105 protein-coding genes and 4 tRNA genes (1 of these 109 running past the window's edge) are annotated in these 115343 nt (G+C 49.0%); 52 read left to right on the forward strand and 57 right to left on the reverse strand.

The window, feature by feature from the left end; translation table 11 throughout:
- From JIN82_RS07520 to JIN82_RS07560, 9 genes are all read right to left on the reverse strand, one after another.
- On the reverse strand, window positions 1-233 hold a 233-nt coding region (locus tag JIN82_RS07520; RefSeq protein WP_200310074.1), incomplete at its 3' end, for an IS3 family transposase.
- 8 nt (window positions 234-241) lie between these two features.
- Window positions 242-577, reverse strand: a complete 336-nt coding sequence (gene tnpA / locus JIN82_RS07525) for an IS66 family insertion sequence element accessory protein TnpA (protein ID WP_200310073.1) — start codon at window positions 575-577, stop codon at window positions 242-244.
- Window positions 578-779: 202 nt separating this feature from the next.
- Window positions 780-1088, reverse strand: coding sequence for a hypothetical protein (locus JIN82_RS07530; RefSeq protein ID WP_200311020.1), 309 nt, complete (start codon window positions 1086-1088; stop codon window positions 780-782).
- A gap of 340 nt (window positions 1089-1428) precedes the next feature.
- Entirely contained in the window at window positions 1429-2445 is a 1017-nt protein-coding gene (locus JIN82_RS07535) for a hypothetical protein (protein WP_200311021.1), read from the reverse strand.
- A 230-nt stretch (window positions 2446-2675) separates the two neighbouring features.
- Complete coding sequence (locus JIN82_RS07540; RefSeq protein ID WP_200311022.1) at window positions 2676-3107, reverse strand: hypothetical protein; 432 nt, start codon at window positions 3105-3107, stop codon at window positions 2676-2678.
- A 1096-nt stretch (window positions 3108-4203) separates the two neighbouring features.
- Window positions 4204-4497 (reverse strand): hypothetical protein, encoded by a 294-nt coding sequence (locus tag JIN82_RS07545; protein WP_234041860.1) that lies wholly within the window; start codon window positions 4495-4497, stop codon window positions 4204-4206.
- A 105-nt stretch (window positions 4498-4602) separates the two neighbouring features.
- Entirely contained in the window at window positions 4603-4884 is a 282-nt protein-coding gene (locus JIN82_RS07550) for a hypothetical protein (protein ID WP_200311024.1), read from the reverse strand.
- A 285-nt stretch (window positions 4885-5169) separates the two neighbouring features.
- Window positions 5170-5625 (reverse strand): hypothetical protein, encoded by a 456-nt coding sequence (locus JIN82_RS07555; protein ID WP_200311025.1) that lies wholly within the window; start codon window positions 5623-5625, stop codon window positions 5170-5172.
- Window positions 5626-5663: 38 nt separating this feature from the next.
- Window positions 5664-6212 carry a hypothetical protein gene (locus JIN82_RS07560; protein ID WP_200311026.1) on the reverse strand — a complete coding sequence of 183 codons (549 nt, stop codon included), beginning with the start codon at window positions 6210-6212 and terminating at the stop codon, window positions 5664-5666.
- A 1171-nt stretch (window positions 6213-7383) separates the two neighbouring features.
- On the opposite strand from JIN82_RS07560, the gene JIN82_RS07565 reads away from it, so the two are divergent.
- Both JIN82_RS07565 and JIN82_RS07570 read left to right on the forward strand, forming a co-directional pair.
- Window positions 7384-7926, forward strand: coding sequence for a hypothetical protein (locus tag JIN82_RS07565; RefSeq protein WP_234041861.1), 543 nt, complete (start codon window positions 7384-7386; stop codon window positions 7924-7926).
- Window positions 7927-8219: 293 nt separating this feature from the next.
- Window positions 8220-8891 (forward strand): PEP-CTERM sorting domain-containing protein, encoded by a 672-nt coding sequence (locus JIN82_RS07570; RefSeq protein WP_200311028.1) that lies wholly within the window; start codon window positions 8220-8222, stop codon window positions 8889-8891.
- A 273-nt stretch (window positions 8892-9164) separates the two neighbouring features.
- On the opposite strand, the gene ftsY is transcribed toward JIN82_RS07570, so the two are convergent.
- On the reverse strand, window positions 9165-10016 hold the full coding sequence (gene ftsY, locus JIN82_RS07575; RefSeq protein WP_200311029.1) for a signal recognition particle-docking protein FtsY: 852 nt from the start codon (window positions 10014-10016) through the stop codon (window positions 9165-9167).
- Window positions 10017-10150: 134 nt separating this feature from the next.
- On the opposite strand from ftsY, the gene JIN82_RS07580 reads away from it, so the two are divergent.
- Complete coding sequence (locus JIN82_RS07580; protein WP_200311030.1) at window positions 10151-11431, forward strand: OmpA family protein; 1281 nt, start codon at window positions 10151-10153, stop codon at window positions 11429-11431.
- A gap of 119 nt (window positions 11432-11550) precedes the next feature.
- Here JIN82_RS07580 and JIN82_RS07585 read toward each other — a convergent pair whose 3' ends face one another.
- The 5 genes from JIN82_RS07585 to JIN82_RS07605 form a co-directional block, all read right to left on the reverse strand.
- Window positions 11551-12981 carry a PepSY-associated TM helix domain-containing protein gene (locus JIN82_RS07585; protein WP_200311031.1) on the reverse strand — a complete coding sequence of 477 codons (1431 nt, stop codon included), beginning with the start codon at window positions 12979-12981 and terminating at the stop codon, window positions 11551-11553.
- Window positions 12982-12989: 8 nt separating this feature from the next.
- Window positions 12990-15041 carry a TonB-dependent receptor family protein gene (locus JIN82_RS07590; protein ID WP_200311032.1) on the reverse strand — a complete coding sequence of 684 codons (2052 nt, stop codon included), beginning with the start codon at window positions 15039-15041 and terminating at the stop codon, window positions 12990-12992.
- 206 nt (window positions 15042-15247) lie between these two features.
- Window positions 15248-15643 carry a hypothetical protein gene (locus tag JIN82_RS07595; protein WP_200311033.1) on the reverse strand — a complete coding sequence of 132 codons (396 nt, stop codon included), beginning with the start codon at window positions 15641-15643 and terminating at the stop codon, window positions 15248-15250.
- A gap of 140 nt (window positions 15644-15783) precedes the next feature.
- Window positions 15784-16584 (reverse strand): glutaminyl-peptide cyclotransferase, encoded by an 801-nt coding sequence (locus JIN82_RS07600; RefSeq protein ID WP_200311034.1) that lies wholly within the window; start codon window positions 16582-16584, stop codon window positions 15784-15786.
- Window positions 16585-16658: 74 nt separating this feature from the next.
- Complete coding sequence (locus JIN82_RS07605; RefSeq protein WP_200311035.1) at window positions 16659-16901, reverse strand: hypothetical protein; 243 nt, start codon at window positions 16899-16901, stop codon at window positions 16659-16661.
- Between the two features lie 230 nt (window positions 16902-17131).
- Here JIN82_RS07605 and JIN82_RS07610 point away from each other — a divergent pair, with 230 nt between their 5' ends.
- Entirely contained in the window at window positions 17132-18148 is a 1017-nt protein-coding gene (locus JIN82_RS07610) for an aldo/keto reductase (RefSeq protein WP_200311036.1), read from the forward strand.
- 99 nt (window positions 18149-18247) lie between these two features.
- On the opposite strand, the gene JIN82_RS07615 is transcribed toward JIN82_RS07610, so the two are convergent.
- The 4 genes from JIN82_RS07615 to lepA form a co-directional block, all read right to left on the reverse strand.
- A complete protein-coding gene (locus tag JIN82_RS07615) occupies window positions 18248-21703 on the reverse strand; it encodes a glycosyl hydrolase family 18 protein (RefSeq protein WP_200311037.1) in 3456 nt (1151 codons plus the stop codon).
- A 403-nt stretch (window positions 21704-22106) separates the two neighbouring features.
- Window positions 22107-22838: an RNA methyltransferase gene (locus JIN82_RS07620; RefSeq protein WP_200311038.1), complete on the reverse strand. Its 732-nt coding sequence runs from the start codon at window positions 22836-22838 to the stop codon at window positions 22107-22109.
- A gap of 79 nt (window positions 22839-22917) precedes the next feature.
- A complete protein-coding gene (locus JIN82_RS07625; RefSeq protein ID WP_200311039.1) occupies window positions 22918-23550 on the reverse strand; it encodes a LysE family translocator in 633 nt (210 codons plus the stop codon).
- Window positions 23551-23678: 128 nt separating this feature from the next.
- Complete coding sequence (gene lepA / locus JIN82_RS07630) at window positions 23679-25478, reverse strand: translation elongation factor 4 (protein ID WP_200311626.1); 1800 nt, start codon at window positions 25476-25478, stop codon at window positions 23679-23681.
- Between the two features lie 360 nt (window positions 25479-25838).
- Here lepA and JIN82_RS07635 point away from each other — a divergent pair, with 360 nt between their 5' ends.
- Window positions 25839-26456, forward strand: a complete 618-nt coding sequence (locus JIN82_RS07635; RefSeq protein WP_200311040.1) for a prepilin-type N-terminal cleavage/methylation domain-containing protein — start codon at window positions 25839-25841, stop codon at window positions 26454-26456.
- A gap of 272 nt (window positions 26457-26728) precedes the next feature.
- Here JIN82_RS07635 and tyrS read toward each other — a convergent pair whose 3' ends face one another.
- Entirely contained in the window at window positions 26729-27916 is a 1188-nt protein-coding gene (gene tyrS / locus JIN82_RS07640) for a tyrosine--tRNA ligase (RefSeq protein WP_200311041.1), read from the reverse strand.
- A 249-nt stretch (window positions 27917-28165) separates the two neighbouring features.
- On the opposite strand from tyrS, the gene JIN82_RS07645 reads away from it, so the two are divergent.
- The 3 genes from JIN82_RS07645 (at window position 28166) to JIN82_RS07655 (ending at window position 29637) form a co-directional block, all read left to right on the forward strand.
- Window positions 28166-28240 (forward strand) — tRNA-His (locus JIN82_RS07645).
- A 73-nt stretch (window positions 28241-28313) separates the two neighbouring features.
- Window positions 28314-28994 carry a ribonuclease III gene (gene rnc, locus JIN82_RS07650; protein ID WP_200311042.1) on the forward strand — a complete coding sequence of 227 codons (681 nt, stop codon included), beginning with the start codon at window positions 28314-28316 and terminating at the stop codon, window positions 28992-28994.
- A gap of 136 nt (window positions 28995-29130) precedes the next feature.
- A complete protein-coding gene (locus JIN82_RS07655) occupies window positions 29131-29637 on the forward strand; it encodes a TrmH family RNA methyltransferase (protein ID WP_200311043.1) in 507 nt (168 codons plus the stop codon).
- 20 nt (window positions 29638-29657) lie between these two features.
- Here the strand turns inward: JIN82_RS07655 and JIN82_RS07660 are convergent, their stop codons facing one another.
- The 4 genes from JIN82_RS07660 to JIN82_RS07675 form a co-directional block, all read right to left on the reverse strand.
- The gene (locus tag JIN82_RS07660) at window positions 29658-30185 is read right to left on the reverse strand and encodes a L,D-transpeptidase (RefSeq protein ID WP_200311044.1); all 528 of its coding nucleotides are present in this window, start codon (window positions 30183-30185) and stop codon (window positions 29658-29660) included.
- Window positions 30173-31207, reverse strand: coding sequence for a biotin synthase BioB (gene bioB / locus JIN82_RS07665; protein WP_200311045.1), 1035 nt, complete (start codon window positions 31205-31207; stop codon window positions 30173-30175). The genes JIN82_RS07660 and bioB overlap by 13 nt, the downstream gene beginning before the upstream one ends.
- 287 nt (window positions 31208-31494) lie before the next feature.
- A complete protein-coding gene (locus JIN82_RS07670) occupies window positions 31495-32070 on the reverse strand; it encodes an Ntn hydrolase family protein (protein ID WP_200311046.1) in 576 nt (191 codons plus the stop codon).
- A 40-nt stretch (window positions 32071-32110) separates the two neighbouring features.
- On the reverse strand, window positions 32111-32794 hold the full coding sequence (locus JIN82_RS07675) for a hypothetical protein (protein ID WP_200311047.1): 684 nt from the start codon (window positions 32792-32794) through the stop codon (window positions 32111-32113).
- A gap of 577 nt (window positions 32795-33371) precedes the next feature.
- On the opposite strand from JIN82_RS07675, the gene JIN82_RS07680 reads away from it, so the two are divergent.
- A complete protein-coding gene (locus JIN82_RS07680) occupies window positions 33372-34976 on the forward strand; it encodes a sulfatase family protein (RefSeq protein WP_425511513.1) in 1605 nt (534 codons plus the stop codon).
- A 216-nt stretch (window positions 34977-35192) separates the two neighbouring features.
- The gene (locus tag JIN82_RS07685; RefSeq protein WP_200311049.1) at window positions 35193-35654 is read left to right on the forward strand and encodes a DUF695 domain-containing protein; all 462 of its coding nucleotides are present in this window, start codon (window positions 35193-35195) and stop codon (window positions 35652-35654) included.
- 61 nt (window positions 35655-35715) lie between these two features.
- Here JIN82_RS07685 and JIN82_RS07690 read toward each other — a convergent pair whose 3' ends face one another.
- The 3 genes from JIN82_RS07690 to JIN82_RS07700 form a co-directional block, all read right to left on the reverse strand.
- Window positions 35716-36072 carry a four helix bundle protein gene (locus JIN82_RS07690; protein WP_200311050.1) on the reverse strand — a complete coding sequence of 119 codons (357 nt, stop codon included), beginning with the start codon at window positions 36070-36072 and terminating at the stop codon, window positions 35716-35718.
- A gap of 194 nt (window positions 36073-36266) precedes the next feature.
- Window positions 36267-36770, reverse strand: coding sequence for a crossover junction endodeoxyribonuclease RuvC (ruvC, locus tag JIN82_RS07695; protein ID WP_200311051.1), 504 nt, complete (start codon window positions 36768-36770; stop codon window positions 36267-36269).
- 18 nt (window positions 36771-36788) lie between these two features.
- A complete protein-coding gene (locus JIN82_RS07700) occupies window positions 36789-37988 on the reverse strand; it encodes a DEAD/DEAH box helicase (RefSeq protein WP_200311052.1) in 1200 nt (399 codons plus the stop codon).
- Window positions 37989-38160: 172 nt separating this feature from the next.
- Here JIN82_RS07700 and JIN82_RS07705 point away from each other — a divergent pair, with 172 nt between their 5' ends.
- The 3 genes from JIN82_RS07705 (at window position 38161) to JIN82_RS07715 (ending at window position 41900) form a co-directional block, all read left to right on the forward strand.
- Window positions 38161-38823 (forward strand): sigma-70 family RNA polymerase sigma factor, encoded by a 663-nt coding sequence (locus JIN82_RS07705; RefSeq protein ID WP_200311053.1) that lies wholly within the window; start codon window positions 38161-38163, stop codon window positions 38821-38823.
- Window positions 38816-41413 (forward strand): SUMF1/EgtB/PvdO family nonheme iron enzyme, encoded by a 2598-nt coding sequence (locus JIN82_RS07710; protein WP_200311054.1) that lies wholly within the window; start codon window positions 38816-38818, stop codon window positions 41411-41413. Before JIN82_RS07705 ends, JIN82_RS07710 begins: the two co-directional genes overlap by 8 nt.
- 76 nt (window positions 41414-41489) lie before the next feature.
- On the forward strand, window positions 41490-41900 hold the full coding sequence (locus tag JIN82_RS07715; RefSeq protein ID WP_200311055.1) for an OsmC family protein: 411 nt from the start codon (window positions 41490-41492) through the stop codon (window positions 41898-41900).
- 61 nt (window positions 41901-41961) lie between these two features.
- Here JIN82_RS07715 and glnD read toward each other — a convergent pair whose 3' ends face one another.
- A complete protein-coding gene (gene glnD, locus JIN82_RS07720; RefSeq protein WP_200311056.1) occupies window positions 41962-44733 on the reverse strand; it encodes a [protein-PII] uridylyltransferase in 2772 nt (923 codons plus the stop codon).
- 136 nt (window positions 44734-44869) lie between these two features.
- On the opposite strand from glnD, the gene JIN82_RS07725 reads away from it, so the two are divergent.
- The 3 genes from JIN82_RS07725 to JIN82_RS07735 all read left to right on the forward strand — a co-directional run bounded on the left by JIN82_RS07725 (window position 44870) and on the right by JIN82_RS07735 (window position 47115).
- Window positions 44870-45160 carry a GIY-YIG nuclease family protein gene (locus tag JIN82_RS07725; RefSeq protein ID WP_200311057.1) on the forward strand — a complete coding sequence of 97 codons (291 nt, stop codon included), beginning with the start codon at window positions 44870-44872 and terminating at the stop codon, window positions 45158-45160.
- Window positions 45161-45252: 92 nt separating this feature from the next.
- Window positions 45253-46410 carry a hypothetical protein gene (locus JIN82_RS07730; RefSeq protein WP_200311058.1) on the forward strand — a complete coding sequence of 386 codons (1158 nt, stop codon included), beginning with the start codon at window positions 45253-45255 and terminating at the stop codon, window positions 46408-46410.
- Window positions 46411-46551: 141 nt separating this feature from the next.
- Complete coding sequence (locus JIN82_RS07735) at window positions 46552-47115, forward strand: hypothetical protein (RefSeq protein ID WP_200311059.1); 564 nt, start codon at window positions 46552-46554, stop codon at window positions 47113-47115.
- Between the two features lie 76 nt (window positions 47116-47191).
- Here the strand turns inward: JIN82_RS07735 and JIN82_RS07740 are convergent, their stop codons facing one another.
- A complete protein-coding gene (locus tag JIN82_RS07740; protein ID WP_200311060.1) occupies window positions 47192-48232 on the reverse strand; it encodes a 3-deoxy-7-phosphoheptulonate synthase in 1041 nt (346 codons plus the stop codon).
- A 128-nt stretch (window positions 48233-48360) separates the two neighbouring features.
- Here JIN82_RS07740 and JIN82_RS07745 point away from each other — a divergent pair, with 128 nt between their 5' ends.
- Both JIN82_RS07745 and lgt read left to right on the forward strand, forming a co-directional pair.
- Complete coding sequence (locus JIN82_RS07745) at window positions 48361-49431, forward strand: M42 family metallopeptidase (RefSeq protein WP_200311061.1); 1071 nt, start codon at window positions 48361-48363, stop codon at window positions 49429-49431.
- A 192-nt stretch (window positions 49432-49623) separates the two neighbouring features.
- Complete coding sequence (lgt, locus tag JIN82_RS07750) at window positions 49624-50601, forward strand: prolipoprotein diacylglyceryl transferase (RefSeq protein ID WP_325099483.1); 978 nt, start codon at window positions 49624-49626, stop codon at window positions 50599-50601.
- Between the two features lie 57 nt (window positions 50602-50658).
- On the opposite strand, the gene JIN82_RS07755 is transcribed toward lgt, so the two are convergent.
- From JIN82_RS07755 to JIN82_RS07770, 4 genes are all read right to left on the reverse strand, one after another.
- A complete protein-coding gene (locus tag JIN82_RS07755) occupies window positions 50659-51009 on the reverse strand; it encodes a hypothetical protein (RefSeq protein ID WP_200311063.1) in 351 nt (116 codons plus the stop codon).
- 128 nt (window positions 51010-51137) lie between these two features.
- The gene (locus tag JIN82_RS07760) at window positions 51138-51641 is read right to left on the reverse strand and encodes a hypothetical protein (protein ID WP_200311064.1); all 504 of its coding nucleotides are present in this window, start codon (window positions 51639-51641) and stop codon (window positions 51138-51140) included.
- A gap of 43 nt (window positions 51642-51684) precedes the next feature.
- A complete protein-coding gene (locus JIN82_RS07765; RefSeq protein ID WP_200311065.1) occupies window positions 51685-51957 on the reverse strand; it encodes a PEP-CTERM sorting domain-containing protein in 273 nt (90 codons plus the stop codon).
- A gap of 34 nt (window positions 51958-51991) precedes the next feature.
- The gene (locus JIN82_RS07770) at window positions 51992-52708 is read right to left on the reverse strand and encodes a hypothetical protein (protein ID WP_200311066.1); all 717 of its coding nucleotides are present in this window, start codon (window positions 52706-52708) and stop codon (window positions 51992-51994) included.
- 205 nt (window positions 52709-52913) lie between these two features.
- Here JIN82_RS07770 and JIN82_RS07775 point away from each other — a divergent pair, with 205 nt between their 5' ends.
- The 3 genes from JIN82_RS07775 to JIN82_RS07785 all read left to right on the forward strand — a co-directional run bounded on the left by JIN82_RS07775 (window position 52914) and on the right by JIN82_RS07785 (window position 55903).
- A complete protein-coding gene (locus JIN82_RS07775) occupies window positions 52914-53597 on the forward strand; it encodes a hypothetical protein (protein ID WP_200311067.1) in 684 nt (227 codons plus the stop codon).
- 253 nt (window positions 53598-53850) lie between these two features.
- Window positions 53851-54837, forward strand: a complete 987-nt coding sequence (locus JIN82_RS07780) for a malate dehydrogenase (RefSeq protein WP_200311068.1) — start codon at window positions 53851-53853, stop codon at window positions 54835-54837.
- Window positions 54838-54976: 139 nt separating this feature from the next.
- On the forward strand, window positions 54977-55903 hold the full coding sequence (locus JIN82_RS07785) for a TIGR01777 family oxidoreductase (protein ID WP_200311069.1): 927 nt from the start codon (window positions 54977-54979) through the stop codon (window positions 55901-55903).
- 62 nt (window positions 55904-55965) lie between these two features.
- Here the strand turns inward: JIN82_RS07785 and sufT are convergent, their stop codons facing one another.
- Together sufT and JIN82_RS07795 are read right to left on the reverse strand one after the other, a co-directional pair.
- Window positions 55966-56505 carry a putative Fe-S cluster assembly protein SufT gene (sufT, locus tag JIN82_RS07790; protein WP_200311627.1) on the reverse strand — a complete coding sequence of 180 codons (540 nt, stop codon included), beginning with the start codon at window positions 56503-56505 and terminating at the stop codon, window positions 55966-55968.
- A 120-nt stretch (window positions 56506-56625) separates the two neighbouring features.
- Window positions 56626-57696, reverse strand: a complete 1071-nt coding sequence (locus JIN82_RS07795) for a PEP-CTERM sorting domain-containing protein (protein WP_200311070.1) — start codon at window positions 57694-57696, stop codon at window positions 56626-56628.
- 256 nt (window positions 57697-57952) lie between these two features.
- On the opposite strand from JIN82_RS07795, the gene JIN82_RS07800 reads away from it, so the two are divergent.
- Window positions 57953-58702 carry a biotin--[acetyl-CoA-carboxylase] ligase gene (locus JIN82_RS07800; protein ID WP_200311071.1) on the forward strand — a complete coding sequence of 250 codons (750 nt, stop codon included), beginning with the start codon at window positions 57953-57955 and terminating at the stop codon, window positions 58700-58702.
- Window positions 58703-58715: 13 nt separating this feature from the next.
- On the opposite strand, the gene JIN82_RS07805 is transcribed toward JIN82_RS07800, so the two are convergent.
- The 6 genes from JIN82_RS07805 to ald form a co-directional block, all read right to left on the reverse strand.
- Window positions 58716-59489: a TIGR04282 family arsenosugar biosynthesis glycosyltransferase gene (locus tag JIN82_RS07805; RefSeq protein WP_200311072.1), complete on the reverse strand. Its 774-nt coding sequence runs from the start codon at window positions 59487-59489 to the stop codon at window positions 58716-58718.
- Between the two features lie 31 nt (window positions 59490-59520).
- The gene (locus JIN82_RS07810; protein ID WP_200311073.1) at window positions 59521-61068 is read right to left on the reverse strand and encodes a sulfatase family protein; all 1548 of its coding nucleotides are present in this window, start codon (window positions 61066-61068) and stop codon (window positions 59521-59523) included.
- Window positions 61069-61250: 182 nt separating this feature from the next.
- Entirely contained in the window at window positions 61251-63812 is a 2562-nt protein-coding gene (locus JIN82_RS07815) for a DUF7133 domain-containing protein (RefSeq protein WP_200311074.1), read from the reverse strand.
- 180 nt (window positions 63813-63992) lie between these two features.
- Entirely contained in the window at window positions 63993-65522 is a 1530-nt protein-coding gene (locus JIN82_RS07820) for a sulfatase family protein (RefSeq protein ID WP_200311075.1), read from the reverse strand.
- Between the two features lie 458 nt (window positions 65523-65980).
- Complete coding sequence (gene ykgO / locus JIN82_RS07825) at window positions 65981-66145, reverse strand: type B 50S ribosomal protein L36 (RefSeq protein ID WP_200311076.1); 165 nt, start codon at window positions 66143-66145, stop codon at window positions 65981-65983.
- A gap of 318 nt (window positions 66146-66463) precedes the next feature.
- Window positions 66464-67570 carry an alanine dehydrogenase gene (gene ald / locus JIN82_RS07830; RefSeq protein ID WP_200311077.1) on the reverse strand — a complete coding sequence of 369 codons (1107 nt, stop codon included), beginning with the start codon at window positions 67568-67570 and terminating at the stop codon, window positions 66464-66466.
- 122 nt (window positions 67571-67692) lie between these two features.
- On the opposite strand from ald, the gene JIN82_RS07835 reads away from it, so the two are divergent.
- Window positions 67693-67768 (forward strand) — tRNA-Thr (locus tag JIN82_RS07835).
- Window positions 67769-67966: 198 nt separating this feature from the next.
- Window positions 67967-68042: transfer RNA gene (locus JIN82_RS07840), tRNA-Thr, on the forward strand.
- Between the two features lie 480 nt (window positions 68043-68522).
- Here the strand turns inward: JIN82_RS07840 and JIN82_RS07845 are convergent.
- Window positions 68523-68936 (reverse strand): hypothetical protein, encoded by a 414-nt coding sequence (locus tag JIN82_RS07845; RefSeq protein ID WP_200311078.1) that lies wholly within the window; start codon window positions 68934-68936, stop codon window positions 68523-68525.
- A gap of 563 nt (window positions 68937-69499) precedes the next feature.
- On the opposite strand from JIN82_RS07845, the gene JIN82_RS07850 reads away from it, so the two are divergent.
- The 3 genes from JIN82_RS07850 to JIN82_RS07860 all read left to right on the forward strand — a co-directional run bounded on the left by JIN82_RS07850 (window position 69500) and on the right by JIN82_RS07860 (window position 71603).
- Complete coding sequence (locus JIN82_RS07850) at window positions 69500-70081, forward strand: hypothetical protein (protein WP_200311079.1); 582 nt, start codon at window positions 69500-69502, stop codon at window positions 70079-70081.
- A 246-nt stretch (window positions 70082-70327) separates the two neighbouring features.
- Window positions 70328-70564 (forward strand): hypothetical protein, encoded by a 237-nt coding sequence (locus JIN82_RS07855; protein WP_200311080.1) that lies wholly within the window; start codon window positions 70328-70330, stop codon window positions 70562-70564.
- Between the two features lie 238 nt (window positions 70565-70802).
- Window positions 70803-71603, forward strand: coding sequence for a PEP-CTERM sorting domain-containing protein (locus tag JIN82_RS07860; protein ID WP_200311081.1), 801 nt, complete (start codon window positions 70803-70805; stop codon window positions 71601-71603).
- A 198-nt stretch (window positions 71604-71801) separates the two neighbouring features.
- Here the strand turns inward: JIN82_RS07860 and JIN82_RS07865 are convergent, their stop codons facing one another.
- Entirely contained in the window at window positions 71802-74288 is a 2487-nt protein-coding gene (locus JIN82_RS07865; protein WP_200311082.1) for a PKD domain-containing protein, read from the reverse strand.
- A 519-nt stretch (window positions 74289-74807) separates the two neighbouring features.
- Between JIN82_RS07865 and JIN82_RS07870 the strand changes: the two genes are divergently transcribed.
- From JIN82_RS07870 to JIN82_RS07885, 4 genes are all read left to right on the forward strand, one after another.
- Complete coding sequence (locus JIN82_RS07870) at window positions 74808-75365, forward strand: GNAT family N-acetyltransferase (RefSeq protein ID WP_200311083.1); 558 nt, start codon at window positions 74808-74810, stop codon at window positions 75363-75365.
- A gap of 134 nt (window positions 75366-75499) precedes the next feature.
- Window positions 75500-76042 (forward strand): CIA30 family protein, encoded by a 543-nt coding sequence (locus JIN82_RS07875; protein ID WP_200311084.1) that lies wholly within the window; start codon window positions 75500-75502, stop codon window positions 76040-76042.
- Between the two features lie 128 nt (window positions 76043-76170).
- The gene (gene nagZ / locus JIN82_RS07880) at window positions 76171-77280 is read left to right on the forward strand and encodes a beta-N-acetylhexosaminidase (protein ID WP_200311085.1); all 1110 of its coding nucleotides are present in this window, start codon (window positions 76171-76173) and stop codon (window positions 77278-77280) included.
- A gap of 479 nt (window positions 77281-77759) precedes the next feature.
- Window positions 77760-77835: transfer RNA gene (locus JIN82_RS07885), tRNA-Phe, on the forward strand.
- 156 nt (window positions 77836-77991) lie between these two features.
- Here JIN82_RS07885 and JIN82_RS07890 read toward each other — a convergent pair.
- Entirely contained in the window at window positions 77992-79077 is a 1086-nt protein-coding gene (locus JIN82_RS07890; RefSeq protein WP_200311086.1) for a hypothetical protein, read from the reverse strand.
- 168 nt (window positions 79078-79245) lie between these two features.
- Complete coding sequence (locus JIN82_RS07895) at window positions 79246-80280, reverse strand: RNA recognition motif domain-containing protein (protein WP_200311087.1); 1035 nt, start codon at window positions 80278-80280, stop codon at window positions 79246-79248.
- Between the two features lie 363 nt (window positions 80281-80643).
- Between JIN82_RS07895 and JIN82_RS07900 the strand changes: the two genes are divergently transcribed.
- The 8 genes from JIN82_RS07900 (at window position 80644) to JIN82_RS07935 (ending at window position 87833) form a co-directional block, all read left to right on the forward strand.
- Entirely contained in the window at window positions 80644-81582 is a 939-nt protein-coding gene (locus JIN82_RS07900) for a D-alanyl-D-alanine carboxypeptidase family protein (protein WP_234041863.1), read from the forward strand.
- 31 nt (window positions 81583-81613) lie between these two features.
- The gene (locus JIN82_RS07905) at window positions 81614-82690 is read left to right on the forward strand and encodes a 6-phosphofructokinase (protein WP_200311089.1); all 1077 of its coding nucleotides are present in this window, start codon (window positions 81614-81616) and stop codon (window positions 82688-82690) included.
- Entirely contained in the window at window positions 82687-83199 is a 513-nt protein-coding gene (locus tag JIN82_RS07910; RefSeq protein WP_234041864.1) for an Lrp/AsnC family transcriptional regulator, read from the forward strand. Before JIN82_RS07905 ends, JIN82_RS07910 begins: the two co-directional genes overlap by 4 nt.
- Before the next feature lie 13 nt (window positions 83200-83212).
- A complete protein-coding gene (locus JIN82_RS07915) occupies window positions 83213-84379 on the forward strand; it encodes an aminotransferase class I/II-fold pyridoxal phosphate-dependent enzyme (RefSeq protein WP_200311090.1) in 1167 nt (388 codons plus the stop codon).
- A gap of 19 nt (window positions 84380-84398) precedes the next feature.
- Complete coding sequence (locus tag JIN82_RS07920; RefSeq protein ID WP_200311091.1) at window positions 84399-85172, forward strand: CAAX prenyl protease-related protein; 774 nt, start codon at window positions 84399-84401, stop codon at window positions 85170-85172.
- A 387-nt stretch (window positions 85173-85559) separates the two neighbouring features.
- The gene (locus JIN82_RS07925) at window positions 85560-85841 is read left to right on the forward strand and encodes a hypothetical protein (RefSeq protein WP_200311092.1); all 282 of its coding nucleotides are present in this window, start codon (window positions 85560-85562) and stop codon (window positions 85839-85841) included.
- Window positions 85842-85875: 34 nt separating this feature from the next.
- Window positions 85876-86802 (forward strand): coiled-coil domain-containing protein, encoded by a 927-nt coding sequence (locus tag JIN82_RS07930; RefSeq protein WP_200311093.1) that lies wholly within the window; start codon window positions 85876-85878, stop codon window positions 86800-86802.
- Between the two features lie 8 nt (window positions 86803-86810).
- Window positions 86811-87833 (forward strand): hypothetical protein, encoded by a 1023-nt coding sequence (locus tag JIN82_RS07935; RefSeq protein WP_200311094.1) that lies wholly within the window; start codon window positions 86811-86813, stop codon window positions 87831-87833.
- A gap of 72 nt (window positions 87834-87905) precedes the next feature.
- Here the strand turns inward: JIN82_RS07935 and JIN82_RS07940 are convergent, their stop codons facing one another.
- The gene (locus tag JIN82_RS07940; protein ID WP_200311095.1) at window positions 87906-88430 is read right to left on the reverse strand and encodes an adenine phosphoribosyltransferase; all 525 of its coding nucleotides are present in this window, start codon (window positions 88428-88430) and stop codon (window positions 87906-87908) included.
- Window positions 88431-88546: 116 nt separating this feature from the next.
- Between JIN82_RS07940 and obgE the strand changes: the two genes are divergently transcribed.
- Window positions 88547-89611 carry a GTPase ObgE gene (gene obgE, locus JIN82_RS07945; RefSeq protein WP_200311096.1) on the forward strand — a complete coding sequence of 355 codons (1065 nt, stop codon included), beginning with the start codon at window positions 88547-88549 and terminating at the stop codon, window positions 89609-89611.
- Between the two features lie 141 nt (window positions 89612-89752).
- On the opposite strand, the gene JIN82_RS07950 is transcribed toward obgE, so the two are convergent.
- The 4 genes from JIN82_RS07950 to JIN82_RS07965 form a co-directional block, all read right to left on the reverse strand.
- On the reverse strand, window positions 89753-90982 hold the full coding sequence (locus JIN82_RS07950) for an aminotransferase class V-fold PLP-dependent enzyme (protein ID WP_200311097.1): 1230 nt from the start codon (window positions 90980-90982) through the stop codon (window positions 89753-89755).
- 57 nt (window positions 90983-91039) lie between these two features.
- On the reverse strand, window positions 91040-93016 hold the full coding sequence (locus JIN82_RS07955) for a DUF4340 domain-containing protein (protein WP_200311098.1): 1977 nt from the start codon (window positions 93014-93016) through the stop codon (window positions 91040-91042).
- Window positions 93017-93041: 25 nt separating this feature from the next.
- The gene (locus JIN82_RS07960) at window positions 93042-94589 is read right to left on the reverse strand and encodes a motility-associated ABC transporter substrate-binding family protein (protein ID WP_200311099.1); all 1548 of its coding nucleotides are present in this window, start codon (window positions 94587-94589) and stop codon (window positions 93042-93044) included.
- Between the two features lie 66 nt (window positions 94590-94655).
- Complete coding sequence (locus JIN82_RS07965) at window positions 94656-95408, reverse strand: ABC transporter permease (protein ID WP_200311100.1); 753 nt, start codon at window positions 95406-95408, stop codon at window positions 94656-94658.
- A 284-nt stretch (window positions 95409-95692) separates the two neighbouring features.
- On the opposite strand from JIN82_RS07965, the gene JIN82_RS07970 reads away from it, so the two are divergent.
- The 3 genes from JIN82_RS07970 to JIN82_RS07980 all read left to right on the forward strand — a co-directional run bounded on the left by JIN82_RS07970 (window position 95693) and on the right by JIN82_RS07980 (window position 99087).
- A complete protein-coding gene (locus JIN82_RS07970; protein ID WP_200311101.1) occupies window positions 95693-96847 on the forward strand; it encodes a prepilin peptidase in 1155 nt (384 codons plus the stop codon).
- Between the two features lie 127 nt (window positions 96848-96974).
- Window positions 96975-97409, forward strand: a complete 435-nt coding sequence (locus JIN82_RS07975) for a YlbF/YmcA family competence regulator (RefSeq protein ID WP_200311102.1) — start codon at window positions 96975-96977, stop codon at window positions 97407-97409.
- Window positions 97410-97488: 79 nt separating this feature from the next.
- Window positions 97489-99087, forward strand: a complete 1599-nt coding sequence (locus JIN82_RS07980) for a translocation/assembly module TamB domain-containing protein (protein ID WP_200311103.1) — start codon at window positions 97489-97491, stop codon at window positions 99085-99087.
- Window positions 99088-99189: 102 nt separating this feature from the next.
- Here the strand turns inward: JIN82_RS07980 and metF are convergent, their stop codons facing one another.
- Window positions 99190-100080, reverse strand: coding sequence for a methylenetetrahydrofolate reductase [NAD(P)H] (gene metF, locus JIN82_RS07985; RefSeq protein WP_200311104.1), 891 nt, complete (start codon window positions 100078-100080; stop codon window positions 99190-99192).
- A gap of 110 nt (window positions 100081-100190) precedes the next feature.
- Here metF and JIN82_RS07990 point away from each other — a divergent pair, with 110 nt between their 5' ends.
- Window positions 100191-101147: an EF-hand domain-containing protein gene (locus JIN82_RS07990; RefSeq protein WP_200311105.1), complete on the forward strand. Its 957-nt coding sequence runs from the start codon at window positions 100191-100193 to the stop codon at window positions 101145-101147.
- 155 nt (window positions 101148-101302) lie between these two features.
- On the opposite strand, the gene JIN82_RS07995 is transcribed toward JIN82_RS07990, so the two are convergent.
- A complete protein-coding gene (locus JIN82_RS07995; protein WP_200311106.1) occupies window positions 101303-101656 on the reverse strand; it encodes a hypothetical protein in 354 nt (117 codons plus the stop codon).
- Between the two features lie 460 nt (window positions 101657-102116).
- On the opposite strand from JIN82_RS07995, the gene JIN82_RS08000 reads away from it, so the two are divergent.
- Genes JIN82_RS08000 through JIN82_RS08010 form a run of 3 tightly spaced genes read left to right on the forward strand, consistent with a single transcriptional unit; the run spans window position 102117 to window position 105003 of the window.
- Complete coding sequence (locus JIN82_RS08000) at window positions 102117-103214, forward strand: N-acetyltransferase DgcN family protein (protein ID WP_343221739.1); 1098 nt, start codon at window positions 102117-102119, stop codon at window positions 103212-103214.
- Window positions 103215-103234: 20 nt separating this feature from the next.
- Entirely contained in the window at window positions 103235-104317 is a 1083-nt protein-coding gene (locus JIN82_RS08005; RefSeq protein ID WP_325099501.1) for an alanine/ornithine racemase family PLP-dependent enzyme, read from the forward strand.
- A gap of 23 nt (window positions 104318-104340) precedes the next feature.
- Window positions 104341-105003, forward strand: coding sequence for a 2OG-Fe(II) oxygenase (locus tag JIN82_RS08010; protein WP_200311108.1), 663 nt, complete (start codon window positions 104341-104343; stop codon window positions 105001-105003).
- Here JIN82_RS08010 and JIN82_RS08015 read toward each other — a convergent pair.
- Complete coding sequence (locus JIN82_RS08015; protein ID WP_200311109.1) at window positions 105000-108308, reverse strand: discoidin domain-containing protein; 3309 nt, start codon at window positions 108306-108308, stop codon at window positions 105000-105002. The two genes, JIN82_RS08010 and JIN82_RS08015, sit on opposite strands and share 4 nt — an antisense overlap.
- A gap of 238 nt (window positions 108309-108546) precedes the next feature.
- Between JIN82_RS08015 and JIN82_RS08020 the strand changes: the two genes are divergently transcribed.
- Window positions 108547-109200, forward strand: coding sequence for a rhomboid family intramembrane serine protease (locus JIN82_RS08020; RefSeq protein WP_200311110.1), 654 nt, complete (start codon window positions 108547-108549; stop codon window positions 109198-109200).
- Between the two features lie 94 nt (window positions 109201-109294).
- Here the strand turns inward: JIN82_RS08020 and efp are convergent, their stop codons facing one another.
- Window positions 109295-110041 (reverse strand): elongation factor P, encoded by a 747-nt coding sequence (efp, locus tag JIN82_RS08025; protein WP_234041865.1) that lies wholly within the window; start codon window positions 110039-110041, stop codon window positions 109295-109297.
- Between the two features lie 11 nt (window positions 110042-110052).
- On the opposite strand from efp, the gene purC reads away from it, so the two are divergent.
- Entirely contained in the window at window positions 110053-110766 is a 714-nt protein-coding gene (purC, locus tag JIN82_RS08030; RefSeq protein WP_200311111.1) for a phosphoribosylaminoimidazolesuccinocarboxamide synthase, read from the forward strand.
- A 305-nt stretch (window positions 110767-111071) separates the two neighbouring features.
- Window positions 111072-111542, forward strand: a complete 471-nt coding sequence (locus JIN82_RS08035) for a hypothetical protein (protein ID WP_200311112.1) — start codon at window positions 111072-111074, stop codon at window positions 111540-111542.
- 164 nt (window positions 111543-111706) lie between these two features.
- Here JIN82_RS08035 and JIN82_RS08040 read toward each other — a convergent pair whose 3' ends face one another.
- On the reverse strand, window positions 111707-112012 hold the full coding sequence (locus JIN82_RS08040) for a CopG family antitoxin (RefSeq protein ID WP_200311113.1): 306 nt from the start codon (window positions 112010-112012) through the stop codon (window positions 111707-111709).
- Between the two features lie 26 nt (window positions 112013-112038).
- Window positions 112039-112317 carry a BrnT family toxin gene (locus JIN82_RS08045; RefSeq protein WP_200311114.1) on the reverse strand — a complete coding sequence of 93 codons (279 nt, stop codon included), beginning with the start codon at window positions 112315-112317 and terminating at the stop codon, window positions 112039-112041.
- 169 nt (window positions 112318-112486) lie between these two features.
- Here JIN82_RS08045 and rsmA point away from each other — a divergent pair, with 169 nt between their 5' ends.
- Window positions 112487-113836, forward strand: coding sequence for a 16S rRNA (adenine(1518)-N(6)/adenine(1519)-N(6))-dimethyltransferase RsmA (gene rsmA, locus JIN82_RS08050; protein ID WP_200311115.1), 1350 nt, complete (start codon window positions 112487-112489; stop codon window positions 113834-113836).
- A gap of 86 nt (window positions 113837-113922) precedes the next feature.
- Window positions 113923-114993: a Gfo/Idh/MocA family protein gene (locus JIN82_RS08055; RefSeq protein ID WP_200311116.1), complete on the forward strand. Its 1071-nt coding sequence runs from the start codon at window positions 113923-113925 to the stop codon at window positions 114991-114993.
- A gap of 118 nt (window positions 114994-115111) precedes the next feature.
- On the opposite strand, the gene JIN82_RS08060 is transcribed toward JIN82_RS08055, so the two are convergent.
- Window positions 115112-115343 carry the final stretch of a Na/Pi cotransporter family protein gene (locus tag JIN82_RS08060; protein ID WP_200311117.1) on the reverse strand. The gene runs 1520 nt beyond the window's last position, so 232 of the gene's 1752 nt are visible here — the last part of the coding sequence; its start codon lies off the right edge, out of view; it ends in the stop codon at window positions 115112-115114.

Consider the following 115343-nt stretch of genomic DNA (forward strand, 5'->3'; position numbering starts at 1 on the left):
ACGGTATTTTCAGAGCACTTCCAGCCTCTGGCCTGTAGCTCTTTAGTCATTCGAGGCGAGCCATAAACCTTAAGGTTGTGGTCTTTATGTATGGCTTTAATTTCTGCAAGCAATTCTAACTGAGTGCATTTTCTCTGAGTTGACGGCTGGCTAACATAGTACCTATAACCAGCTCTTGAAACGCCGAAAGCTGCGCACAGCTCTAGCTCCGAATAGTTACCCTGATCCTTCATTTTCTGAACTAGCTCATATTGTTGTGAGGATCGTTTCCCAATATGAGCGCAGCCTTTTTTAGGATTTCTTCACGGCGCTGTGACTTGGCTAGCTCTTGGCGCAGCCTCCTAACTTCCTCAGCTAACTCTGCGACCGAAGCCTCCTTGGGGACTTCGTTCATGCCCTCGCCTGAGGCTCGGTCACTCTCTGCGTCCCCAAGGAGCTTCTTTTTCCAGGCATAAAATTGGCTGGGCGAGATTTGGAAGTCTCTACAGATTTGGGTTACGCTTTTTGCACTACTCAGAAAGTAATCGATGACTTCCTGCTTAAATTCTTCGCTATGTCTTCTACGTGGTTGTGTCATGGTCTCTATGATTTCTTGGTATCAATTAGGAGACCTGCTGGCTAGTATTTTGGGGAAGTTCAGTCTCATTTTTTTCTGTGCCTAACGTAAAGCTCAACCGCTGCGCATCAGAGAGGGAATAAACTTAGAGCAATGTGAAAATGTGACTATTCCACCGGCTCAAAGGCGGTTAGCATTCGGATGCGGTAATTTGTTAGGATAGTTAGTCTTGAGGTGATTCGACAAATAATATCACGTCGTACGGCACCCAACGCTCAGCATCCGTGTCCGCCACAACAATTCCTCTCTTGCCGACCTCAACTAGAATTCCGCTCATTGATGTCATGGCTCCATTAATATTATTTGTCTTGGGGGGAATAGGTAGATTACTGGCGGCACCTAGTGAATCACGTCTAAATTGAACGGTCACCTTCTTATCCACTAAATTGGGTAAGTGAGATGGTTCATCGCGATTACAGCTGCTCAAAGCAACAGCCAATACACCGTATAATGGTAGTATTTTGAATTTCATTCTATAGGAAAACTTGGCCACCTAACAGTGGCGGTTCGTAGTAATTGGTGGTGGATTTAACATTTTTCAGAAATCCAATTAGCCGAGGCTACGATCATTATTTTTGTTGAGCTGGCGGGCGGCATGTTTAGTCAGATTGAAAGGAGTCATGATGATGGTGGGCTGCGCTCTTGGTTAGTAGAGGAAATTTTTCAGTTTTCAGTGAACCTAATGCAGGGTGATAGAATTCTCTAATGAGTCAATGGATAACTAGCTGATAGTCTGCTTGATCTCACTTTGCTAACTATAATCATCTAGCGGCCTATCCATTTTGCCGACGGAGCATCGAGTGGTACTGCTTTTAGTTTTTTGTATAAAACAATCTCTCATTGGCTTGAAACCATTTGGCCCGGTTTTCATAATCGCTTATCAACTTTCGGATGTCTGCCAATTGGGCTTTACCAAAATGACCTCGGCTAGCTTCACGATTGTTGAAAAAATTGCCTGGCTGTAGCTCCACATCTGCCTCCATGGTTGCGAGGTTGACGGTTACGGAGTATGAGCTACCGGCCACCTCATTTGATTGAAATGAATAGGCTCTGCCATTCACAGTGGCGTCCAATGCTATTGAGATCTCCTTTAAGAGGTCGGCTACCCAGTCTCCGCTGAGACTTCCAGTTTCTTCACCTTCTTCGGAATAAAGGCATAATTCGTGCTCTATACGATATTCTGGATCACCTTCAGATGAAAAGCTAGTAGCTGCAACCTCGTAGCCAAGTCCTTTTCCTGACACTGTACCAATCGTCGAAATCAAGTTATAGCTGCTAGATCGAGGTGGTCTAGCCTCATCATTTGGCTCGGGGAGAACCTCATCCAACAGTAATTTTTTGTACCATGCTTCTGCGGATCTTGCTTGTGCCAGCGCTGCGCGTACTTTAGCGGCTTCAGCGGGAACAAATTCCGCCTGTTCTACACCTCGGCTCATGCGCACTAACTTCTCACCTCCAACATTTACCACTTCATAGATAGTCTCTTGATCTCCTCTGAAAGTTTCAGTCGTTACCACATGCCGAAATTCCTCACCTTCCTGAGCGGCATCACCAGCTGCTAAGAACGCTTCAATGTCATCATCTGTTAGCATGCGCTGCCATGATTCGAATGTATAACAGTACACCCGAATCGAGCTTGAGCCATTTGGCTTGTCAGCACTTCGCGAAATACTAACCGAGACATTCAAGCGGTCTCCTTCATCTCTACGAGCAAACCAATCATTAGTCTCCACACTTACATAGAAGTCTTTGTATGGAATCAAATCGCCTGCAAATAGAGGCAGTGATAGAACTAAGGAAGCTATTATGGACAATTGAGAAGTCTTCATATTTTCAGAGCTGTAATGGGTTATCGTAGTGATGGCGTGATTGATTCTAGCTGTGGCTAGATTAGCCGAGCTTTGAGATCATGCATTGCGCTTAGCAGACGGGCGGGATGTTTAGCTAGATTGATCGTGTTCATGCTGGGGCGGGAGCCCCTTAGCTAGCGGTGGTAAGTTTTCATAGAATGAAGCCAGCAGCTAACATAGTTGAGCGCTAGCCATGATGCCTGTTGGCGTCATTTGCTGTCATTGTCTTTTTGGAGCGTCTCTAACTTCTTCTTTTCTCGTGCTTTCTGACTCGCTGCGCCACCAATGTTCCAGTTCATGAGATGATTAATCGCTTCGATAGTTTCCTCTGCGCGATGGGAAACTTGCGGCACTTCATCAGCGAGCGCACGGAGCAGCACGGGCTTCACTATATTCTTCTCTATTCGCCCCTTAAATCTCGCTGCATATTCAATACCGAAAAGGGAGTTGGCGCGGACACTAGGGTCTGAATGTTCTGAGAGCCTAACGCTGATGTCCTGGATAAACCGCCAGTTGTCGTGGTGAAAGCCGAGTTCAATCGGGATCATTAGAAGCCGCTCGACGTCATTTTTCTCTATCGCCTCGAAGACCTCCTTCTCGGTAATTGGCTTAGGTTCTTCATAGATGAGCTGCGGGTTCATATTTCTTCTGGCTTAAGACTAGGGGGGAGGGGCTATATCTCAGTGAGCTGGGTTAGCTGGCGCGCTAGGTATTTAGCTAGATTGTTAGTTTTTCATGATGTGTCGGCAGTTCGCTAATTTTGTCAGCCGAAAGTTTTCTGTTTTGCAGGTTAAAATGCCTTGCTAACATTATTATAGTTTTTGAAATATGATAGAAATTAATAAATCGTCAATATAATATCTAGCGGTTAGTTTGCTTGCATGCATCCGCTGGTTATGTGCTATTAGGCGATGACAGTTGGCTACATACAGCTCTAAAAGTGTCATTGGCTCGCTTCGCAGGGAACGAGGCTACGAATCCTGTGCGTTCGCAGAAGTTTGACTTGCCGTCCGCTGAGCAGACGGTGAAAATCCCGTGAGCCCTCCCAAACTGAGCAGGCAACCTTTGCCGGCAGATCACATCCGCCACGTCAGGAGGAATCGCAGCTTGGTGGACTATGAGCGTGGCGGTGTAAGTAACACTAGATCGAAACCACCAGGGTGATAAATGCAATCGATCTGTATGCGTTCGACTAGCGATGTGAAGGGTAGAAAGCAAGGCCATCGACGGCTCGACGATCTCTGGCAATCGGTAAATGTAGAATCGGTCTACGTATGAAAGCAGAGACCGACCGCCGCGTTTGCTATAGAGGCGGGTGGCTGTATGTGAACCGATAGAAACGTCCTTCTCGCATATGAATCTGTGCTGTTCAAACGTTGCGTGCATCATTTCAAGCACGTCTGGCTGATCGAGGGGCGTGCGAACGCCCGAGTCTGAAAGTGCTACATCTGCGGTGGGCGATTCGTAGGGATTCATTTAGATCGAGTAGTCGTCTTGCTGAGAACAGTATTGATTCGTTGTAATACTTACGAAAATTAACTCATCTGTGGCGAGCTTAGCCGAGGCAGCCATCAATCTAAATGGTTCAGCTTCTATTTTGTGTAATTCCATTATTTTAATTTCAGTCGAACGTAAAGGACAGGCATCCGCCAGTGGGTTTCGTTGTTCTGTTGCTTTTTAGAGTTTTACGGGCGGGTTAGCGGGTTGTCCTGCTCCGGCTGGTTTGAAGAGTTAGTGTTAAAATTGCTGAGACACTCGAAAGAAGAAGGCTGCCCCAATGATGAAAAGCACTGGTGTCGAATACAGCATCAGCCTGACTTTCTTCAGCTTAGCTTTCTCTTCTTCGTTTTTCTCCTCGCTAATAGCTTGCGCAATCATCTTGAAATCCCGGAAGTGATGAGAAAACCAGCTGTATGGATACCCCTTCTTTTTTAGGGCGAATTTAGCTCGATACCCAATTGCATTGCAAAGGAAGATAACAAACATGCCGACAATGACCAACGGTGAGTATTCAAAGGGAGGGTGATTCATTTGATTTTTTTCGAACGTCTTAGCTCACAGTATCCCCGATCGGGAGAGAGCGTTGATTTCAGGGTTAAGGGGTGAATGGTCATGGAAAATTCGACTCGGTGCGGATTAGCGGTTAGTTGATGCGGCTTGTTCTGCCTCTTGTGTGCCTGGCAACGATTCCTCACGCCAAAGTTCGGCATCTGGGGATACAAAAACCACTGAGCGTGAATCTGGACTCCACTTGATCCAGTCTTCAGCAGATCCCATGCGGAAATTAAGTGGCATCCGTTCGACTCTTATTCTTCTAGACCTTATGGTCTCGTTACTCGCTGTTGATACCACGAACTCGTAGTAGGGAGGCAATCCAAGCTCCTTATCTGCATACTTATTTTTTATGTGGGCAGTCATTTTCTGATCTGGCGAATCAAGGAAGCATCCGCCTCCGTCTGGGCCTCGCTCTATCGCCTCACCCACTGTACTCAGTATGAATTTTAGCGTGATGCATCCATAAATGATAGTACTAAGGATTATCCCACTCAGAACGCCGAAAATATACTTTTTCATTTTCTGCAGAATGCCTAGCACACCAACCGCTGACCACTCAGCGCGCTACGTTTTTGGGGTTGGATTGAAATTGTCATGAAGGGTATTAATTCGGCGGGGCGCGGATGGGGACTGCACTTGTTAGCCAAGTTAGTTTTGAGAGAGTGACTTTATGAACTGCTTCGGGTTTTGAAGTAGTATAGTTAGGTTTGAACTGGATCCATCATCGTGAGTGTATTTAAGATGCGTTGCGTTACCTCTTTGTTCGACTGAAACGATGTTTTTGAGTGGAACTATGTGATCTAAATCAAACTTCTCGTTGAGTAAATTAAATGGAAATGGAGTAGTGATAGCCAAAACATTTTCGGTCACTAGCACCGTTAAGCAACGTGAAGCTCCACCCAATCGCGTAAAGATTGTTTTATGTGATGAGCCTGATGCTTTGAATTCCGAAAACACCACGCCTTCATCTGTTGGATTGGGGAATGTTAGCCCTTTCTTTTTTCGTTTCCATACTAAATAGCTGAAGCAGACTACATACCATAAAGTAATCAAGCCGAAGCAGAGGGCAAAGTTATTAAAGACAAATTCAAGAATGCTCTTCATGTATTTATTTAGGCTATGCTAACATGTTCTGCTCGTTTTTACTTGAGATCGACGACCTTGGACAGCTCCGCAGATCCACCATAAATATCCAACTTTATTTGGTAACGATACCAGTTTTCAGGCGAATCCCTCGGATTGCTTACACCATCCAAAAGGCTTCCCTCGCTGGAGAACGTCAACGTGCTGCCTGTCCACGTGATCTGACGAGCAAAGCTGTAGCGACCACCACTGACCAAATTGTGACGCCCCAACAAATTGAGTCGATAGTCGGGAATCTTGACCTGTGTTACGCCGCCGGCCTCGAATCGATAAATTTCCAAACTTACTGTTGTCTTGGTTCCTCTGGTAGTTACTGCGAGATAGCGTGAGTCCGGTGACCAAACGATCTCCTCATACCCCTGTCCTCCGACGCCAGATGAGAAGGCCTGATAAAGAACTTTTTTGTCGGAAGTCCTTATGAAATCGACGTCGGACTCGGAGGCTCCAGCCTTGCGATATTCAACAGCAAAGCTCTTGTTAGGTGACAGCGTTTGCGAATGCGAAGTTGGCGCACTCAGAAGGATGACGAATAGCGTGGCGAGTCTCATTTTTGTTAGCAGAACTGTATTGGTTCGTAGTAATTGGTGGTGGATGTAACATTTAAGAAATCCGATTAGCCGAGGCTTGTATCATTATTTTTGTTGAGCTGGTGGGCGATAAGTTTAGCTAGATTGATAGGTTTCATGATGATGGTGGGCTGCGCTCTTGGTTAGTAGAGGAAAGTTTTCAGTGTTCAGTGAAGCTAATGTAGGTTGCTAGAAATCTCTAATGAGTCAATGAAATAGTTAGATTGTGCCGCTCAGCGAGGCTCAGTGCATGAGATGAGCTAGGTCTTGGGCGGTTCCCAAGGCTACGATATGTGGTCACCTAGTGGCTGGCTAGAGCTCAGCGCGAGTAGAAGTCAGAGCTGTGAATGCCAATGTGTAAACCATGTCCTGAACTTTTACCGTCAATTGGTATATTTTCTGGATAATTGAGTGACTGTCTGAGCAGAGCAAACTTTACAGGTGTAGGTGACAGGATTCTTGTTAGTCACCTTTAAGCTGCCATCACACTCTTCTTTCGAGCATTTTAATGCTAGGATTACGCCAAAAATATACCCAACGATTAGCTGCGACAGGATGACTGCAACAGCGAGGCATGGCATAAAAAAGCTGTTAAGTGCCAGTTGAGATCTATCAATCAGAATCACGGTTAAGATTGCAACGAAGAAGCTGCAAAACATTGATATTTGTTTAATAATGTAGTGAGAGATTGGAGTCATAATTATTCCTTATTTATAGAGTCACGGATGAAATGTAATTATTTCTAGCGTCGAGATTATTCGAGGATATCACTATGACTTTATTCTAGCTTTGAAAAGCCTGAGGGAAATCTCTAATCAGTCAATGAATAACTAGCTGATAGGCGCTTGGTTTTACCATTTTGCCTCCCTCCTCATTCACTCTAAGTGTTAACGGAGACAGGGATGATAGAGATCTAACGTATGGCATGTTCAATAGATTGGTGGTCAGCTAGCTGGAGGTCTCGGCTCTAGCTCGTACGTCTTTTGGGAAATTATTAAACAGGCAATAGCATTGGCTTGTTGCTTCTAGCTCACAATTGTATGGTTATTCATTAGAAATACTAGACGCCGCAGAGGTGGTGGTGGCTGGCGCTGGGGCCTGGTAGATCAAGATTGTTAGCTATTTCGTTGACTAGGCGTTAAATCTCAGTGAGATGGCTGTAGACCAAAAGAATCTATATCTAATGAGTTTCAAGAAGATCGTATTAGGAGTACTCGGCATTGTGGTAGTTGGCGGATTAATACTTTTGATTCTTATTTATCAATTCTTAACAGGCATGATAGATGAGGAGGTTTCACAACATGATTTAGGCGTTGCTTATATGAGCTCAATTGATGAACAGGAAATGGTCATCATCATCAGAGAGTCAGATATACTCATGGAGAAGTGTGACCCAAATAGCTTACCAAAAAACATGGGAGAGTTCTCTGAGGAAAAAGTTCCAGAACGTTGGGCTAATATTGGCGTTCAGGGGATCAGATATACAAACGAATCGGTTGTCTACTATTTTTGCGGCGGAGGCATGAGAGAGAGAACCCTTTTGAGAGTTCTAAAAAGTGATGACGAGAGCCACCTAGTACATGCTAGCTACCGAGATCAGACGGAATCCGTGCAACTTCACCCAAAAGCATCGGACGGTCCGCCCATAGAAACGGAGGTTCCAACAATGGCCCAGCCCGGGTCATGGCAGGAGTAATATCAGAGAGGCTCTTAGCTGGTGCTGCGGCCAGCTTTCAATATTCGCTAGATAGCAGTTCAATGGTGTTAGTGATTGTTTAAGAGATGGCTTAAGCCGAAGCGCCTAGTTGTTATAGAGCAAGATTGGCTAAACGTAAAAATGCTAGACACTGAAGAGGTGGGGGGCTGGAGACTGGGGCTAAGTTAGTAAGACTAAACTTTATTTAGTTGACCTTAGATTCTAATAAAAGCAGTTTTCATATATCAACATTTCGAATATTCGTTTGTTGGTTACTGATCCACATTGAGACAATGAAATACACCCTTTTACTATTAGCGTCATTTACTGGGCTGGCGCACTCAGCCACGACATTTATTGATGCTGACTTTGAAGCTCCACATGTTTTGAATACAGCCCCAGCGACAGGCTCTGGTATCGGGCTAGTAAGTACTATAGATGGTGGTAGTCCGTTGATTGTCACAGGTGAACCAGCCTCAGGAAATGCCCTATCCTTACAGACTGGAGATGCGGTCATATTTGAGGTAGGTCAACGATTCAGTAGTTATGAGATTTCTTATGACTTAACATTTATGAATTTCGAAGGCACTGCGTCTGAGTTTACGTTTTTCATTGATACACCTATAATCAGAAGGGTCGATATAGGTTCTTCGGAAACTCAAATTTTTATTCCTGGATCTAGTAGGAATGCGGAATTATTGATTTTAGATGATACTAATTATTCAATTTTGCATGAAGTTGATACTGCCGCAGATACTTGGGAGATCTCAGTAAATGGGAGCTTACTTTATAGTGGTCAGATTGGGGCTGATGGTGTTGAAATGATTAGATTTTATAATATTGGAAGCGCTGGTGCTGAAGTGAAGTTAGATAACTTGCTACTTACTGGGAATGCGATACCTGAGCCAAATACAAGCATTTTGCTTTTTGTGGCCTCAATAGGGTTATGGAAGCGAAAGAGATAATATCAGGCTCATATTCGGGCTGCCTCCTCGCGTCTAGGCATGAGTGATGCCTGATAGACTCTTAGCTTATTCTCGGTCAGCTTTTCAATATTAGCCTAGATGGCAAGCTGCCAGCTAGCTGGAATAGCTGGCGGGAACGAAGAGTGAATGGTGAGGAGATAGGAGTGAGCCCCAGCTAGATCTAACCTCGCCAGCTGGATTGGTGGGCTTTCACTCTTCTCTCTTTAATCTTCACTCTTCTGCCGCGCAGCGGCCTCTGGCCGTTCTCTTGTTCTAGATGATTTCGCTAACAAACTCGTCTCTATCAAAGGCTTTGAACTGTTCTGGTTCTTCGCCGAGGCCGATGTAGCGTGGTGGGATGCCGAGTTCTTTCTGGATGATGACACCCACGCCACCTTTTCCTGATCCATCTAACTTTGTGATAATCAGACCGTCCAAATCAATGGCTTTGTTAAATTCTTTGGCTTGAACGAGAGCATTGCCGCCAGTGGTAGCGTCGACTACAATGAGGTTCATGTGCGGAGCGCTATCGTCTTGTTTGCTGATGGTGCGGTGGATTTTGCCCAGCTCTTCCATCAGGTTGTGGCGGGTATGAATTCGCCCAGCAGTATCGCAGATGAGGAATTGGTAGCCGTCGGTAATGGCTTTTTGGTGCGCTTTATAACAGACCGATGATGGATCAGCGTTAGGTGGACCTTTGACCATGTCAATTTCCAGCCTTTGGCTCCAGCGCTCGAGCTGCTCTACGGCGGCGGCGCGGAAGGTATCAGCTGCTGCTAACAACACCGAGTGACCTTGGTTTTTGAGCAGCTTAGCTAGCTTGGCGGTGGAGGTGGTTTTGCCGGTGCCATTGACGCCAACAACAAGAATCACAAATGGTTTGCCATCTTCGCGTGGGGCAATGGGGGCGGGGTCAGCTGGTAGAATTTCAGCAATGTGGCGACGTGTGACATCAATGATGTCGTCGGCATCGATTTTGCGACCGAGGTTTTGCAGCTCGTCGACAATTTCCATGCTTGTGCGCGCTCCGAGGTCGGCCCCAATGAGTTCGGCCTCGATTTCTTCCCAGTCGATATCAGCACGATTGGTGACCTTATTGTAGAGTTTCTTAAAAAAACCAGCCATAGACAGGAGCGGTTTAGCGCCCCAGCTGAGAGCGGGCAAGCATTATCACGCCTCATGTTTCTAGCTGGGAAAATTAATCAATGAAATGACCTAGAGTTGCCATCCGTATGGGATAAGGTAGTATCCGCAAGAGCATGCAGAAAGATTCACAGAGGCGCAGTGCTAGCGTCGGTTCGACCTATCAGTTACCACAACGTAGAGGTGTTGGTAAATGGGCCTTTTTGGCCATTATTGCAGCGATTTTGCTGCATGTGTTGGCTTATATCGCTTTTAAAAATATCCACATTTTACTGCCTGCTGTGGAGAAAAGGAAAGAAGTGCAGACCAAAGTGGTGCGTACTAAAGAGATTGAAGTCGCCGAGCCGGGGCCAGAAAAAGAATGGAAAGCCAGTGATTCTGGTGAAATGGAGCCTGAGCCTGTGGCGATTGATGAAATCGAGGTGCTCGCTGAGCTGCCTGAAATGGACCTCGATATTCTGCCTGACGTGAAAGAGCTGCAAGTGCCGCTAGAAGCAGTGGCTCCCGCCGCTGAAGGTGAGTTGCTAGCTGAAGCTATCGAGTTTGTTGAGGCGCCAGGCATCAGCATGGACATCCCAGATTTAGGCAAAACGGAAGATTATTTTGACCGCGTGGCGGAGGGGCAAATTGCTGTCGACCCCGGTGGCCGGCTGGCTGATTCATTTGATCCAGACGAGCTGCTAGAGGAAATGAAACGCAAAGGTGCTGATGGCTCCGCTGCTGATGGTGTACTGCAAGGTTTCACCACGCTGGACGATATGGCGCGCATGAGCGGCAGCCAGCTGCTTAGTGCCAAGGCGCTGATTGGTAGTGATTTGTTATTTGATTTCAATAAAGACCAACTCCGCCAGAGCGCGCGTGTTAGTTTGATGAAAGTTGCTTTCCTCATTGATAGACACCCTAATATGTTCTGCATCATTGATGGCCATACCGACCTTGTCGGCGGCGAGTCATTCAACCTCGCTCTCAGCGAGCGCCGCGCTGAAGCGGTGAAAAGCTGGCTGGTAGAATCCGTGCAAGCAGACCCAGAACGCATCATCGTTAGAGCATTTGGTAAATCGAAGCCGATTGTGCTAGAAGGAGATCAAGATGCTCAGGCACCTAACCGCCGTGTTGAGATTCGCATGCGTACTGAGCTAGCGGATTTGGAAGAAGATAAAGCTCAGGAGCTGCCAGAAGCTCAGGCTGATGAGCCAGAAAATAAAGCCATTTTAGTGAGACCAGCGCCACCTGAGAATGTGGCGGTTGTAGTAGAAGACCCAACACCGCGCGCCACCGTCGTTGAAGAAGACGCTGATGTGGCTCCAGCTGCTGTGGAGGTGATAGAAGTAGAGCCACCACGCCGCGCCGTTCCCGTTGAGGAAGATATTCCTGGCCGTGCATTGATTGTCGAGTGATCTAGCTGCCCGTTGCAGCTAGACCTATCAACTTTCCGAGATGGTTGGCATATGCCGGCTAGCTGAAGTTTTCGAGAGATGGCGCGGTTGACCGCTCCATCTCTCATTTTTTGTGTGTACTAGCGGACCTTTTTTCGCCGCATCATGACTAGTCCGGTGATAGAAACTAGGATGATCATGAGTGCGCTGAGAATGGAGACCACATCGCGGGTGTCTTTGCTGATGACATCGAGGAAATGAAGTTTGTGTAGGTTGATGAAAATCAAAGCATCTACCACCTGCGCAGGTTTGCTACGCATGCTGAGATGAGAGTTCACCGTATCTACCGTGTATTGTTGGTATTCTTCTCCACGATAGCTTATGCGCCAAACTGGTAGTCGCTTATAGATAAAGCCATAGTCTCTAGCAAATCGCGTGATCAATCTGCAGTCGCTGATAGATTCAGCTGGGTATTGGCTGAACTCACCAGCTAACTCACGTGCGTAGTCGGCATCGCTGTAGTCAGTGAGCTCACCAGTCATGGTATTTACATAGACGCTGGCCGCTGGATTTTGGCGGTCTAATAGCTGCACACGATAATAGCTAGAGTTAGCATTACTCGCTAGGCTGATTTGACTGGCGAGCTTACCTTGCGCCTTAAGTTGATCAATTACTGGCTGGATATGACTTTCCAGCTGGATCGTAGGCACTGTGCGTTCACTTGCCCTTAAGAAGCTTCTATCAAAACGTGTCTTTGCTGCAATTTGCCAGATAGCAGAGAAGCTGAACATCAGATAGAATAAGCTGATGATAATGCCCAAGGAGCGGTGCAGTTTGCGGCTTAAGCCTAACTTTCTAGTTTGACCACTACTGGTGCGGTTCTTGAAAAACACCCTCGTGACTATGCCTGAAACCCCAACAAATAGTGATAGGACTGAGCACAGCGCAACGATGATGATGCGTAGCCAGCTGGATTCATCACCTAGAAAACTCCACGTGTGAGTGTAGCTGAATACCAATAGATAGAGGCGTTTGGCTGGTGTATCATGTGTCGCTAACTTGCTTGTTGCCGTATCGACGTAGACGTGCTGACCATTCTCAAACACCACTTTCCAGACTGGTAGCAGGCGATTGATGTAGCGGTAGGTTAGCGTGAAGTCTTCGACGAGTTCAGCCGACACGATATTTTCAGCTGGCTGACCAGAATAGCTACACGCTAGCTGGCGTGCATAACTATTCTGGCCGTCATTGATTTCAATCCCTGTGAGTACGCCGAAGTACCATTGCTTATCGTTTCTATCTATCAATTGGTAACAATGAATGTCGTCTAACTCAACGATTCTCAGCTGGCGTAGCTCAGCAATACCGGCGGCTTCAGCAATTTCAGCTACTGGTTTGGCGTGTGGCGGGACATCGAGTGCGTGTGGCTTGATGAATGGATTCTGAATTTCGGCTCGAAACCAGTTAGCCATCAAAGGATGGAGCAGGCCACTGAATGACCAGAGTATTACTGGCACCGCCATGAGCAGGGCAATCTTGCGATGCCATTTGAAAAATTTGCTTTTCATCATGGATCAAATTACCAGTTCATTTTCATGCCGAGGTAGACACTGCGCCCGTCACCAGGGTGATAGGCTGCTGGATCGGAGGAATCGCCATACGGGTTGATAGTGACTGACGAGACGTAGTTTTTATCAAACAGGTTGTCGACGCCTCCGTATATGGACAGGTTCTCATTCAGCTGGTACTCCGCTGATAGATCGAAAATGGCGTAGCCGCTAGATTGGCGGCTGTTATCATTATAGACGTAGAGACCTTGTGGAATATACTGCATGCCGATAGCGCTTTGCCATTTGCCGTCAGCTGATTGTAAACGCACTCGTGTGGTAATGACATGCTCGGGAATTCCAGGCAGTTGTTTGCCGTCTAACTCACCATCAGCAAAGGTGAAATCATTCCACAAGTAGAGTTGGTCAAACAGGAGTTGTGCCCCTCCTTGTTGATTCATGAGCTGGCTAAGGTTAGTCGTTAGCGAGGCTTCTAGCCCTTGTTTTTTGCTATCAACGTTTTCAGGAGTGTAGCTTCCTTGCGCATTTTGGTATTCCACAAAATCATCATCAACCAGCGAGTAATAGTAGACGATTTCGGCTTGGGTAATTTCGCTTTGCCAGCGTGAGCCGATTTCGAAACTGCGAGTTATAGCAGCCTCAAGTGCATCTTCAGCCTCTGATAGGGGAGGGATTTCGTAACTTTGGCTGAGGTTCGTAAAGACTTGGGCATACTCGTTAGCTTGGTAAATCATGCCAAGACGTGGCGTGAAATCGCTATAGCTTTCATCAAACTCACTCGCTCTGGAGTACACGTTATCGGCTTTGATTTTGCGTTCGCGTCGACCGTATTGCCATCCTAAGCCAGTGATAAGTTTCCACTTTTCAGCTAGATGGGCACGGTTTTCACCATACAGTTGGAAGTTACTAACGGTATCTTTGAGCGATTGTTTTTCACTACGTGGTGGCCCACCGCCATACACCGCACGGCTACCGTCATTGTCGATCTTACCGTAATTCAGCTGGCTGTTAAGTCTCCATGAGTTATCGATCTTAGCTAGCTGGTAGCTTCCCTCAGCTGATAGTGAAAGTCCAACTTCTTGGGTATTGTAATCAATTAGGTTATGAGGCTGGCGTTTTGTTAGGTGGTCAAAGTCGAGGTTCTGATAGTATGCGCCTAGCTGCCATTGTGTATCTCCAGCTATCCAGCTTGTTTTTTGTGCGATGCGGAAGGTGTTTAGATCACGGTTTTCGTGTTCGCTGTTATATGACTGTATGGGGTCAAGCTGCGCGTCACCCTCTGTGAGGCCACTGGCTAGTTGGGCATTGGAATCGCTAGCGTGCAGGTAAAACCTGGTTTGCGCGTCATCACTCCACAGATACCCGAGGTTGGCATTGAGATGGCTTTGCTGCCAGTTTTGGTTTGCACGGTAGCCATTTGAGCGCCCGTACGAATAGCTGGCAAAGTAATCCCAGTTGCCGATTTGTTCACCGTATGAGAGATGCGCTCTAGCAGTGTCGAAGCTGCCGTATTCTAATAACAATTCGCCGCCGGCGGAGTTGATGCCATTTTTCTGAATGAAATCTATCACTCCTCCTGGAGCTAGGCCGCCGTAGGGCATGCCATTAGCTCCACGGTAGACGTTTAGATATTGGGTGGCTAACGGATCATAGGCGCGTGTATAGAAGCTGCCGTCAACGACATTAGCTGGAATACCGTCTAATGTTAGCGTGATGCCGCGTGCTCCGTACCTGCGTGTTGCGCCTGAACCACGAATGGCGATTCTACCGTCAGTTGCTGTGCCGCCATTGTTAGCGTAAACACCTGGTGTATAGCGAAATACTTCGGCTGGTTTCACCACTCTACCTAACCAGATATCATTGACATTTTGTAAGCTGGCGCCTCCGGGAATATTCTCGACGCGTTCTTCTAGCATTTCTATTGAGTCGACAAGATCTTGGTCGTGAGCGTCGATGACGGTTTCAGGCAGCATCTCTGGCTGCTGTGTTGGAGATTCGCCAAAACTATTTGATATAGCTAGATTGGCGATGATGATGGTATTGATTGTATTTGAAAATTTCATGTAGTTATCATTTTGAGCCAACTAGAGATTTCTAGCTGACTAGGGTGCGCGCGCACAGATAGGCCAAGGGTTTCGAGGCCGTGCGCAGGGTGATAACGCCTTAAAAGTGGCGTGTTTCATGCCAATGAAGGTCTCATCGTAACAATATGATTAGATGTTAGCTTTGAGCCAAAACTTGGCAGGGTGATGATAGGCCAAAGGGCCAGCTACATGAATTGTGGAGGCGGACTGGGGACGGAGTCCGCCCACAGTGAGGCAAAGCGTTGCGAAAAGGGGGCTGCAAAAGCTAAATGTTTAATCTGCTTTGCGCTAGTGAGATGATGATTATCTAGCTGGATAGACCACTGGGGGAGCTTAATTTTAAGCGATCTATCATTGTTGGGAGCTGGCTGGTTCTTTTCTTCTTGCTCCTTTAGTGCACTGACAGCCTTACACATCGGGCAGGGGTGGTCGCCGTCGAAGGTTTGGCTAAGCGCCTGTTGCACAGAACCGGTTTGCACAAAATAGCTAGGAAGCATGCCAGCCCAAGCACATAGCTGCAGCATGGCTCCTGAATCACCACTGCCTAGCAAGGCGATGACAAAGACCATCAGCGTTGCCACCAGCCTGCGCAGGTGAGTGAATAGATTTTGCTGTAGCTTGGTGAGAATAAGTAGGTTTTAAAACCTTCTACGGAGAGGTCAAGAGGATAGATTAAGTGCTTGTTTTATCTTACCTCTGTCACCTAGCAAGGTTCGTTAGCTCATTCGCTAATTTTCACCTTGTACACTTTGTTCCAGAGTTTTCCTGTGAGGTAAAAGTGCTTACTTTTTGTATCGTAGGCGATCCCATTGAGCACGGCTTCTGGGTTTTTAGGTCTTGGCTGACCAAGTGCAGAGCAGTCGAGCACGCCCATGACATGTCCGTTAGATGTGTCAATTTTGAGAATATCATCAGAGTGCCAAACATTGCTGTAGATGTAACCATCGACAAATTGCAGCTCATTGATGTTTTCCACCGGCCCCTTGTGGTTGCGCACCGTGAGTGTTCGTTCTACGGCTAAAGTAGCTGGATTGAGAAATTGTAGTTCAGCGGAGCCATTGCTCATGATGAGGTGTTTGCCGTCATTGGTGAGTCCCCACCCTTGGCCGCTGTATTTAAATTGTCCGGTTTTTTCTAGCGTATTGCGGTTGTAAATAAAGCCAACTTCACTTTCCCATGTGAGTTGGTAGATTTTATCATTCATCAGCGTGACCCCTTCGCCGAAGAATTCTTTTTCTAGCAAACCGCCGCGCAAGATGTCACCTGTCTGTGGGTGAACCATGCGTATAGATGAGGCTCCGCGGCCACCGGTAGATTCGTAAAATAGCCCATTTTCAAAAATCAGCCCTTGGGTGAAGGCTCGGGTATCGTGAGGGGATTCCGCTAGAATCTGATAGCTGAGTGTCTTGGGTTCAGCGACAGGTGGGCCTTCATCTTTGGCTTGGCATCCGAGCTGGAAGCCTAGCGAGCAGAACATGACCGCCTTTAGCCAGGGCGAGATAGAAACATCAGCTACTTTCATGCACGCAAGATAGCAAGCAGGCGAAACTTGGCAACTCGCAAGAGTTGATTCCAGCTATGGTTTGTTTGCTTGCCCTACTGTTGGCGAAAGTCTTCCAAATCAAAATCAGACCGTGGTGGATCTGGATGTTTGGGCCGAAAAATCAACCAGAGGATCAAGCCAACTGGAAATGTTAGCAGGACGATTAGGCCGACCCAGAATGGTGATTTCCCCCTCAAAACTGCATCCTTAGCCGTCCAGCTGATGAGAATTAGAGGCGCTGCTAGGTAGAGTGTAACTAGAAGAAAAGCCTGCAGAATTTCAGTGAATTCAGACATAATGAGCTAGATAGATATAGTGAAATTTAGCATGGATGCTGATGATGTATCTTCATTGTTAGTTTTCCTAAATGCAATGCATCGCAAACATTGGCTGAGTCGAATTAGAGAGTTTGTTGGAGTTGATTACAAGTGTATCCTTACTCAATCATATTTGACTATCATTGTGCAGCCTTTGCTTGGTATCTCAAATTACTTGCGAAACAGCCAACTGCGGGCATGATTTATATATGCAACAGAGACGACTTGGTAAATCAGGCATCGTGGTGAGTGAAATCTGCATGGGCACCATGACTTTTGGTAAACAATGTGATAGACAGCTGAGCTTTCGCATCATGGATAAGGCTCGCGACGCAGGGGTAGACTTTTTTGACACCGCTGAGATCTACCCGGTTACAGTGACTGCTGAGACAATCGGCCACACCGAGAGTATCGTCGGTGATTGGTTAGCATGTCATCCTCGTGAGAGTGTGATTCTAGCAAGTAAAGTAGCTGGTGCTGGCCACGGTTGGTGGAATGCACCACTGCGCGGCAACAAGTGTGCACTAGATAGAGTGCATTTGCGCAAAGCATTAGAGGGTTCATTGCGCCGCTTAAAGACTGATTACATCGACCTCTATCAAGTGCACTGGCCAGACCACGGCATGCGCGCGGAGGAAACATTAGCCGTGCTCGATGAGTTTGTAAAAGAAGGCAAAGTGCGTGCTGTTGGAACGAGTAACGAAAACAGTTACGGGCTCATGAAATCGCTATGGTCTAGCGAGCGTGAAGGACTGGTGCGCTACGAAACTATCCAGAACAATTTCTCATTTAACAACCGCCGATTTGAAGATGAAATCGCTGAAGTTTGCCGACGCGAACAAGTGAGTTTACTGCCATACAGCCCTCTAGCTGGTGGCGTGCTCAGTGGCAAATACAATGGTGGCGGGTTCCCCGAGGGATCTCGTTTTGCTCTCTATCGAGCCGAGGGTGAACGTCAGCGCATTATGACCAGACGATTCATTAACGAAAAATCACTGCGTTCAACCATGCGCTTTATGGATGTCGCCGAGCGCGCGGGCATTGATCCTGTCACTCTAGCAACTGCCTGGAGCAAACAACATGACTTCGTAGCCAGTACCATCGTCGGCGCCACTACCGAGGCTCAGCTGGACCCAATCCTAGCAGCTGCCGATATGACTATCGACGCTGAAATCATGGACCAGCTAGACGGCGTTAGCGAAGACGTACCCTATCCAATGGGCTAGGCATCATCTTTTTTGGGCTGCGGTCAGCTGTGTGATGTTGGTATATGAGCCAGCATCAATGGGCTGCCGGCAGCCTTGTTTTGTTTATGTTAGCCGCTATTATTTGTCTGAAAAGACGAGTCGGTAGAAGGCTTTTTCCTCGAGGGTTTCTCCTTGAGGGATGGCGCTGAGCTCGATGAGCTGGCCGGTGCCCTCGAACTTTTCGCCAAGAGCTTGCCAGTCGTCGAGTGAGTCAGATTTTTCTAGCTGATAGAAAACACCTTTCTCAGTTTGTACTTTGATGGTGGGTTCGCCGTTATTTAGCTCAGGTAGTGATAGAGCTGGCTCGTCTTGTGGGCTCAGTGGATCGAGGCGCGCGAAGTATTCGGCGATATCGGTGAGTTCATCGCCGTCGAAGTTAGAAGTCTTGGTGGCGGTGGTTAAGTTGCCAAACCAAAGTATTTCCCAGCCGTCGTCGATGGTATCATTATCGCTATCGACCAAGGCTAGTCCGTCACTGATAGTTAGGAGTAGTTCAGTTCTATCAGTGTCTCCACGGTTGCTCCAGTAGAAGATGCCGCCGTAGCCTTGCTGACGTGAGTACTTGGCTTTTTCCAGCATGGCTTCAGGGTCGTCGTAAGAAATCCAGACGCCAGTTTTGCTGTCGTAGAGGTAGGGGACTTTAGCGTAGGCATCCCAGTAGCGAGGCATGTTAGCTATTTGTGTGCTGAGGTCGCGGTACAACGGTGCGCTGCCGCTACCTGAGTGACTTTGGAATGCGCCATTAGCTGTGTTATGTACACCGTAGAAGACGCGCCCGTAGAATGGTGCACCTACTAGCAGTTTCGAGCGAGGGAATCCACCAGCTTCATATTGAGCGAGAACCGCTTCAATATTGAGCAGATTGCTAGCTGGGTCAGCAGAGTTATCATGCAGGCCAGCGTTGTGACCAGTATAGTCGTCCCAAGCTCCGTGCAGGTCGTATCCTTGAGCATTCACAAAATCAAACAATGGAGCTAGCTTGGCGAGTTCTAACTGGGCTATTCCATTTGGACTTGCCGCGGTGAATGCGGTGATTTCGTAATGGAGGTCATCAAGTGATTCTTGAGCGTCTAGCTCAGCTCTGAGAGCAGCGATGAGCTGGGTATAGTTAGGTCCATCTTTAGCCGTGGGAGTGGTTCCTGGGCCACCATTCACCCCAGGCCATTCCCAGTCGACATCGATTCCGTCTAGATTGTAATCATTTACGGCATCGCGGCAACTTTGCGCGAAGGTTGTTCTTCCTTCTTCGGTATCAGCGACGCTGGCGAAGTTAGCTGACCACGTCCAGCCACCAACGGAGACAAGGATTTTAAGCTCAGGGTTTTGAGCTTTCAGCTGGTTGAGCGTGGCAAAATGGCTGATTGCCGATTCAGAGATTTTCAGGGAGCCATCAGTATTCAAGTCGGCAAATGCGTACATGATATGAGTGACCCGGTTAGGATCGGGGATGTTTAAGGTCCCGCTGGTTCCATCGATGTAGGCTACGACGCGTTGGCGACCAAAGGCATCGTTATCTATCTCGTTATCGATGATTTGGCCAACTACGTGGTGGGTGACCAAATAGCCACCGGAGACGTTTGATAGAGTGAAATGAATTTTTTCTAATCGTTCATCCAGAGTGTCGCCAAGAATGCTAACATTAATGGTCGTTTCCTGCTCTCCTTCAGCGAAAGTATAGCTGCCGTTGTTGGTGGTAAAATCTGATCCAGCGGTAGCGGTCATGCCGCTGGTGGTGTAGTCAAAGCTAACGACTTCATCACTTTTCACTGCACGGTCTAGCTTGACGGTGAAGGTCATGTTTTCGCTGCCAGAGTCACCTTCGATGACGATATCACCAAAAGCAGTTAGGGATACTGGGCCATCGTCGTCGAGTATGGTGATCGTCGCTTGGCTATCTTGTGAGCTGGTGAAAACAGGCACGGTTTCACCATCAACACCTGCTAGCTGGATAGAAAATGAACGATCTTCATCGATCAATCGATTACCGAGAATCTCAACATTGATAGACTTAGTTGTTTCACCGGGAGCAAATTCCAAGGTGCCACTAGTGGCGGTGAAATCTGTGTCTGCTGTAGCATCACCATCAACGGTGATGTAGCTGACAAAAATGGATTCTGTATGTTCGCCTGATAGGTTCACTGCTACTGAGCTAGTAAAGGTGCTGTCACCTTCATCGATTTCGCTGTCGGCAATGCTGACGCTCGGTGGTAGCAGTTCTAGATCATTGCTGCCAATAGAGACATCAAGGGGGGGAACTGGGTTAGACTGAGAATTCCAGCCGAATGTATAGCTACCACCAGCTGCGATAGGCACGTTGTTAGCAGGCAGGGTGATGGTATAAACATTGCCGTCAACCGTGTAGCTTTCAATGCCCCAGAAGTTAGGGTTATTGAGCTCAATTTCAATGACAACAGTTGAGCTCGTCCAAGCGGTGGCATCGTTATTTACTAATTTAAGCGAGGCTGAGTAGCCTGTTCCCCAATCGTCAGTGACGGTGAATCTGAATCCTCCAGCTGCGGTGCTGTCGTTGTCAGTGATGCTGAGTTGGGCGCTCATTTGCCCTTCGAGTAATCCTGTTGCTGAGCTTAATGTTAGTTTTAAGCTTTCGTCGCTTTCTTCGAGTTCGTCGTCAATGATAGGAATGACGATCGTCTTACTGATCTCGCCAGCGGCGAAGTTGAGCGTGCCGCTAGTACTTGTATAATCGACGCCTGCGGTGGCTGTGATGTCGCTAGTAGCAAAGTCAACACTAGCGATTTTACCGTCCTCTACAGCCTTTGATAGAGTGACGTTGAAGGTCGCTGTGGAGTTGCTTTCATTAACGCTGAGGTTACTGATAGAGACGACGGGGTCACCCTCGATTACGGAGGAACCGCCGAATGTGATGTCTGATAGAGAGAAGAATACTTCACCAACTGGATCAATTCTTTGCCAAGCCACATAGAGTACGTGCTGGCCTGTTCTTTCTGGTAGAGTGATAGGAACGTAATAATGCTGCCCCTCTTTGCTATAGGCGTCAGTACCAAATTTACCTAGAAATTCTAGGTCGTCCCAAGTGATAGCCTGTTTGGGATTGAATCCTTCCTTACTGATCCAGACTTTAAAAAATGATGGATCGTGTGTCGCGGTGGCGATCCAGTCGATGGTCATTGGGCCAGCACTCACTTGAGTGGTTGGCCAGTCCCATGTATTGCTGAACAAATCGAGGCCTGCGAAGTTGAGCGTTGCTTGTTCGCGGTTGCCGGCGCTGGCTAGCTGGCCGTCTGGCACAACTGAGGCGTAGCTCTCGTTGAAAATAGCATCGTCATAGTTAGCTACATTCAGGGAGATTTGATTCCATGTGTAGTACTGGTTGGATCCAGCTAGCGTCACGGCTGCAATGGCAGATGCGGATTTTGGATTAGCTGGCCCTTCTTGAAAGATGCTGTAAACACGGCTGATAGGGTCTGCGACGGTGCCGTGGGCTGATAGGTTTGCTGATGATGTGAGTAAGCACAGTGTGCTTAGTAAAAATGGATAGGATAGGCGCTTCATAACTGTGTGTGGGATGATCGGGAGCAATTATGGAGGTGGGAGATGGAGCGACTATAGGCGCTAGTCTAATTGATTTGCCATGAAGAATTTTCAAACTGAAATGTGGAGGAATGATTCAGTAATTTTTGTGATAGATATTGTGGTTTGTTAGTTTTTCGAAGATTCCCATAACTCAGTATATTAAACCGATTTACCTATCAGGGCGGAAAATTGAGAGAAGTATCTTCATCCGGGCAAAAAAAGTTTTCCCCTCAGAGGATTTATTATGAGGGGTACCGTGGCCTTAGCTCAATTGGCTAGACCATGTGTAGCGGCTACCTGCCTTCAGGAGATGAAAGCAGAGCTGGCCTATCTAGCGGGAGCTAGTGAGAATGAGTGGCGACCTAGGGTGTTTGCTAAATTGCTACGAAGACCGCTGCAGGGCGGTGATGATGCCGTGGAGGATTTTCACTTCGCGTTCGCTAGGTTCGGCGCGGTTGATGAGGTTGCGTATTTTGCCCATCATTGGGTCGCGGTTTTCTGGGATTGGGAAAAACTGCCCTTTTTCCAGCTGGCTCTCTAGGCGATCTAGCATAATATTGATAGACTCTGCTGGAGCGGTGTCTTCTTCTCTATCGTATTGCTGCGGTGTTTGTTCGCGAGCCATCCACCACTCCCAGGCAAACATCAAAACTGCTTGGGCGAGGTTGAGCGATGTGCACTCAGGGTTGACTGGATAGTGGACCAGACCAGTGGCGTAGCTGAGGTCGTCGTTGCTCAGCCCGGATGCTTCGGGACCAAATAGAATGGCTGATTTTTCGCTAGCTGGAAACTGGTGGATTTTTTCAGCGAGTGGGCGCGGCGGGTAGGCGGGGATGTCCAACTCGCGCACTCGAGCGGTGGTGGCAAAGATATGGTTGCAGTCTGCTGTGGCAGCGGCGACATCGTCGTAGATCTGGGCTTCTTCAATGACGCGCAAGGCGCCAGCGGCGGCACTGTTAGCTCCTGGGTTTGGCCAGCCGTCGCGCGGGGCGACGATGCGTAGCTCATCTAACCCGCAGTTGAGCATGGCGCGCGCGACCATGCCGATGTTGACGGCCATTTGTGGACGGACGAGGATAACACAGGGGGCTGGATGGGCGGCGCTGGTTGGCATGACATTGATTTACCAGCTAGGCTGGGTTTTGCCTAGCCGCGATGCAGACAATGTGTGCTGGAAAGCAGCTAGCTGGATATTAGTTGATTTCAGCGAAGATCAAGGCGATGGCAAAGGCTGCAAAGATAAGACCTGATAGGCGGTAGAGGTAGATTTGCGCCTTGTCCGAATGGCGTAGAAAGCTGCCAATCTTATCTGCTAGGGTGGCAAAGATGAAAAAGATGATCATGCCAATGATGGCAAATAGGGCGCCTAATAGAAAGATTTGCGGTGCCATTGGCCCATTAGCTGGCGAGGCAAATTGTGGTAGAAATGCGAGGAAGAAGATGGATAGCTTGGGGTTGCTCATGCTCATGATGAGCCCTCGTCGATAGAGTTTTTTTAGCTGTAGCGGTGTGGATGTTAGCCCATTTTCTAGCTGGCTTGGTTTGGCACGAAATGATTGATAGGCGAGGTAGCTTAGGTAGATGGCGCCGAGGAATTTCAGCAGCTGGAAGGCGGTGGGAGAGCTCTGCAACAGGGCGGCAACGCCTAAGGCAACGGCGCAGGTGTGAACGATGAGTCCGGTGCACAGGCCGAGCGTGATGGTGAAGCCGGTTTTTTTGCCGTGAATGGCGGACTGGCTAAGCACAAAAAGGTTGTCTGGCCCCGGGCTGAGACTGAGCAGCATGGAGGCAAGTGAGAAGGCGATGATGGATTCGGCTGGAAGCAAGGGATGAAAAGAGTTTGTTAGTTTTCAGTTTTCAGTTTTCAGATGAGGCGTTTTTTTTAAGAAAAAAAATGCGCAGCTGGTGGGCGGCGCATTTTTATCTGATTGTGAAATCTATAAGCTGGCAGTGATTAGTCGCCGCTTTTGAGCACTTTGATGAATGAATCCTGCGGGATGTTGACTTTGCCGATGGCCTTCATCTTGGCTTTACCTTTTTTCTGTTTCTCGAGCAGTTTACGCTTACGAGAAATATCACCACCGTAACATTTGGCGGTCACGTTTTTGCGCATGGCTGAGATGGACTCACGGGCGATGATCTTGCCGCCGATGCAGGCCTGAATGGCGACTACAAAGAGCTGCTGAGGAATCACTTCCTTGAGCTTGGCGGCGAGGTGGCGACCGTAGGCTTCAGCTTTATCGCGATCAACGATGGTGGAGAAGGCGTCGACTGGTTCGCCGGCGATCATGATGTCCATTTTGACGAGTTTACCAGCTTTGTAGCCAGCGTGTTCGTAGTCCATAGAGCCGTATCCACGGGTCATGGATTTGAGTTTGTCGTTGAAGTCGACGAGGATTTCAGAAAGTGGGATGGTGCAGGTGAGCATGACTCGCACGTCATCGATGGTCTCGGTATTTTCGAGTTCACCACGTTTGTCCATGACGAGTTTCATGATGTCGCCGATGTAGTCACCAGGGGTCATCACGTAGATGCGTACGATTGGCTCGCGGATTTCTTGAATCGCCTGAGCTTCTGGCAGCATGCACGGGTTATCGACGAGGATTTCTTCGCCATCGGTCTGAGTGACTTCGTAAATTACTGACGGGTAGGTGGAGATGATGTCCATGTCGAACTCACGACGCAGGCGCTCCTGAATGATTTCCATGTGCAGCAGGCCTAGGAATCCGCAGCGGAAACCGAAGCCGAGCGCGACTGAGCTCTCTGACTGCCAAGTGAATGCGGCGTCGTTGATCTGCAGCTTGCCCATGGCGACTTTGAGTGCTTCAAAGTCTGAGCTGTCTACTGGGTAGATGCCGGAGAAAACCATTGGCTGGATTTCTTTGAAACCAGGAAGTGGCTCTGGGCACTGGTGGGTATTGTCGGTGATGGTATCACCAATTTTCACCTCAGCGGCAGACTTCATGTTGCAGATGACGTAACCCACATCACCAGCTACCAGCTGGTCACGTTTGGTCATTGCAGGGGTGAAGGCACCTACTTCTTTGATTTCGTAAGTATTTGGTGTGTGGAAAAGTTTCACTCGCTGGCCGCGTTTCATGGAGCCAGACATCACACGAACATAAGAAACAACGCCGCGGAAGTTATCGTAGATGGAGTCAAATACGGACGCTCTGAGTAGCTTGTCTTCGTTCTCTACTGGTGGTGGCACACGCTTGACGACGGCTTCGAGGATATCTTCGATGCCGATGCCATTTTTTGCTGAAGCGGGCACGGCTTCCTCAGCTGGAATGCAGATGATGTCTTCGAGCTGTTTGTGAACTTTAGGCAGGTCGCAGCTAGGCAAGTCGATCTTGTTGATCACCGGGATGATGGCTAGATCTTGCTCGTTAGCGAGGTGCAGGTTGGCCAGTGTCTGTGCTTCTACACCTTGTGCGGCGTCGACGATCAGCAGGGCACCTTCACAGGCAGCCAGTGAGCGTGATACCTCGTAGGAGAAATCAACGTGGCCGGGAGTATCCAGAAGGTTCAGCTGGTAAGTGATACCATCCTTCGCCTTGTAGTACATAGATACTGGGTGCGACTTAATCGTGATGCCGCGCTCACGTTCCAGGTCCATGGCATCGAGCAACTGGTCTTGCTGTTCGCGCTGAGAAATGGTCTGGGTAAACTCAAGCAAGCGATCGGAAAGAGTCGTCTTACCGTGGTCAATGTGAGCAATGATGGAAAAGTTTCTGGTCAGTTCGATGGACATAATAGCTGGCGAAATCTGGCTGGCGTCTGCGGTTGGGGGCTGCTTGTATTTAGTCAGCATGGCGGCGATGAACAGCCAAATTTTTCTGACAGCATGGAAAATATTTCCAAGCGCAGGACTCAATGGCACAAAATGACGTGTTTGCCAAGGCGAGCGAGCAATGATTTCTTGCCTTTCTTGCCGTCTGTATTGCTCGCGGGGGAAATTTTGCCCAAATAGCATGCTGTCAGCCAGCTGTTTAGAACTTCTGACTAGCCGTCATACAGGAAGTGTGAACTAGGGGGTTGCACCCTCAAGCCATTCATGTGTATAAATCATAGACATACTCGATAAATAGAAATTTATCATTGCTATAACATCATGAAATACACACAGAAGACCAAACTCCAGCGAGGCTTCACCTTGGTGGAACTCCTTGTTGTCATCGCCATCATTGCTGCGTTGGCGGCGATGGCCTCTCCCGCAATCCTTAAAGCTCTAGAAAAAGGGCGCCAAACTAAGGCTCTGGCTACCTGTAAGGATCTAGAGAACGCGGTGAATTCATTTGAAAATGAATACAGCTACCTGCCTTACCCATCTAATGGTGAGTATCCATCGTCTGATACCTCTACTGGTCAGCCGCTCAAAACCGAGCGCGGTGGCATTCTGCGTGTACTGGCTGGCTACGATACGTCTGTCAACAGCCGTGGCATCGCCTACTACTCACCTACTCAGCAGGCAAAAGCCGAAAAAGATGGTGCTGAAGTGACTGGCTCAGGTGATAACCAAGACATCGATCTTTGGGATCCATGGGGTAACTTCTACAACATGTACTTAGACTATGATCTCGATGGCCAAATCGACAACCCACATTACGGCAAAGTCGATAGCGGTGAGAAATTCCGCTACGTCACAGGATTCAAAGTGCTGGTTCAGAGCATCGGCCCAGATGACGAAGCCAATACCAGAAACGACGTCGTCAACTGGAAGGTCAACTAAGTCGCTAGAGGCTTAATTATTTCAACTAAAGAGCGGGGGATTTTTCCTCCGCTCTTTTTTTTGTTCAAGTGATCGGTGTGCGGTGATCAGTGTGGAAGGAATAAAGGAGTTTAAAGTTTTCAGTTTTCAGTTTTCAGACCGGTATGATGAAGCGATGGTGCTCGTTTTGTGAGTTAGGGTGATTTCTTCATCTGTTGGGACATTTCGCTAGGACAAAAAAATCCAGCCAGCTGGATCAGCTGGCTGGATTTGGAGATGGTTATTTGATTCGATTAGATAAATCTAACGCTGTGCTTTTTGCTCATGCGTAGGATGTCGCCGGCGGCTGGTGAGACAGCTGCGTTAGCATCGAGGAGTTTTTCACCATTGAGCTGGACGGCGCCAGGAGTGATGAATTGCTTGCGCAGTTCGCCGTTAGACTTCTTCAGCTGGAATGCATTTTCGAAGGCGAAGGCGGCGATTTTGATGGTATTGAGCTCAGCTGGCAGATCGGCGATGGCGATTTCTGGAAGGTCGGCTGCGGCGAGGTCTTTTTTGGAGAAACGAGTTTCCCAGTCGTCGCGCGCGGCTTTTCCTGCAGCTTCGTCGTGGAAGCGAGCGGTGATACGAGCGGCGAGTTGTTTTTTCGCTTCCATCGGGTGCATGTTAGCGTCGAGTTCTTCGCCGAGCAGCAGCTGGTAGTAGCGCACCATGAGCTCGTCAGACACGCTCATGAGTTTACCAAACATATCGTTAGGCGCTTCATTCACACCGACGTAGTTGCCGTAGGATTTGGACATTTTCTTAACGCCGTCGAGACCTTCTAGCAGCGGCATGGTCATCACAACCTGCGGCGCTTGGCCTTCGGCTTTTTGGAAATCGCGACCAACAAGCATGTTGAACAGCTGGTCAGTACCACCGAGTTCTACGTCAGCTTTGATCTCTACAGAATCCCAGCCTTGCATGATCGGGTACTGGATCTCGTGTAAGCGTACTTCTTGTGCTTTATCGATGCGGTTTCTGAAATCTTCACGCTGCAGCATTTGCTGCATGGTTACTCTAGCGTTGAGCACGAGTACTTGCTCGTAGGTCATTTTGCGGAACCAATCACCATTGTAGACAATCTCAGTTTTCTCTGGGTCGAGGATTTTGAAGGCCTGGGTGGTGTAGGTTTCTGCGTTTGCTAGAACTTCGTCGCGAGTGATAGGTGGGCGAGTGGCTGAGCGGCCAGTTGGATCACCAACAGTAGCGGTGAAATCTCCAATCAGTAGCACGGCGGTGTGGCCGAGCTCTTGGAATTGTCTGAGCTTCTCGATAGCTACTGAGTGACCGAGGTGGATGTCTGGAGCTGTCGGGTCGACGCCGAGCTTCACTCTGAGCGGGCGGTCTTCTTTGAGCTTTTCGAGCAGTTCTTTTTCGCTGTGAACTTTGGCGATACCTGCGGTCAGGTACTTCAGCGCTTCTTCTGGCGTGCGATTCATGCCACGGTTTGTATGGTGTGTGGCGGAAGTTTCAACCAAAATTGCATCTACAGGTGAGATTGATTTCGCGAATCGCCTATGGTGGTGGATTTTTCTTCTGACCGAGTGAATATGTAAAATAATTCACCATCAATGGGTTGAATGTTGAGGGGTGAAAAAAAATGCATTTTGATGCATTTTTATCTTTCCAAAAGTGGGTAATCTGTCGTAGTTTGTCGCCGCCCGAGAGGGCGCAACAACGTGAACATGGTGGCTGTAGCTCAGGGGTAGAGCCCCGGATTGTGATTCCGGTTGTCGCGGGTTCAAATCCCGTCAGCCACCCCACGTTCACTAAATCTTTCTTAATGAGGTCACAAATTGATTGTGATCTTTTTTATTTTATAACATGCTTTTGTTTATGGCGCCATTAGAGGAAGCGATCGGATATAAATTTGTAAATTCACTATTGCTGGCTGAGGCGATGACTCACCCAAGCATGGCCTATGAGACACAAAAACCCCACTTTGATAACCAGCGGCTAGAGTTTCTCGGCGATGCCGTGCTGCAGCTCACCGTTACGGAATGGCTCTATCAGCAGTTCCCTGGATTTAGTGAGGGCGAGATGACTAAGCTGCGTGCGCGCTTGGTCTCTGGCGCAGCTCTAGCTAGATTTGCTAAAGAGATTGGTCTTGGCCAATATCTCATGATGGGCAAGGGCGAAGAGGCGAGTGGTGGACGTGCTCGAACTTCTACGCTGGCAGATGCTTTTGAATCGCTAACAGGCGCCATTTACATTGATGGTGGCTTTGATGAAGCAAAGAAGGTATTGCTGAATGTGTGTTCACGCCAGCTGGAGCATATTGCTAACGAGCCAGCTGAGGTGAACCCAAAAGGTCAGCTGCAAGAACAACTACAGGCGATTGCTCCTCAGAGCCCAATCTATCAGGTAGTTGGTGAGTCAGGCAAAGATCACTGCAAGGTATTTGAAGTGGAAGTGTGCTGGCTGGAAAAAGTGCTCGGCAAAGGAGTGGGTAAAAGTAAAAAAGATGCTGAGATCTCCGCGGCTAAGGCTGCTCTGGAGGCTAAGTCATGGGCGTAGCTGGCTGGCTCTAACTGCTAGCTGGGAGTTGCAATGATTTTTGATTCTCCTTGCTATGCAAGTAGCTGCTAGTAGCGTGCTTTTATGAATTTTAACAACAGAGCTGCTGAGTGCTTTCTACGAGAAAGCATGTCTAGTGAGTGAGTCAAAGTTTCAACACATTCGTCATAAGCCGCCAGTTGAACTAACAACGCCAAGGCCGCTGATCATTGCTTGTTCGCCGCTGCGCAGTAATGTAAATCTATCAACTATCATGCGCACGGCTGGCTGTTGTGGTGTTAGCGAAGTGATCGCTACGGGCAATGCTAAGGTAAACCCGAAGATTGCTCGCGATGGCGCAGAGGAGGTGAAGCTCACGGTGAAGCGCACATTGGTTCCCGTGCTGAAAAAACTCAAAGCTGATGGGTATAAGTTAGTTGGGCTCGAACAGACGACGAACTCAAGTGGTCTCGGTGACTATCAATTTCCTCATAAATGCGTATTGGTGATTGGCTCCGAGCGTGAGGGATTGGGGCAGGATAGTTTAGACCTGCTAGATGCGGTGGTGGAGATCCCAGTTTGGGGGTTGCCATTTAGCTATAATGTGGCGACGGCAACCAGCATGTGTCTCTACCAATACTGCGTGCAATATCCAGCTGGTTAGAAATTTCTAGCTGGAATTGATTAGCAAATGCTCACCCGGGTATCAACCGGTGTGAGTGCGTAGAGCTCGACGATGTCGGCATTGTTCATGCGGATGCACCCGCAGCTAGCTGGCTGGCCGATGAGCTCTTCGTGGTTGGTGCCGTGGATGTAGATGTAGCGGTCTTTGGTATTGGCGTTGTGCTCTTCGAGCCCGTCGAGCCAAAGAATACGGCTGAGGATGAGGTCATCACCTGAGCGCGATCCGTCCCATTTTCCTACGGCTACACGACCTTTAAAAATGGTGTCAGGCACATCGTCACCGCCGAATTTCTCGGCGATGCGAAATTTGCCTAAGGGAGTTTTATGGCTGCCTTCTTCGCTGCCGCAGCCATTAGCGGCGGAGGAGATAGGGCAATCCATGAGAGTGCGCTCGCCATCTCTGAGCCACAGTCGCTGCTGGGCAATGGAGATTTCTATCTGCAGCTGTGGCTGGCTAGCTGGATGTGATGGAATCACGACGAGCGCTGGTGGTTGTCTAATTTCTAGCTGAGAGATTAGCAGCCGCATGAGCCAGCTGGCTCGGCGCTCTCTAGCGGGCAGTTAGGAGCGAGCGGCTTTTCGCCGTCCACTTCTGGCTGTTGGATTTGCGCTGGATTTGGCGCTTGAGTTTTCAGCCCAAGTTTTTCAATGAGCACGCGGTCTTTGTTCATTGTTGGGTTGTTGCCGGTGAGTAGTTTTTCACCGTAGAAAATAGAGTTGGCGCCGGCGTAGAAGCACATCATCTGCGCTTCATCTGTAAGTGCTGCACGGCCAGCTGATAGGCGAACCTTTGATTTCGGGCAAGCGATACGAGCCAGCGCGATCATGCGGATGAGCTCGAGTGAATCGATAGGTGCATTTTCCGCTAGCGGTGTTCCCGGCATCGGCATGAGTGAGTTGATAGGCACACTCTCTGGCTGTGGGTTGAAGCTGGAAATAACCTCAAGCATTTTCAGGCGATCGGCTGATGTTTCACCAAGTCCGAGGATGCCACCGCAGCAAACACTCATGCCAGCATCTTGGGCGTGGCGGATGGTGCGTAGGCGGTCGTCGTAGCTGTGTGTGGTGACGATTTCTTTGTAAAATTCTGGAGAGGTATCAACGTTGTGGTTGTACGCGGTAACTCCTGCGTCAGCTAGCTTTGAGGCTTCTGTTTCGCCGAGCTCACCGAGGGTCACACAGACTTCCATATCCAGCTCAGCTACTGAGCGCACGATATCGAGGACTTGTTCGAAAGTTTTGCTGCCGTCGCGCACGCCTTTCCAAGCGGCACCCATGCAGAAACGAGTTGAGCCATTGGCTTTGGCCAAGCGGGCTTTTTCCATCACGGCGTCGCGCTCCATCAATGGCTCGCGCTTGAGGCCGGTATCGTTGCGCGATGATTGCGAACAATAGGAACAATCTTCCGAGCAGCCGCCGGTTTTGATCGACAGTAGGGTGCAGAGCTGAACTTCTTGCTCAGGCCAGTTGGCTTCGTGAACATCGTGGGCTCGTTTGATCAATTCAAAGAGTGGGAGGTCGTAGATGGCTTTGAGTTCGTCGTAGGTCATGGAAAAAATGAGTGCAATGCGCCGCGGAGCGGGCTTCTGCAGATGACTTAACCCCAGAGTGCCACAATCATCCACCAAAAAAATGCGTTGGTGGTGAACTTTGTCCGCCGCAAATGATTTTGCGTTTAGTTATTGCGCAATAGGCCGCTAATAGATTGGTCGCAGGGAATGGATTTCTTTATCCAAGTAACTTAGCTCGAGTTGTTTTTCCCGTGTATCGATGTCGGCTGAATGAGCCTATTTGGCAAGCAATCACCAGCGGGGGATTTGTGACATCTAGCTGGTAATTATTGGCTGTCTTGCAAGGTCAGTTCGCGGAATTCAAATGGCGCACCACAGCCGTCGTCAAATTCCGCTGCGGCAGCTACGCCGGCTTCGCAGATCTCGCGTGGTGTGAGCCCTTGCGAGTAGGCCAAATGCATCGCGCCAAAGGCGTAATCGGAGCCACTGCCAATGGCCCAAAATTTGGCTAGCTTGTCTACTGAGCGCAGTGGGGCGACGATGTAGGCTCCGGATTTGTTAGCCACAATGGCGGAGAAATGTGATGATTCTACCTCATCCTCATCGCCTTGCTGGCGGAGGTGGTAGTTTTCATTGAGCCGCTGGTGTAGGGCATTCCAGCTTTTGAAAACATTCAGCTGGCTATCTAGCTTGAGCAGCTCTGGGTCATCTGAGATGATGGCATTTAGCGCGTCTGCTAGAACCGACATGCCGGTGGTGGCAATGTGGCTATCTGCAGTATCGATGATCTTACTAGCGGTGCCATTGTACTCGGCGCTCATCAGGTGTGATCCCCACGATGAAAGTGTGTCCGCTGCGAGACAGAGTTGATTGTCGCGAATGGCGACTAGGGCGATAGACATAGCGAAAATGAAAATTGTTAGTGAGGTAGGTAGCTGGAAATTAATCTGACCAGCGTCCGCTAACAGTAGGCAGGCGACCTTGGCCAACTACGGTGTAGTCGGTTTTTCCCTCAGCGCCAATCAATGGCATGCCGAGCGCTCTTTTCCAGTACGCGCTCATGCTTTCAGCTGTGTGGCACCCCCAGCTCTGGCAGTGGGCATTTTTGGCAAATACTCGGCGGCTGATTTTTTTCAAATCGTTCTGATGGATCCATGCCTTGCTGGCGCCCATGATCTGGTTGCTGTAGTCGAGCACCCAACAGTATTTGTTGGAGTGGCCAAAGAAATCAAATGACACTACTGATTTTGACGGGCGTCGGTTGATCGCGCTGATTGCTTCGCCGCCGCCGCTAACCCAAACCAGTTGGGCTCCGTATTTTACCGCTAGGTCGTTGATCCAGCTGGTATATGGCTTGCCGTCTTCGCGGCCACGGGTGGTGTAGCCAGGTTTGTAGACGATCCAGATAATTTTTGCGCTGTCACCATAGGCTTTGTTAATCTCGGTCATGCGCAGCGTGGAGGCGCGGACAAAGTTTCCCCACCAGCGGTCGTGTTGGTCACGTTTGACGCGAAGATCTTCCCATTGCCTCAGGGCGGGGCCACCACATAAAATAACATGCTCACCACCCCGGACACTAGTCAGGGCAATGAGGAAAAATAGAAAACTAAGCAGTCGCGCATTCATGGATTTACTATCCGCTAGGGTCTCCTCGCTGTCCAGAAATTGTTTCTAGCTACTCTGTGTTAGCTAAATTCATTTTGCCGAGCATTAGCTGGCCATCGCTACAGCTGGGGGATTTAGCTGGCTAGGGTTTTCAGCTAGTCATTAGTTAGTTCGGCTGGCTATCTATTTATGCGTGAGGATAAAGTGCTGGATTTGAAGCTAGTTGGGCTAACGAATTCACGGACTGAAATTACTTATTAAGCGGTCCATTTTCTGGCGTGAAATGTGATTATTTGCTTTGGCTGCAGACTTAATTATTTAGGTGCCCCGCGCAATCTGTCGCACGGGCTTGTCTTTGGTTTGCTTCTGTCAGTTGAGTGTAATCCTTCGTAAGAATATCAGCTAGGTGAAATGGCCTGTTATCTTAGCTAACAATGGAAAAACGATCACTTGTTGCAATATACCCACATTGTTTGACGTAGCCTTGGCACAAGAGTCGGACATGCATTTTTTGAAAATCTGCACCGTAGACTTTGCTAGGCTGATAATGAAGCTGTCTAGTTATATGAATCTCAAGATTTTGATAGATACCCAATTTATGAAAAAGATGAAACTTAAATCAGTACTGGCATCATTATTTATGTGTTTGTCGGCAACTGCTGCAGATAGACCTAATATTTTATTCATTCTAACTGATGATCAAACTATCTATGATTTGAAGGCCTATGATGAAAAATCGCCATTACAAAGCCCTGTGCTCGATAAGTTAGCGGCTGAAGGAATGGTAATCGACGGCGCCTATCATATGGGTGCGAACAAGGGAGCTGTTTGTACACCTTCGCGTCACATGATCATGTCTGGCCGCAGTGTGTGGAGAATCCCAACTGGCGTGAAGAGTCTGATGGGAAATGCTTCAGCTGAAGAAAAAGAGCAGGTTTGCCCAAGTGATCTAGAAAACAATACCATAGCCGCTGTGTTCAACCGAGCTGGCTATGATACCATGCGTACTTGTAAAAAAGGCAACAGCTATTCGGCTGCTAACAAGCAGTTCACCATCTGCCACGATGTCACGAAACGCGGTGGAACCGATGAATCTGGGAGTGCTTGGCATGCCGAGAGAGTGCTGGATTATTTGAACGACCGTGAGCAGAGTACGGAGAAAAAACCATTCCTCATCTACTACGGGTTTTCCCACCCGCACGATCCTCGTGAAGGCAAGTCTGAGCTGCTAGCTAACTACGGTGCCTTCAATCACCGCGATAAAACAACTCCGCCTGCATTGAATCCAAAAATGCCAGCGCTGCCGGTAAATTACCTAGACGCGCACCCGTTTGAGCATGGCCATATTGGTTGCCGCGACGAGATTAACGCTGCTGGTGTGTGGAGAAATCGCGATGTTGCGACGATTCGTAACGAGAACGGACGCGAGCTAGCTTGTAGTGAAAACATCGATATCCAAATTGGTCGAGTATTAGACAAGCTGGAAGCGATGGGTGAGCTCGACAATACCTACATCATTTACACCGCGGACCACGGTATCGCCATTGGGCGTCACGGTCTGCAGGGTAAGCAGAACCTCTACGAGCACAGTTTGCGTGTACCAATGATTGTTAAAGGCCCTGGCATCCCAGCTGGCTCACGAGCTCAAGGCAACGTCTATCTGATGGATGTTTTAAGCACACTCTGTGATATGGCGGGCATCCCTGCGCCAGATACAAATGAAGGTATCAGCTTCAAACCAGTTCTCGAAGGTAAGAAAGATACTGTGCGCGACAGCCTCTACGGTGTTTACTGTGGCGGAACCAAGCCGGGCATTCGCAGCGTACGTAAAGGTGACTGGAAGCTGATCCAGTATGATGGCATTGGTGGCACTGTACAAGAAACTCAGCTGTTCAATTTGGCTGAAAACCCACATGAGCTGCTAAAAGAGCACCATGCTGCTGAGCTGGTAAAAGCCATTGGCAATACACCATCCAAGAATCAAGTGAACCTAGCTGATGATCCTGCCTATGCAGCCAAGCTGAAAGAAATGGAAGAGCTGCTTCTTACAGAAATGCGCAAGCATGATGATCCTTATCGCATGTGGAACCAGCCAGACGAAGCATTGGTGAATAGAGAGACTGTAATCGCGGATTACAAAAAATCACTGGAAACACAAAAGAACAAATCAAAGACTAAAGGGAAAAAAGGCGCTAAGAAATAGTAAGCCATTGATCCCCTGATCACTGAAAGCTCCCAAACTAACGCAGTTCTATCAGCCTCGTGCTGGTGGGCTGCGTTTTTTTGTTACCAGCACATCCAGCTGGCGTTGATCCTTGGTTTAGCTATGGGCGGCTGAATGATACCTCTTTGATTGAGAATTGCTGCCTGATGTTTGCTTGTTGATTGCGCATTGGGAAAATTGCGACATGTTTCGGGCATGGCTTTTAGTGAATATACACCAGCGGCTGAGGCTAGCTGGAGGGTAGCGAGTGGTGAAAATGATGATCTGGTCACCCAGGTGAAATATCGTGCCGACTTGGCTGATTTTTCCCAAAAGAACGAACTCGCGCACCGTATGACGGTGAGCTGGACTTACGATGTCGATGAGGACGAAGAGACCATGGGGCTACCAAATACTGCCCAGCTGGCATTGATGCGTGAGTTTGAGGCCAAGCTAACATTGGCATTAGAGGAGGCCATGCTTGGTGTGTTAGCTTTCACATTCACCCGCAATGGTCAGCGCGATTTTGATTACTATGTCGGAAACCTTGAGCTGCTAGAAACACTGGTGAACAAGGAATTCGAAGCCGGTTTGCCTATCCAGCTATCCATCCACGACGACGCCGACTGGGCCGAGTACGAGCACATGCTCGCAGGCGTGCAGAAGAGTGAAGATTAAAGAGAGAAGAGTAAAATTCTTGTTTGCTAGATTTATAGCGAGATGATGGCTTAGTGATTTTCTAATCATTCAGCTTCTTTACTATAGTGGTGAGAATGGCGATCATCTGGCTAGATTCCTCGAGTAGATCTTTGAGCTGTGACTCAGGAATCAGATTGCATTTGATTAACAAGCGCAGCCAGTAGTTCGTCTCTCTGGATTCTTTGCAGGCAATATACATCTTTGCACGGTAATCTTTCCTGCTCTGGCTGGCTTGTGCTTCTTCTATGTTAGCTCCAATAGAGGTTCCCGAGCGTAATAGCTGGTCTGCTAGTGTGCGTGAAATGCCAGCCGTCTTTTGCAGCTTACTGCAGAGATTGACGATGCGTGCGGCGAAGTCAAAGCTACGTTCACAAAGCCCTTGTGGTTGAGCATTCATATCCAGCTAGATTGCCACACAGCTGGCTGAAAATCAAATGGATGCAACATTTACATGCTTAGCTACATAGGAGGATAGAAAATTCCGCTAGGTACACTTTTCGCTCCCTAGCAATGATATCATGCGCCGAGAATCCAGCGAATGCTATCTAACGAGGTAAAGTGTTTCACTCTTCAACCTTTTCTCTTCACTCTTCAAACTCTCGTGCGTTTGAGTACGCTGGCTTTGATTGGGTCGCTGGCGCTGAGGTGGGCTAGGCCGATGGCTAGGGCGTCGGCGGCATCGTGGGGCGGCGTTTCTGCTAGCCCTAGCAGTGCGCGCACCATGAAGGCTACTTGTTGTTTGTCGGCGGTGCCTTTGCCGGTGATGGCTTGTTTCACCTTTTTGGGGGAATACTCGTAACAGGTGATGCCTTGGCGAGCGGCGGAGATTAGGGCGGCGGCTCGCGCAGCGCCCATGGAGATGGCGGTGCGGTGAGATTGCACAAAGATGATGCCTTCTACGGCGACTTCGTCCGGCTGGTATTTTTGAATCAAACCGTCGATGCCCTGTGATACTCCAGCCAGCGCGGCTGACTGGGGGAGGCGCTGCGGCATCGAGATGACACCGTAGTCGTGAACTTTTTGTTTTAGATGATCGCCTTCTAACACAGCGTAGCCGGTATTGCGCACAGCTGGGTCGATAGAGAGGACGATCATGGTTTTTCCAGCTAGATGTTAGCGGCGACGGCGGCGTGGAGCTGCTGGGCGCTTCTTGCGGATTGGGCGAGCTGGCTTGTCGTCTAGCAGAGCGGTGTAGGCGTAGTCGAATCCATCAATTTTCTCGCGCATGATTTTTTTGCCAACGAAGTTTTCCACGGCTACAGCGAAGTCGAGTTCGTCAGCGGTTAGGATCGTATAGGCATCACCTTCAGCTTGGGCGCGGCCTGTACGGCCGATACGGTGGACGTAATCTTCAGCATTTTCTGGCACACGGTAGTTGATGACGTGTGAGACGCCTGAGATATCGATGCCGCGGGCGGCAACGTCGGTGGCGACGAGGATGTTGTAGTCACCATCTTTGAATCCTTTGAGCGCTTTCATGCGGTCACTCTGTTTGATGTCTGAGTGCATCACAGTCACCTTGTCGAGGCCATTTTGCGTGAGCATCTGTGAGACACTATCAGCTTCGCGGCGGGTGCGAGTGAAGATCATGATAGAGTGGAAATCGTCTTTGGCGATGAGGGCGATGAGCAGCTCGTCTCGCTGGTCCATGGAGACTGGATAGAAGGCGTGTTTGACGGTGGCGGCCACTTCACGTCTAGCAACGGTGATTTCTGTTGGATCTGTGAGGCACCACTGGGCGAAGGTTGACAGCGCTGGTGGCATGGTGGCTGAGAAGAAGAGTGTCTGGCGGCCTTCCCACGGGCAGAGTGCTACGATCTTGCGCACAGCTGGCATGAAGCCCATGTCTAGCATGCGGTCTACTTCATCGAGGATGAGGCATTTGATTTCACCAAAGCGCATGGTGGCACGGAAGAAGTGGTCGAGCAGGCGGCCAGGGCAGGCGACAACGATGTCGGCACCATTTTTCATTTGCTCGTCTTGTTTGCCGTAGCCGACACCACCGTGGATGAGGGCGACTTTGAGACCTGTGTGTTTGCCGTATTTTTCAAACTGCTCAGCGACTTGATGGGCAAGTTCGCGAGTTGGCTCGAGCACGAGGATCTGTGGTTTGCCGAGTGGCTTGATACGGGAAAGTGACGGCAACGCAAACGCTGCGGTTTTTCCTGTACCTGTTTGAGATGCTCCAATTACGTCTTTACCTTCTAGGCAGATAGGAATTGCCTTAGCTTGAATCTCGGTCGGAGATTCGTAGCCAGATTCGGTAATAGCGCGTAGTACATCTTCTGAGAGGCCCAATTCGGCGAAAGTCATAAGAGCGGACTATAGGTTTGTGGCCGATGAGTCAAGAGCCATAAAAGACGTACGTTCACTGATTTGTTTCCCTCGCTGGGCGGTAATGAGCAGATTTTTAGTAAAGAAATCCGTAAAAGTTATACGAATTGCTTGTAGTTAGTAGGGCTGCATGTGGTATATAGTCATTGTAATGGCAGAGGAGAAAAAGCATAGTGATGATGCAATTCTGAAAGACGGGTACGCAAAGACCCGCAAGAGCTTGATTGCGCGTCTCGATAACTGGGAGGATCAACGGACGTGGGATGAGTTTTACCAGACGTATTGGAAATTGATTTATTCGGTGGCGATTAAGGCGGGACTGCGCTCGGAAGAAGCATTTGACGTCGTACAGGAAACGATTCTCTCTATCGCTAAGCAGAGCAAAAAGAATATGTATGACCCAGAAAAAGGGTCATTCAAATCATGGCTGATGAACATGACTCGCTGGCGAATTAATGATCAATTCCGTAAGCGTAAAAAAGACACCGCCATGACTTTTGATGAGTTTGGTGATGAATCACGCAAGACCGCTGTGATTGAGCGCGTAGAAGATCCGAAGGGAGAAACTCTGGAACGCTTGTGGGAAGTTGAGTGGAAGAAGAACCTGGCTGACGCAGCTCTGGTGAAAGTGAAAGCTCAAGTGTCTCCAAGACAATATCAGATTTTTGACTATTATGTGATACGCCAGTGGGATGCCGATAAAGTGCAATCTCAGCTCGGTGTTAGTATGTCGCAAGTTTACTTGGCCAAACACCGAGTAGGGCGTCTACTGAAAAAAGAGTTAGCTAAGCTGCAAGAAGACGACGATGCGTAAACCCGAAAGGCCACAGCCAGAAATTCCCGACCACGAAGTCGTTCGCAAAATTGGCGGAGGATCATACGGTGAAGTGTGGCTGGCCCGAGCGGTGACTGGCGCATGGCGCGCTGTTAAGGTAGTTTGGCGCGCTGATTTCAGTGATGATGTTAGCTTTGAGCGCGAGTTCAAAGGGATCTTACAATACGAGCCAGTTTCACGAGATCATCCAGGGCTAGTGCATATTTTGCACGTGGGCCGCGGTGACGGTGATGAGGGCGCGTTTTATTATTATGTCATGGAGCTTGGCGACGACGTCAGCTCAGGCACGGCAGTTGATAAGTCGACATATGAGCCGCGCACTTTGATGACGGACTTAAAGCGAGCTGGAGGAAAGCCGCTAGACGTCAACGACACGATGGATGCAGGTCTGCGCTTGGCGGAGGCACTGCAGTATCTACATAGTGTTGGGCTAGCACACCGCGATGTGAAGCCGTGTAATATTATCTTTGTTGGCGGCAAAGCCAAGCTAGCTGATATCGGGCTAGTAGCGCCACGGGGCCAGCATACTTTTGTTGGAACTGAAGGATTTGTGCCTCCAGAAGGTCCTGGTACTGGGCAAGCTGATGTTTATGGGTTAGGCAAAGTGCTCTATGAGATGGCTACTGGCCGCGATCGATTGCAGTTTCCTGAGCTGCCTGATGAACTGCCTGATAATTTTGATAGAAAGCGCTGGCTGGATCTCAATCAGGTCATCTGCGATATTTGTGAGCCGCGTGTATCTAAGCGGACAATTAAAAATGCACAGGAGTTAGCTGAAGCAATTCAGCGCCTGATAGATGGCCGCAAGTTTAGGAAAAAGCGTCGTCAGACATTATCTAAAGTCGCGCTTGTTATATTAGTTCTGTCTGGCGTTTTGTTTGGGGTAAATTACTTCAATCGTCTATCAAGTGCCAATAATTTATCGGAATTCGCGCCAGAGGTAGAGCCGGAGAAAGAGCCGGAGTTTGGAAGTGTCAAAATCAACAGCATGCCGGAGGGCGCTAGTGTTTATGATAGAAAAGGTCGTTACCTAGGCGTTACTCCATATGGGCCAGTGACAGAGCCAGCTGGTGAATACGCTGAGTACGAATTAAGGCTAGAAGGGCATAGCACCAAACGTGACGGAGTTATGGTGGCGGCGGATAAAATGAATCTGGTGATTCCCAAATTAGATATCTTCTCGCCGCCGATAGAGGGCATCGAGTGGTCAGATAATATGGGATCATCCTATCAGCCGATTGGTGACTATCATCGCAGTTCATATTATGTATCAGGTAATACTTGGGATCGCTATCAGGCGACTTTACCTAAGGCGGTGATGCATTTCAAAATCAACCATAGCGAGAGTGGTTCAAAAAACCGCATCGTGCTGGTGCAAGAAGGTCAGGCAAAACTATTCTGTGACTGGCTTACAGCCAATAACTACCGTGACGGCTACCTGACCGATGATGAATACATGCATGCGGTGGTGGATAAGGAGTTTTCTTCAGCTGACTACAACCAGCAGCATAAACGTCAGAAAGTTTATCCATTCCGCGTTGAGGTGAAGAAGATTTCCTACAGTCAGTTAGTGGTGTCTAGTTCGCCGACGGATGCTGAAGTGATTATGGATGGTGTGTGGCAGGGGCTGACGCCGCTACAGTTTGATCGCATACGTCCAGATCAGATGATTAAGTTAGAATTTCGCTTAGAAGGTTACCGCCGGATTGTGCAGAAGATGAAGCTGCATCCAGGCCAGGAAAAAACCATCCACATTCAGATGCAGCGCAATGATAGTGTGATCTTTGGCTCAGAGTGGCAGAATAGCCTAGGCATGAAATTTGTGCCAATGGGTGATGATTTGTTAGTAAGTGCGTGGGAAACTCGCGTGCAAGATTACGCTGAATTCCTCAAAACGCAGAAGAATGCCAAGCACACATCACCACCATTTGCTCAGGGGCCAACGCATCCTGTGGTGAATGTTTCCCGTGATAATGCGCGTGCGTTTTGTCGCTGGCTAACTAACCACGATCGTCGCCGTGAGTTGATTTCGAATTCTGATTACTACCGCCTTCCAACTGACTACGAATGGAGCCTCATGGCTGGACTGCAAGAAGATGTCGATTTGAAGCCAGCTGAGCGAGAGAGCCGCAAGAATCAATCTTTCCCGTGGGGGCCAGTATGGCCGCCTGAAGATGTCCCTTATATTAAGGTTGGTAATCTAGCTGATATTTCAGCGGCGCAGGCTCTATCAGTTCCTAGATCACGAGCACTGAGCAATTACGATGATGGTTTTGTTTACACCGCTCCAGTTGGTTCATTCCCGCCTAACTCATTAGGGATATTCGATCTATCTGGTAACGCCCAAGAATGGGTGGATGATGATTACAGCACCAGTGAAAATGGCTACGGCGTACTGCGTGGTGGTCATTGGAGAAGTTATAGCAAAGAGCACCTTTACATCAAAACGCGCAGCGTGATGAAGCGTGATCGCAAAGACGATACCTACGGATTCAGGGTGGTATTGGCAAAAAGAGCCGAGCCGGTAGACGATAAAGTTGATAGCAAGATGGACAGTAAAAGTCGTTAGTTTTATTTATCGATTGGGCGGCGTGGCAAAATGAAAATGGCTTGTGAGCAGTGGCCTCTTGGTGCATTGATTAGTCATGGTACAAATCAATGTGGAATATCAAGGTGAGCTTCATTGCGAAGCGATTCACGGTCCATCGTCCTCAGTGTTAGTTACTGACGCGCCAGTAGATAACAATGGTAAAGGTGAGGCATTTTCTCCAACAGATCTGGTGGCTACTGCGCTGGCTAGCTGCATGGCCACTATCATGGGCATGCGTGCTGATCAGCTAGGTGTCGACCTCAAAGGAATGAAAATCGTCATCGAAAAAGAAATGAGCGCGGATCTTCCGCGTCGTATTATACGCTTGGCGGTTGTGCTTGATGTTCCCGTAGCTGCGGAGTCACCTCATTGTGCCGCGTTGATTCAAGCCGCTGACCATTGTCCTGTGAAACATAGCATCCACAGTGACATTGCAGTGGATATGCAATGGAATTGGTTAGGTTGAAATATCTTGCTCAAAAAAACAGCTCCAGCTGATTGGCTGGAGCTGTTTTTGTTGGAACGAATTATTGTGGTGCGATGACCTTATCGACCGCTTCTTGTAGTCGCTTGAGGTCTTCTTCATCCTCGATCTTACCGCCATCTGGCCAAGTGACATAGACGATGTCCATCGCGGCACCTTTTTCAGTGCAAATACGCGCGTGAACGGTGGCCATTTCGAGTTTGCCAATATGATAGAATAGATCGTGGAGTAGGCCGATTCTATCTTTCGCTTGAATACTAACGGCGGTGGCTGTTGGACTGAGGTCGTTGCGGACTTCAGCGTAGATTGGAAATGGAATGCCTCCCTCGCTAATATCTTTCTGCAGCATGTTGACTTTCACCTTGAGGTATTTTTCAGGTGAGTAGCCAGCCTGTGGGTTAGGGTCTTTGTTGATCTCTTGGAAGGTTTTGAGTACGCGCTTACGTTTGACTTCGCTGGTGACTGGCTTGAGGTCTTTGGTGCAAACTTTGAACAAGTCACAAGCCATGCCGTCGGCGCGGGTGAAGACGTCAGCTGAGATGATGTTGATCTCCTGTGATGCGAGGGCGCAGCAGATTTTTTCGATCAATAGCGGGCGGTTCCAGGCGCTAACAAGAAGCTCAGTATGTGAGCGGTCATCGCGGTCGATCCAGCGCAAGTCACAGTTGAACTTTTCAGGATGCGATTTGTCTTTGAGGTAGAATCGTCTGGATGAGCGAATGTGAATGGCGATGTTTTTTGGCTCACGGAATCTGAAGTAGCGTTTCGGCATTTGCGCAAAGTGCATGTCTACATATTCGTGATATCCTTCTGGTAGAATTTTCTTACACTTGGCTTCTTGCTCACGGCGTTCATCTTCGGCTACGGCGCTGAATTGTTCTGCGCCCTGGGTGAGGAAGTCGCGAGTTGAGCGATAGAGCTGCAGCATCAATGACTCTTTCCACGGTGACCAAGCTTCGTCGTTAGTGCCATTAGAATCGGCCCAAGTGAAAAGAAGCAGCGCGTCGAGTCGGCGTTTGTCGCGGATGATGTTAGCAAATTCCTCGATCACGGCGACATCATCTAAATTACGGCTGGTAGCGTAGCGCCAGAAGGTAAGGTGGTGATCTACCAAGAACATAATGAGCGCGCGGCGACCTCCGGTGATGACCAGACGGCGGCACAGTTTATCCGCTAAGATTGTTGAGCCATCGATGTGTTCGCGAACGTTTTCGGCACGTCCAGTATCGTGCAGAATGAGTGCCAGATAGAGCGCGTATGGATCTTCTATCTTGAGCAATAATTTGCGGTACAGTGACGCGTCACCTTTTGGTGTAGCGTCTTCGTCTAGCAAGCTATCTAGTTGGTCGATACAGCGCAATGTATGTTCATCGGCGGTGTAGCGGTGGAAGAATTCGTGCTGAACCAAACAATCTAGCGGGGCAAATTCCGGCAAGTAGTCGTCTAGCACATGTGACCGGTGCATGAGGCGCAGGATTGGCGCCACTTCACCTTTGCGCTCAAGGATGGCGCGGAATGTCTCGCGGTTAGCTTTGCTATAGCGGAATGACTTATTGATGAGCGGTCGATTCTCACTGATCGTTTTGCGCATTTCTGGCGTGAATCGCAGCTTTTGCAGCTGGACGATCTGATAGACCTTCATCATGCGGTGAGGGTCGTCGATAAAGGTATCTTTGTGCTCAGGGTAGATGCGGCCGTTGCGAATGATGAATCCATCAACAACTTGGCGTCTTTTTGTTGGGCTTTTAATGAATGATGCCCAGCGCAGCGTATTGCGGTTTTCGTGTTCAATCTCAAACCGCTCCATCAGTGAAGTGGTGTGCTGATAGACGTATCGCGTATGGCGGTAGTAGTCGCGCATGAATGCCTCACAGCGACGCAAGATCGTCTTCTGTGGGTATTTGAATTTATTGGCAACAACACCTTGCAGCTGGAGCGTTAGAATATCGGTGCAGCGACCATTGTGATAGTGCAGCTCGTTGCGCACGCGGTGGAGGAAATCGTAGGCTTCCTCAAATTCTTTGAGGGTATTTTTGGTGACGATTTTTTGCGACGCGAGTTCTTTGAGTGAATAAACACCGAGTTTGACACGTGAGATCCACAGGCTGTTATGGTAGTCACGCATGCCGCCGCAGCTTTCTTTAACGTGTGGCTCTTGCAGGAAAACTGTGTGTGAGTATTTGGCGTGGCGGCCTGCTAGGTCTAGCTGGCGCAGTTCGAGAAATTCGACGTGACTTTTAACCACGCATTCTTTTTCAAATCGCTGCTCGAATTTTTCGTAGAGTTCTTGGTTGCCGGTGATCATGCGGGCATCCATCAGGGCGGTCTTGTTCTGTTGGTCTTTACGCGCTTCGCTGATGCATTCGGTGATGGATCGGCATGCGTGGCCAACCTTACAGCCCATGTCCCAAAGTAGATAGAGCACTTCTTCTACCAGCTTTGATAGATGCGCTGGAAGTTTGTGAGATGCTTTTGGTAGAAGGAAAAGCAAGTCGATGTCAGATGCTGGGTTGAGTGTGCCGCGACCGTAACCACCTTGGGCAACGAGGGCGACTGAGCTGCTTTTTTTGCTAGTCGAGTTGATAGCAGCTCTGAACATCATGGTGAGCACGGCATCTATGAGATCAGCGCGCGCGCAGGCGACCTCTAAACCGCCAGCTCCTTTATCGTGGCGTGCCTTGATGGTGTCTTCCTCTTTTTGCATGAAGGCTTTGAATTTCTCAATTCGGTCTTCCTTGCTGATAGATGGTTGACAAACCTCATCTAGAAATGCCTCGGCACGTGGTAGTATTTCGTTTGTGCTAATTTCGCTCACGGCGTTAGTATGGACGGAATTGGCAAAGTTTGAAGTCCGAATGTCGTGGATTTATTGTCATAATCGCAGTAGGATTCAGGCTTGCAAAAGTTGTCGAGAAGTCGATAGTCTGCGAAATTACTAGCTAGCTGAAACGATGCGAGAGAAACGAGAACCACAAAAAGAGGGGGACTTCCGAGTTTATGTCATGATCAACCGCGGCAATCGTCGATTTGTTGATATTAGCGAAGATGTGGAGGGGGATGTGCGTATGCATAATGCTGGTAAGCAGAAGTGGACCGCACGATTCAAGCCATGGAAGCTAGAATGGAAAAGTGATCTGCTGGGTTATAACAAGGCGATCAAGCTGGAGAAAAAAATCAAAGGCATGAAGTCTGGCCCTGGTGTACTGGCGATTATGGGTGAGTCTGGCGAATATATGTTATAGCCTAACTCACGACGAAAATTCCTAATTATAGAAATATATCAATGCGCTGGTTGGCTACACTCTTAATCACTTTATTGGCAATAAACCCATTGATGGCTGATCGCTTGTCGACGAGCCAGCGTAGGATGAATCGCGCTGGCGAAGAATACGCCCGTGAGATTGTTAAGGCTTTGCCTGAGCTGCGAGACGGTGGGCGCACGGCTGCTGCTAGAGAAAAGTACTACGCTCAGCTAGTTAAAGACAAGATTTTGTCGCTCACACCGCTCTTTGAGGGCAAGATCGAAGACGGCGAGAATTGCATTGATGAGAAAGAATATTCAGACTTGTTGGCGGTGTTTACCGAGTCTGATTTTATCGCTGGCAACCAGCGACTTGAGTTTTTAGTGAAGTACGCTAGTGGGTCTAACTTGAAATCAGAGCAGCAGTTGTTGGCCTATCGTTTATTAAAAAAGGACGCTGGGCAGCTGACTAAATTAAAAGAGAACCGCCGTAAGGAAGTGATTAGCGCGGTAGCGCTGGCCTATCAGTCTTATGTGGAGACATCTAAAGAAAAACCAGCTAGCCTGCATGATCTACAGTTAGCTGACGAGCATAAGGTTTATGCTGACGGGCAGGATTGGATTTACCTTGGCGGGGATCCGAAAGTGCTGAAGTTTTTTGGTAATGTTGTGTGTGTGATCGAGCCCGTGGCTACAGATGGCAAACGTGCTGTGGGATTTACTAATGGCAAAGTGTCTTTTTATAAAGAAGACTATATTGTTGAGCAGATTGAGGCGTATGCCAAACGCGTGGAGTCATCCAAGGCTAGTAGCACAAAAAAATCTCCCAAGCAGGACGCTCCAGCGGATTTGATGGAAGTCTCTAATGAGCAGTCTAACGAAAATGTCGTGGTTGCTAGATCAGTGTCATTAGATAATTGGCTTGCTGATAACGAGCTTGGTTTGCAGGCGGCTCTCGCAGCCTATCAAGAGTGGAGTCAGTTGCGCAATGAAGCGCCAGATCGGCTGGCTGATATGATGCTGGATGAAAACCACAGGGTATGTCAGCGACGAAAAGGGCGCAATGCCGATTGGCTGTACCTCGGCGGGCGTGAGGCGGGAGCTTATCTTGATAGCGAGCGAGTCGTCTATTTGTCGCCATTTGAGGTAGATGGCCACCGTATTGCAGCGCTGGCATCCTCAGAAGTTGTATTAATTTCAGCTGAGCAAGCTAAAGAATTGCTAACTCAAATACGCCTGCAAGCCCGATAAGGCATAGCTTTGTCGAGTATTGTCAAGTATTGCAGTGATTTTTTTACTGTAACTTATTGCAAAAAAACGAATTAGGTGTCAGATCTAATGTTGTTCTGTGTTAATAATTGATTAATGCAGAGGAGCTAATGACCTGACATCATGCTTTTTCCATACAAAAAACCAGCCCGCAAATGTGACCTCGACCATGGTGGTACGAGTGTATTTGAGTACGAACTGCCACATTGTAAAATATTCCCTGTAGGTAATTTTTTGGATCTATCACATAAATCCTTTAAGGTGAAAGTGGTGGTGAGCGAGTGGACTGAGGAATTGGTGACTGAAATGCGCGCTTTGATGCCTGAAGGGGTAGATGAACTTTCTGAGTTGATCGACCAGGCGCTGGAAAAATATCATCAAAATATCAGCCCAGAAACGGTGATGGATAGGCTTGAAGATTGGGCGGTGCCAAAGCACATGGTAGACGAGACAAGTAACCCGTGTACCGAAATGATTCGCATGGCATTTGCGCAGCATGGCATTAGGCCATTTCTGAAGTTGCGTGAACTCTATGTGGCGCCTGAGCGCGATTTGTATATTTTTGACTTCGACTGTTTGCTTGATAGCTACCTGCACGAAAATGGATTTGGCGTGATGGTGAGTGAGGGAAAGGTGGATTTCATCATCCGCAATCTAGTGGAAAACTTTGCTTTTTCAGGAAATTAAGCACAGCTAACAAACGCAAAAAAGCACCTTCCTCGCGGAAGATGCTTTTTGAGATTATGATTTCTAGCTGGCTGGATTAGAGTGCTGCAGCTGACTCACGAATGAGTCGCTCAGTGGTATCCCAGTCGATGCATTGATCGGTGATAGATTTGCCGTAGACCAGCTCGTCAAGTGGCGCAGGGAATCCCTGGTTGCCGTGCTCGATGAAGCTTTCTAGCATCGCACCGACGATGGACTCGTCTCCAGCTGCGCGCTGGCGCACGATTTCCTGATAGACGGCTGGCATTTTGTCAGCGCTCTTGCCGCAGTTGGCGTGAGAGGCATCTACCATGATTGGTGTTGGAAGGCCTGATTTAGCGAGTTTTTCACGGCTTTCTGCGATGTCGTCAGCGCCGTAGTTAGGTCCCTTATCGCTACCGCGCAGGATGATGTGACAGTCTGGGTTGCCAGAAGTGGTAACGGCTGATGCCACACCTAGATCGCTAACGCCAAGGAATGTCTGGCTGCAAGTAGCGGCTTTGATGGCATTCACTGCGGCGTCGAGATCACCAGTGGTGGTATTTTTAAAACCAAGTGGCATGGATAGGCCAGATGCCATTTGGCGGTGAGTTTGAGATTCTGTAGTGCGTGCGCCGATGGCTGACCAGCTAATCAGATCAGAGATGTACTGAGGAGTGATTGGGTCGAGCAGTTCGGTGGCTGTTGGTAGGCCAGTTTCGATAACTTCGAGAAGGAACTTGCGAGCTTGGCGCAGGCCTTCTGGAATATCAGCTGAGCCGTCAAGTTGCGGGTCCATGATGAGACCTTTCCAGCCGACTGTGGTACGTGGTTTTTCAAAGTAAACACGCATCACAACGTAAATTTTATCTTTGACCTCTTCGGCGATTTTTGCGAGGCGCTTGGCGTAGTCGATACCAGCTTTGGTATCGTGAATTGAGCATGGGCCAACAATGAGGAGAAGGCGTTTGTCTTTGCCGTTGAGGATGTCACGGATGATTTGACGAGACTCCGCCATAAAGCTGGCGTGCTCAGCGCTGCGAGGAATTTCCTCTAGGAGAGCCGCCGGAGTCGGCAGTGGTTCGTTGCTGGTGACATGTAAATCTGAGACTTGTGACATGCGCGCAGTCTTGCTTTATAAGCGCAATTTTCAAGACCAAAACGCTGACAATCCAGTGATATGGGCAAATTTCATGTAGTTTCTGGCTAGTTAGTTGCTAACGGCTAGCATTGTTGATAAGTACGGGCATGAGTAAAACATCAGTAAATTTATTAAAAAGTCTGTGTGAAGCGCATTCTGTGCCGGGCTACGAAGATGAAGTTAGGCAGATATTTGCCAGTGAGCTGCAGGATCGTGGCGAGCTATATACTGATGGTTCTGGTTCGGTATTTTGTGAGAATGGTGAGGGGCCACGTGTGATGGTGGCGGGTCACATGGATGAGGTGGGATTTCGTGTGCAAAATATTACTCGCGATGGATTTTTACAGTTTGTTACTCTCGGCGGCTGGTGGTCACATACTTTGTTATCTCAGCGTGTGGTGGTGAAAAACCGTGCTGGCCAGAAAGTACTCGGCGTGATTTCTAGCAAACCACCACATTTTCTATCAGCAGAGGCGCGCAACCGTGTGATGGACACCTCTGAGATGTTTATTGATATTGGCGCATGCAGCCAGCAGGAAGCAGTTGAACGCTACGGAATCAGCCTCGGCGATCCTATCTGTCCGCAAAGTGAGTTTACCCAGCTGGCTAATCCAGATCTATTTATGGCCAAGGCATTTGATAACCGCGTCGGCATGGCTTGCGCGATTGAAGTCGCTGCGCAGTTAGATGAACATCCTAACTGCCTGGTTGCTTGTGGCACGGTGCAGGAAGAGCTTGGCTTGCGCGGTGCGAAAACGGCAGCGGCAAAGGCCAAACCAGATGTGGTCATTGTTTTAGAAGGTCCACCAGCGGACGATACACCTGGATTTAACCCAGCTGATAGCCAGGGGCGACTTGGTGGTGGTGTGCAGATCCGCATGCACGATCCATCAGCGATGATGAATCCAAAGTTAGTTGATTTTGCCGTTTCTACCGCAGTGGCTGAAGGCATTCCCTATCAGGTAACTGTGCGCACGTCAGGTGGCACCGACGCGGGTTCATTCCATCTCGCTGAGCAGGGTATTCCTTGTATCGTACTTGGTGTGCCATCTCGTTATATTCATTCGCATAATGGCATCATAAACATCAATGATTACCAAGATATGCTGCGTCTGGCGAAGGCGATGGTGCGCGGGCTTAATCAAGGAGCAGTGGATCAACTCACGACTTATCTCTAGCAGTCTGCTAGCTAGTGCAGTTAGCCATGTCAAAACAGCTGTGTATAACAGCCAGCTGTTTGGCTGGCGAGGCGTATGGCCGTCTGCAATAGGTATTTGAAAAATCGTCTTAACTTTGCGTAATGTCTGATTGACCCGCGCGGCTTCTTGGTGTGATCTATCGCCGTGATCGATTTTCTTCTAGCCACTTATGTGCATAATTTAGACCCAGTATTGGTCGACATCTGGGGGCCTCTTAAACTCCGCTGGTACGGGCTGGGGTACTTGTTAAGTTTTGTTGCGGCGTTTTTCTTATTGCGCTGGCTGGCGCGCAAAGATTTGTGGGTATTACCTGAAGAGAAGGTTTCTGACTTCATTGCTTACGCTGCCTTTTTTGGTGTCTTTCTCGGTGGCCGTCTCGGCTACATTTTGTTCTATCATATCCCAGAGTTTGGTTTCAGCCAGATTTCAGCTGACCCATTGCTGATTTTCCGCGTTTGGGAAGGTGGCATGGCCAGCCACGGTGGTATTTTAGGATTGATGATTTTCACCTTCATCTACGCCCGTAAACACAAGGTTTCTTGGACGGGGGTGGGCGATGGTCTGTGTGTGGTCGCTCCCTTGGGATTGTTTTTTGTCCGCTGTGCTAACTTCATCAATGGCGAGCTATACGGTCGCATCGATAAGACCTTTGCCTGGGCGATGAAATTTCCAGCTGCTTTTTCGCAGGACATGGATCACACGGATAAATTAACAGGCAATAGCTATGCTCGTGATAACGCATGGTTGCACCTTACGGACATTGACCCTGAGCTTAACAATCAGCCCTACGAAGTGGTGATTGAAAAGGCACGTTCGAACCCAGAGTTGAGTGAAGCATTAGGTGAGCACCTTCATCCTCGTCACCCATCACAACTCTACGAGGCTTTGCTTGAGGGATTGGTCTTATTTGCGATCTTGTTATTTATTCGCCTGAAGTTTCCTAAGCTAGCTAATGGTGTGCTGACTGGATTGTTCTTCATCCTCTACGCATCATTCAGGATCTTTGTAGAACAATTCCGCGAGCCAGATTCAGAGATGATTTTGCTGTTCACCAAAGGCCAGTTTTACTCGCTATTTATGATTGTGATCGGCTTAGGGTTCATCATCACGGCAGTGGTCAAGAAGCGTAAACAATCAGCTGACGCTTGAAAATGTCATCGCTAGCTGGGTCATGTGGTCCAGCTGGCTGAATCCCTGCGTTATTCTTTACTCTGTATCCGGGGCAGCTGAGAGCTCGTCGCTATGAAGCGGTGGCAGTAGGCCTCCTGAATACTCAAATCCTGAATCAGGCACGGGTGGTAGCGGGGTGAAGATAGCGGGAGCGATGAGTTCAGATTCCGAGCTGTATTGGCTGTATCTTTTGTGGCGGCTATTCCACGCCAAATATCGCTGTTTGCCTGTTTTGATTTCTTCTAGGTCGTCGGCACGAACTTCGACGATGGGAACCTGAGAAGGTAATAGCTTAGCGACTGGATTTGAACTCGAGCTACAGCTGGAGACCAAGCCAGCTAGCGCGATGGGAAATATAGGGATAAGGAGATAATTTTTAGCACTCATGATACGTTGAATTAAGCAGGGTATGATACCATGGGGGTCGCTTTGATCCTAGAGGCTTCTATTAGGGAGCTCACTGAGAGACGGCTGGATAACGGCTAGGGTGGCTATCTTATATAAGTGTTAATAATTCATTTAGCCGATAGATTTTGTTGATTGGCTGGTTCAGTGGGCATGTTGGATTTATTAGAAACTCGTCGGTAGCTGTCGGCGAGCGAGCTCAGTGCGGCGACGGCTAGGTCAGCCTCTTCCATAGTTAGGGATAGTGTAGCACCTTCCTCACTATGGGTGAGCCGAATGCGATGACGCAAGGTATCTAAGGTGTGCACTAGATTATAGTTATTCCAGCGATCTTGCAGTTTATGACGTTTGATCACTGGATAGAGAACCTCTAAGGATTTGAAAACTCGAGTCGACGCCTCAATGTCAAATTCTTCAGCTGACTCGATAGTCATCGATGCGGTATGCTCAACAAATGGGCGCTCTACGGTGACACGGTTTTTTTGCAAATAATGCCATGATTGCAGAATCACGACGGCCAAAAAGATAGAAGCAAAAAAGGCGAGCCAAGGGATGAGTTGCTTAAATCCAATCTCCTTTGGCGCGAGTTCGCTTATATGGACAACGCGTCGCATCGTTATATTTGAGCATGCTCATCTAGCTGAAAACATTCAGTCATTAGCACGGTTGATGTTTTCGGCGGATGAGTAAAAACATCGCAAGCCCGACCACACTAAGCAAAGTTTGTGATGGCTCTGGAACTTCCTCTTTTTTGCTATCTTTGAGTTCAGCTGGCTTATTTGTCAGGTCCAATGCGATCTCTATTTTCGCGGGGTCAGCCATGGTTTGAGCTGCTGCGGTGCTGTCAGGCTGGCCGTTCGCCGAACTGAGAATCAGGGAGAGCGTTGTCACCAGTGCGGGGACGATTCTACTGTCTATGGAGGTATGCATGGGAGTAGATGGTTAGAAATATACGAATATGAGCCTATTCGCCACTGGCGGCAGGCTGAGCGGGTGTTTTTGTATGGGCAAGAATGTCTGTTTGAGCCGAATGCGTATTATCTTCATCTGACCAAATTGCCGCAATCGGGATAATGTCATGACCGGTGACATGTTCTTTACTGGAATGTGTGCCCTTTAGGGCGAGCATGGCTGCCATGGCAAATGACAATACTGAAAACCCACCAGCGATGATGGATAGTGGTTTCAGTGGGTTTTCATAAGGCGTAGGCGCGGGCACTAACTTAGCAACCATGGCTGGAGCCAGAAGTGCTGTTAGCAATAGGCTAACGACTAGGAGGATGAAAAATGGTGATTCGGCTGATGTTCTCAGGTAGGCGGCTAGGCAAATACCAAATACCGAGAGTATGATGCAGAGGTAATGGAAGAGTTTATTCAAGCCGAGCACGACCTTTTTCAGTTTGAGGTTTTTAGGCTGCACTTCAAAGGATTCGATTTTTTTAATTCTGGTTAGCTTGGCTGGTGCGGCACTTTGATATTGTTTTCTTTCTAGGCTGACTTCATAGTCTGAGATGAGTGTTTTTAACCTCAGCTGGGTATAGGCGGCAACAAATGCCTCGTGGCTACTCACTCCCTTTTCGTATACTTTCGACAAGGTGATTGGCTCGTAATCTTCATTTAAGATTTCTTGGCCAACTCTCAGCTGGATGGCATCAAGAGTTTTTTGTGAGAGTTTGTTCATTATCGTTAGAGGGGTAATCAGTATTGAAACGTTATTTAAAATAACGTTTAAGTGTTTTACGGTCAATCATATACGAGAATAATTTTCTGAAAATGAATTATGCTGCGAGGAAGTCGCAGAATGATGGCAGTAGAAGCGGGAAATATGCGGTGATGTCTTCTTTTTGCTTTCATTATCAATGGATAAAGATTTATGTTAGCGGTTAATGAAAGAGCCTAACGCTAAACCGCGCAGCGAGCCCAGCTGGATAGATCAGTTTGATCTAGCTAGGAGCATTCCTACGGCTGCCGCATTGTTGGTGGCCTCACTATCAGCCATCGCGATGTCATTTGTCATCGTCACCCAGAAGGGTGAGAGTTCCTCAGGAGCTGAGGAAGCAGGTTCATTAGCTAGTGAAGAAAATGTTATCGCACTTACTCCTGAGGATTATTCACTGAGCGATGATGATTTGGGACTTCTTAAAGAAACCTTCTTGGGCATGGGGTTCTGTATTTACGATCACGGAACCATTATTTTGACTCAGCCAGCGGAGTCGCTCACACCAGAGGTGCTACACCATTTATTATTAATTCATTCATCGGTTCATACCGAGCAGCCAAAGATAGAAGAAGTGGGGGCGGGGAACTATATAGTGAGATACAGTGAACGCTTGGTTTCTTATATTACCCGTAGTCAGTTGGCTGATTTGGTCAAAGATAGATTCCGCACACGTGAGCTTAGATTAAAGTACGACGATGATTTGCACAATCATGCCGTGCAAGGCGAGCTCAGTGAACTTCTCTTTTTATTATCCATGAGCCACATGCATGAAGACCTAGAGGAGGCGAACATTGAACATCGCTGGCCGCTAGCTGAACAGGACGTGGTGGAGGCCAGTATGGATGACTAGCTTGTCACTTTGCTCAGCTCGTTTTCAGAGAGCAAAATATAGCAAGTAATCGCACTGGATCTAGCTAGCTATCATGCGATTGTTTGATTCTCTATTTCCTTCAGAAATCAGCGAGCTTAGCGTGGTGAAATACATCATTCGAATGGTGCCTGATACACACTTGTGAAAAGTTGTGCAGATCCTGAGAATGGGGTGATCTCATTTGACCTGACACGCTCTGAGGCCTATCTAGAGACCGTTCATTGCAACCACTATGAAAACACCAATTACAGTATCTGTGACAGGTGCAGCCGGACAAATCGGCTACGCACTTCTTTTCCGCATCGCTTCAGGAGCTATGTTTGGTCCTGACCAGCCAGTTAACCTTCGCCTCATCGAGATCGAGCCTGCAATGGGCGCACTTGAAGGTGTTATCATGGAACTTGACGATTGCGCATTCCCACTTCTCAACGAAGTAGTTGCTACTTCTGACCTCAACGTAGGTTTCTCAGGTGCTAACTGGGCACTCCTCGTTGGTTCTGTACCACGCAAAGCGGGTATGGAGCGTGCTGACCTTCTTAAAATCAACGGTGGTATCTTCACTGGCCAAGGCAAAGCGATTGCTGAAAACGCAGCTGACGACATCCGTGTTGTTGTTGTAGGTAACCCATGTAACACAAACGCACTGATCGCTATGAACAGCGCTGCTGGTGTTCCTAACGACCGCTTCTTCGCCATGACTCGCCTCGACGAGAACCGCGCTAAGTCACAGCTTGCTGCTAAGGCAAACGTGCACAACAGCGACATCACCAACATGTGCATCTGGGGCAACCACTCAGCAACTCAGTACCCTGACTTCACAAACGCGAAGATCAAAGGTCAGCCAGTTACTGATTTCATCAAAGACCAAGAGTGGCTCGAAGGTGAGTTCATCTCAACAGTTCAACAGCGTGGTGCCGCAATCATCAAAGCTCGTGGCGCTTCTTCAGCTGCTTCAGCTGCTAACGGCCTCGTTGACACAGTACGCGCACTCACTACTCCAACACCTGCTGGTGACTGGACAAGCATCTGCGTATGCTCAGACGGTTCATACGGCATCGACGCCGGCCTCATCGCTTCTATGCCAATCTTCGTTAAAGAAGACGGCAGCTGGGACGTAGTTCCTGGTGTTGAAGTTGACGCATTCTCACGCGAGAAGATCGACGCTTCTGTTCAAGAGCTTCGTGACGAAAAGGCAGCTGTTGCTGACCTGCTTGCATAATTTAATTCAGCCTGTGGGCTGAATCATTGTCATACGTCAGTGGAGGGTGTCTGGATTATTTCCAGATGCCCTTCATGTTTTTTATACAAATGACACCCGCTAGCTTGCATCTAGCTGGGATTGGTTAAAAACTATCAGCATGGAAAAACCACACCGTGCTGTGATTGCTGGAGCTAATGGATTCATCGGTCAATTTCTATCCGCTCATCTCATCGCGCAGGGGTGGCAAGTCTGCGGTCTAGTTAGAAAAATCCCAGCCGAGCCAGTGGATGGTGTCAGCTATCAGCTATGGAATGGCCAATCATTAGGCGAGTGGACCAGCCAGCTGGAAGGTGCTGATTTGTTGGTTAATCTAGTTGGGCGCAGCGTGAATTGCCGGTTCACAGCAGAAAATCGCCAACAAATCCTCAACTCAAGAATTCAAAGCACCCAGCTGCTAGCTGAATCTATCAACCAGATAGAAATGCCGCCGAAACTGTGGGTCAATGCCAGCGGTATCTCTGGCTATGCGCAAAATGGTGCGCCCGGCAATGATGAGAGCGCCGCGCTTGACGGTGAGGGGTTTCTCGCCGAAGTCGTTCGTCAGTGGGAAGATGCCCTATTTTCTGCTGAAATTCCCAGCTCAGTTCGCCGCATCGCCATGCGCACCGGAGTCGTTTTTGGAAATCATCCCGGCTCAGCGTGGACCAAGCTCACTCAGCTGGCGCGGCTCATGCTTGGCGGTCCCGTTGGCTCTGGCAAACAAGGAGTCAGCTGGATTGCCATTGGCGACTACTGTCGTGCGCTCGAACATCTTTTTCATCAACACCAGCTGGCTGGCCCGGTCAATTTCACCAGCCCAAATCCACTCAGCAATGCCGAGATGATGGCTGCGATCCGCCAGCTAGAAAACAGACCATTTGGAGCTCCTGCTTTCAGCTGGATGATCCACCTCGCCGCGCCCATTGTAGGCATTGACCCAAGCTTGGTGCTCGATAGCTATTGGTGCCTACCGGAAAAACTGCAGTCATCAGGTTTTCATTTTACCACCGCAAAAATCTCACAGATGGCCCAGTGGGGGAGGTAACACAAAAAAACTCACCCAGCACAGCTGGATGAGTTTTCTATAAAAAGTATACTCGGGTGAGATTACACCATGCCGAGTTTCATTTTGCCTTCTTCAGTGATCATGTCTTGGTTCCATGCTGGATCCCAAACAATGTCCACGCTGGCATTGTTGACACCTTTGATAGTCATGATACGAGCTTGTGCATCAGCCGCAATCACTGGGCCCATGCCGCAGCCTGGTGCTGTCAGTGTCATCTTCACAGTCACGTTAGTTTGGCCATCTTCTTCAGCCACGGCACAGTCGTAAACCAATCCGAGGTTAACGATGTCCACGGGAATCTCAGGATCGTAAACTTCCTTGAGCTGAGCCCAAACACGATCTTCAAGTGACGCGTCAGCTGGTAGATCGCTAGTGCTTTCTTCGTTGCCTTCTTCATCCATGCCTAAGGCGTCTGCATCTTGGGAAGAAATGCGTGCCAGACCAGAATGGGTCGCCACGGTGAATGAGCCACCAAGCTTCTGCGTGATGATCACAGCGGTGCCTGCTGGTAAGATGAACGCGTCACCACTTGGGATCTGCACGGCGTGTACTTCGCGATTGAGGATGATCTCGGACTGCATGTGCGCAATCTTGAGGAAGATCACCCACTTGTCAATGCGATGACATGATTGTTTTGTTGCCATAAAAAAGCCAGCTCGATGCTCGAGCTGGCTAGATGATGAAATCTTAGCTCGTTGAGCTTATTTGCGACGGCGCAGCACAAAGGCAAATCCAGCCAAACCTAGCAGAGCCGCTGAGCCTGGCTCTGGGATTACTGAGATGGTGCCAGTTGCATTAAATTGGCTGAAATCCCAGCTTAAACCGTCGGCTAACATAGCGTTTGAAGTGTCAAAAGTCGCTGTGCCTGTGATCGCGTCATTGTTGTTTGCCAACTGGAAGCTAGCACCTGATTCCAGCGCGTCTCCAGTTAGGTTGAGGGCGATGGTATGGCCATCAACATCGAGGTTAAATAGATCTGAACCGAGATCCAAGAAGTCGTTGGTTAATACGCCTGCACTGTTATTCAAATCAAATTGAGAAGTGAATCCGCTTGCTAATTCTAGGTTATAGTTACCCCCCGTGGAGCCTGATGCTGAAATGGTACCAATCGTGCCGTCTGTCCCTAGCTGGAGTTGATTGATAACAACCGTGGCTACATCCCCATTTGAATTGCGGTTATTGATGAGTGAGCCATCGCCTCCCACTATGGCTAAAGTATTTGTGCTACCGTTAGTGAAACGTAATGCTAAGGAACCTCCTGCGAGGGTAACGCTAGCACTATTTGCTGAACTCGTTCCATTGTACTGGAGTCGTGAGGTAGAGCCAACGTTGAAGATAGAGCCTGAGTTAGTGCTAGATCCATTGTTGAATGCTAAGTTACCAGAGGTTTTGTTGAGGTTTATATTTCCTGTTAAGGTGACGCCATTTTGTAGGATAATGTTCTGGGTGCCGGTAATACTACCATTAACCGTTAGTGTTTTTGCTACGCCATTATCCTCAATACGGAGGCCTCCTGTACCAGTGTGGTTAAGCCCCGATGCCGTGATGTCTTCTTGTAAGAGAAGGTCTTTATTTGAGCCTGATGTATTGCTTACGTTAGCTGTATCTCCATTTTCCCAAATATCGGGGTTTATTAAACCTGCTTCTTGGAACCAGTTATTAGTAGAGGTATCCCAGTTTTGGTTGCCTGCAGAGATATCGATAAACAAATCAGCAGCTTGTACCGCCGGCAGGCTGAAAAGTATGATGGATCCTATGGTTTTTATTTTCATATGTTCGTTGTTTCGTTGTTACTAGCACTTATTTTAGATGAACGTTCTATTATTAATATAGTAATACGGTTAACATCAAGCATTTAGGTGTTATGAAAATAAATTTTATGGGTGAGTTGTTTGGTTGTTTGGGATTATTTTATTTATCCTACTAACATTCTGTAGGTTTATTCATGTTACTATCTGGCCATGCGTCACTTCATTTGAGGAAACAAATGATCTGGTCTGTAGGTCAAATTGATGCCATGAAATAGCCATGCAGCAGTTTGATTTGGCCGAATATCAATCGTCAGGAGGAGTGGTCTCTGAGCTGGAAGTGCATGCCGAGATTGGCTCTACCAATACTCGCGCTGCTGAGTTGGCGCGAGCTGGCGCAGTCGAAGGATTCACGGTGTTAGCTGAGAGCCAGCTTGCTGGCCGTGGCCGCCGTGGCAGCCAGTGGCATTCGCCATTTGCGGCAAACTTGTTATTTTCTACCGTGTTGCGTCCACGTCAGCCACGCTCGCAGTGGGGGGTGTTAGCATTGTCCACCGGGCTGGCCGTAGCCAAATCTCTGGCTGAAAAATGCCAGCTAGATGGCAAAATCAAGTGGCCTAATGACCTGTGGATTAATGGCTTGAAGTGCTGCGGCATTCTTGTTGAAGCTGAAAATGATTTTGTCATCGCAGGTGTTGGGCTGAATGTTTCAGCTTCACCCGATCACCTCGCCGCAACTGACCTGCGGGCGCAAGGGTGCGATATTTCGCGTGAAGCATTGCTGGCCCATTTAGTCAGTCAAATTGTCAATTGCTCACTAGATGCCGGGCTTGATAAAAACAAACTGCTGGATGAAATCCGTAGCTACGACGGATTGCTAGGTAAGCGTATTTCGCTGCTCAGCCAAGGGAGTGAGCACCGTGGGACGATGGCTGGTATTGGTGACGACGGTGAGATCTTGCTAGATTGCGGCGGTAAGATTGAATCATTTGTCCAGGCTGATCAGGTGCGTCCAATAGAGGAGCTCTAATCTAATCAATCTCTTACGGCAGTGGCAGCGGGTGATCACGTCCGCTGAGGTTTTTGTGAGCTTTGATCAGGGCGGCACCTAGTGGTGATTCAAGAATGATTTCCCAGTCGCTGAACTCACTAACTTCAGCTAGCTCGGGTAAGAGCGCGTGTTTGTAGCCAGCAAGTCTAGCAGCATCCGCAGTTTGCTCGCAGCTATCCCAAGTGATCGCGGGTGAGATGTTAGGCGCTTTTTTTGTCGCTACAAGGTGACAGCCACCAGCTGGAGTAGGGCCAATGCTCAGTTCGTGTTTCTGCAGCATGGAGAATGCTAGCTGGACCCAGCGAGATCCACACATCGGGCAGTCGCTAGTCATCACCGCCACTTCATCATAACCATCAGTGAAGGCATCCGTGAGCGCATGGTTAACAACGTGATCAAAGTCTAACTCAGCCTGCGGGTGAAATGAGATTTTCAGCTGGCTGGATGATTGTGGCCAGTGCCAGCTGTGATCGTCTATAACTTGCAAATTTTCCAGCTGCGGAAGAATCCAGAATTTGATGCTATCGTGGGCATCTGCTGGCGCATAACAAAATCTAATGTCGCAATTTTCCAGCCCCTTGAGCTGGCGCAGCTGCACGGCTACGAGTGATTGATAGATGGTGTTTGCCTCTTCGTCGCCACAGCTTTTGGCGAGCTGTAGTTTGACTTGCCCAGCAATGGGCTCTTGAAGAAAAACGATGAGTACTCGTGAGTGCATGATCTCTTTATAAACACAATCCAGCGGGAAATCAAAAGCCGCAATCATGTGATTGCGGCTCGGATGTTTTGTTAGTGGTCTATTTTTCTATGGTATCTTGCGCGTCGTACTTGCTTTTAATCTCGTCGAGCTGGCTTTTGAGTTCTTTGATTTTGCCAGCGTACTCTGGGTTGTTATAGAGATTGTTCATCTCTTTGGGATCCTTTTCCAGATCGTAGAGTTCCCATTCGTTATGGGTATAGAAGTTGATTAACTTAAATCGTTTGCCGCGAATGCCTTCATGTTTGGCGACTCGATGCCATGTTTCATCACCAGCGTAATAGTGATAGTAGAGGCTGTCGCGCCAGTCAGCTGGCGTTTTGCCTTTCAGCAGTGGAACAAGGCTTTTGCCCTGCATGTCAGCTGGAATTTCCACCCCAGCTAGCTCGAGAAATGTTTCAGCGTAGTCGATGTTCTGCACCAGCTCGTTGCATACTGAGCCTGGCTTTGTGACGCCCGGCCAGCGAATGAGCAGGGGAGTGCGCATCGATTCCTCGTACATGAAGCGCTTATCAAACCAGCCGTGTTCGCCGAGGTAAAACCCCTGATCTGAGCTGTAGATAACCACTGTGTTATCTGCTAGACCCGAGTCGTCTAGATAATCTAGCACCTTGCCAACGCTCTCGTCTACTGCGGCAATGCAGCGCAGATAATCTTTTAAGTATCGTTGGTATTTCCAGCGCACTAATTCTTTGCCTTCTAGCTTAGCATCGAGAAATTTTTTGTTTTTTGGACCATAGGCGGCATTCCACTGAGCTAGCTCATCTTCGGTCATGCGGCCAAGGTTGTAGGTCCATAAGTTAGGTTTGCTGTCGTCCAATTCCCAAACTTTGTTATCACCAGTTAGGCTCATGGTGATCTCAATGCTCATGTCTTGGTTTCTAGCTGCTTTGCCTCGCGTATTGTAGTCGTCAAATAAGTTGTCGGGCTCGGGGATGGTGACATCATCGTAGAGTGATAGATGGCGCAGTGCTGGCATCCACTCGCGGTGAGGCGCCTTGTGCTGCAGCATGAGCATGAATGGTTTTTGCTTGTTGCGGTTTTCTATCCACTCGATGCCCTTGTCAGCCAGCATATCGGTGACGTATCCTTTTTCGGTCACCGTGCTGCCGTCCATTTTGATGAAGTCTGGGTTATAATAATGACCTTGGTTAGGTAAAATTTCCCAGTGGTCAAATCCAGTTGGTTCGGTCGCCAAGTGCCATTTGCCAATCAATGCGGTTTGGTAGCCAGCTGATTGTAGAAGCTTGGGAAATGTCTGCTGGCCGCCATCAAACTTGTCGTCATTTTTGCGGAAGCCATTGAGATGGCTGTGTTTACCCGTTAGGATGGCGGCGCGCGCTGGTCCGCAGATAGAGTTGCAGACAAAACTCTCGGCAAACATCATGCCTTCGTTGGCGATGCGGTCGAGGTTAGGGGTTTCATTCAATGACTCAGGGTAGGCGCTGATAGCGCGCTGCGCGTGGTCATCGGTAAACATAAAGAGAATGTTCGGGCGGCTCTCAGCTAACGCGCTGGCTTGCAGTGAAAGCAGAACAAATGAGGCTTTTAGTGCGTGCCGAGTCGATTTGGTGGCATCGTTAAACATAATAATTATTCCTAGCTGGCTAGTTGCCGTTTGCCAAGTTCCTTGTTTTTTCTGGCTACACGTATGCCTGAAGGTGGCGCCTATCAGCTTGCTTAGCTAACAAGTTGAGATGGCTGGTGGGTGATGAATCACCGATGCCAGCCACCTCAGCAGATGGAAGTTGTTTGAGTTTGTTTGGCGGTTTATTTTTGCTGCGCGCGGTAGTTGATATTTCCCTTCAGCTGGATGTCCATGATTTCTACAGCCGCACCATCAGCGGAGAAGATTTTCAATACATGAGCTGGCTGGCCTGCGGGGAATTTGAAGACGGCTTTGTCACCCTCTTGGCTGGCGATGATGTCAGGGGTGAAGTCCTCAGGGATCACTGGCTGGATGGTTGTGCGTAGATTTGCCGCTTGCTCTGGGTCAGCTAGAGTGAGTGAAATCTCAGTGAGGATATGTGGCACACGCATGTGGAACTGCAGGCTGTTTTTCCATGAAAAATCTCCCTCGGCGATCCAGCTAGTTGGCTCGTTTTGGGTAACTAATGCCTGCGCTGCAGCTGGAGTGACTTTCCAATGAGCGATTGCTTGTGCGGGGATGTCATCTTGGTAGAACTCAATGGCTAATGGCTTCGTTAGTCGTTGTTGGAATTCTTCCGCTGTCCACGGACTAGTGCGTTCATTTTCTAACTTACGCAGGTGGGTGATAGAATTTGGCCAGACTTCAGTTGGCGAACATTGCTGCGAGGCTCTGAGGTAGGAGACGAGACCGGCAATAGTTTTGTCATCTAAGTTAGGCATGGCTATCATTTGGTCGCCCGGGTAGCTTCTTCCGTCTAGCTCACCTTTGAGCCCGTGGAGCAATGTGAGGGCTGGGAGGTCAAAGCGCGCATTGACGCGTGGCGAATCTACCAGTGATGGCGCGAGAGGTTCCATACCTTTGGCATCCATGCCGTGGCAAGCTGAGCAGATGGTTTGGAAGGTTTCGGCTCCAGCTGATAGGACTTCCACACCAAATGGTGATACGGGAGTGCGCCAGTTTTGCACCACCGCGGCAATAATAGGGTCGCCGCTGGTATTGAGCACTGGAAATAGCTCGGCAAAATAGTGGTTGTCTGGCTGCGCTTGCATGATCGATTGCTGAATTTTCTTCAGATCGATAGCGTCGATTTTCGATGCTGTTAGCGCGGCTTGGGTGACTACTGAGTTATCAGCTGAGCTGGCTAGTTTGCTGATAGCTACGTTGATAGCAGCTGACGACGGCTGGCTCTCAGCCACACGCATGGCGGTAATCTGCACATCTGCTGGAGCATTGGCGAGCAGCCCGAGTAAGAGGGCATCGTTCACTTGCCCGAGGCCTTCGAGCGTCCACAGCGCGTGAATACGCGAGTGGATGCTTGCGCCGCTGTTAGTGGCTAGGTTTTCTAGCTGCTCAGCTAGCTGGCTGAGTTGTTGGTCAATGATTAGGTGTTGGGCGCGCTTGCGCACCCAGTAGTTGCTAGATTGCAGGCTGGTGATGAGCTCATCCGCATTGGCATTTTCTAATGAGGTGGTTTCACGCTTTTTGAAATCCTCATGTACAATGCGGTAGATGCGGCCACGTGAGACGATTTTATCTAGCTGGAATTTATCAATCTGCTCGCGCAGGTAGGTGCCTTCCTTAGCCCAGTGGCCGTGCTGGATGATACCGCGGTACATGTCTACCAGATATAAATTTCCATCTGGCCCAGTGCGCATGTTGACGGGGCGGAAGAGTGGGTCGCGAGATCTAATAAACTCGCTGCCGGGGTCGGCATTTTTGGCGACGGTGCGCCCGTCAGCATGAGTGTCTAGCTGGAACCGGCGAACTAGTCGACCTACTGGCTCAGGCAGAAATGTTTGCCCTTGGAGTTCAGCTGGCAGGTTGTCGCCTTTGAATACTTCCTGACCGCCGCAGCCGGTGAATTTTTCCAGAGCGTTGTTTTTGATCGCCCCTGGGCCACCTTGCATGTCGGGTAAGTTAGAAATTGGAAATACGTACTTCTCGATTTCGGGAAGTTCCCAGCTTGGCCACCAGAACCCGTATTGGATAGGGATTTGGAAGTCTTTGATGCCGTGGCCACCAGCTGCGTTAGAGAAAATTTGCTGTCCGCTACTGGTCTCAGTTAGCCCCCATTGACCATTACTGCGCGGGATGGTTTCAGCGATAAATTGTCCGTCCTGATATTTCCAGCGGGTTTTCCCCCAGGATGTATAGATCCAGTTATCTAGCGAGTGAATCATGCACCCTTCTTGGTGTTCTACATTGCCGCCAAATGAATCGACTTTGAAGGCGAGCGATTTTTCATCAGCCACGCCGTCGCCGTTGTTATCTTTGAACCAATAAACTTCTTCGATGCCGGTTTCCTGAATGAGCAAGCCACCGCGAAATGGCACGATTGAGCGGGGGAGTACAAGTTTGTCGGCAAACACAATGCGTTTGTCCATCATGCCGTCACCATTTTCATCACTGAGGAGAACCACGCGACTTTGCGGTGTGCGCTCGTCGCTAGACTCGATGTCCTGCATGTAGGTATTCATTTCCGCTACAAACAGGTCGCCATTGTCATTCCAGGCGATGGCGACTGGCTCTTGCACCATGGGCTCAGCGGCGACGAGTTCCAGCTGGAATCCAGCGGTGATTTCTGTTTGTTGGATAAACTCAGCTGGGCTGAGGGGAACGGGTGACTCGGCTGCTACAGCCAGAGCGGGTAGTAGGGTAAAGGGAAATGGGTATAATTTCATATTTGTATTATATCTACTTATTACGTCCCGAATTGCCCATTTATACAGTAAAATAATAGAGTTTCTTGAGAATGCTAGCCTTGCCCATTTTCCCTTTGCTTGAGCACAAAAAAATCAGCCAGCAGAGCGAGGCTCCACTGGCTGAATTATTTGATCCACCTAGATGATAGAAATGAAAAATTAACGCACTTTTCCTGGTCTTCTTTTATTTGGATTGGCGTTGAACTCTTGCACGCTAGTGCGTTTACCCTGAGCGTATTCGCGGTTGCGGTTACCAGGTCCGCCCCACCACTTATTATCAGGCATGGTGCTGTCCCAGGCATCAAACATGTCCTGAAGTGTTTGTGCTTGTTCTGGCATTTGGCTAGCGAGGTCCTTGCGCTCTTCTGGGTCATTGGCGATGTCAAAGAGCATGATGTCGAGACTGCCTGAGCTGTCATTCCAAGTGAGTTTCATGTCACCGTGGCGGATAGCGTAGTCATTGTCACGACGCCAGAAAAGTGTCTGATGTGGACGCTCGTCACCCTTTTCACCATTGATGTATGGAAGGAGGTTTTTTCCGTCGAATGGGAATCCTTTGAGCGGCTTGTCAATGCCTACAAATGAGGCGATGGTTGGCACAATATTCAGCGAGCTCATTGGGTAGTTGTAGCGTGAGCCAGCTTTGATTTTACCTGGAAACTGCATGGTGAATGGCACGCGAATGCCACCTTCGTAGGTGTCACCTTTATAGCCACGGAATGGGCCAGCATTTGACATGACCATGCCACCGCGCTCGCGGCTTGGGTCTTTTTTGGTTTTATTTTTGCCTATTCCCTGGCCAGCTGGGGTGCCATTGTCGGCAATGAAGATCACCATGGTATTGTCATGCACACCTTGCTTTTTCAGCGCTTCAAGCACGCGGCCGATGCCATCGTCCATCGCTAAGGTCATGGCTGCAAAAAATTGGCGATCGTAGGGGACGTCGAGTGATTTGGTGCGCTCGAGGTATTCATCAGGCACCTGCCACGGTGCGTGTACTGAGTTGTACGCGAGGTAGAGGAAAAATGGATCCTCTGAGTTGCGCTCGATGAAGCCAACGGCCTCGTCGCTGAACAAGTCGGTGAGGTAGACGTCTTTTCTAGCAGGCAGTGCTTCTTCGTTTCTCCACAGCGGCCATGTGCTTGGGCGCTCGTAGCTATCTGTCCACTGGGTGAAATCGTGTGCGCCGTTGAGGAATCCAAAGAAGTAATCAAACCCTCTGGCTTGTGGGCGCACAGGTTCGTTGACGCCGAGGTGCCACTTGCCAATAATGCCGGTTTTGTAGCCGTGTGGTTTGAGAATTTCTGAAACCAGCGATTGATCTGGAGTCACGCCAGCGTTGATTAAGTGTTCTGGCTGGTTGCCTGGAAACCCTTTAACGGATGGGTTTTCTCCTGAGCCAAAACGTTGCTGGTAGACGCCGGTGAGCATGCCGCTGCGTGATGGACCGCAAACTGACGCGGTCACGTAGCCTTGGCTGTAATGCACACCATTGGCGGCAATGCTATCAATATTTGGAGTCATGATGGTATCCACGCCGTGGAATCCCACATCGCCCCAGCCCATGTCGTCAGATACAATAAGCACGACATTGGGTTTGTCGGCGCGATCAGGAGCGGCAGCCAGCTGGCTTGTCATCGCTGCTCCCATAGTCAGCGCGGTGGCTGAGAGACATAAATTTTTAATCATAGATAGGTTGTGTGTATATTCGTTGCAGTGGGTGACCGCATCACAAGATATACACGTCAGCGAAGTTGTCATCTGGACGGCGTTTTCCCTAATTTGTAATACATGCCATTAATCGTTGCTCGTTATGCGTGATATGACGCTGCCGAAGGTGGCTGGGCTTTGCCTGTTGAAAATGTGAAATTGATGATTACAATCTGCCGTTAGGATTCTACTAGTCAATGATCGCTCGTCTGTTCATTAATTAGCTATGCCTGTGAGTGAACCATATCCGGAGAGATTTGAAATCGAGATCGATCGTGAAAACCAGCTGAAATACATGCAGAACAAGGCTCAGCGTAGCTAGCTGGCTTGAAGTGCGTCCAGCTGGCATTTCTCGCTGAGACGTGTAGACACAAAAAGACCCTTACCGCGTCCGGAAAGGGTCTTGGAATTTTTTGCTATATTAGCTGGAAATCTGATTACTTAACGCCCTTTTTGCTGAGGCGAGTTCCCTTAGTTGCGCCCTGACGAGCTTTGAACTTAGGATTTGATTTGCAGATAACGTATAGTGTGCCGTTACGCTTGACTACTTGGCAGTCCTCGTGGCGGCGCTTCATTGAAGCAAGTGAAGAAAGTACTTTCATATTTCGAAATGGTTATATTGCTTGGGCGGCGAAATCTACTGGGAACCGGTCACTTGTAAAGCACGTTTTTGCATTATCTGTCGATTTCATTAACTTTTCTTAAATGGTTGACCGCGGATGAATGAAAGGTGGTTCATTTTCAGCGATTTGCAAGTTTATGCAAATTCAGTCCACTAGACAGATCTGCATTTTTCCAGCTGAGATTAATTAACTAAGCCGGTCAGCTATCGGCTATATTAGTGGTGAATAGGCGAGGGGGGCCGGTGGAAAGCTGGCCGCGTGGCTGGATGAATCCGCATTTGCTATGATATACAGTGATTATAAAGACGAGTCTGCGATGGATTGACTAAGTCCGTGGGCATCGGCGACTGGCTGGCAGGTGATTTGCTTGTTTTGGCAATTGATCGCGCTGACCAGCTCAGGTTTCAGCTGGCACGCATTTTCCAGCCCGCGCTCGGCGATGGCGAGCACCCACGGGTTAATAGCCATGTCCAGCGCCTGTGTGGCTGTGCGCGCGTAGGCAGCTGGCATGTTGGCTACACTATAATGCAGCACGCCCTCTTCTATATAGGTAGGGTGATCGTGAGTCGTCGGGCGGGTGGTTTCAGCGCAGCCACCTTGGTCGACGGCGATATCGACAAAAACCGCACCCGCTTGCATGAGCTTGAGCATCGCGCGGGTGATTAATTTCGGCGCAGCCGCACCTGGCACTAGCACGGCGCCCACCAGCAAATCGGTGCGCGGTAGTAGGTCCACTAGATTTGCTTGGCTGGAAAATAGACAGCGCACGCCGCTCAGGTTGCGTTCGAGAAATCTCATGCGCTCGACATCCAGCTCAAGGATGGTGACCTCAGCACCCATGCCTGCTGCCACACGAGCTGCATTCATGCCAGCTGAGCCACCGCCCATCACGGTGACGCGTCCAGCTGGCACCCCAGTGACGCCACCTAATAATAACCCGCGCCCGCCGAGGTTTTTGGCCAAATGATAGGCGCCAACCATGCTGGCCATGCTGCCAGCGATTTCACTCATCGGCTCGAGCAGTGGCCTGCGCCCGTCCACTGTGAGCGTTTCATAGGCCAGCGCGGTGCAGCCAGAATCGCGCAGTGCCTCGGTGAGCGGTTTGTTGGCAGCCAGATGCAGGTAGGTGAATAAAATTTGGCCATTTCTCAGCATGTCGACCTCACCCATTTGCGGTTCTTTGACCTTCACTATCATCTGTGCGGTAGAAAATACCTCAGCCGCGGAGTTCACCACCTGAGCGCCAGCGGCAAGATATGGAACATCTGTATACGAGGCTCCTGCGCCAGCACTTTCTTGTAGCAGAACCTGGTGCCCGCGTTTAACTAATTCAGCTACAGTTGCCGGCGTCAGGGCGATGCGGTGCTCTTGGTTTTTGATTTCTTTAGGCAGGCCGATGATCATGATCCGTTAACATACACCCGATGAAAAAAAAATCGTACTTCTTAGTAGAATTATATTGCATAAATCCGATTTTTGAAGATACTGCGCCCGCCTTCCGGAAACGGCAGGAAAGCAACACAAAAGCCGGTTTAGCTCAGTTGGTAGAGCAACTGATTTGTAATCAGTAGGTCGTCGGTTCGAATCCGACAACCGGCTCCATTTTGCCCATCATAACGGTGGGCTTTTTTGGCTCTGTTGTCAGCGGATATTAGCTATTCGTTAAGACATCAGTAGTAATTTGTGGAGCTCATCAGAGTGGATAAAAAAAGTGCAAGTGAGCGCAGTATTAGCTTGCAAGAATCCAATTTCTGAAGATACTGCGCCCGCCTTCGGAAACGACAGGCAATCAAAATAAAAGCCGGTTTAGCTCAGTTGGTAGAGCAACTGATTTGTAATCAGTAGGTCGTCGGTTCGAATCCGACAACCGGCTCCATTTAGCCCATCATTGCGATGGGCTTTTTTGGCTTCAGGCCGGAAGGTACGGGCTGCGCCCTAAGGTCCGCTCGCTAGCTCGCTGCAGGTGCGGGCTGCGCCCTAAGGTCCGCTCGCCAACTCGCTGCAGGTACGGGCTTCGCCCTAAGGTCCGCTCGCCAGCTCGCTGCAGGTGCGGGCTGCGCCCTAAGGTCCGCTCGCAGGCTCGTTGCAGGTTCGGGCTGCGCCCTAAGGTCCGCTCGCCAGCTCGCTGCAGGTACGGGCTGCGCCCTAAGGTCCGCTCGCAGGCTCGCTGCAAGTACGGGCTTCGCCCTATGGTTCGCTCGCAGGCTCGCTGCAGGTGCGGGCTGCGCCCTAAGGTCCGCTCACTGGCTCGCTGCAGGTGCGACACTGCTCTTTGCTTGGTGATGTTGATGAGGTTTTCTAGCTGGTTGAGGTTTTCTAGCTGGTTGGGTTTTTCTAGCTGGTTGGGTTTTTCTATCTAGCTGGGTTTTTCTATCTGGTTGAGGTTTTCTGGCTGGTTGAGGTTTTCTAGCTGGCTGGTTTTTCTAGCTGGCTGGTTTTTTCTATCTGGCTGGGTTTTTCTATCTGGCTGAGATTTTCTAGCTGGTTGAGATTTTCTAGCTGGTTGAGATTTTCTGGCTGGTTGAGGTTTTCTAGCTGGTTGAGGTTTTCTAGCTGGTTGAGGTTTTCTGGCTGGTTGAGGTTTTCTGGCTGGTTGAGGTTTTCTGGCTGGTTGAGGTTTTCTATCTGGCTGGGTTTTTCTATCTGGCTGGGTTTTTCTATCTGGCTGGGTTTTTCTATCTGGCTGGGTTTTTCTATCTGGCTGGGTTTTTCTATCTGGCTGGGTTTTTCTATCTGGCTGGGTTTTTCTAGCTGGCTGGCAGATGTTCATACGCCAAAGGCGTAAAACAGCCTAGCCTAGGGTAAGGCAGCCCAGAATGGGCAACGTAACCCTAGGGTCGGGCATATTAGAAAACGAACTCTGAAGGAGTTCACCATGTCGAGACTGATGGAGCATTTTAAACCACAGATTTCGCAGATGACACAGATGCTATTCTACCTGCTCGGTCCAGTATTTGGTGTCTTGATCCATAGGGGTAGCATCAAGGGTAAAGTAGCTGATTTCCTGTCTAGCTATTGTGTATAAATTATACTCGGACATGTTGATGTTGGGGATGAATGGGCTGGGGCTGCTAGGGTCTTTGATAGAAAGATCACCTTCACTGTTAAAGAGGGTTGTGTAAGCTTTTCATTTTATGCAGATTTGCATATAAAATTAATCTGCCGTTAGGGGGCGTCTGGATTATCTGGGCTCAGAGGAGTCTATGAGCATGAGCCGGGGCATCATAGAGACATGAAAATGTTGATTCTAATGCATACTAGCAAGGTGAACCTAACGAGGTAATTGATAGTTCACCGCGTAAACCTACGGGCTAACGATAAGTGATCATTGTAATGATGAAGAATATATTAAAGAAATTGCTGATTTTCGCCTTTGCTTATGCCTGTTTGGATAGTCAAATCCACGCTGATTTTGTTAGGAATGATGGAGATTCTCTCTATTACACGTATCTCGATTATTTAAGCACCTGCGAAAAACTATTAATCTCAGCGGATAAAATTGATAAACTTCCTAATATAAATGAGGAAGATAAGATGGTGGTGCGTGTGGTGTATACAGCGGGCTGGGTTCAGAAGTCCTATACGATGGTATTAGGGGAATTAAATGAGCCTGTTCTCGTTGAGCGACGAGTTTTATCGAGAGACTCTGTAATTAAATTAAGTAGGCATGGTGTAAAGATTCCAGCTGATAAGCATCTTCGCTTACTGAATGCTCAAGCTTTATCAACTCTTGCAGAAGAACCTATGGACTTGGCTCCTCCAAACCCTGCATCTGAAGATGCTCCATGGGTATTCCTTATGATAAAGATGAAAGGACAGGCTGAGCCAAAATATTACATTAGAAGTTTGGAAGAGGATAAGTATCTACTCGAAGGTTATTTCAAGGGTTTACTCAGCATCAAAGATTTATTGTAGGAAAATCGCCCGCTGCGCAGGGTGGCTGCAGTGAGCCTGCAGCTGGCATGCGCGAGTTGATGCTGACTGACTGCCTGTCACTTTATTGGGCCTGTGGTTTTGCCGTTATGATTAGGCAAGGCTGATTGTGTCCTATTGTTTCGCCCCTTCAGGGCTTTATTTCTAGGGGGCGGTTTCCTAGGGTGGCGTTGCACCTTCGGCGCTTCCTTACCCTAGGCTGGCATTTTTTGCCCCTTTGCGGCTGGGGTGTTTGGTGGATTTGCGGCTGGGGTGTTTGGTGGATTTGCGGCTGGGGTGTTTGGTGGATTTGCGGCTGGGGTGTTTGGTGGATTTGCGGCTGGGGTGTTTGGTGGATTTGCGGCTGGGGTGTTTGGTGGATTTGCGGCTGGGGTGTTTGGTGGATTTGCGGCTGGGGTGTTTGGTGGATTGGCGGGCGTTGTGGTCAATGATGGCCTTTTTTTGGGGAGTTTTATCTGCTTGTAAGCATTTGTGTTTAGCGGGTTATAAGAATGGGCTTGGAGCAATCGATGTGGTTAAGTTGTATGATTATTATCACAAAATTTACCCGATTCAGCATGCTGTCGGGTTAATTTTATATTGGTCTTATAGATTTAGATTGCCTGAATCAGTCGTTTGTCTATTTGTTGTTGTTACATCGAACTAGTCCCCGTCGTTTCGTTGGTGGGTGTTATGTCGTTGTTAACCATGAATAGATACACTAATGAAATTATTACTAATAACTGCACTAAGCGGAGTTTGTGTGATGTCGACACAGGCGGCTGCGATTATCTATAGTTTTGATACAGCAACGGGTCTTGCCGCTAGTGGCGATACGTCTGGGCTGACCCTAAGCGCTATTTCAGCCACCCACGGATCTAATTCGGATGCTAGCGGCGATCGCCAGATGGCTCAAGGCTGGTACTCACGGGATACTGGTGACGATGGAGTCTTTTTTATCTCAGCGCGAAGTTTTGATAATAAAGGCATTGATGCCGCGGACCTTGATATGAATAGCGGAGCTCCGTCCTATATTTCATTTACTATGGATGCTGGTGCGGGAAATACCTTAAATTTATCCTCTTCTTCGATTAGCTTTGATGCCACCGCTTATGCTGATTCTACTTTCAGCCAGGTGATTGCCTATAGTGTCTGGGCAAATACTGGAGGTGGATGGACTATGTTGGATGCTATAGATAGCGTGACTGGTGATGCGACCGGTGCGAGCTCTACCAGCGTGATGTATGCGGATGCCGCCAAGACCACGTCGATTACCGGTTGGGCCTTGACTAGTAACGTTCTGGATACCAGCAAAATGATGAGTTTTGATATTTCCTCGCTGGGGGATGCAAACCAGTCGGTTGAGTTTGCGGTAGCGATTTCCGGTACTCGTGATAACCACGGTAACTGGGGGGCTAGTATTGATAACCTAGCACTGACAGATTTTGCTCCTATCCCTGAGCCATCATCATCAGCGCTGCTCGGTCTAGCTGGCATGGCATTGCTTTTCAGACGTAAGCTCTAGTTTCAGCTGATTTGTCTATGTTTATTGGGTTGTCTATCATCTACTAGTTAGGGGGCCAGTTGTGCGCAGGCCGATTACTCTAGCTAGTTGTGAGAGATAAAAAAACCAGTTGGTCGCGGCGACCAACTGGTTTTGTGATTTGCTATGATAAGGCTCTTATTTAGCCTAATGAGTTAGGCTCAGAGCATCAGGAACAAGTTACTTAGCGCTGATAGTGACGTTGTCGATGTAGAGTTCGTCGCCAGCGCCTGATGCATCGCAACGGAAGCGAACAGAAGCGTCAGCAGCAAAGTTCAGCATTGATGAATCCACTGTTTCCTCGATGATGTAGGTTACATTGTTCGGGAAAGTTGTGATTTCATCAGCGTTTGTGTTCACCTTCTTGTAGTTACCAATTTCTACCCACTGGCTGCCGTCGTAGACTTCGAGGAAGAAGTCTTCGTTACCATTGTTGCCATTGAAGCGTACAGTTTGGAATGTAAACTTAACACGCAGTTGAGAGCTGTTTGATAGGTCGATGCTGTCAGTCAGGTGAGCGATTGAGCTGTCTGACTTGCCCTGCAGGTGGAGTGATCTTTCGAATCCAGCTGGAGCTGTTTCAGCGGTGCTGTCTACAGTCCAGTTAGAATCAGCTCCAGTTGTTGACCAGTTACCAAGGCCATCTTCAAAGTCATCGAATGTGAGTTCGCTGAATGAGCCGTCAACAACAGCGTTGTCGAAGTAGAAGATGCCGCCTACGCCGCCGTTACCAGCATTTACGCAGTGAAGGATAATTCTACCTGTAGCTGCTTTAGCAGGTGCGATAGCTGTTCCTGAGAGCTGGTACCAAGTGTTTGGTGTTGCGTCATTAGGATAGAGGTAGCTAACTGTGAGGATTTCACTGAGTTCGTTGCCACTGGCATCAAACCACTGCACGCTAAGCTGTGGCTGCCAGCGAGAATCTGAGCGGTTGATCATGGTGTCAACGGCAAGGTTGTAGCTATTGCCTGATGATGCGTTGAACTCCTGATAGACGTAGCAGTTGTGCCATCTTCCTTTGATCGCAACATTGTCTTCACCGATAACCGGATCGTAGCTGCTGTCAGTTACCCAAATATTGCAAGCTGCGCTATCTGGCTTAACGCGAGTCCAGCAACCGGCGTCAAAGTTAGTGTCTTGATAGCCACCTGCTGTGGAGCCGGCGAAATCACAATTTTCGAGTGCGTTACCAGTTGGTTCTTCTTCAACTACAGGAGCAGCGATTTCAATAACAGTATTGTCAGTAGATTCAGCGCCGTCGTTGTCTGTAACGGTTAGCTGGATGATGTGAATGCCATCACTCAGTCTAACTGATGCAGTTTTACCAGTAGCGATTTGGCTACCATTTTCAGTCCAGACATAGCTCACGATGCTGCCATCGCTGTCTGATGATGCGGATCCGTCGAGGGTAACTGTTTCACCTTCAAGACCGTCAGAGTCAGGCAGGGTGAGGTCGCCACCAGCGTTTGCTGTTGGGGCGATGTTTTCAGCTGCGACTGGGCCGTAACCGATGAGTTCGCGGCTGTCTTCTGTAAGGTCAACTTTAGCTGGAGAATTTGCAGCTGAGTTGTATTCGCCACCTTCAAGGCCAAGGAGGTAATCACGTGGGTAGTCACCAAACCAGTGCTTGAAGTACCATGAATAAGTGTGGATAACGAGACGGTCGAAACCAGCATTGTCTTCGAAGCGGTTGACGGTTTCATGCATCATGTCTTCCCATGTAGTGCCATCTGTTGAGCCTACTTTGAAGCGTGTTGCATCAGATTCAGCAGTCAGTTCTTCGTACCAAGTTTCTTTGTCAGCATTTGTCCAGGCATCTTCGAGGTCAGCGAGCTCGCTGCCAATAGCGGCTGTGCGGCCAATGCTTTCAGCGTAGCTGATCACCTTGTTGGACCAGTTGTAAACGGTGTTTGGTGTATCACTGTAGGCCATCAGCACACTGTGGTGGAGCCAGTCCTGCATGTGCTCGTTCATTACTTTGGTCTCACCATTGTAGGTTACACTTTGGTTGCGCCAAGTTGGACGGAGCGCTTGAGAGGTGAGTAGGTCTGAGCCAGTTTCTTCGATCCAGTCGTAGGCACGTTTGGTATTTTCCAGCATGCCAACGTAGACCGATTGGTCATTTGGCTCCTGATCACCGTGGATACCTGCAAAACGAGCTTCTGGGTATTTTTTGTTAAAGGTGTCTACCGCTTTAGCAATGGTGAGAGTCTGTTTGGTATTGTTTACCAATGTTGCACTGTCTCTATCATCATTGAGGTAGTACATGTACCAAATTTGGATGCCACGCTCGTTTGCTTCTTTAAGGAAATCCAGCATGTGCTCTTCGGCATAGTCGATTGTTCCGCTGTTGTAGTTAGTCCACTGGTAGGTACCAGTAAACATATAGATCACGCGGATAGATTTGTTTTCGCAAAAATCAAAGAACATGTCTCTTGACCCTTTGTAGTTTGCGAAGAACTGATCTTTAGAGTTTTTAACTCCATCCCAGTTGCGGTTGGCTGTTTTATTGCCATCCACTGAGACTGGGTTCCAAACCCACATGGCGCGGCGGGCTTCGACGTCAAATTTGGCCCACTCAGTGGAGCCGTTCCATTCATCCGCATGCAGCGTTTCGCATGAGAATGCCGCAGCTATAGCAGCTGCACCTAGCAGTGAAGACGTCATGCGTCTTAGTGCTCTCCGGTATCTTTTGTTATCAGTTTTCATAGTTCGTTAATTAGGGTTTTTCTAGCAATACTTCATATGATCAATGGAGGCGAAGTGGTTGATTGTATGACGTATGGTTTATTTGCTAGTCCGTATGCCTATATGGATTACTGATGAGCATGTCGATGAGTAAAGATTTCAAATATGAACTAAATCGTCGAAATTGATTGCGATTTAACAAAAGTGATTGCTGTTTTAAGTTAAATTGCCTGTCTAAATATTGACCATTTGCGCTGGTGTTTTTGTTCATTGTTTAGTGCTGTATGTGCGATTTTTCAATTACTTACGGGTGATGTCTAGCGAATCGATTAATTAGAAAATCTATCGCCTTACGGGATAGTTGTGCGTATCTGTCAATGTTAATCATAAAAAATACAAATCTGAGTTAATACCTATCTGTCTAGCTGGTGGCTGCATGACGATGGCGCTGTCTGTACTTTTTGACATTACGGATCGTATAGTGAATTATAGTAAGGTATGAGTTGCGACACTTTGAATTATGAAATGCATACTTGTGATATAGATGGGCAAGATGCGCTTAGTGAGTTGTTTTTTGAGACCTTTTTGCGATCTGAGGGAAAACAAGAAGCTAAGTTGATAGGTCGCTTAGTTAGTGATTTGCTAGCTGATACCTCGGCAGGTGATTTGTATGTATTCGTAGCTAAATCTGCCGATGAGTTGGCTGGGGGAATCTTGTTTTCGCGGCTGAGCTTTGATGTCGGCATTGAGGCATTTATTATGGCTCCAGTGGCGGTTCATCCGGATTTCCAGCGACGTGGTATTGGTCAGCGCCTGATTAACTATGCATTGGCTGAACTGTGCAAACTAAGGGTGGAGTTAGTTGTCACCTACGGAGATCCTGATTTTTATACTAAGGTGGGATTCCTGCATGTTGAAGAAGCGCGCATCCCAGCACCGCTGAACTTGCAATATCCAGCTGGCTGGCTGGCGCAGTCATTGTGTGGCGGCGAGATTCCTTACTTAGCTGGCTGCTCTCGTTGTGTGCCTGCTTTGAATCGCCCTGAGTATTGGTAGCTAGATGTTGTCTATATTTTCTGCATGGAAATATAGACAGAGGTTCTAAAATGTAGACAAATTATTGACATTGTCTAGTTTTTGGTGAACATTGCCTGTGTTGTCAACCCTATCTCCCTATGAATTTATCTCACATGAGCGCCCTATTTTTTGTTTTTGGTCAAGCTGTAGCTACTCCTCTTCAGGCTGATTCCCCGCAACTGCTGACGGATTTTTCCACGGCTGGCGGTTACGCGTGGGGGAGCATCACGGATACGGTGATGGGCGGTCGCTCAAGTGGTAAAGTGGCTATTAAGCAGGGAAAGCTGAAATTCAGCGGTGAGGTATCACTGGAGAACAATGGTGGTTTTGCCTCCATGCGCAGCCAGAATGATCCGCTGGACCTGTCAGCTTACCAGGGCATCGAGCTGCGAATCAAAGGCGATGGGCGGTCTTATTATCTGACCTGTAGAGATTCCACCAAATCACGCCGCGCCTTTTGGGCTCCAGTGCAAACTAAGCCGGGGAGTTGGATGACGATTCGCATTCCTTTTGATGAATTTTACGCCACTTATTTTGGCCGCAAGGTTCCCAGCCGCAAGCTCAAGCTAGATCATGTGTGTAGCATTGGCCTGATGTTATACGATAAGCAAGCTGGTGCCTTTTCCGTGGAGCTAGACAGCATCAAGGTTTATTGACCTGAGCAGGTGGCTATTGGTGAGTGGTGAATGGTCGTGGTAAACCAGTTTCTCTAGCTACGTGGAGAAATTTCCAGCGGAAGCATTTTCTGATAGCCTGATTCAGCTGGCTGGTCATTAATGGGCACATGCAGAGTGATCACGGCCAGTTAATGATCTTGGGGGTTCCGGGAACGGAACTCACAGCGGCGGATATTGAGCTTTACCAGCGCATCCAGCCGGGTGGGTTTATTTTGTTTGGGCGCAATGTTGAGAGTCCAGAACAGCTAGCCAAACTGACCGCAGATTTGCTTGAGGTGACTGATGAAAAACCAATCATTGCGATTGATCAAGAAGGTGGGCGCGTCACGCGAACCAAAGAAATCGGCCACGCGCCGCCAAGTGCTCAGGAGCTACGTGAAAACGGTGACCTCGGCATGATCAGCTGGCACGGGCTGGTGACTGGCGATGTGCTACGAGTTTTGGGATTTAATATGAACTTCGCGCCTGTGCTGGATATCTCCTACGATGACGCCGCCGATAATGCATTGCGAGGTCGTTGTTATGGTAAAGATGCCCAGGAGGTGATCACCAATGCGGGCATCTTTAACCGCAACATGAGACGGCGCAAAATTAACTCCTGCGGCAAACATTTTCCTAGCTGCGGGCTGAGTGATTGCGACCCTCATCACGGCTTGCCGGTGATCGACAAAACCATCGACGAGATGATGAAAAGCGATTTGCTGCCGTACAATGCGCTGATGCCAGAGATGGATGCCATCATGACCTGCCACGCGCATTTTTCAGCGGTGGACGGTGATCAGCCGGGCTTACCGGGCTCGTTTTCCAAAAAGATCGTCACTCATCTACTGCGCTGGCAACTCGGCTACGAAGGGCTCATCATCACGGACGACCTCGATATGGGGGCGATTGTCGACCACTACGGTCGCGGGCCAGATGTGGAAATGGCCATCCGCGCTGGCAATGACATGGTGATGATTTGCCACCAGATCGACTCCGCCGAGCAGGCGCTGGAGCAACTGAAAAAGCTGCCCGACTCGGTGACTGTGGATTCGCTCAAGCGCATCAAGAAGTTTAAGAAAAAGCGGCTGCCGAAAAAAATGCACTTCAACCGCAAGCAGTGGGATAAGCTGGATGCTGAAACCCTCGAGCTGCGCAAAGCGGTGCTCGGTGATGAACTGGCGCTAAATCCAGAATTGGCCAGCCAGCCAGTTAATTCTCCTGTAGAAGAGTATTAATAATGGATAATGGCGGTGAGTTGGCGCAGGCCAGCTAGCCAGAGTTGATAATCTCACAGAAATTTCACCCGAGTGAGGTTTATTTCATCGTCCAGCTGGCTGCCAGCTGGACGATTTTTGTTATCTAAAGGGTCGCATTTTCCAGCTGGAGGAAGTTTTTTGCCAGAAATTCAACAAAATCACCGGCAAAAGGTGGGTGATTGGGAAATTTTTGAGACGAAAAATGGGCCGTTTTGCAGGCAAACTTGCTAACAGGTCGGATTTTCCCGTCCAGCTGAGAAGAAATGCTGAAAAAGACTGCGGAGTTGTGTTTCTTTGGATTCCTTGATTATCAATAGTTTCTGTAATGATGTGTTTTGCTTGGGAAAAAAAAGTAACTATTGATGCCTTTTTATCTTGTGCGGGATGAGGTTTTCCCTTAAGAAGTCGCCGCGCTCAGCGCACCCCACACAGCTGCCACACGGCACTGAGTAAAACGGGGCCCAATAGCTCAGTTGGTAGAGCAGCGGATTGAAAATCCGCGTGTCCTTGGTTCGAATCCGAGTTGGGCCACCATTTTAAACCTCACGGTTTGGTGGTAGCAGAGTACAAAATTAGCCGATCTGATTCAGATCGGCTTTTTTGTGTCTGGGGATTGGACAGGTGGGGGAGTTTGCGCCCGCTACAGCGAGCGCTGGCTGATGGCTAGTAGCTGGCTAGCTCATCGCTGGATTATTTGGCGGCTTCATTGCTGGTGCGGTTTTTTACGATATCTTCAAACAGGCCGCGTGAGCTGTCGTATTTACTCCACTTGCTGGTGACGGGCAGGTCAATGATGGCGAGGTTGCATACCTGCCAGCTTTCAGATGACGAGCTGCGTATCAGCTCCAGCTGCAGGTAGCTGGATCTCTTTTCTGATTTTAGCTCGATGAGCCGGGTTGATTTTTTCTCGCTTCCATCTGTGCTGAAGGAGCTGTGTGAGCTGGCGCTGATTTCTTTGCCTAAGCCGCGGAATTTTCCAGCTGACTGGCTGAGTGCTTGGCTGGCCTTAGTCAGTTGACGCTTGCTGATTTCTTGCTGCAGTTCGGTGGTGAATAGGCTGTGCAGCGGCTGGCTGTCATTTTCTTTGAAGTAGGCGTCGAGGGTTTGGTAGATGGGCAGGAACTCTTGGTCGTATTTTTTGCTGCTACTGGTTGAGCTGAATGCTGGTCCATCGGCTGTGTTCATCATGACAGCGGCGACTAGAATGAGGACGCCCACGGCTACCGGCACGGCTTTCATTTTTCCGCTCAACTTGATCAGCTGTTTTTCTGCACGGTTGCTTAGCGGTAGTGGTGGCGCGGGGAATTTTGTTTTGATGAGTTTTTGTAGTCCATCATCATGTGTTGATTTTGGGATGATGATGGTGAGGTGATTAGGGCCACTGAGTCTGTAAAACTGTTCATTTTCCTGTAGCTGGTTGATGGCATCCCATTGGTAATGGCTGGTTCTGTGTAGGGATTGCACCGTGATGTTTTGTTCATTGAGCTCGATGCTGGTGATGGAGGAAAAGATCTGACGATTGGCTATGGTGGTCGTTTTGCTGAACTCTATCAGCCAGCTGAAGATGAGCGCGCAAAAGATGAGTGTCGTGCAGAGGATGCCTGGGCTCACTGACCAGAAAGAGCCGCTGATGATTGTGGCAATGAGGATGAAGAGAAGTATCTTCTTGGTATTGAGAATGGGGTTATTGCCGAGCTGATAGCTGGATGCTTCTTCAGCGTAACCTTCAGCTGGGGTGATGGTGACGGCGCCTTCATGGCTTGTTTGGGTGTTCATGAGTCTAACTATTATTGCTGCTCTAGCAAGCTGTCGATTTTCAAATATTGAACAATTGTTTAGACCTGGAATGGCTAGCGCTTCCTGGCTGCGTGGGCAAAAAAAATCCACGCTTGCGAGGCAAGCGTGGATTCAAAATGATTTGAGTGATTCACTCTATGGAGAAAATTACGCTTCAGGCGCGTCTTTTTTCTCTTCAGCAGGTGCGGCAGCTTCTTCAGCTGGAGCTTCGTTGTTAGCTGGCTTTTCTTCAGCTGGAGTAACGATTGGCTGATCTTCTGCGTCTGAGAACGAGAAGCTTTCCTCGGTGACGTTCGGGTCAACGAGTGATGCGGCTGCGGCGTCGCGAGCGGCTTCGGCGGCTGCTTCAGCAGCTTTTTCTTTGTCGCGGCGGGTATTGCGAGTGCGTGGTTTGCGCTCGTTTTTGCGCTCGCCGCCTTCTTTACCTTCGCTGCGCTTGTTGTCGCGCTTGCCATCACGTTTTGGCTCGCGGTTATTGGTGCGCTTTTTGTCGTTTTCTTTGGCTTTGGCGCCGCTGACAACGAGTTTGCGACCCATGTAGAATTGGTCGTGAAGGACCTCTACAGCGCGCTGGGCTTCTTCTTTGCTGAACATTTCGAGGAAGCCGTACCCTTTGGATTTGTGTGTTTGGCGGTTGTAGATGATTTCTACGCGACGCACGGTGCCCACACCTTTGAATAGATCTTCAAGATCGTGTTCGGTGGTGTCGTAGGATAGATTGCCCACGTAAACACGTGGGGTTTCGCAAATTTGTGGTTCGCGAGGTGCGCGGTCAGTTTTTTCTTTGGCCACGCGGGTATTTTGTTTTGGTGCTTTGCTGGCTGCTGCTGGAGCGGCTTTGCTGGCTGGTTTTTTGCCGGCAGGTTTGCTGCTGGCTGGGTTGTAGAGGCCAAAGAACTTGAGGATCTTTTGCCAGAGTGTGAGTGGCTGTGGTTTTCTGCCACGAGCTTGTTGTGGGCGATTTCCTTGCCCTTGGCGGTTACCTTGTTTGTTGCGGTTTTGGTTGCGGTTTTGGTTGCGGTTACGGTTTTGGTTGTTGCGCTTGCGCGGCTGGCCACCTTCGTTTCCTTGTTGATTGTTATTGGCTTGGCCGTTGCGGTTTCTATTGCGATTGCGGTTCCTGTTGCGGTTTCTTTGATTCGACCGCTGCTGCCCTTCTGGGCGTGCTTGGTTTTCGGACATTGATTAAGTAGGTTAATGTTGTACGGGCGCAGAGTTGGGCAGTTTGTGTGCCTGTGGTTGGTGTCGCCGTCGGATCTGGCTCACCGTAGTTGCTTCTGCGCTAGCTAGCGTTCTTTTGGTCAGAGTGTTTTCTGTAGTTGCCTGAGAAATCTGGGGGTTACTCGTGTATTGTTTATGGATTTTAATAAACAGATAATTGGCTGCTGGCATATGGATAGCATGAAGCCAGCTGCTTAGATGCATAGCTGCGCGGCAAACTAGACGAATATTTCTCTTTGACAAGGCTCGAATCAAGGGTTGTCAGATTCTACTTCTTGGATACAGTGCCGTGAAATGGACAGATTTTTAGCTGGATGGAAAAGAATGGTCGCGACGGCGGTAGCTGTAGGCGTGAGTGTTTCTGCTGCAATTGCCACTGAGGGGTATATGGCGATTGAGGCGTATTCTGGTAAAGTATTGGTGGCATCGCAGTCTGAGACAAAAAAATCAGCAGGGCCGATGACCAGTTTGGCGACGGCTATTTTAGTGCTCGATTGGGCTCGTGTTTCTAAGACAGACATTGGCCGCAAGGTGATTGTGCCACCATCCGCGCCGCTCGCTGGACCGAATCCTCTCGGGCTGGCAGCTGGTGATCAGATCAAATTACGCGATGCATTATATTCCTGTCTGCTACGTAATGATGCGGCGGCAGCGAGCACGCTAGCTACTTTTATTGGTGTTGAGCTGGAGATGAAACGCGGACGCCGCACCAGCAACCCAGAGGGGACATTTGTGAAAGAAATGAATGTTTTGGCCAAATCTCTGAATATGCGCAGGACAAAATTTGCCAATAGCCATGGGCTGGCTGCCAGCGGTAAAAATGGCACCACCTGTGTGAGTGACATGGCGCGGCTGAGTATTTATGCCATGCGCGATACTGGATTTGCTTATTACGCCAAGCAGGCGAGCCGGCAAGTGAGCTTCTATCCACAAGGTGGTAGCGCCAAGACCGTTACGGTTAAAAATCAAAACCCACTGCTGGGTAAGCTGGCGGTAAATGGTGTGCGCGCAGCAGGCGGTGGCCTGAATGGCGAAAGCCTGTCGGTTTCCTCGCAAAGATCTCCTATTGTCAACGAGTTGCCAGATGGTCGATCTAGCATTCGTAACCGTCGACTGATTGTCGTGGTGTACGATTCAAATCAAGCTGGCGCACGTGCTCAGCAGCTTATTGGTCAAGGGTGGAAGCTATATGATCAATGGGAAGCGTCAGGATTTAACAATTCAGCTGATGGGAAAGATATAATTAGAGTGCCGGTTCTTTAATTTTTGTACGCTATTTGCTACGCTAGCTGCGATGAAACGAATAGGTGTGCTAAATAGCGGCGGCGATTGCCCAGGGCTGAATGCAGTGATTCACGGTGTGGTGGGTGCTGCTAGCCAGATGGGGATTGAGGTTGTTGGTATTAAATATGGCTTCGAGGGGCTGCTAGCGCCAGCGTCATACCGCGTGCTTACCCCAGCGGATACCATTGGTATCTTACAACAAGGGGGGACGATTCTCGGCACCACCAATAAAGGACATTTTATTTCTAAGCTCGGCATGGGCACGCCAGAGGAAATTTCCAAAGGCATCATAGAAAATGCTCGTGGCACGATGCAGCAGCTATCGCTAGACGCCCTAGTTGTCATTGGTGGTGACGGCTCGCTGACTACCGCGCTGCAGCTCTACCGTGCTGGTTTCCCTGTGGTAGGGGTGCCTAAAACCATTGATAACGATCTGCTAGCTACGGCGCGAACCTTTGGGTTTGATAGCGCTTGTGCCATGGTGGTGGATGCACTTGATAGACTGCAAACCACCGCGCAGAGCCACGAACGGGTGATGGTGCTAGAGGTGATGGGACGTCACGCTGGCTGGATCGCCATGTGGGGCGGTATCGCCGGCGGCGCTAACGTCATCTTGATTCCAGAGCTGGAATATGATCTCGATAAAGTGGCTGATTTCATCAAACAGCGTGACGCCGACGGCTATAAAAGCACTCTGGTTGTGGTGGCTGAAGGTGCTCACCTGCCAGAAGGGGGACTATCCACTCGCAGCGGAAGTGCTGGCGCTGAGGTTAGACTTGGTGGCATTGGCGAAATTATCGCTCAAGAACTAGAAGTCCGCACTGGTAAAGATACGCGCGCTTGTGTACTAGGTCACCTGCAACGCGGAGGCCAACCCACTGCGCTGGATCGAATCATCGGTGCACGTTTTGGGGTTAAGGCTGTGAAGTTAGCTGCCGAAGGTGGCTTCGGTCGCATGGTAAGCTACGATGCTTATCGTGTGGTATCCGTGCCTATCGAGGAGGCTGTTCACCAGCTGCGCCGCGTGCAAGATAACGGGGAGATTGTCGAGACTGCTAGAGCGATCGGCATTCACCTCGGACAATGAAAATAATTATCACCGAGAATGAATCAATGAACGACCCATTACTAACACTGCTACAGCAGAAAGCTCGTTACACAGATCTAGAATTAGCTGATATCCTCTCACTTAGTGAGGCAGAAGTATCCGCGCGCATCGCGGCCTGGGAGGCCGATGGTACGATTCTTGGTTACCGAGCGGTGGTCGATTCTCAAAAAGTAGCTAACAAGGGTGTTGCTGCTTTCATTGAGGTGAAAGTGACTCCTGAGCGTGGCGGCGGTTTTGACGGCATGGCTATGCGCATTGCTCGCTTTGACCAAGTAGTATCATGTTACCTAACTAGTGGTGGCTATGATCTCATGTTGGTGGTACGCGGAAAGGATTTGCTAGAAGTCGCTCGTTTTGTGTCTGAGAAACTCAGCACCATCAGCGGCGTGATTTCCTCAGCCACGCATTTTCATCTGAAAACCTATAAAGATAATGGGTTTCTTTTCCAACAGGAAGAGCTCCATGAGCGCCTGCCTGTAACGCCATAAGGAGGATTGATAGATGGACTATTCAGATAAAATTGCACATCAAGTTGCAGCTATTCCGCGCTCGGGTATTCGCGATTTCTTTGATCTCGTGCAGGGCAGGGATGATGTGATTTCCCTTGGTGTTGGTGAGCCAGATTTTGCGACTCCATGGTCAATCCGTGAAGCTGCGATCTTTTCGCTAGAGCGGGGGCAAACTAGTTATACTTCTAACTTAGGCCTGCTGCAGCTACGTGAATCAATTACTAACTACGTTAGTGATTTTTTCAAAGTCGACTATGATGCCAGCACAGAAGTTATTGTTACTGTGGGTGTATCAGAGGCGATTGATTTGGCTCTGCGAGCATTGCTCAATCCTGGTGACGAAGTGATCTACCATGAACCTTGTTATGTTTCCTACAGCCCGAGTATATCTATGGCCTATGGGGTAGGGGTTCCTGTACAGACTCATAAGGCTGATGCATTTGCCTTGCATCCAGCTGAGTTGGAAAAAGCCATCACGCCACGTTCACGTGTGCTGATGTTGAATTTCCCAACCAACCCAACAGGTGCGGTGATGTCAGCTGACGAGCTCGCTGAGATTGCGAAAATCTGCGTGAAGCACGACCTGATTGTGCTTAGCGACGAGATTTATAGCGAGCTGCGCTACGATACTGATGAGCATGTTAGCATTGCTTCCATGCCGGGAATGCGCGAGCGCACCATCTTGCTGCACGGTTTTTCTAAGGCATTTGCGATGACCGGTTTTCGCCTCGGTTATGCATGTGCGCCTGCTCCGCTGATAGATGCGATGATGAAAATTCACCAATACGCGATGCTCTGTGCGCCAATTACCAGCCAGGCAGCTGCGATTGAAGCATTAGAAAATGGCCTGCCTGCGATGGAGAAAATGCGTGAGAGCTACCATCAACGCCGAGACTTTTTGGTGCGTCGACTCAATGAGATGGGCATAGACTGCCACTTGCCAGGCGGTGCTTTCTACGTATTTCCTGATATTAGTAAGTTTGGTCTATCAAGTATGGAGTTTGCCATGAAATTGCTAGAAGCCGAAGATGTGGCGGCCGTTCCGGGCACTGCGTTCGGCGATGGAGGCGATGGTTTCCTGCGCTGCTGTTATGCGACTTCTTTTGAGGAGTTGCGCACAGCTATGGACCGCTTGGAAAGATTCATCAAAACTCTCTAAGCTGACAAATAACCCCATCATGTCCACTAGGGAAAAAATCCAGCGCTGGCAGAATGATCGCACATTGGCACATGTCGTGCCTCTAGCGGTCTTTATGTTATTCCTGATGCCTTTCATGTTTTTTGATGGGGCAAAATGGTTCCGCTGGGAGCACCCTAGTGCGCCATGGTGGCAACAATGGCCAGAGCAATGGCTCTACCCGCTGCAGAGTTTTGTTGGGCTGGCCTTATTGATTTTTTTCCGCAAACACTACGAGCTGAAGTGGTCGAAGTCGGTTTGGTTTGGAGCTCTGATGGGGGCTGTTGGAATAGGCTTCTGGCTATTGCCAACGACTCTTTACGATTGGTTAGGTATCGACGGAAAGCCTGAGGGAGTTCTCAAATACCTTGGCGTAATGCCGCGCACTGAGGGTTTTGATCCAGGGGTATTTGATTCTCCTGCAGCTTACTGGGCTTCCTTGATCCTACGTTTTTTCCGCGCGGTGGTGATCGTGTCTCTAGTTGAAGAGATCTTCTGGCGCGGGTTCCTCATGCGTTTCTTGCTAGATCGAGACGGTGATTACTGGAAAATCCCATTCGGTCAGCCAGCTTGGATCTCATATTTAGTGACCACGGGCGCCTTCATGTTAGCTCATGCGCCAGTCGACTACCTAGGTGCTTTTATCTATGGTTCGTTAACATACTTTGTCGCAGTGCGTACCAAGAGCCTGATGGCCTGTGTGGTGATGCATGGAGTCGCGAATTTGCTGATGGGGTGTTATGCCCTAGCCTATGCTAAATACGGGCTTTGGTAGTAGATCTGATTTTTGCTGGTGTTTTTTCAGCTGCTTCTGTGATTTTTGATAGTTAGTTAACAGTCTCTCTGTTTTGTCTAAATCATCAACATGGAAACGTTTTATTAAATGCATTTATGTTAGTTTGTTTGTAGCCCTCTCTGGTAGAGTGTTTAACGGTGTTTGGTGCATTTGCTTGAATGAAAATATCTGAACGGAAATCACGGCGGGTTTCTATTCTAACGTATTCATGACGACGAATTTACTGGTTTGTTTATCGCTCATGTGGGATGTCTAGCGGCATAGATATGCTTGATCTTCTAAGAACAAGTGATGCCTGATCGTTAAAAAAATAACAGAATGAAATTCACCCATTTAAAATTAGCGGCCTTAGCCATTGTTTCACTTATGTCAGTTAGTTGTGAAGACAAGGAGTTGATAGCTGAACACGAAAAACTTCAGCAGGAGGTGTTAGCTTATGAACAACGAGTCGATCAGCTAGAAAGCGAAATTATTGAAGATCCAGGTGATCAGAGCAAAATCATCCAGAGCGGTGAGGCTAGCATCAAAGAGATCGAAGCTAACATTCAGGCTTTAGAAGAAGAGAAAGCTAACATTGAAGCTGAGAAGCAAGAGATTCAAAAGGAATTCGACGAATACAAGTCACAGTACAAAATTCACGGAACATAATTTGCGTTGAGCGAGCTATTACCAAGATATTATTATGTCGGATTTATTTTCTAGCGCAAAAGGACCTGGACTAGTTGGGCTGGGTCTAGCAGCTGTTGTTTTAGGTGGTTTGAGCCTGTTGATGACATTGGCACTCGAGGACGAAGACTTATCAATTGAGCAGGATATGGTAGAGCTCAATTATGAGCTGAATTACCTTAAGGACTTTGAAGGGCAAGTTATAGCCTATCAGGATGTTGCGAAAAAGAACCAACAGACGGTAGAACGTCTGCAGGAAGTAGTTAACGAGCTCAATGCAAAGTCAGCTGAGCTGATGCAAAAAGAACAAGAGTTAGATGACGAAAAGGCGAGCGTCGCTGAGTTATACAAACAGATAGATCAATATAAAGTGAACTATCGTGAAGCCGAGTGGGCTTCAGCTCGCGGTGAAAAATATGAAGCTCTAAAGACACTGCGTGGTCGTGAATATCAAAGCGTAGAAGTGCGTAAAGTTAGCGCCGCTGGAATGGAGATCAGGCATGCTATTGGTACCGCTCGAATTCCTTACGACCACCTTCCATCTGAGATGCAAGATCGTTTCCAGTTCACTGCCGAGGCTGCAAGCTCCATGGCGCAAGAAGAACTGGCATTTCGTAAGAGGCTCGAAAGTGACCACGCTAGAGCGGCTGATCGTCGCACTGAACGTGAGAAACTCTATAAAGATAAGTTAGCAAAACGGTCTAATTACCTAGCACGTGCAAAAATCAAAAGCCTGCAGAACGCACTGAAGACAAAAGAGGAATTACACATGGCCTCAATTGAGCGTGTTCGTGCATTGCGAGCGAAAGCAGACGCTAACAACAATCGTGGTTTGTCTGGCGGTCTAGCCAAGCGCGAGGAAGAACGTGCCGCTGAGCTGCAGAAGTCTATTGAACAAACTCGTAGCGAGATCAGCCGCTTGTCTAGGCAGGTTAGAAATTAAATATCATCATGATTAGTGATCCATTCACCGAAGATAAATCCCAGGGGGTTATCTATACGCTAGCAGCCGTTGTCTTGCTTGTTATTGGCGCTATTGCCATCAGCATATATTCTGACAGAAGTGCTGCGCCTTCAGATTTGTCTCAGTCAAAGTATAAGTTAGAAAAGCAAAAGCTTAACTTGCTAAGTAAAATAAGTGAGCTTGAAGCTGAGAAGTTAGTTGCTGAAAAGAACGAGAAAGATAGCCAGCGATATGCTGAGATTGAGAAAGAAATGCAGTCATTGATGGACCGCGAGGCTCAGGCGCTGGAAGTGAATACACAGGCCAGTGACCAGCTGATCTCATTATTAGATGCCTATGCTAACTACCAGCGTAGTTACATTTTACAAATGCGTGATGAAGTGGTGGGCGAAACCTACGACTTGCTAGAAACAGCTAGTGGCAGAGAGTATACTGAGGTAACGATTCAACGTGTTAGTGCGTACGGAGTGGATATTAAGCACACCAATGGAACCGCTAGATTAGCTCACGCAGAAATTCCAGCTGATCTGGCTAACCGTCTATCCTATTCTGAAGAGGAGTTGGAGGCGGTATTGAAAGCTAGTCAACAGCGACGTGCTAGTTCGGCGAGTTCACCTGTGGTAGCCGCCAAACCAAGATCAAATCGTCCAGCTCGCAGTGGTCGCGTTGTGGCTAGTACCGAGCAGAAACAAAAAGATGCAAGTCAACGTTCAGCTTTGCGTGTGCGCTTGAGCCAAGTGCAAGTTAAGCTAACACGCGTGCGTGATGAAATTGGTGTGATTGAAGGCAAACTCAATAAGCTGAATACGTCCACTCGTTCAACGACCAGCTCGAGCTATTCTAGCAATGGTTATTATACCACGACGAGACCAACATCCAGATACAAAGGGTCGCGCTCAGTTCCGGGTGGTTTGGAGACTTGGTCGCAACGCTTGGTACGGTTTAAAAAGGCTGAGAGAATTTTGGCCATGCAAGAAGCTACGCTCAGCGCGCAGCTCGAGTCACTTTAAGTTTTCTAGCTAGAAACTAACTAGTTAGGCACTAGCGACCTCGAGACTATGTCTCAGGTCGCTTTTTTGTGCTTAGTACTGGATGATGCTGTGGATGTTTTTGGTAGGCAGCAGCTGGCGACCATTGAGGAATTCCAGCTCGATGAGGAATGAAATACCAACTAGGTCGGCGTCTAGCGACTGTACTAAGCTTACGGCGGCGGCAGCGGTGCCACCAGTAGCTAGCAGGTCATCGACGATTAAAACACGCTCACCTGGTTTGATAGAATCTTGGTGAATTTCCACCGTTGCTTCACCATATTCTAGCGAATAAGAAATGGCATTGGTCATCCATGGCAGTTTGCCTTTTTTGCGGATAGGAACAAATCCTGCACCTAGCTCCATGGCCACGGCGCTGCCGAAGATGAACCCGCGCGCATCGATACCAACGACTTTGTCGATTTTCTGACCAGCTGCGGTTTCACAGAATGCCTGCACGGAAAGTTTGAGCAATTCTGGCTGGGCAAGCATTGGCATGATGTCTTTAAAGATAATGCCTTCTTTGGGGAAATCGACGACATCGCGGATGGCGTCACGGAGAGCTGAGTAATCTTGCATGACCTCGTTATATCTGCAGCAGCCATGACTCCAATGGAAAAGTAGTGATTTTCTGATTTGTCCCACGCCATTTCATTTGCGAATTTAGAAATCAATGCTAAAAGACGCGTCACGTTATGTTTGTTGATCACATCAGGATATACGCTCAGGCAGGAGACGGCGGTAATGGTATTGTACATTTTCGCCGCGAGAAGTTTCGCCCGAAAGGTGGCCCGGATGGTGGCGACGGTGGTGACGGGGGAAGTGTTATCCTCGAGGTCAGCCCGCATACCGATAACCTCAAAGCTTTTGCCTACGACCCGAAGATTATTGCTAAGGCTGGGCAGCATGGCATGAGCCAGCGCAAGCATGGTAAAAATGGCAAAACAGTGATTGCTAAGGTGCCTCCAGGTACCGTGATTTACCGCAGTACTGCGCAAACTGTAGCTGACGCCGTGGACATGGAGCGCTCAGAAGAAGGTGTGGATCTAGAGCCAATTGCTGATTTGACCGAGTATGGTGAGCAATTCATCCTCTGCGAAGGTGGCAAAGGCGGTAAAGGAAACTGGCACTACAAAACATCTACCAACCAAGCACCAGAAGAGCATCAGCTGGGAACAGAAGGTGAGCTAGGAGTATTCTACTTTGAGCTGCGTCGCATCGCTGACGCTGGACTAGTTGGTTTCCCAAATGCAGGAAAATCCACATTGCTTAACAAACTTTCAGCGGCATCACCAAAGATTGGCAGCTACCCGTTCACTACGCTCAACCCGAGTGTGGGTGTTTGTGAATTTGATAATTTCCGCCGTTGTACCATCGCTGATATTCCAGGATTGATTGAAGGTGCGCACGATAACCGTGGCCTCGGTCACGAGTTCCTGCGTCACATCACTCGTTGCCGCGTTTTGTTATTTGTCGTTGATATGGCTGGTTCAGAAGGTCGTGATCCAATCGATGATCTGCAAATCCTGCGTAAGGAAATCAAAATGTACGACGAAGAGCTCGCTCAGTTTGAGTGGATGATTATTGCTAACAAGATGGATGTTGAAGGTGCTGAAGAGAATCTCGCAATTTTCCGCGATCGATTCCCTAAGCAGACCATTATTCCTATCTCAGCGGATCAAGAAACTGGCTTGGAAGAACTCAAAGCTGACCTCGATGAGCGTATCGGCTATCGCTACAACAGCAAGCAGGCTGAGTAGTTGATAGAATAGTTTTAATAAAAAGGCGCTGGTGATTTCACCAGCGCCTTTTTTGTTTCTAGCTGGTCGTTAGGTTGTGCGAGCCAGCTGGGTCTTTAAATCATTGCGCGCTGGATTAGACAGCGCTGGACGAGTGGCTAACTAGCGCAGCATGTTGATGGCGCGCTGGGTCGATTTTACAAATGCCTCTGCTTCTTGCTCGGTATTGTACATGGCAAATGATGCGCGCACGGTTCCGGTGATGCCAAATCTAGCCATCAGCGGCTGACAGCAATGGTGACCGGTGCGAACTGCTACTCCCATTTGGTCTAGCAGGGTGCCTAGGTCGTAGTGGTGAACGCCATCTACCAAGAAAGAAATCACAGCGGCTTTTTCTGCTGCGGTGCCATAAATTCTCAGTCCATCTATTTCTAGCAACCCTTCAGTGGCTATTTTTGCCAGGTGACGCTCGTGGGCTGCGATGTTCTCCAGACCGATTTGGTTGACGTAGTCAGCGGCGGCGGAAAAAGCAATGGCGCCTTCGATGTTAGGTGTGCCGGCTTCGTATTTGAATGGCAGTTCGTTGTAGGTGGTTTTTTCAAAGGTGACGAGTTTGATCATCTCGCCGCCACCACGCCATGGTGGCATTTTTTCTAGTACCTGAGTGCGACCGTAGAGTAGGCCAGTACCTGTAGGTCCGTACATTTTGTGTCCGCTGATAGTGTAGAAATCACAGTCTAGCGATTGTACATCAATGCGTTCGTGTGGCGCGCTCTGGGCGCCGTCGATGCATGTGTAGGCATCGACTTTTTTTGCCGCAGCAATGATGTCCTCAATTGGGTTTCTCGTGCCTAACGAGTTAGAGTAATGATTGACGGAAACAACGGCTGTATTTTTATCGATGAGCTGGTCAAAAGCCGGCATGTCGAAGGTGCCGTTGTCGAGGATGGGGATCACTCGGAGCTCGGCGCCAGTGCGCTCGCATAGCATCTGCCAGGGCACGATGTTGGAGTGGTGTTCCAGCCCTGAGATGATCACATTGTGATCGGCTGTGATTTCACCTGATAGCGAGAGGATGTTAGCTACGAGGTTGATAGAATCAGTCACGCCGGAGGTGAAGATAATTTCACGGTCGTCAGCGGCGTTGATGTGTCTGGCTAGATTTTGTCTAGCAGCTTCAAATTTCTCGGTTGCTTCACGCGCGAGCTTGTGGGCGCCGCGGTGGATGTTAGCGTTGTATCCTTTGTAGTACTGCTCGTAGCTAGCTAGCACTGATAGGGGAGTCTGTGAGGTCGCCGCGTTGTCCAAGTAGATCAATGGTTGGCCATTGACCTGTTGGTCGAGAATGGGAAAATCGGCGCGGATGGCCGTGGTGTCTAGTGCTTGTGCCATGTTGTGAATGTGCTTACGCCAGCTGGCTCTATCGTGCAACCCCTGCGGGTGCAATTGCTATTTTTCAAAGAGCTCGGTGGTGAGCTGCTGAATGTTTTTGTGTGGGATGAGGAAATAATCGGGGTCGTCCACTAGGGTGCCGTCAGCGTCAGAGGTGATTTTACCATAATAGACGCGGTTGGCTGGCGAGTCTGAGGCGCGCGCCACGCTGAGGATTTGAGTGATTGGCGTGAGCGGGTTGCCATCATCGTCTTCATTTTCAATGACGATCTGGACGCGCAAAAATGGAGTCATTAGCGCTTCTCTAGCGCCCCTGTGGAATGGTCCGAGCCAGCGTGGTGTTTTCAGCTCAGAGAGGTTGCTGAGCAGGCGGTTGGCGCGGTTATGATTGAGCTCGGCGCTGGCGTCGGTTTCGCCAATTTCTGCGCCCCAAGCTTCGCGAAAATAATCGTAAGATAGCGCAACTGTAGGTTTGTCGTCGCGCTCAATGTAGATGCCTTTGACGTCAATTTGTGGGATAAACCAGACGTCGAGTGGTCGCCAGTTCCACGGGTATGGAGCGATTTTCGACATAGATTCGTGGGATACCTGCCAGATGTTTGGCGTATTAGCGATGCGACCAAAGTAGAACTGGCGGCGTGTTTCAGGGCTTTCACCTTCGATGATGCGGCCAAATTCGATGCCAACCACAGATTGGTCGCGGTTGATGAATGATAGACGCAGGAATGGATTGTCTAGCCCGTAGCGGGTGAGGTCGGTAGCTGCGTCGGTAGCAAATTTTTCCACAGGATCGACCACCACGGCGGCGATGAGTTCTTCGAGCGTTTTTAGGTTAATCGGCTGTAGCTGGTTTTGGAAGTCTAGCAATCTCCACTGCGGTTGCTTAGGTGACTTGCGGTCGAGGGTGAGTAGAACCGCTGGCTGATCAACTGGCTGGATGGCGATAGTTTGCAGGTCGCGAGCTTTGAGGTCGCACATGTTTTTGGCGCGCAGGTCATTGACGTTGACTTGTAGCTGACTGAGGGTGACGACATCGGGGTCGATCGTGCTGGTCAGCGGCAGGGTGAATACGGCATTGCGGTCTGAAACGGTGGCGAGTGCGGTTTGTGCATTGGTCTCCTTGGGGAGGTAGGCGCGCATGACCGTTTCAGGGATGGTTTCACCATTGATTGGGCTGAACTGGTAGGCGATTTCTAGCACGTTTGAGCGGGCATTATCCTCAGGCAGAGTGACGGCATCTTGGTTGCGAACATCAAATGCTGTGAGCCTGCCGAGGTTGGAAAACAATTTGGTCAGAGCTTTGTCGTCGATACGCAAGTTGAGTGGTTTGGAGATTTGCCAAATATCTTTACCGTCTACTTGTTCCTTGGTCAGGAGAATGTCGCGGCCGTTTTGTGAGATTCGTAAGGAATCGAGGTAGCCTGGGTGGAAGAAAAATGGACGGTGGTCGCGGAAACCTTTGAGTTGATCGCGGAATAATAGGCCCACATTTTCTACTGGATCAGTCACCAAGTAGACATTGTTTTTCAGCCTATCGTCAGTTGGGCGCAGGAAAATGGTGGGGATGTTTTTTTCGTTTTCTTCGTCGTAAATGTGCCAAGCGGTTTTGCGCCCAAGGTTGTATGACATCATGTCATTGCCATCGGCGTCTTTGAATAGCACAAAGGTGGCTTTTTCTCCGAGGCCATAACTAGGTAGCTTTTCTTCATCACGCTCGAAGGTGTCGACGATGGTCGCCCCTTGAGTGAAGGCAAATAGACCGTCAATGAACTTAGTGCTGACGCGGTCATTCCACGGGGTTTTGGCGATGAATCCACGCTCGGTGCGTTCGAAGACTCCTGTAGTGCCATCAGGAAGCCTAACCTCGATGGTTTGAGCCAGCTGGCGCACGGGGATATCAAATAGAATTTCACCTTCAGCCTTTGGGGGAATGCCAAAGATGCGGTTACTGAAGCGTTCATCTGTCTGCACCACGGCGAGTGTCACCAAGGTGATGGTGACGATTGTGAGCAGGATGGTAGGAATGTAGCGCATGGTTAGGCTTACTGGTTAGTGGCGGTTACGCGCGGCGGGTATTCCAGACAACAAGCGCGGCTAGCAGGGCAGCTAGAGGCATGCCGATGAGGCAGATCTTATTGACCAGCGATCTCTCTTTGTCTGGCAAGGTGAGCTTGTGACGCACGACTTTGCGAGGTCCAATACCGATGAGTTCTTCGCGGCCAATGAGCCAGTTAGAGCTGGCGTTGAGGAAATCTTCCTGCTCAGCGCGCATACTATTTGGTTCCATAAATCCGCTATTGGAAACCACAACCATGCGACCTGTGAGGTGTCTGGTTTGGTCGTCGCTGGCATTGCCGCGGGTGATTTTAGCGCCAAGATAGATAGGCGCGGCATTGTCTTCTTCCGCGTTAAATTCTGGAGTTCCGGCGTCTTGGTAGCGGGTTTCTCCCCACCAGCGCTCGTTAGCTTCGATGAGCGGCACTGGGGTGATGAGGCGGTTGAGTAGGTCTTCATCATTCTCACGAACTTCTAATGAGCTGCTAGGCCCCTCGAAGGTAGCTGGTTTGCCGCCGATTTGTTTGTTCACGTCTGGCTCGCGTGTGAAGAGAGCGCGAACGTTGCGCAGTGTTTCGCCATCGCGGCTGGTGCTAACAACTCTGTCGTTGCGAGCGGAAACTCCGTAGCGACGCAGGAAGCTGTTGAGGTTGGCTAAGCGGTTGTTGGGGTCGAGGGCGATAAATACTGCACTCGGTGTGCGATCCCAGTACTCGCGTAGGATTTCAATTTCAGTATCAGTAAAGTCGTAGGCTGGCGCGATCAATGCAACACCTGCGGCGTCTTCTGGAAGTTTGGCAAGTTCGGAAATGCGGATAGGGACCAGTTGGATGTTCATCTGGTAGAGCATGGCGGCGTAGTTTTCCCATGCGGCAGCTTGTTTATTCACGCCTTCAAGTTTGCTCTTATCGGCGATGAAGTAGAACTTGCGCGGGTTGCCTTCCACGGCGCCAATGATCTGGCTGGTGATGACACGCTCATCTTGCCATTCTGTGATGATGAGTTTGTTATCAGCGCCAGGAGCCATCAGGTAGAGTGCGCTGATAGGGACAAAGCGCACGTGGGCTGACATCTGTTGGCGGCTGGTTGAATCCTCAGTGCGCGATTGGTCTTCACTCTTGCGGGCATCGAGGATGAGGATGTCTTCGGTAAAGGTGTGACGGTAGGTATTAGTGATTTCCTGGGCGCGGTCTAGGTTCTTGAATGGATCGAGAAATTCGATGGAGATCTGACCATTAGCGGCGCGCTGGTAGGCTTCGAGGCGACCGCGCATTCTCTGATAGTGAGGTGAATTCGGGCGGATTGCAGCGATGATACGCAGCGGTTGCTCGAGATTCTGCATGTTTTCGCCAGCCAGATAGCTGGTGCTCAGCGGTGACAAGGTGAAGTCTTTTTGCACCGTGAGGTCAACGGTACGGTGGTGAGCACAGCTGAGGTAGTTGGCTGCACAGATGGCTATCAGGAATAAAACAAACTGGAAGGAGATGAGAAAGCGCTGGCCGTTACGACGGATTTGGCGTGCTTTCGATGGGCTATTTTCGCTCTCGGACATGTGATGAAAATTGGATAGGAAGTAGCTGGGAAAAGGAATATTGGGTAACTAAATGTGGCTGGTTGATTAGGCTTTCCAGCGGCGGTAGTTGAGCACGGCGTGTGTAAGGAACAATAGGAAGGCAGCTAGCGACAAGTGATAGACAATGGGGCGTGAATCGATCAGCCCCTTGGAGAAATTAGACAGCTGCTGTTGGATGCCGATGTAATGGAAAACTTCGACGCCTTTGTATCCATCACCAATGATCTGAGGGATGTAGCCGAGGAAGAAGAGGATGACGAGCATGCCGATGGTGACGATGCCGGCGACGATCTGGCTAGATGTCAGCGTGGAGGCAAAACAACCAATGGCGATAAATGAGAAGCCAATCAGCATGACGATGCCAAGCATGCCGTAGATGTGGCCGTCGGCGTATGGCGCTTTGGAGCCAATGACGACACGGAAGATTTTTAGGTGCAGCAGCATAGGCAACCACAAAATCGCGTAGAAAACACAAGTGGCGGTGTATTTAGAAAGCACAACCTGCCAGAGTTTGATAGGTGCGGTGAGCAAGGTTTCCATAGTGCCCGTTTTTACCTCTTCGGCAAATAGGCGCATGGTGATCAGCGGGAAGATGAATAAGAAGTAGAACCAGAAGTTAGGCGTGTTGAGGATAGTCAAAATGAAGTTTTCCTGCACTGGGTAATCTTTGACCCGCTCCATGGCAGTCGATAAGGAGAACCCTTGCATGAGCATTACCATGCTGAGCACAACCCAGCCAAATGGCGTGAAGAAGTAACCGTTTAGTTCTTTGCGAAATAATATTAAAAATGTGCGCATGGGTAATGTGTGGATATTTACTGAGCTAGCCGAACAGACTGGTAAATGAAAATCACTAGCTACGAAAGCATGAAAGTGAGCGATTGATGAAAAATGCCCGCTAACAAAGGTGTTTGGTTTTAAAACAGTTGCTTCCGAGAAGCTTAGGCATTGGCTGACAGCTAGATAAACTGGAGTATGACTAGGTGGTTTGAATTCCAGCTGGCTGACAGATGGAATGATTAGGTCAATCGCATTAGTTTTCCAAGATTGCTAAAAATGAATTTCTCATTATGAATTTGAGCATGTCAGAGACTTTGACCTTTATGACCCAATATATCCACCAGCACTACGCGTTTTTTACCGTGGCTGCATTTATGTTTGGGGCCAGCATTGGTTCGTTTTTGAATGTCGCCATTTACCGTCTGCCGCGCGGACTCTCAGTGAATGAGCCGAAGCGTTCATTTTGCCCTACTTGTAAAAAGCAGATTCCGATGTTTCGCAACATTCCGCTGTTCACTTGGCTGATCCAGCGTGGCCGCTGTGCCGAGTGCCATTGCCGAATTCCTGTACGTTATTTTCTGGTGGAGTTTTTGATGGCGGTGATATTTGCGTTGATTTGGTGGTTTGCGCCGAGCATCGGGCTGGCATTTTATTTTATGATTTTGGCGGCCCTGTTGATGGTGGTGATCTGTGTGGATATTGAGTTGATGTTGATTCCGCTGCAGGTGACGTGGCTGGGCACGGCTGTTGGCTTGGTTGGTAGCTATTTTCTCGCGATGTCGCCGGATAATATTTTCCGTGCTGATTCGCCGTGGGATGGAGTGAAATTATCAGCCATTGGATTTGTAGCTGGATTTGCAGGCCTGTGGGCCGTGGTGGTTTTAGGCAAATTGGTCTTTGGTCGCCAGGTGGTGAAATTTGACAAAGCCGTCGACTGGGAACTGCGTGAGCCGGTAGAAGGTGAAGACGACGAAATGGCTGAGCTCAGCTTTGTGCTGGATGGCGAGCCGAATGCATGGTCGGACTTGTTCTACCGCAAGACGGATCGCCTAATTATTGAGGGGTATCACTTCTTTGTGGATGGCGTGGAGCGCAATGCCGAGAAATTGGTGATCTTTGGTGATCGCATCGAGCTGGATGGCGATCCTGTGATGATTGAAGATTTGGTCTCGCTGGAAGGTAAAGCCAAGAAGGTGGTGATTCCGCGCGAAGCCATGGGCATGGGTGATGTGTATTTGCTCGGCATGTTGGGCGCGTGTTTTGGCCCGCAGTCGCTTATTTTTATTGTTTTTGCGGCCTGTGTTTACAGCATCATTCTAGCGATCATTGGTCGTTTGGGCATTGGTTCGCGCATGCCATTTGGGCCAAGTTTGGCCTTTGGCGCGGTGACTTGGGCGATCTGTGGCTGGCAGCTTTGGGACTGGTATTTCAGTCTCATGGTGATGCCAAGTTACTAAGCGACTAGCTGGCTGGGGGAATTTTCCAGCTGGCTGGATCATGATCACAGCTAGGTTTTTCCAGCTGATGATACGGATTTTGGAAAAGTAAGTTGCCAAATCTGGTATGAGGGTTTAGAGCCTTTGCATGTCAACAATTCTTGAAGAATCAGCGATCCTTGGAAAAACTAAGGAGCTATGTGAAGCCATCGTAACTGATGAGAAGTTTTTGTACCTGCAGAAGCAGGTGGAAACATTTTTGGGTGATGACGCAGCGCGTCTGCAGTACCAGTCAGTACACGAGCGTGGTGATGACCTCAACCGCAAGCAACAGAGCGGCATCGAGCTGTCTGAGCGTGAGATCCAAGAATTTGAAGAAGCTCGCGACCAACTGCTGGCTAACTCAATCGCTAGCAATTTCATCCAAGCTCAACAGGAGCTGACTGAAATCCAGAAGACTGTGGGCAAATACGTCGGCATGACTCTCGAGCTTGGCCGTGTTCCTTCTGAGGAAGACATGGCTAACGCAGGTGGCGGCGGTGGCTGCTGCGGCGGTAGCGGTGGCGGCGGTTGTGGCTGCTAGTAAATTATTTAAATTAGAAAATTCCCAAGATGAAGTCAGCATGGTACCACTGTGCTGGCTTTTTTGTGCCCCATCAAATATGAGTATTTCAGAGGATAAGAAGGAGACTTTTAACGACCAGATGAATGACTGGGTGTCTCGTCAAGGACTGTGGTTCCAGCTGCGCCATTCAGGCGGTCACAGCTTTATTGGAAAAATGATTCGTCTATGCATTCGAGTGACGCTGGTGATTATTGTCTTATCTATGGCTGGGTTATATTTCCTCAAGAAACGTGTGGCCTCGCCCAAGCTCGCTAGCGAGATTGCGGAAAATATTTCCACCTCGCTAGGTGCGGAGCTGGAAAATATGAGCGGCTACCGGCATCACGCCAATCAGGCGTCATTTTCCCAGCTGGTTATGCTTGGTGGAGATTCATCATTTTTTGATAAGGCTGAGGTGGAGGGCATGCGCTTTAATATGAGCATGTTTGATGGAATATTTGGCGCCTGGGATGGTGGCGGAATTTCTATCGGCAGATTGGCCCTAGATATTAAAGCTGGCGCGGAAAATGACGAGCTAGCTCAACAGGCTTATGACTCCTTATTTACCTCGTCGCCAAACTACCGCTTCAACCGTTTGGATGTAGAAGAAGTGGAATTAAAGTGGGGGTATTCTGAGAAAAATAGAGGAGCGATCACAGGCAGCGCTATGCGCGGTCGCCGTGATGATGGGAGATGGATTCTTAATTTCAAAGGAGGTACTTTCAGCCAGAACTGGATTCATTCATTTGATATCGTCGAGATGCAAGTCGTCTGTAGTGACGAGGGCGTAGAGATCACTGAGGCGGTGCTTACCTCAGAAGATGGTGGCACATTCCGCTATCAGCTGGAACTTGGAGCAGGTGGCCAGCCATCGCTAGCTGGCAAGATCGAGCTGAAATCATTTCCGCTGAACTCGCTGTTGCCTGATCGATTCCATTCATGGGTTTCCGGTTCGGTTTCTGGCACCGGCAAGGTGACGGGGTCCACCAATGGCGCTGAAGGCGTGGTGATAGCCATGGATGTTGAGCTTTCAGGAGCCGACAGCATTGTTGTGCGCAGCAAGCTGCCAGTGATTCGTGCGCTGGATACAATTGATTTATACAATTCCTACGGTCGCATTGATTTCAAACAAGGTCGCTTTAAAATGACTACGCGCCGCGGTTTAGTGGAGATTCACGACCTGGATATGAAGGCGGGGAATTTGCTCAGCGTGAAAGGTGACATCATGGTGGTGCGCACTGGCGAGGGGATTCAGGAATTTGAAGCCACCATGGCTAGTAAGGCAGATGAAAAACTTCAGCAACTCGGCAAAACTGACGACAACTACAGCCTGCGCGATGCGGTGGGCGATGCGCAGTTGATCGACAAAGAAAGTGTCGAGCTGGAATCTCAAGCGAAAGAAAAAGGGGTTGTGGCAAAAATCAATGTCATGCAGCCAGAGCTCGCTGAAGCCCATTATTCTGGCATGCTGGATATCACGCTGCAGGGTGATGCTTTTGATAAATCCAATTTATTGAAAAAGGAATACCCGCCCAATGCTGACACTGGCCGAATTCACATCGAAGTGCCATTGTTTGGTAAGCTCGGTGAACTCACCGTCAGCCAGGCTGAAATGTTCTACATGAAAGGCCGCAATCGCCGTGCCCTAGACGAATAGTCATAGCTGGCGCCATGGCGCTGATTGATCAGATTTAAAATGAAAAAAGACGCTCGGCTAATCAGCTGAGCGTCTTTTTTTTGAGGGTGGTCGAGAACCGGATTACAACCCTAGTGATGAGTAAATCTCACGGGTAGCGTGGCTCTTGTTGAGCGTGTAGAAGTGGATACCATCTACCTTGCCGTCGAGCAGCTCAGCGCATTGCTGAGATGCGTACTGGATGCCCACGCGCTCAACAGCGGCGTCATCTTTGGCGCGGTTGAGGGCCTTGAGTAGCTTAGCTGGGAAACGTGCTCCTTCAGCCAGCTCAGCCATGCGCTTCATGCTAGCGATTGTCTGGATAGGCATGATGCCTGCGATGATTGGCACATGAATTCCAGCCAGCTCACAGCGCTCGCGAAAATCAAAAAAGTCGTTATTGTCAAAGAATAGCTGGGTGCAGATGTAATCAGCGCCTGCGTCTACCTTGGCCTTGAGGTAGTCCATTTCTTTCATGCGGTTGGGCATGGCTGGGTGGCCTTCTGGGAAACCTGCAACGCCAATTCCAAAACCACGCGCATCTGGGTGCTTGCCGCTCTGGTTGTATTCGCGGATGAAGCTCACTAGGTCAGCTGCATACTGGAATGCGTCATCGCTGCGCTTGTAGTTAGGCATGCTAGCTGGCGGATCGCCGCGCAGCGCTAGGATGTTGCCAATGCCAGCTTCGGCGTAGCGGTCGAGCGTTTGCGTGATTTCCTCTTTACTGTGGGCCACACAGGTGAGGTGAGGGATGGCGGGAATCGTCGTGGTTTCATTGATTCTTACTACCAAGTCGTGGGTCATCTCACGAGTACTGCCACCAGCGCCGTAGGTGATGCTGACAAATGATGGCCCCATAGGTGAGAGCTCGGCGATTGTTTTGTACAAGGCCTCGAACCCCGCACTCGTTTTGGGAGGGAAGAATTCAAAGGAAAAAGTAGGATTTCCTTTTTGGATGATATCTTGGATATGCATGTCTGCGCGCAGGTTTTATTGAAATCGACCATTTGCGAAGAAAAAAAAAGCAATAGTATGAAACTTATTCTCGCAATGGCAGTTTTATAGGGTGAACCTATTGTTGTTCCATGAAGAAATTTTCATCCATTCTCAGCCTATTTTCATATACTGGCGTTTCTGTGGCCACCATGATTTGCATGGTGCCATCAGCGGTGGCTCAGGATGATGGGCCGCCTCCACCTCCACGAGGACCACATGGTGAAAGGCCCAAGCCGCCTCATAGTGGACCTAGAAATAAACCTGATGGGCAAAGAAAAGGACCCAAACCGCCACACGGCGGCATGGCTGATCATTTTGACGAGCTGGATACTGATAATTCCGGCGAGTTGTCATTTGAGCAATTCAGCAAAGCGCCGCGACTCTCTCACCTTGGCGAGGCAGAAAGGCGTAAGATTTTCAATTTCCTCGATCGCAATAAGGATGGAAAAATCCAGCGTGATGAGCTAGTTGATGGCAAAACCCGCGATCGTGAGCGGTTTGAAAGATTTGATACTAATGGCGACGGCGTGCTAGATCGCAGCGAGTTTTTCCGCATTCCTGAAGTCAGGCAGATGCCTGAGGAGAAACGCAAGGAGCTATTCAAGCGGCTCGATCGCAATAATGATGGCAAACTTCAGCCCGATGAGATGCGTCGATTCCGTGGGCCAGGTGGATTTGATTTCAAAAAACTCGATACCACTGGCAGTGGCGGCTTGAGCTTTGAGGAATTTATCAAAGCCGGTTTTGTCGCCCGTTTGCCCGAGGATAAACAGCGCGAGCTATTCAAGCGTTTTGACCTCAATGGCGATGGCGAAATCACCAAAGAAGAAGTTCACCGCGCCCGTGCCGAAGGCGGTGGATTCCGCAGGGGGCCAGGAAAACGTGGACCCGAAGGGCGCCGCGGACCTGGCGAGCGCAAAGGACCACCTAAAAAACGTGGCCCATCTGATAACGAAGCTCCACAGGGTCATCCAAAACCAGGACCCCCACCACACGGTGAGCCGGAGGGACCACCACCACCTCCGCCACATATGGGTGAGGAATAATTTTTAGCTGGGTAGCTAGAGTGTTAAAATGCCAGCCCGCCGATATGGCGTGGCTGGCATTTTTATATCTTCTCTAATCTAGCTGCGTTGCTAGTTGAGGTGGTGATGTTGTTAGTCTCGGGTTGAGGTGGCTAACAATTTTGTCGGCTGCTAGGCTACTGCACGCTAATAGTTGTGACATGCTGCTCATCGATGCTGATCTCAGCTTGTTTGATCGGCTTGCCTGTCGTTTCAATTTCAGTAATCATAGCGACCACATCACTGCCGTGCCAGCTACCAGTTGCTTTGGTAAATCCAGCTACAGAGATGATGCCGCGAGTTACTTCTTGGCCGTTGAAATAGATGATCAAGCCACCGTCGACACCGTAGAGCGGGTCAAATGCGGCGGAAATATTCACCGTCTGACCGCTGCTAGGCACAGTGACTGGGTGAATGGCGGATTGAGTTTCGCAAGAGACTAGCAAGGCGCTGATGGCACCAATGAGTGTGCAGGTGATGATCGTTTTCATAAAGTATTCACCAATGTTCTAGCTAGCTACAGGCAATCCGACAAGCCGCGATCGCATTCGTCTGCTGATTAGGACAAAGCTATGTATTTGCTATTGGAATTACCTGCCCGAATTTTCCCTCACCGCCAGATTGTTGGATTTGTCCACCAGCTTGTTTGCAGTGCCTCATTGCATACTCCGTATGGCTAGAAATCATATCTGCTAGGAGTGGAGATTTTCTCATTTGGTGAAGAAAAAAATATTCCTATCTTTGGCTGAGATCCATGCTACAAGGCTCTATTAATAGTTCATCTAGGTTGGGTCCCCATTTGACTCTCAGCTACTTCTTGCTGGCATGATCCTCCTGCCTCACTTGAGCCTTACTCAATGAGTATCTATGTCTAAAAAAAACCAAGTGCCTTCGTCGCCAGTTTTTCCTGATAGGCCTGCAGATTCAGCAGCTGTCACCACTGAAGAGTTAATGCCAAAGCAAAGCAAATGCGGGTGCGAATCAGCTATTGTCTATTGCGAAGGTAATTTTGGCGGTATTGATGGAAAAACTGCTAACGGGTTGGTGCGCCACTCAGAGCGGTACAAAATTCTATCAATCATCGACAGCGAGCTGGCCGGTCAAGATGCTGGCTTAGTACTTGATAACAAAGCTAACGAAATCCCCATCGTCAAAAACCTCGACTCCGCCATGCAGCATGCCGGCGAGATTCCTGATTATTTCATTTTTGGCATCGCGCCAGCTAGTGGCATGCTTTCTAAGGACGAGAGGAAATTGCTGCTTCGAGCAATCGAACTCGGCATGAATATCGTCAACGGCTTGCATGAGTTTCTCAACGAAGACGCTGAATTTGCAGCTGCTAGTAAAAAGCACAATGTGACCATTCGTGACGTTAGAAAGCCACGCGACAAAAAAGACCTGAGAGTTTTCAGCGGTCGCATCAACCAAGTGAAATGCCCACGCATTGCAGTGTTAGGCACTGATTGTGCGATTGGCAAACGAACCACAGCTACCATTCTAGCTAGGGCACTTAACGAGCGTGGCATCAAAGCGGTAATGATTGGTACTGGCCAAACGGGCCTGATTCAAGGTGCTCGATATGGTCTGGCTCTAGATGCGGTGCCGTCGCAGTTTTGCGCAGGCGAGTTGGAGGGTAAGATCATCGAGGCTGCAGAAAACGAAAACCCGGATATTATTCTCATCGAAGGTCAAGGTTCATTGAGCCACCCGGCATATTCAACTTCGAGCTTCATTATTCGCGGCAGCTGCCCCCAGGGAGTTGTATTGCAGCATGCTCCAAGTCGCAAACATCGATGCGACTTTGAGCACATGCCTATGCCCAGTCCGGCTGCGGAAATTGAGCTCATCGAAATCTTTGCAAAAACTAAAGTCATCGGCCTAACGATTAATCATGAAAACATGAGCGACGGTGAAATATCCTCAGCGATTGATCGCTATGAAGAAGAATTAAATATCCCCACGACTGATGCTCTAACTCGCTCGCCTGATAGGCTGGTAGAAATGGTACTCTCAGCCTTTCCTCAGATTGGGGGCGAAAGATCGATTTAACTTACAACTCCGCTCCGCGTATTGAGGTAGATCTTGATAAGATTTCTCACAATGCGCTGACACTAGTCACGCGCCTACGGGCAAAAGGCATTTCGGTAACAGGAGTTACCAAAGCGACTCTAGGATCAGCTGAAATCGCTAACGCATGGCTTCGAGCTGGCGTTTGTGGGCTTGGTGATTCACGTGTGGAAAATATGCAGTCAATGCGAGATGCTCAGATTTCTGCGCCACTAACATTGATCCGCTCACCAATGATCAGCCAAGTTGCTCAGGTTGTCAGACTCAGTGATGTTAGCTTTAATACGGAGATGGACGTGATTTGCCAGCTCTCTCTAGCAGCTGGTAAAGCACAGTGTATTCACGGCGTCGTCCTCATGGTCGAACTTGGTGACCTGCGTGAAGGCATCATGCCTGATCAGCTAGAGGCTACCGTGCGAGCTGTGCTGCGGCTTCCAAATATTACTTTCTTAGGCATCGGTGCCAACCTTGCCTGTAGGAGTGGAGTTTCTCCCGATTGTCAAAACATGGCTGAATTATCCAGTCTAGCAGATTTGATTGATGCCACTTTTGGGCCCATTGTAAATACTGTTTCAGGTGGTAACTCTGCCAATCTTGAATGGGCGCTTAGCGGGCAAGATACTGGACGGATTAACAATTTACGGCTAGGTGAAGCGATGTTGTTAGGATGTGAGCCACTACATCGCCGAGCGATAGATGGCTTGCATACCAATGCGATCACTTTGGTAGCTGAAATCATTGAGCTGAAAATTAAACCATCTCAGCCGTGGGGGAACCTAGCACAAGCTGCTTTTGGGGAAGCTGCACCCAGCGCAGATGTTGGACCTATCAAGCAGGCAATTTTGGCGATTGGTAGGCAAGATGTTGATCCTGATGGCCTGCTCACTCCGCTTGGCATGAAGATTCTAGCAGCTAGTAGCGACCACCTTATCGTCGATGTGACTCACTACAGGGGACCGCTACAAGTCGGCTCTGAAATCACCTTTCAGCTAGACTACAGCGCGCTGCTGCGTGCTATGACCTCGCCATTTATCAAGAAGGTGATGAAGCGTACAACTATCAATAGGGCTGTTACTAATGTTTAAATTAATTTCAGCGCCTAGACTTCATGAATGACCAGCCATCAACCATCTTCGCTGATTCGTCTCTAGACGAACTAGCAGCCTCTGTTGCAGAGCCGGGGTTTGGAATTTTTCCCAAGCTGCTATCGGCTAACATTCAGAATGATCTCATCAAGTTGATGACTGACAAAGTGCAGTCTGATAGTCTGGTGCAAGCTGGTGTCGGTGCAGGTCATGAGATGAAGGTGCGTGCAGAAATCCGCAACGATTCTATCTATTGGTTCGACCCTGATGATCCAGCCCCAATGGCTAACAAATGGATCGTGGCAATGGACGGGATTTGCCAGCATTTCCGCCAGCATCTATTTCTATCTTTGTGGTCTTACGAGGGGCATCTAGCGCGTTATCCAGCTGGAGGTTTTTACAAAGCGCACTTGGATAGACATGCCAAAACTTTAGCTCGGGAAATTACCGTCATTGCTTATCTCAATGAAGATTGGCTAGCGTCTGATGGCGGTCAGCTTCGGCTTTATACCGACTCAAATTTAGGCATTAATGGCCCCTTCATTGATGTGCTGCCAGAAGCTGGCACAGTTGTTATTTTTCGCAGTGCTGATTTCTGGCACGAAGTGAAACCAGCTAAGCGAGCTAGGCTCAGCTTAACTGGCTGGTTGCGCGGACGAGAAGAACCGCTAACTGGAGGAATCTAGCGGCTAAATAAGCTGATCTCGCGGATGCCTAGCAGGCTGTCGCTTGGTTCAGTTTTTGCAGCTTGAATTTTCACAAAGCGAACTTGCTTCGCGTGCCATGCTTCGCGCTCTTCGTTGTGGCCAGTCTGAACATCTTGGTAGACTTGTTTCCAATTTTTACCGTCAGCTGAAACGGAAATGCTGAATGTGTACCAGGTGCTGTCTTTCTCCCAGATAATCAAACTACCGCTCAGTGTGGTGGGGGATTCTAATTCCAGCTGGACCCATTCGTTGGTGTTGCTAGACGCAAACCACCAGCTTTCCGTATCGCCATCTATCAGTGAGCTGGCATCAGTACCTTCTAGGGTGCTGCTCACGCTGGCAGATTTGATAGCTACTGCTTTGCCTGATTCAGTTGTTAGCTCGATGGCCTTGATTTCAGTCAGTCCTCTCTGGCTGGCTGGAGGTGCTATATCTGGCGTTCTAACTGTGGCTGATTTACTGGCCTGGCTAATCGTGGTAAATGTCTGATTAGCTAGGCCCTTGGCTGATGCCGTAACCCTGATTTCTCCAGCTTGGGTAGTGCTAGCTAGCCAGATGGCAGCTACGCCACCTTCGGCTTTTACTGGGTTAGGGCCAATCAATCGACCGTTGCCACTGATTTCTACGTCAATGTTTTCGCTGAAATCAGGCACTAGAGTGCCGTTTTCATCGACAGCACTGATGAATAGCATTGCCATGTCACTGCCGTCCGCTGTGAGCGTGTCGTTAGGATGATCCATAGTGATGGCGATTTTGCTAGCTGCTAGTGGTGTGCGAACTTCGTGTTCGGCCACTAACTTGCCATCTATGTAAGCTTCAGCTCGTAGCGTGCCAGCTTGCCACTGGACTCCAGCAAAGGTGAAGATTGGGTGGGGCACGTGATCTAGCTGCTTTTCTTCGCGGATAGCTCCTTTAGTTTTATCATGAGTTGTTAGTGTGTAGCTACTGTCAGCTGTGCGAGTGTCTATCAACTTCTCATTGAGGTAGAGTTTTACTTCCTGAGCGTTACTGTAGACACTGATATCGCGTTGTGAATTTTCGCGCCAGTACGAGGCAATGAAGACCATTGGCCCCGAGTCGATGCCCTTGTGAAGAACCTTTGGGTCTCGTTGCGCCTGAAGAAAATAATGACAAAACTTAGGATAGCGGTCTAATCCGAAGATGCCGCAGCGGGCGATGTTGCCGCGGAACCCACGGTTGTGGTCAATGCCAATCCACAGCGCGTATCCAGCGCTTGTTGGGTTGGCGTTAACACCGTACCAGTCCCAATATCCGTCACCATTAAGGTCTTGTTGGCGAGCTAGACTCTGCCAGACCATGCTATTTTCATCGTTGCGGTTGGCCCAGTCGCCCCATCTATCAGCTGCGCGACTAATTCCACGTTGGTTGTCGCCCCATTCACGGGTGAAGAATGGTTTGCTGCCATCTGGAACCTTGTAGTTGACGTCGTAGATCTCGTGAGCTGGGTATTTGTAATCGCAGGCAGTGAAGCAGTTAGGGTCTTCTTCCTTACTGATACGGAAGCTTTCTCGAGCGTAGTCCTCGGAGTAGCGGCTTTCGTTGAGGATGGGTTCGTAGAGAATGACTGATGGATGATTGCGCTCTAGGCGAATCAAATCACGAATATCTTGGTAGCTGTTATTGATAAAGGTTTCGTTGTCGCGGAAGCAATGCCAGCCAGGAATGCAGGCGATAACCGTTAGGCCTAACTCGTCACAGGCATCCATGAACGATTGCGCGAGTGGATAGTGGCCAGCGCGCACATTGTTAAATCCGGCTTCCTTGAGTTTGATTGCATCTAGCCGTTGCATGCTATTGCTAGCAGCATTGCCTACGTAAATGTAATCTTGGTGGCGGTTAGCTCCATTGAGGACGACGCGCTTGCCATTGAGGAAAAATCCATCATTACGCCACTCAATGGTGCGTAAACCAATGCGTGTGAGTTCGTGATCACAAGTTTTGCCATCACGAATGACTGTGCTATTCACAGTGTAAAGCGTGGGGCTTTCTGGCGACCAAAGCTGTGGTTGTTGGACTGTGAATTGCTGCTCAATGTGTTCGTTAGAGCTTGCCGCTAGAGTTTTCTGGCTGCGTTGTTCAGCGATGATTTTCCCGCTGGCATCGTTAATTGTCGTATGCAGTTCGAATGATTGTGGTTTAGCGTGCTCGTTAACCACATGTGTTTTTACAGCTACTTGAGCTTCCTCTTCGTCAATCTTTGGGTAGCTAACAAAAACTCCTCCGCCAGCGACCTGATTTGCCGCCACGGCGTCACTGATGTGCAGCTTGTCATTAATTTCTATGGTGACGTCGCGGTAAATGCCGCCTTGATAAGTGAAGTCTAGCTGGTTGAGTGGCTGACCCGGAGGGATGTTAGGATGGTTGCGGTTATCAGCGCGCACGACGATCAGGTTTTCCTTTACGCCATCGTAGTGGAGCAGATCGCTAACATCACATGAAAATGGCAGGTAGCCACCGTCGTGGTTGGCCACCCGCTGGCCATTGACCCATACTTGAGCTTGTTGCATCACCGCTTCAAAGCGGATGACGACTTGTTTTCCTTGCCATGCTGGCTCCGCGTAGAATTGTTTGCGATACCAGCAAATGCCCTGCCAGTGGCTACGAAATTCTTTTGGTTCAATGGTCGGGCTATGCGGCAAGTGAACACTTTCCCATTGGCTGTCGTCAAATTCTGCATCCAGAGCCAATCCGCTGAGGTCGCCATTGGCGCGGGTTTGCGGCAGCGTTAGCATTTCTGCTAGGGCGCAAACACGGCTATTTTCTTTGTGGCTAGATTTGGCTAACAAGCGTAGATATCGAGCTTGATGAGTTTTCTCAAAATTGAATTCTTGCCATTGTCCACGGTTTTCTAAGTTTCCGCTGTAGATTGCCTCGGACCATTTTTTTCCATCATTGCTGAGCTGGATATCAAATTCATTGATGCGTCCGTCCTCGCTATCAACGCGGGGGAGAAGCTTGATGCCAGATATATCGCGAACGGCACCAAAATCCTCACGAATCCAGTGAGGGTAGGGGGTGCTGCCGCGCTTGGCTGGTGTGCTCCAGTAACTTTCTCTTCGGCCATCAAATGCGCCGCTAGCTGGTTCATCGCTAGAGCTGCTAGAAAAGGCGTCCTTAGCCGCTTGTGCCTCGCGAGCAAAGGTCCAGTTAGGATTCATGTTCAAGACTTCAACTCCTTGGAGTTGGTCGTTTGCACTTAGTCCGAGGACATTGCATGCCAGTAGGGCTAAAGAGCAGCTGATGCTCTTCATAGGTGATTTCATAGTATGGTTTTGTGCTTTTGTGTGTGAATAAGAAACCCTCAGCAAGGGGGGGGGCTGGGATTGTCTAGCTAGAAATTATTGCTTTCTGTTGTACTCATTCAAGGGGTTATGTCGCAGTAAATTTACCATTCTTGCTAGCTTTGTAACAGGGCAGCTCGCTGATGCGCTGCTGGTCTTGGTCGCTGGTTGCAGCTGATTAAACTTGTACTTGTAGCGAGCTTGGTTTCTGTTGGATAATATGACTAGCGAGTTGCGTTATCGACTGAAAGAGCAAGCCATCATGTTGGCTCTGATTGGTGTCATTTGTCTGGTTTATCTTAGTCAGCTAGTTTTTGGCGATGCATGGTTCCTCAGCTCTATGGTGGTTCCTAATCAAATTGTAGCTAGCTGGAATTTGGCTCTAGCTGGTGAGCTTGATCTTCGCTCATTCGTGCCAATGGTTAGTTATGCTTTTTTGCATGGTGGATTTGAGCACTTGGCCTTTAATATGCTCTACCTGTGGATTTTTGGCGGACTAGCTGTGCAGTTAATTGGTAGCCGGTGGATGTTAATTGTCTTTTTTCTCACAGCTGCCTGCGGCTGTGTGCTGCATGTGGTGATGAATGCTGATAGTCCAATTCCTATGTTAGGAGCTTCGGGCGCGGTGATGGGTTTTGAGGGGCTTTATTTGGGCATGGTCGTTAGGTGGCGACTTCCCAACCCAAAAATTTGGCCGATGGCGCATGCGATTCCGCCCGCGCATCTAGCTGCTTTGGGGATTATTGGGTTGGTGATGGATTACATGGGTTATCTTGGCGGCGATTTAGGGGTGGCCTACAGCGCCCACTTAGGAGGTTTTATTGGCGGTGTGGTAGTAGCTTCTCTGGTGGTTCCGCGGCCACGTGGACTTTGATAGACGATGGTGGACCTGAGTGAGAATATTTCTGGGCACAAAAAAAACCGCTCAGCTGACTGAGCGGTTTGGAAATGATAGTTAGCTAGTGAGCTTATGCGCGGCCGCTGTAGCTGCCGTCGGCAGTAGCGATCTTGAGGCGGTCACCTGGCTTAACAAAGAGAGGAACCTGAACGACCAGACCAGTCTCGAGAGTAGCTGGTTTGGTTGGGTTGTTAGCGGTGTCGCCTTTGATGCCTTCTGATGATTCAGTAACTTCGAGCTCCACAGTAGCTGGAAGGTCGAGAGAAACTGGGCTTTCTTCGATGAAGAGGACTTCAACGAGCATGGCGTCGGTGAGGTAATCTTTGGCATCGCCTACGAGCTTGGCGTCAAAGGTGACGGTGTCGTAAGTATTTGGGTCCATGAAGTGGTAGCCTTCTGGATCTGCGTATGAGAACTCAAGTTTCTGGCGATCAGTTTCAACCACTTCAACTTTGTCTGATGAGGCAAAGCGAATAGTTTTGGTTTTGCCAGTTTGGAATGAGCGGATGGTAGCAGCGATGAGGGCGTTGCCCTTACCAGGTGTGCGGTGTTCCAAGCCGAGTACGAGTCCGAGTTCACCTTGGTATTTGATGCACTGGCCTTTTTTGACGTTAGTAGCGACGATTGATGGCATAATGACAATTATTAATAATTTGCTGACAGCTAGGTAATGGCAGATGGGTGGGTATTCAAGGCACAAGTTACCGAATCGAAGTAATTTATGATTGAGGCGGCGCGCAGGCAGCTTGAGTAGCTGTTGATGATGATTTTGCAGCTGAATGTCACCTTTGAATTGACCATTTGTAGATGTGGACATAGTTAAAGCACATGCAACCACTCTACGAAGGTAAGGCTAAGAGGCTCTACACGACTGACGACCCAAACGTGCTTCGCATGGAGTACAAGGATGAAGCGACCGCGTTTAACGCGCTGAAGAAGGCTGAATTTGAGAACAAAGGTAAGCTGAACAAAGCAATTACGCTGGCGCTCTACCGCATGCTGGAAGCTAAAGGAGTAAAAACTCACTTGGTGGAAGACATTGATGAGATCAACATCAACGTGAAGGCTGTAGACATTTTGCTTGTAGAAGTGATTGTGCGTAACTTCGCAGCTGGTTCATTCAGTAAGCGTGTTGGCGTTGCTGAAGGCACTGCTTTCAATCAGCCAATCGTAGAATTTTCTTATAAGAGCGACGAGCTCGGTGATCCTCTTATCAACACTGCCTACGCTCGTGAAATGGGCCTCGCTACTGAAGAAGAGTGTGCTGAGCTGAAGCGTCAGGCACTTATCGTAAACGAGGTGCTGATCGATTTTTTCAAGCGTACTGGCCTGAAGCTGGTTGATTTCAAAATTGAATTTGGTCGCACTCGTGATGGTGACAAGGAGATCGTACTGGCTGACGAGATCAGCCCTGATACTTGCCGTCTCTGGGACCTTGAAACTGGTGAAAAGCTCGACAAAGATCGCTTCCGCCAAGACCTTGGTGATGTGATGGCTGGATACGAAGAGATCCTGCGCCGCATCGAATCTGAGCTTTCTTAAGTTTAATCGCTAGCCCAGCTAGCTGGATTGATTTTGCCCCGAATGACCTTATTTCAGGTTGTTCGGGGCCTTTTTTTTGCTTGTTTTTGTTGATAGGTTTGTTGTTGAGGTGTTGGATGTTTGTCTAAGTGGTTTAAAATCGCCTATTTGTGTGATCTTTTGGTGATGGTAAATGTTAGCTGTTTTACATATGTGAATGATCTTATTTCCTACTTGATGAGCTGTTTGATCTAGTTGTAGATTGATATATGCATTTGTTTAAAACGTTAATCTGTGCTTCAGCATTGTTTACCTGTTCGCAGAGTGTGAATGCCCAATTGGGACCTGATGACGGACTCAATATTGCGAGGTATACCTCGGTGAACATGCTGGATCTGATCATCTATGGCGACAACATGAAGTTGGATGCCAAGGCAATCACGCGCTGGCGGCAGAAAGATGATTTTTTTGTGTGGGAGCTAGATGTCAAAAAGCCGGGAGTTTATTATATTGTGGGCGATTTTGCCTGCCCATCCGGTGATGCGCGAATCAAAGTTTTGGTCAAAGGTTCCGACGAACAACGCTGGCTTGCGGTGAATCAAACTAAAACCTGGGGGTCAGCCCACGCCAAGTCATCCTTTGTTAGGGTGAGGTTCCAGCAAGCTGGCCGCAAAGAGATAGAGTTTCACCCGGGTTTCCCGTGGAAGCCGGTAAATGTCTGTGGCTTGGCGCTCTACCACGGTGAGGTAGAACCAAAACGTACAGCGCTAGCTGTGAAAGTGGTGAAAAGCCCGTAGGTTGTTAGCCCACGGTCTGATTGACCAATGTGCTGCCAAGATCTAGCTGGCCACTGAGTAGCTGGCCAGCATGGCAGGGGAAATTTTCACCAATGCGGTGGATTTCTAGCTAGCTGGATTTTCTAGCTAGCGGCAATGAATAAAATGTTAGTGGTGCGATTGCGTTAGGCGTTAGGGTCAATACCCATGCCACGCAGTTTACCTTGTTCATCTTCGATGCGCTCAGCCAGCCATTGTTTCATCATCGACTGGTAGTTGAGGTGGCGCGAGCGAGCGAGCCGCTTGATGCGTGAGAGCATGCGAGGATCGAAGCGCAAAGTGATAGTTGTAGAATCTCTCACTGTAGGCGAGTGGACTGAGCTGTTCATCAATGATGGCGAGAGCTCGTGGTCTTGCCAAAATTTGGCTTCATCCTCAGGTGAGGCAAATTCTGGAATGTCAGTCCATTTGTTGATGACGGTAAGGTCCATAATGATAGAAACTGGCTAAGTGGTTGTTATTTGAACTCCGCGTATTTGCGCTGGTAGAAGTTGGCTTCAGAGCTGCTCATTTCGCGAGCGGCGTAGACTTTGGCCTCTTTGCCATTGGTCCAGAAACAGATAAATAAGTCTCTGCCTGTAATCGAACGGCCAATCATGTAATAACGAACTTCACCGTCGGCGCGCTCGTGGTCTGGTAAGAACTTCAAAGCAAAGGGATCTTCCATGACCTCTTCAATTTCTCCAGGGGTGATGAATTTTAAATCGAAAGTGGCGTAGGTGAGATCGAGTTCCATGACTTAATTAAGATATATTTAGTAATAGAGCATAAGTTGAAGTGAATGAACAAAAAAAAATCGTATTATGCCATTTTAGTGACTGATCTGGTGGAACTATGGCAAATCATCAGTGTTCAATTCGCAGGATCCATGCTAAGCAATGGGCGCCAGTAGCGGCGAGTAATCTATGAACCACAGTGAAATTTTAAGCGTATTGGAGCAAGCCGGTGTGCGCCCATCCAAGAAATTAGGACAGAATTTTTTAACTGATGCCAATGTGGCTCGGTGGATTGTGGATCAGCTCGACCCGCAGCCGGATGATACCGTGCTGGAAGTGGGCCCGGGAACGGGTGCGCTGACGGAGAATTTGGTAGGGCGAGTGAAACGTATTATCTTAGTGGAATTTGACGCCCGTCTGGCGGAATATTTGACCAAGCGATTTGCCGACCGCGACGACGTGGAAGTGCATCACGCGGATGGTGCGCGTTTTGATCCTCGTGTCTTGTTCAAACATTCACCGGTGAAGTTTCTCGGCAATTTGCCTTACTCAGCAGGTGGCGCCATCATGCGCAATTTCATGAAACGTCCGACCATGATCAGCAAGGCTGTGCTGATGTTGCAGAAGGAGTTTATTGATCGCATTGTCGCCAAACCGCGCACTAAAGAATATGGTGTGCTTTCCCTGCGCATGCAGAGCGAGTGGAATAGCAAGCCGCTGAAAACCATTCCACCAGAAGCCTTTTTCCCTCGTCCATTGATTGATTCCACCGTGATGCTGTGTGAGCCGCGTCCGCAGGATCTGCCAGTTTATGATGCCCGTTTGTTTGACGAGCTCGTGCGCCGCGGATTTGCCCAGCGCCGCAAACAAATCAAAAAACAAATGCCAGCTGAGCCAGCGTGGGATGTGGTTGCTGAAAAAGTTGGCCTGCCACTGACCGTGCGCGCAGAAGAGGTGACGCTCGATCAATGGGTGGAACTTACCCGTGAATACGACGATCATCCGCTGAAAGACGTGGCGCAAAAAGGCGACGAGCTTTTTGATGTGGTTGATGAAAATGACGAAGTCGTTGGGCAACAAATAAGAGACGTCGTGCATCGTGATGATTTGCGACACAGAGCGGTTCATATTTTGGTGTTCAACAAACGCAAAGAAGTTTTCCTGCAGAAGCGTTCGCGCTTGAAAGATAAATTCCCATCACGCTGGGATTCTAGCGCAGCTGGCCACCTCGACAGCGGTGAAGCATACGACGCCTGCGCGGTGCGTGAGCTGGCTGAGGAAATGGGCATTGAGAATGCTGAAGTGCAGATGATTGATAAAATCGACGCTTGTGAGCAAACTGGCTGGGAATTTGTGGGTGTTTACGTGGCCCGTCACGATGGTGCTGTACGTTATTCATGCAGCGAAGTTGAGTGCGGGTTATGGTTATCTATGGCTGACGTGCGCGACTGGATTGTCGCTCGCCCAGAGGATTTTGCTCCTGGATTTATGGCGGCTTGGAGTCGCTTTGATGTAAAACTCGGCCTGTCAGCTGGATAATTGAACTGTCGCAAAAATTAACCATTGCAAGCAGGTGGTCGGCTAGCTAGCTAGATTGTGTACATTTCATTTACCCACACAATCTAATGGCCCACAAAGAAGGATTTAATTACGCACCGAGTTCCCTACATTCTGAAAAAGTTGTCGCCGATGGCGAGTTTGTTTTTGCCGTAGCCGCCCTAGACCACGGGCACATCTACGGCCAAACCAATGGTTTGATAGAAGCTGGGGCGACCTTAAAATACGTCTACGATCCTGATCCAGCTAAGGTGGCTGATTTTCTAAAAACCTACCCGCAGGCGCAGGCGGTGGACTCACTGCAGGTGATCCTCGATGATGAGTCTATCCAGCTGGTGGCTTCGGCTGCCATTCCATCTGAACGCTGTGCGCTGGGATTGAAAGTACTTGATGCAGGGAAAGATTATTTCACCGACAAGTCGCCATTCACCTCGCTGGACCAGCTGGCGCAAGCGCGCCAGAAGGTGGCTGAAACTGGCCGCAAGTATATGGTGTATTACTCGGAGCGCCTGCACGTCGAGTCGGCATGGTACGCGGGCGAGCTGATTCAAAAAGGAGCGATTGGTGAGGTGGTGCAGGTTTTGATCATGGCGCCACATCGATTGTCGAAGGCATCGCGGCCTGAGTGGTTTTTTGATAAAGAAAAATACGGCGGCATTCTCACTGACATTGGTTCACACCAATTTGAGCAGGCATTATTTTTCACAGGAGCGAGTGATGCGACGCTGAATTTTGCGCGCACCGCGAACCTAGCTAATAGCGATCGACCTGGGTTGGAGGATTTTGGCGAAGCCTCGCTGACGATGGACAATGGCGCGTCATGTTACTGTCGCGTCGACTGGTTCACGCCAGATGGTCTCAGCGTGTGGGGTGATGGGCGGGTATTTATCGTCGGCACCAAAGGCACTATGGAGATCCGCAAATACCTCGATTTTGGTCGTGGCGGCTCGGATACTATTTTGCTAGCTGATGAAAATGGCGAGCAGGTCTTTGAGTGTGCTGGCAAGGTGGGGTTCCCATTTTTTGGCCAGCTGATTCTCGACTGTATTAACCGTACAGAGAATGCCATGAGCCAAGAGCATGCCTTCAAAGCGGCTGAGCTGAGCCTGCTAGCGCAGCAAATGGCTGAACGAAGCTAGTCAGTTGGCTGCTATTTCCAGCTGGCTGGAAAGCTAGTCAGCTGCAATTTTACATTATTGGCAAAAAAAAATGGGCGCTGGTCGAAATGACCAGCGCCCGTTTTGATTTTATCTAGCTTTAGTCCTGAATGTGCATTTGCTTGCTAGACTCGATGATGTGGTAGCTGTGTGAAGCAATCATTTCGAGGTGATTGTTGGTATTCACATTGAGCATTTCGAGTTTCACTTTGCCATTGTCGGCCATGCGCTTCATCGCAGCTTTGTTGAACTTCTTGATGAGTTCTTTGATTTCAGCACGCATGGTATTTGCTTCATTCATCATCGCATCGCTAACTTCATGCAATACAAGT

The sequence above is a fragment of the Persicirhabdus sediminis genome, assembly GCF_016595495.1.
Classification (GTDB): domain Bacteria; phylum Verrucomicrobiota; class Verrucomicrobiia; order Verrucomicrobiales; family Akkermansiaceae; genus Persicirhabdus; species Persicirhabdus sediminis.

Coding starts and splice junctions, on each gene's coding strand:
- JIN82_RS07550 (WP_200311024.1), bottom strand. CDS start 4,884: ATGACTGCCCACATAAAAAATAAGTATGCAGATAAGGAGCTTGGATTG.
- JIN82_RS07700 (WP_200311052.1), bottom strand. CDS start 37,988: ATGACTTTCGCCGAATTGGGCCTCTCAGAAGATGTACTACGCGCTATT.
- JIN82_RS07795 (WP_200311070.1), bottom strand. CDS start 57,696: ATGAAAATAAAAACCATAGGATCCATCATACTTTTCAGCCTGCCGGCG.
- nagZ (WP_200311085.1), top strand. CDS start 76,171: ATGCAGAGTGATCACGGCCAGTTAATGATCTTGGGGGTTCCGGGAACG.
- JIN82_RS07870 (WP_200311083.1), top strand. CDS start 74,808: ATGAGTTGCGACACTTTGAATTATGAAATGCATACTTGTGATATAGAT.
- bioB (WP_200311045.1), bottom strand. CDS start 31,207: ATGACCTACGACGAACTCAAAGCCATCTACGACCTCCCACTCTTTGAA.
- ftsY (WP_200311029.1), bottom strand. CDS start 10,016: ATGGCTGGTTTTTTTAAGAAACTCTACAATAAGGTCACCAATCGTGCT.
- JIN82_RS07810 (WP_200311073.1), bottom strand. CDS start 61,068: ATGTTTAACGATGCCACCAAATCGACTCGGCACGCACTAAAAGCCTCA.
- JIN82_RS07605 (WP_200311035.1), bottom strand. CDS start 16,901: ATGTCTGAATTCACTGAAATTCTGCAGGCTTTTCTTCTAGTTACACTC.
- purC (WP_200311111.1), top strand. CDS start 110,053: ATGCAACCACTCTACGAAGGTAAGGCTAAGAGGCTCTACACGACTGAC.
- JIN82_RS07775 (WP_200311067.1), top strand. CDS start 52,914: ATGAAAGAGCCTAACGCTAAACCGCGCAGCGAGCCCAGCTGGATAGAT.
- JIN82_RS07580 (WP_200311030.1), top strand. CDS start 10,151: ATGCAGAAAGATTCACAGAGGCGCAGTGCTAGCGTCGGTTCGACCTAT.
- JIN82_RS07940 (WP_200311095.1), bottom strand. CDS start 88,430: ATGCAAGATTACTCAGCTCTCCGTGACGCCATCCGCGATGTCGTCGAT.
- JIN82_RS07920 (WP_200311091.1), top strand. CDS start 84,399: ATGTCCACTAGGGAAAAAATCCAGCGCTGGCAGAATGATCGCACATTG.
- JIN82_RS07735 (WP_200311059.1), top strand. CDS start 46,552: ATGCTTTTTCCATACAAAAAACCAGCCCGCAAATGTGACCTCGACCAT.
- JIN82_RS08040 (WP_200311113.1), bottom strand. CDS start 112,012: ATGGACCTTACCGTCATCAACAAATGGACTGACATTCCAGAATTTGCC.
- sufT (WP_200311627.1), bottom strand. CDS start 56,505: ATGCAGTCCGAGATCATCCTCAATCGCGAAGTACACGCCGTGCAGATC.
- JIN82_RS07965 (WP_200311100.1), bottom strand. CDS start 95,408: ATGCGCACATTTTTAATATTATTTCGCAAAGAACTAAACGGTTACTTC.
- JIN82_RS07620 (WP_200311038.1), bottom strand. CDS start 22,838: ATGCCAACCAGCGCCGCCCATCCAGCCCCCTGTGTTATCCTCGTCCGT.
- JIN82_RS07615 (WP_200311037.1), bottom strand. CDS start 21,703: ATGAAGCGCCTATCCTATCCATTTTTACTAAGCACACTGTGCTTACTC.
- JIN82_RS07785 (WP_200311069.1), top strand. CDS start 54,977: ATGGAAAAACCACACCGTGCTGTGATTGCTGGAGCTAATGGATTCATC.
- JIN82_RS07540 (WP_200311022.1), bottom strand. CDS start 3,107: ATGAACCCGCAGCTCATCTATGAAGAACCTAAGCCAATTACCGAGAAG.
- JIN82_RS07565 (WP_234041861.1), top strand. CDS start 7,384: ATGGCTGTAGACCAAAAGAATCTATATCTAATGAGTTTCAAGAAGATC.
- JIN82_RS07745 (WP_200311061.1), top strand. CDS start 48,361: ATGAGTAAAACATCAGTAAATTTATTAAAAAGTCTGTGTGAAGCGCAT.
- JIN82_RS07990 (WP_200311105.1), top strand. CDS start 100,191: ATGAAGAAATTTTCATCCATTCTCAGCCTATTTTCATATACTGGCGTT.
- JIN82_RS07635 (WP_200311040.1), top strand. CDS start 25,839: ATGAAATACACACAGAAGACCAAACTCCAGCGAGGCTTCACCTTGGTG.
- JIN82_RS07730 (WP_200311058.1), top strand. CDS start 45,253: ATGGCTGATCGCTTGTCGACGAGCCAGCGTAGGATGAATCGCGCTGGC.
- JIN82_RS07975 (WP_200311102.1), top strand. CDS start 96,975: ATGTCAACAATTCTTGAAGAATCAGCGATCCTTGGAAAAACTAAGGAG.
- JIN82_RS07725 (WP_200311057.1), top strand. CDS start 44,870: ATGCGAGAGAAACGAGAACCACAAAAAGAGGGGGACTTCCGAGTTTAT.
- JIN82_RS07570 (WP_200311028.1), top strand. CDS start 8,220: ATGAAATACACCCTTTTACTATTAGCGTCATTTACTGGGCTGGCGCAC.
- rnc (WP_200311042.1), top strand. CDS start 28,314: ATGGCGCCATTAGAGGAAGCGATCGGATATAAATTTGTAAATTCACTA.
- JIN82_RS07780 (WP_200311068.1), top strand. CDS start 53,851: ATGAAAACACCAATTACAGTATCTGTGACAGGTGCAGCCGGACAAATC.
- JIN82_RS07555 (WP_200311025.1), bottom strand. CDS start 5,625: ATGAAGAGCATTCTTGAATTTGTCTTTAATAACTTTGCCCTCTGCTTC.
- JIN82_RS07680 (WP_425511513.1), top strand. CDS start 33,372: ATGAAAAAGATGAAACTTAAATCAGTACTGGCATCATTATTTATGTGT.
- JIN82_RS07610 (WP_200311036.1), top strand. CDS start 17,132: ATGCAACAGAGACGACTTGGTAAATCAGGCATCGTGGTGAGTGAAATC.
- JIN82_RS08000 (WP_343221739.1), top strand. CDS start 102,117: ATGCCAAAGCAAAGCAAATGCGGGTGCGAATCAGCTATTGTCTATTGC.
- lepA (WP_200311626.1), bottom strand. CDS start 25,478: ATGTCCATCGAACTGACCAGAAACTTTTCCATCATTGCTCACATTGAC.
- ykgO (WP_200311076.1), bottom strand. CDS start 66,145: ATGAAAGTACTTTCTTCACTTGCTTCAATGAAGCGCCGCCACGAGGAC.
- JIN82_RS07710 (WP_200311054.1), top strand. CDS start 38,816: ATGCGTAAACCCGAAAGGCCACAGCCAGAAATTCCCGACCACGAAGTC.
- JIN82_RS08045 (WP_200311114.1), bottom strand. CDS start 112,317: ATGGAACTCGATCTCACCTACGCCACTTTCGATTTAAAATTCATCACC.
- JIN82_RS07560 (WP_200311026.1), bottom strand. CDS start 6,212: ATGAGACTCGCCACGCTATTCGTCATCCTTCTGAGTGCGCCAACTTCG.
- JIN82_RS07960 (WP_200311099.1), bottom strand. CDS start 94,589: ATGTCCGAGAGCGAAAATAGCCCATCGAAAGCACGCCAAATCCGTCGT.
- JIN82_RS07850 (WP_200311079.1), top strand. CDS start 69,500: ATGATGAAGAATATATTAAAGAAATTGCTGATTTTCGCCTTTGCTTAT.
- JIN82_RS07860 (WP_200311081.1), top strand. CDS start 70,803: ATGAAATTATTACTAATAACTGCACTAAGCGGAGTTTGTGTGATGTCG.
- JIN82_RS08020 (WP_200311110.1), top strand. CDS start 108,547: ATGACTAGCGAGTTGCGTTATCGACTGAAAGAGCAAGCCATCATGTTG.
- obgE (WP_200311096.1), top strand. CDS start 88,547: ATGTTTGTTGATCACATCAGGATATACGCTCAGGCAGGAGACGGCGGT.
- JIN82_RS07845 (WP_200311078.1), bottom strand. CDS start 68,936: ATGAACATCTGCCAGCCAGCTAGAAAAACCCAGCCAGATAGAAAAACC.
- JIN82_RS07715 (WP_200311055.1), top strand. CDS start 41,490: ATGGTACAAATCAATGTGGAATATCAAGGTGAGCTTCATTGCGAAGCG.
- JIN82_RS07585 (WP_200311031.1), bottom strand. CDS start 12,981: ATGATGAAAAGCAAATTTTTCAAATGGCATCGCAAGATTGCCCTGCTC.
- JIN82_RS07535 (WP_200311021.1), bottom strand. CDS start 2,445: ATGAAGACTTCTCAATTGTCCATAATAGCTTCCTTAGTTCTATCACTG.
- JIN82_RS07600 (WP_200311034.1), bottom strand. CDS start 16,584: ATGAAAGTAGCTGATGTTTCTATCTCGCCCTGGCTAAAGGCGGTCATG.
- JIN82_RS08010 (WP_200311108.1), top strand. CDS start 104,341: ATGAATGACCAGCCATCAACCATCTTCGCTGATTCGTCTCTAGACGAA.
- JIN82_RS07895 (WP_200311087.1), bottom strand. CDS start 80,280: ATGTCCGAAAACCAAGCACGCCCAGAAGGGCAGCAGCGGTCGAATCAA.
- JIN82_RS07915 (WP_200311090.1), top strand. CDS start 83,213: ATGGACTATTCAGATAAAATTGCACATCAAGTTGCAGCTATTCCGCGC.
- tyrS (WP_200311041.1), bottom strand. CDS start 27,916: ATGAATCGCACGCCAGAAGAAGCGCTGAAGTACCTGACCGCAGGTATC.
- ruvC (WP_200311051.1), bottom strand. CDS start 36,770: ATGATCGTCCTCTCTATCGACCCAGCTGTGCGCAATACCGGCTACGCT.
- metF (WP_200311104.1), bottom strand. CDS start 100,080: ATGCATATCCAAGATATCATCCAAAAAGGAAATCCTACTTTTTCCTTT.
- JIN82_RS07670 (WP_200311046.1), bottom strand. CDS start 32,070: ATGTCTATCGCCCTAGTCGCCATTCGCGACAATCAACTCTGTCTCGCA.
- JIN82_RS07865 (WP_200311082.1), bottom strand. CDS start 74,288: ATGACGTCTTCACTGCTAGGTGCAGCTGCTATAGCTGCGGCATTCTCA.
- JIN82_RS07760 (WP_200311064.1), bottom strand. CDS start 51,641: ATGCGACGCGTTGTCCATATAAGCGAACTCGCGCCAAAGGAGATTGGA.
- JIN82_RS07705 (WP_200311053.1), top strand. CDS start 38,161: ATGGCAGAGGAGAAAAAGCATAGTGATGATGCAATTCTGAAAGACGGG.
- JIN82_RS07740 (WP_200311060.1), bottom strand. CDS start 48,232: ATGTCACAAGTCTCAGATTTACATGTCACCAGCAACGAACCACTGCCG.
- JIN82_RS07910 (WP_234041864.1), top strand. CDS start 82,687: ATGAAAATAATTATCACCGAGAATGAATCAATGAACGACCCATTACTA.
- JIN82_RS07590 (WP_200311032.1), bottom strand. CDS start 15,041: ATGAAATTTTCAAATACAATCAATACCATCATCATCGCCAATCTAGCT.
- JIN82_RS07770 (WP_200311066.1), bottom strand. CDS start 52,708: ATGAACAAACTCTCACAAAAAACTCTTGATGCCATCCAGCTGAGAGTT.
- JIN82_RS07950 (WP_200311097.1), bottom strand. CDS start 90,982: ATGGCACAAGCACTAGACACCACGGCCATCCGCGCCGATTTTCCCATT.
- JIN82_RS07820 (WP_200311075.1), bottom strand. CDS start 65,522: ATGATTAAAAATTTATGTCTCTCAGCCACCGCGCTGACTATGGGAGCA.
- JIN82_RS07875 (WP_200311084.1), top strand. CDS start 75,500: ATGAGCGCCCTATTTTTTGTTTTTGGTCAAGCTGTAGCTACTCCTCTT.
- JIN82_RS07685 (WP_200311049.1), top strand. CDS start 35,193: ATGGCTTTTAGTGAATATACACCAGCGGCTGAGGCTAGCTGGAGGGTA.
- JIN82_RS07955 (WP_200311098.1), bottom strand. CDS start 93,016: ATGCGCTACATTCCTACCATCCTGCTCACAATCGTCACCATCACCTTG.
- JIN82_RS07530 (WP_200311020.1), bottom strand. CDS start 1,088: ATGAAATTCAAAATACTACCATTATACGGTGTATTGGCTGTTGCTTTG.
- JIN82_RS07930 (WP_200311093.1), top strand. CDS start 85,876: ATGTCGGATTTATTTTCTAGCGCAAAAGGACCTGGACTAGTTGGGCTG.
- JIN82_RS07805 (WP_200311072.1), bottom strand. CDS start 59,489: ATGATTGCGGCTTTTGATTTCCCGCTGGATTGTGTTTATAAAGAGATC.
- JIN82_RS07675 (WP_200311047.1), bottom strand. CDS start 32,794: ATGAATGCGCGACTGCTTAGTTTTCTATTTTTCCTCATTGCCCTGACT.
- JIN82_RS07800 (WP_200311071.1), top strand. CDS start 57,953: ATGCAGCAGTTTGATTTGGCCGAATATCAATCGTCAGGAGGAGTGGTC.
- JIN82_RS07900 (WP_234041863.1), top strand. CDS start 80,644: ATGGTCGCGACGGCGGTAGCTGTAGGCGTGAGTGTTTCTGCTGCAATT.
- JIN82_RS07815 (WP_200311074.1), bottom strand. CDS start 63,812: ATGAAATTATACCCATTTCCCTTTACCCTACTACCCGCTCTGGCTGTA.
- JIN82_RS07545 (WP_234041860.1), bottom strand. CDS start 4,497: ATGAATCACCCTCCCTTTGAATACTCACCGTTGGTCATTGTCGGCATG.
- JIN82_RS07660 (WP_200311044.1), bottom strand. CDS start 30,185: ATGCGGCTGCTAATCTCTCAGCTAGAAATTAGACAACCACCAGCGCTC.
- efp (WP_234041865.1), bottom strand. CDS start 110,041: ATGTCCACATCTACAAATGGTCAATTCAAAGGTGACATTCAGCTGCAA.
- JIN82_RS08015 (WP_200311109.1), bottom strand. CDS start 108,308: ATGAAATCACCTATGAAGAGCATCAGCTGCTCTTTAGCCCTACTGGCA.
- ald (WP_200311077.1), bottom strand. CDS start 67,570: ATGATCATCGGCCTGCCTAAAGAAATCAAAAACCAAGAGCACCGCATC.
- JIN82_RS07995 (WP_200311106.1), bottom strand. CDS start 101,656: ATGAAAACGATCATCACCTGCACACTCATTGGTGCCATCAGCGCCTTG.
- JIN82_RS07970 (WP_200311101.1), top strand. CDS start 95,693: ATGTCAGAGACTTTGACCTTTATGACCCAATATATCCACCAGCACTAC.
- JIN82_RS07690 (WP_200311050.1), bottom strand. CDS start 36,072: ATGAATGCTCAACCACAAGGGCTTTGTGAACGTAGCTTTGACTTCGCC.
- JIN82_RS07890 (WP_200311086.1), bottom strand. CDS start 79,077: ATGAACACCCAAACAAGCCATGAAGGCGCCGTCACCATCACCCCAGCT.
- JIN82_RS07935 (WP_200311094.1), top strand. CDS start 86,811: ATGATTAGTGATCCATTCACCGAAGATAAATCCCAGGGGGTTATCTAT.
- rsmA (WP_200311115.1), top strand. CDS start 112,487: ATGAACCACAGTGAAATTTTAAGCGTATTGGAGCAAGCCGGTGTGCGC.
- JIN82_RS07925 (WP_200311092.1), top strand. CDS start 85,560: ATGTCAGTTAGTTGTGAAGACAAGGAGTTGATAGCTGAACACGAAAAA.
- JIN82_RS07905 (WP_200311089.1), top strand. CDS start 81,614: ATGAAACGAATAGGTGTGCTAAATAGCGGCGGCGATTGCCCAGGGCTG.
- JIN82_RS07755 (WP_200311063.1), bottom strand. CDS start 51,009: ATGAGTGCTAAAAATTATCTCCTTATCCCTATATTTCCCATCGCGCTA.
- tnpA (WP_200310073.1), bottom strand. CDS start 577: ATGACACAACCACGTAGAAGACATAGCGAAGAATTTAAGCAGGAAGTC.
- JIN82_RS08055 (WP_200311116.1), top strand. CDS start 113,923: ATGGCCCACAAAGAAGGATTTAATTACGCACCGAGTTCCCTACATTCT.
- JIN82_RS07765 (WP_200311065.1), bottom strand. CDS start 51,957: ATGCATACCTCCATAGACAGTAGAATCGTCCCCGCACTGGTGACAACG.
- JIN82_RS07980 (WP_200311103.1), top strand. CDS start 97,489: ATGAGTATTTCAGAGGATAAGAAGGAGACTTTTAACGACCAGATGAAT.